At 67.4% G+C, this 115,343-nt stretch carries 68 protein-coding genes and 2 pseudogenes (2 of these 70 only partly in view); 20 read left to right on the top strand and 50 right to left on the bottom strand.

Annotated features, from left to right (window positions below; genetic code table 11):
• A protein-coding gene (gene sigJ / locus ACTWQN_RS03560) for an RNA polymerase sigma factor SigJ (RefSeq protein ID WP_443202014.1) crosses the window boundary here: on the top strand, positions 1-807 show its 3' portion. 123 nt of this gene lie to the left of the window's left edge; only the last 807 of its 930 coding nucleotides appear in the window; the start codon falls outside the window, past its left edge; it ends in the stop codon at positions 805-807.
• 41 nt (positions 808-848) lie between these two features.
• Here sigJ and ACTWQN_RS03565 read toward each other — a convergent pair whose 3' ends face one another.
• From ACTWQN_RS03565 to ACTWQN_RS03575, 3 genes are read right to left on the bottom strand one after another with little or no spacing between them, the layout of a single operon-like run.
• Complete coding sequence (locus tag ACTWQN_RS03565; RefSeq protein WP_443201849.1) at positions 849-2,222, bottom strand: nitrate/nitrite transporter; 1,374 nt, start codon at positions 2,220-2,222, stop codon at positions 849-851.
• A gap of 22 nt (positions 2,223-2,244) precedes the next feature.
• Complete coding sequence (locus tag ACTWQN_RS03570; RefSeq protein WP_443201850.1) at positions 2,245-3,684, bottom strand: FAD-dependent oxidoreductase; 1,440 nt, start codon at positions 3,682-3,684, stop codon at positions 2,245-2,247.
• Entirely contained in the window at positions 3,684-5,780 is a 2,097-nt protein-coding gene (locus ACTWQN_RS03575) for a molybdopterin oxidoreductase family protein (RefSeq protein ID WP_443201851.1), read from the bottom strand. Before ACTWQN_RS03575 ends, ACTWQN_RS03570 begins: the two co-directional genes overlap by 1 nt.
• A gap of 523 nt (positions 5,781-6,303) precedes the next feature.
• On the opposite strand from ACTWQN_RS03575, the gene ACTWQN_RS03580 reads away from it, so the two are divergent.
• Together ACTWQN_RS03580 and ACTWQN_RS03585 are read left to right on the top strand one after the other, a co-directional pair.
• Complete coding sequence (locus ACTWQN_RS03580; RefSeq protein WP_443201852.1) at positions 6,304-7,887, top strand: class I adenylate-forming enzyme family protein; 1,584 nt, start codon at positions 6,304-6,306, stop codon at positions 7,885-7,887.
• 186 nt (positions 7,888-8,073) lie between these two features.
• A complete protein-coding gene (locus ACTWQN_RS03585) occupies positions 8,074-13,578 on the top strand; it encodes an ATP-binding protein (RefSeq protein ID WP_443201853.1) in 5,505 nt (1,834 codons plus the stop codon).
• A 294-nt stretch (positions 13,579-13,872) separates the two neighbouring features.
• Here ACTWQN_RS03585 and ACTWQN_RS03590 read toward each other — a convergent pair whose 3' ends face one another.
• Positions 13,873-14,868 carry an AfsR/SARP family transcriptional regulator gene (locus ACTWQN_RS03590; RefSeq protein WP_443201854.1) on the bottom strand — a complete coding sequence of 332 codons (996 nt, stop codon included), beginning with the start codon at positions 14,866-14,868 and terminating at the stop codon, positions 13,873-13,875.
• 798 nt (positions 14,869-15,666) lie between these two features.
• Here ACTWQN_RS03590 and ACTWQN_RS03595 point away from each other — a divergent pair.
• Together ACTWQN_RS03595 and ACTWQN_RS03600 are read left to right on the top strand one after the other, a co-directional pair.
• Positions 15,667-16,017 (top strand): cupin domain-containing protein, encoded by a 351-nt coding sequence (locus tag ACTWQN_RS03595; RefSeq protein WP_443201855.1) that lies wholly within the window; start codon positions 15,667-15,669, stop codon positions 16,015-16,017.
• Between the two features lie 247 nt (positions 16,018-16,264).
• Positions 16,265-17,659: a class II 3-deoxy-7-phosphoheptulonate synthase gene (locus ACTWQN_RS03600; RefSeq protein WP_443202015.1), complete on the top strand. Its 1,395-nt coding sequence runs from the start codon at positions 16,265-16,267 to the stop codon at positions 17,657-17,659.
• Positions 17,660-17,671: 12 nt separating this feature from the next.
• On the opposite strand, the pseudogene ACTWQN_RS03605 reads toward ACTWQN_RS03600, so the two are convergent.
• A pseudogene (locus ACTWQN_RS03605) lies at positions 17,672-17,845 on the bottom strand (IS5/IS1182 family transposase); the annotation flags it as partial.
• Between the two features lie 578 nt (positions 17,846-18,423).
• On the opposite strand from ACTWQN_RS03605, the gene ACTWQN_RS03610 reads away from it, so the two are divergent.
• Positions 18,424-19,455, top strand: a complete 1,032-nt coding sequence (locus ACTWQN_RS03610; protein ID WP_443201856.1) for a ParB/RepB/Spo0J family partition protein — start codon at positions 18,424-18,426, stop codon at positions 19,453-19,455.
• Positions 19,456-19,534: 79 nt separating this feature from the next.
• Complete coding sequence (locus ACTWQN_RS03615; protein WP_443201857.1) at positions 19,535-20,698, top strand: DUF711 family protein; 1,164 nt, start codon at positions 19,535-19,537, stop codon at positions 20,696-20,698.
• Between the two features lie 33 nt (positions 20,699-20,731).
• Here ACTWQN_RS03615 and ACTWQN_RS03620 read toward each other — a convergent pair whose 3' ends face one another.
• The 15 genes from ACTWQN_RS03620 to ACTWQN_RS03690 all read right to left on the bottom strand — a co-directional run bounded on the left by ACTWQN_RS03620 (position 20,732) and on the right by ACTWQN_RS03690 (position 38,208).
• Complete coding sequence (locus ACTWQN_RS03620) at positions 20,732-22,324, bottom strand: tryptophan halogenase family protein (protein WP_443201858.1); 1,593 nt, start codon at positions 22,322-22,324, stop codon at positions 20,732-20,734.
• Positions 22,325-22,361: 37 nt separating this feature from the next.
• The gene (locus ACTWQN_RS03625) at positions 22,362-23,567 is read right to left on the bottom strand and encodes a cytochrome P450 (protein WP_443201859.1); all 1,206 of its coding nucleotides are present in this window, start codon (positions 23,565-23,567) and stop codon (positions 22,362-22,364) included.
• Positions 23,564-24,331, bottom strand: a complete 768-nt coding sequence (locus ACTWQN_RS03630) for a thioesterase II family protein (protein WP_443201860.1) — start codon at positions 24,329-24,331, stop codon at positions 23,564-23,566. The genes ACTWQN_RS03625 and ACTWQN_RS03630 overlap by 4 nt, the downstream gene beginning before the upstream one ends.
• Positions 24,331-26,052 carry a non-ribosomal peptide synthetase gene (locus ACTWQN_RS03635; RefSeq protein ID WP_443201861.1) on the bottom strand — a complete coding sequence of 574 codons (1,722 nt, stop codon included), beginning with the start codon at positions 26,050-26,052 and terminating at the stop codon, positions 24,331-24,333. Before ACTWQN_RS03635 ends, ACTWQN_RS03630 begins: the two co-directional genes overlap by 1 nt.
• 335 nt (positions 26,053-26,387) lie before the next feature.
• Positions 26,388-27,050, bottom strand: coding sequence for a TIGR03086 family metal-binding protein (locus tag ACTWQN_RS03640; protein WP_443201862.1), 663 nt, complete (start codon positions 27,048-27,050; stop codon positions 26,388-26,390).
• Entirely contained in the window at positions 27,016-28,800 is a 1,785-nt protein-coding gene (locus tag ACTWQN_RS03645) for a class I adenylate-forming enzyme family protein (RefSeq protein ID WP_443201863.1), read from the bottom strand. The genes ACTWQN_RS03640 and ACTWQN_RS03645 overlap by 35 nt, the downstream gene beginning before the upstream one ends.
• Before the next feature lie 47 nt (positions 28,801-28,847).
• Positions 28,848-29,621 (bottom strand): DUF3050 domain-containing protein, encoded by a 774-nt coding sequence (locus tag ACTWQN_RS03650; protein WP_443201864.1) that lies wholly within the window; start codon positions 29,619-29,621, stop codon positions 28,848-28,850.
• 246 nt (positions 29,622-29,867) lie between these two features.
• Complete coding sequence (locus ACTWQN_RS03655; RefSeq protein ID WP_443201865.1) at positions 29,868-31,538, bottom strand: NAD(P)/FAD-dependent oxidoreductase; 1,671 nt, start codon at positions 31,536-31,538, stop codon at positions 29,868-29,870.
• A gap of 87 nt (positions 31,539-31,625) precedes the next feature.
• Positions 31,626-32,222 carry a flavin reductase family protein gene (locus ACTWQN_RS03660; protein ID WP_443201866.1) on the bottom strand — a complete coding sequence of 199 codons (597 nt, stop codon included), beginning with the start codon at positions 32,220-32,222 and terminating at the stop codon, positions 31,626-31,628.
• Positions 32,223-32,810: 588 nt separating this feature from the next.
• Positions 32,811-33,959, bottom strand: coding sequence for an acyl-CoA dehydrogenase family protein (locus tag ACTWQN_RS03665; protein WP_443201867.1), 1,149 nt, complete (start codon positions 33,957-33,959; stop codon positions 32,811-32,813).
• A gap of 192 nt (positions 33,960-34,151) precedes the next feature.
• Positions 34,152-35,594 (bottom strand): cation:proton antiporter domain-containing protein, encoded by a 1,443-nt coding sequence (locus ACTWQN_RS03670; protein ID WP_443201868.1) that lies wholly within the window; start codon positions 35,592-35,594, stop codon positions 34,152-34,154.
• A gap of 393 nt (positions 35,595-35,987) precedes the next feature.
• Positions 35,988-36,410: a hypothetical protein gene (locus ACTWQN_RS03675; RefSeq protein WP_443201869.1), complete on the bottom strand. Its 423-nt coding sequence runs from the start codon at positions 36,408-36,410 to the stop codon at positions 35,988-35,990.
• A gap of 90 nt (positions 36,411-36,500) precedes the next feature.
• The gene (locus tag ACTWQN_RS03680; protein WP_443201870.1) at positions 36,501-36,932 is read right to left on the bottom strand and encodes a hypothetical protein; all 432 of its coding nucleotides are present in this window, start codon (positions 36,930-36,932) and stop codon (positions 36,501-36,503) included.
• 135 nt (positions 36,933-37,067) lie between these two features.
• On the bottom strand, positions 37,068-37,313 hold the full coding sequence (locus ACTWQN_RS03685) for a putative antibiotic biosynthesis monooxygenase (RefSeq protein WP_443201871.1): 246 nt from the start codon (positions 37,311-37,313) through the stop codon (positions 37,068-37,070).
• A gap of 40 nt (positions 37,314-37,353) precedes the next feature.
• On the bottom strand, positions 37,354-38,208 hold the full coding sequence (locus ACTWQN_RS03690) for an NmrA family NAD(P)-binding protein (protein WP_443201872.1): 855 nt from the start codon (positions 38,206-38,208) through the stop codon (positions 37,354-37,356).
• An 82-nt stretch (positions 38,209-38,290) separates the two neighbouring features.
• Between ACTWQN_RS03690 and ACTWQN_RS03695 the strand changes: the two genes are divergently transcribed.
• Positions 38,291-39,247, top strand: coding sequence for an AraC family transcriptional regulator (locus ACTWQN_RS03695; protein WP_443201873.1), 957 nt, complete (start codon positions 38,291-38,293; stop codon positions 39,245-39,247).
• On the opposite strand, the gene ACTWQN_RS03700 is transcribed toward ACTWQN_RS03695, so the two are convergent.
• Complete coding sequence (locus tag ACTWQN_RS03700) at positions 39,216-39,812, bottom strand: hypothetical protein (protein WP_443201874.1); 597 nt, start codon at positions 39,810-39,812, stop codon at positions 39,216-39,218. The two genes, ACTWQN_RS03695 and ACTWQN_RS03700, sit on opposite strands and share 32 nt — an antisense overlap.
• Positions 39,813-39,829: 17 nt before the next feature.
• Here ACTWQN_RS03700 and ACTWQN_RS03705 point away from each other — a divergent pair, with 17 nt between their 5' ends.
• From ACTWQN_RS03705 to ACTWQN_RS03725, 5 genes are all read left to right on the top strand, one after another.
• A complete protein-coding gene (locus tag ACTWQN_RS03705) occupies positions 39,830-40,285 on the top strand; it encodes a transposase (protein ID WP_443201875.1) in 456 nt (151 codons plus the stop codon).
• 151 nt (positions 40,286-40,436) lie between these two features.
• The gene (locus ACTWQN_RS03710; RefSeq protein ID WP_443201876.1) at positions 40,437-41,201 is read left to right on the top strand and encodes a response regulator transcription factor; all 765 of its coding nucleotides are present in this window, start codon (positions 40,437-40,439) and stop codon (positions 41,199-41,201) included.
• Positions 41,198-42,313: a sensor histidine kinase gene (locus ACTWQN_RS03715; protein WP_443201877.1), complete on the top strand. Its 1,116-nt coding sequence runs from the start codon at positions 41,198-41,200 to the stop codon at positions 42,311-42,313. Before ACTWQN_RS03710 ends, ACTWQN_RS03715 begins: the two co-directional genes overlap by 4 nt.
• Positions 42,314-42,464: 151 nt before the next feature.
• Positions 42,465-43,742: a PLL family lectin gene (locus ACTWQN_RS03720; protein WP_443201878.1), complete on the top strand. Its 1,278-nt coding sequence runs from the start codon at positions 42,465-42,467 to the stop codon at positions 43,740-43,742.
• Positions 43,697-43,873, top strand: a complete 177-nt coding sequence (locus tag ACTWQN_RS03725) for a mycothiol transferase (protein WP_443201879.1) — start codon at positions 43,697-43,699, stop codon at positions 43,871-43,873. Before ACTWQN_RS03720 ends, ACTWQN_RS03725 begins: the two co-directional genes overlap by 46 nt.
• Positions 43,874-43,895: 22 nt before the next feature.
• Here the strand turns inward: ACTWQN_RS03725 and ACTWQN_RS03730 are convergent, their stop codons facing one another.
• The 15 genes from ACTWQN_RS03730 to ACTWQN_RS03800 all read right to left on the bottom strand — a co-directional run bounded on the left by ACTWQN_RS03730 (position 43,896) and on the right by ACTWQN_RS03800 (position 92,172).
• Complete coding sequence (locus ACTWQN_RS03730) at positions 43,896-44,447, bottom strand: type VII secretion system-associated protein (RefSeq protein WP_443201880.1); 552 nt, start codon at positions 44,445-44,447, stop codon at positions 43,896-43,898.
• A gap of 15 nt (positions 44,448-44,462) precedes the next feature.
• The gene (locus ACTWQN_RS03735) at positions 44,463-45,752 is read right to left on the bottom strand and encodes a YrhB domain-containing protein (protein ID WP_443201881.1); all 1,290 of its coding nucleotides are present in this window, start codon (positions 45,750-45,752) and stop codon (positions 44,463-44,465) included.
• A gap of 11 nt (positions 45,753-45,763) precedes the next feature.
• Positions 45,764-46,342: a type VII secretion system-associated protein gene (locus ACTWQN_RS03740; RefSeq protein ID WP_443201882.1), complete on the bottom strand. Its 579-nt coding sequence runs from the start codon at positions 46,340-46,342 to the stop codon at positions 45,764-45,766.
• Entirely contained in the window at positions 46,339-73,512 is a 27,174-nt protein-coding gene (locus ACTWQN_RS03745) for a DnaJ domain-containing protein (RefSeq protein ID WP_443201883.1), read from the bottom strand. Before ACTWQN_RS03745 ends, ACTWQN_RS03740 begins: the two co-directional genes overlap by 4 nt.
• Positions 73,513-73,639: 127 nt before the next feature.
• Positions 73,640-74,188 carry a hypothetical protein gene (locus ACTWQN_RS03750; protein ID WP_443201884.1) on the bottom strand — a complete coding sequence of 183 codons (549 nt, stop codon included), beginning with the start codon at positions 74,186-74,188 and terminating at the stop codon, positions 73,640-73,642.
• Between the two features lie 20 nt (positions 74,189-74,208).
• Positions 74,209-74,622, bottom strand: a complete 414-nt coding sequence (locus tag ACTWQN_RS03755) for a YbaB/EbfC family nucleoid-associated protein (protein WP_443201885.1) — start codon at positions 74,620-74,622, stop codon at positions 74,209-74,211.
• 107 nt (positions 74,623-74,729) lie between these two features.
• Positions 74,730-78,029 carry a right-handed parallel beta-helix repeat-containing protein gene (locus ACTWQN_RS03760; RefSeq protein ID WP_443201886.1) on the bottom strand — a complete coding sequence of 1,100 codons (3,300 nt, stop codon included), beginning with the start codon at positions 78,027-78,029 and terminating at the stop codon, positions 74,730-74,732.
• A gap of 84 nt (positions 78,030-78,113) precedes the next feature.
• Positions 78,114-80,591, bottom strand: a complete 2,478-nt coding sequence (locus tag ACTWQN_RS03765; protein ID WP_443201887.1) for a hypothetical protein — start codon at positions 80,589-80,591, stop codon at positions 78,114-78,116.
• A 16-nt stretch (positions 80,592-80,607) separates the two neighbouring features.
• Positions 80,608-81,939, bottom strand: coding sequence for a type VII secretion protein EccB (gene eccB / locus ACTWQN_RS03770; RefSeq protein WP_443201888.1), 1,332 nt, complete (start codon positions 81,937-81,939; stop codon positions 80,608-80,610).
• Positions 81,940-81,948: 9 nt separating this feature from the next.
• Positions 81,949-83,340: a type VII secretion integral membrane protein EccD gene (gene eccD / locus ACTWQN_RS03775; RefSeq protein WP_443201889.1), complete on the bottom strand. Its 1,392-nt coding sequence runs from the start codon at positions 83,338-83,340 to the stop codon at positions 81,949-81,951.
• Positions 83,341-83,399: 59 nt separating this feature from the next.
• A complete protein-coding gene (eccCa, locus tag ACTWQN_RS03780; protein ID WP_443201890.1) occupies positions 83,400-87,389 on the bottom strand; it encodes a type VII secretion protein EccCa in 3,990 nt (1,329 codons plus the stop codon).
• Positions 87,390-87,420: 31 nt separating this feature from the next.
• A complete protein-coding gene (locus tag ACTWQN_RS03785; protein WP_443201891.1) occupies positions 87,421-90,360 on the bottom strand; it encodes a WXG100 family type VII secretion target in 2,940 nt (979 codons plus the stop codon).
• 207 nt (positions 90,361-90,567) lie between these two features.
• Positions 90,568-91,374 (bottom strand): hypothetical protein, encoded by an 807-nt coding sequence (locus ACTWQN_RS03790; RefSeq protein WP_443201892.1) that lies wholly within the window; start codon positions 91,372-91,374, stop codon positions 90,568-90,570.
• A gap of 140 nt (positions 91,375-91,514) precedes the next feature.
• The gene (locus ACTWQN_RS03795; RefSeq protein ID WP_443201893.1) at positions 91,515-91,814 is read right to left on the bottom strand and encodes a WXG100 family type VII secretion target; all 300 of its coding nucleotides are present in this window, start codon (positions 91,812-91,814) and stop codon (positions 91,515-91,517) included.
• A gap of 37 nt (positions 91,815-91,851) precedes the next feature.
• Positions 91,852-92,172, bottom strand: a complete 321-nt coding sequence (locus ACTWQN_RS03800) for a WXG100 family type VII secretion target (RefSeq protein ID WP_443201894.1) — start codon at positions 92,170-92,172, stop codon at positions 91,852-91,854.
• A gap of 244 nt (positions 92,173-92,416) precedes the next feature.
• Between ACTWQN_RS03800 and ACTWQN_RS03805 the strand changes: the two genes are divergently transcribed.
• Positions 92,417-92,824 carry a CAP domain-containing protein gene (locus ACTWQN_RS03805; protein WP_443201895.1) on the top strand — a complete coding sequence of 136 codons (408 nt, stop codon included), beginning with the start codon at positions 92,417-92,419 and terminating at the stop codon, positions 92,822-92,824.
• Positions 92,825-92,830: 6 nt separating this feature from the next.
• Here the strand turns inward: ACTWQN_RS03805 and ACTWQN_RS03810 are convergent, their stop codons facing one another.
• Together ACTWQN_RS03810 and ACTWQN_RS03815 are read right to left on the bottom strand one after the other, a co-directional pair.
• Positions 92,831-93,541: a winged helix-turn-helix domain-containing protein gene (locus ACTWQN_RS03810; protein ID WP_443201896.1), complete on the bottom strand. Its 711-nt coding sequence runs from the start codon at positions 93,539-93,541 to the stop codon at positions 92,831-92,833.
• A gap of 31 nt (positions 93,542-93,572) precedes the next feature.
• Complete coding sequence (locus tag ACTWQN_RS03815) at positions 93,573-94,952, bottom strand: helix-turn-helix transcriptional regulator (RefSeq protein ID WP_443201897.1); 1,380 nt, start codon at positions 94,950-94,952, stop codon at positions 93,573-93,575.
• A gap of 225 nt (positions 94,953-95,177) precedes the next feature.
• Between ACTWQN_RS03815 and ACTWQN_RS03820 the strand changes: the two genes are divergently transcribed.
• Positions 95,178-97,853: an AAA family ATPase gene (locus ACTWQN_RS03820; protein WP_443202016.1), complete on the top strand. Its 2,676-nt coding sequence runs from the start codon at positions 95,178-95,180 to the stop codon at positions 97,851-97,853.
• Here ACTWQN_RS03820 and ACTWQN_RS03825 read toward each other — a convergent pair.
• Positions 97,826-98,509: a helix-turn-helix transcriptional regulator gene (locus tag ACTWQN_RS03825; RefSeq protein WP_443201898.1), complete on the bottom strand. Its 684-nt coding sequence runs from the start codon at positions 98,507-98,509 to the stop codon at positions 97,826-97,828. The genes ACTWQN_RS03820 and ACTWQN_RS03825 overlap by 28 nt on opposite strands.
• Positions 98,510-99,086: 577 nt before the next feature.
• Here ACTWQN_RS03825 and ACTWQN_RS03830 point away from each other — a divergent pair.
• Together ACTWQN_RS03830 and ACTWQN_RS03835 are read left to right on the top strand one after the other, a co-directional pair.
• A complete protein-coding gene (locus ACTWQN_RS03830) occupies positions 99,087-99,455 on the top strand; it encodes a group II intron maturase-specific domain-containing protein (protein WP_443202017.1) in 369 nt (122 codons plus the stop codon).
• Positions 99,456-99,574: 119 nt separating this feature from the next.
• Positions 99,575-99,891: pseudogene (locus tag ACTWQN_RS03835) on the top strand (transposase family protein); the annotation flags it as partial.
• Between the two features lie 1,611 nt (positions 99,892-101,502).
• Here ACTWQN_RS03835 and ACTWQN_RS03840 read toward each other — a convergent pair.
• Positions 101,503-102,471 carry an Lrp/AsnC family transcriptional regulator gene (locus tag ACTWQN_RS03840; protein ID WP_443201899.1) on the bottom strand — a complete coding sequence of 323 codons (969 nt, stop codon included), beginning with the start codon at positions 102,469-102,471 and terminating at the stop codon, positions 101,503-101,505.
• A 50-nt stretch (positions 102,472-102,521) separates the two neighbouring features.
• Here ACTWQN_RS03840 and ACTWQN_RS03845 point away from each other — a divergent pair, with 50 nt between their 5' ends.
• Together ACTWQN_RS03845 and ACTWQN_RS03850 are read left to right on the top strand one after the other, a co-directional pair.
• Positions 102,522-104,048 (top strand): MFS transporter, encoded by a 1,527-nt coding sequence (locus ACTWQN_RS03845; protein WP_443201900.1) that lies wholly within the window; start codon positions 102,522-102,524, stop codon positions 104,046-104,048.
• Positions 104,049-104,316: 268 nt separating this feature from the next.
• On the top strand, positions 104,317-104,388 hold the full coding sequence (locus ACTWQN_RS03850; protein WP_443202018.1) for a DUF418 domain-containing protein: 72 nt from the start codon (positions 104,317-104,319) through the stop codon (positions 104,386-104,388).
• A gap of 46 nt (positions 104,389-104,434) precedes the next feature.
• Here the strand turns inward: ACTWQN_RS03850 and ACTWQN_RS03855 are convergent, their stop codons facing one another.
• The 9 genes from ACTWQN_RS03855 to ACTWQN_RS03895 all read right to left on the bottom strand — a co-directional run bounded on the left by ACTWQN_RS03855 (position 104,435) and on the right by ACTWQN_RS03895 (position 113,291).
• Positions 104,435-105,409, bottom strand: a complete 975-nt coding sequence (locus ACTWQN_RS03855) for a thiamine pyrophosphate-dependent dehydrogenase E1 component subunit alpha (protein ID WP_443201901.1) — start codon at positions 105,407-105,409, stop codon at positions 104,435-104,437.
• A 25-nt stretch (positions 105,410-105,434) separates the two neighbouring features.
• On the bottom strand, positions 105,435-106,208 hold the full coding sequence (locus tag ACTWQN_RS03860; RefSeq protein ID WP_443201902.1) for a 2-oxo acid dehydrogenase subunit E2: 774 nt from the start codon (positions 106,206-106,208) through the stop codon (positions 105,435-105,437).
• A 22-nt stretch (positions 106,209-106,230) separates the two neighbouring features.
• On the bottom strand, positions 106,231-106,587 hold the full coding sequence (locus tag ACTWQN_RS03865; protein ID WP_443201903.1) for a 2Fe-2S iron-sulfur cluster-binding protein: 357 nt from the start codon (positions 106,585-106,587) through the stop codon (positions 106,231-106,233).
• A gap of 34 nt (positions 106,588-106,621) precedes the next feature.
• Positions 106,622-108,043, bottom strand: a complete 1,422-nt coding sequence (locus tag ACTWQN_RS03870) for an aromatic ring-hydroxylating oxygenase subunit alpha (protein WP_443201904.1) — start codon at positions 108,041-108,043, stop codon at positions 106,622-106,624.
• Positions 108,044-108,085: 42 nt separating this feature from the next.
• Positions 108,086-109,087, bottom strand: a complete 1,002-nt coding sequence (locus tag ACTWQN_RS03875) for an alpha-ketoacid dehydrogenase subunit beta (RefSeq protein ID WP_443201905.1) — start codon at positions 109,085-109,087, stop codon at positions 108,086-108,088.
• 12 nt (positions 109,088-109,099) lie between these two features.
• Positions 109,100-109,330 (bottom strand): lipoyl domain-containing protein, encoded by a 231-nt coding sequence (locus ACTWQN_RS03880; protein ID WP_443201906.1) that lies wholly within the window; start codon positions 109,328-109,330, stop codon positions 109,100-109,102.
• Between the two features lie 579 nt (positions 109,331-109,909).
• Entirely contained in the window at positions 109,910-110,455 is a 546-nt protein-coding gene (locus ACTWQN_RS03885) for a carboxymuconolactone decarboxylase family protein (protein WP_443201907.1), read from the bottom strand.
• Between the two features lie 14 nt (positions 110,456-110,469).
• Positions 110,470-111,834: an MmgE/PrpD family protein gene (locus ACTWQN_RS03890; protein ID WP_443201908.1), complete on the bottom strand. Its 1,365-nt coding sequence runs from the start codon at positions 111,832-111,834 to the stop codon at positions 110,470-110,472.
• 26 nt (positions 111,835-111,860) lie between these two features.
• Positions 111,861-113,291: an aldehyde dehydrogenase family protein gene (locus tag ACTWQN_RS03895; RefSeq protein ID WP_443201909.1), complete on the bottom strand. Its 1,431-nt coding sequence runs from the start codon at positions 113,289-113,291 to the stop codon at positions 111,861-111,863.
• Between the two features lie 125 nt (positions 113,292-113,416).
• Between ACTWQN_RS03895 and ACTWQN_RS03900 the strand changes: the two genes are divergently transcribed.
• Positions 113,417-114,250 carry a helix-turn-helix transcriptional regulator gene (locus ACTWQN_RS03900; RefSeq protein ID WP_443202019.1) on the top strand — a complete coding sequence of 278 codons (834 nt, stop codon included), beginning with the start codon at positions 113,417-113,419 and terminating at the stop codon, positions 114,248-114,250.
• A 124-nt stretch (positions 114,251-114,374) separates the two neighbouring features.
• On the opposite strand, the gene ACTWQN_RS03905 is transcribed toward ACTWQN_RS03900, so the two are convergent.
• Positions 114,375-115,343 carry the 3' portion of an NAD(P)/FAD-dependent oxidoreductase gene (locus ACTWQN_RS03905; RefSeq protein WP_443201910.1) on the bottom strand. 258 nt of this gene lie beyond the right edge of the window, so the window shows 969 of its 1,227 coding nt (coding positions 259-1,227); its start codon lies off the right edge, out of view; its stop codon occupies positions 114,375-114,377.

Below are 115,343 nucleotides of genomic sequence, written 5' to 3' on the forward strand. Positions count from 1 at the left end.
GATGTCGTGCAGGAGACCTACGCCCGCTGGTACGCCCTGACCCCGCAGCAGCAGGACGCCATCGACTCCCCCGGCGGCTGGCTGACGACGGTCGCCAGCCGCATCTGCCTCGACCTGCTCGGTTCGGCCCGGGCCCGGCGGGAGAGGTACGTGGGTGAATGGATCCCGGAGCCGCTGCCCGACCGCACGGAGTGGATCAACGGGCGGTCGGGCGGCAACACCGTCGACCCGGCCGACCGGGTCACCCTCGACGAGTCGATCAACATGGCCTTCCTCGTCGTGCTCGAAGCGATGACCCCGGCCGAGCGCGTGGCGTTCATCCTGCACGATGTCTTTCGCTACTCCTTCGCCGACATCGCCGAGATCGTCGGCCGTACGCCAGCGGCATGTCGCCAGCTGGCCTCGTCGGCCCGCCGCCGCATTCGTGCGCCGCAGGTTCCCGCGACTCCGGCAGTCCAGCGCACCGACCTCGTCAGGGACTTCAAGCAGGCATGGGAGGCCAAGGACATCGACGCCCTCATCGGCCTCCTCGACCCGGACGTCACGACGATCGCGGACGGCGGCGGCCTCGCCAGCGCCGAGCTCCGCCCCGTCGAAGGCAGCGAGCAGGTCGCGCGCGCCTTCGTCGAAATCGCGGGCAGGACACCCGACCTGACGATCCTGGAGCGTACCGTCAACGGTCAGCCCGGTCTGGTGGTTCAGCAAGAGGGCGTCACCGTGACGGTGCTGGCGTTCGACGTGGCAGGCGACCGGATCAAGCACATCTGGGCAGTACGGAACCCGGAGAAGCTCCGGCCTTGGACATGAGCCGCCAACCCGCCGAACAGTGCCAGTCAAGTCCTGTGGGGTCACACGCCAGCGCGGACCAGCGTGAACTGCTCGGACGACCGGGCGAACTCGCCCCGCAGGTACACCGCCCAGGTAGTCACACCGCAGACCAGGTAGAACGCGAGGAAGGCGTAGCAGGCCACATCCCCGGAGCCGAAGCTCTGGAAGGAAGCGCGCAACGCCAGGTTTATGAACAACCCGCCGAGCGCGCCGACCGCACCGGCGACGCCGATCAGCGCACCGGTTAGCCGCCGTGCCTTCAGCACTTCCGGTTGTTCCGGCGCCCCTTCGGCGATGGCCAGCGCCGCCTTGGTGCGGAAGATCGCCGGGATCATCTTGTACGTGGAGCCGTTGCCGATCCCGGACAACACGAACAACACGACGAAACCGGCTGTGTACAGCGAAAGCGACTTCATGCTCGACGCGACGAGAGTCAGCCCGGTGCCAGCGGCCATCAGCAGGAAGGTGACCAGGGTGACCTTCGCCCCGCCGATCGTGTCGGCGAGCTTCCCGCCGAGCGGCCGGGACAGCGAACCGAGCAACGGCCCGAGGAAGGTCACCGCGGCGGCCTGCACCGGGGTGCGGTGGAACTGGTTCTGCAACACCAGGCCGAAGGCGAAGCTGTACCCGATGAACGAGCCGAACGTTCCGATGTAGAGGAACGACATCACCCATGCCTGCCGTTGCATGATCACCTCGCGCATCGCGCCGCGGTCGTTGCGCACGCTGGAGATGTTGTCCATGTACAGCACGGCGCCGAGGCAAGCCAGCACGATCAGCGGGATGTAGACCCACAGCACCAGCCGCGGGGCCGCCGCGCCCGCGATGCTCAGCATCAGCAACCCAACGAGCTGGATGACCGCGACGCCGAGGTTGCCGCCACCGGCATTGAGCCCAAGTGCCCAGCCCTTGCGGCGTTCCGGGTAGAAGGTGTTGATGTTGGTCATGGAGGACGCGAAATTCCCGCCCCCGACGCCGCCGACCGCGGCCACCAGCAAGAAAACCCAGAACGGGACGCCGGGCCGCATCACGATCGCGGCCAGGATGGTCGGCACCAGCAGCAGGCCAGCGCTGATGATCGTCCAGTTGCGGCCACCGAACCTCGCCACGGCCAGCGTGTAGGGCAGCCGGAGTATCGAACCGACCAGCGTCGGCGTGGATACCAGCAGGAACTTGTCCGCGGCCGAGAACTCGTAGGCCGGGCCCATGAACAGCACCAGGACCGACCACAGTGTCCATATCGAGAACCCGATGTGCTCGGCGAAGATCGAGAACACCAGGTTCCGGTTCGCGATCTTCTTCCCGGTGTTCTCCCAGAAATCTTCGTCCTCGGGTTCCCAGTGGTCAATCCATTTCTTCTTGCTCGACTCTTCGGTACTCGGGTTCGTGGCCATCTCGAATCCTCTCCGGGTGCTGTCACGCCGTGCTTGCGAGCCAGTCGGCGATCCCACGAACGGCGTCGGTACATCCGCCGCAGCCGGTGGTGGCTCTGGTCGCGGTGGCCAGTTCGGACACCGTCGTCGCGCCATCGCGGAACGCCTCGATCAGGCGTCCCTTGGTCACCGAGTTGCACTGGCAGACCTTGGCCGACGCGGGCTGCTCGGCTGGGCTGCTCGCGGCGCCGCTGGGCGTGGTCCTGCCGAGCAGCAGGCCGAGCCGGTCTTCGGGGACCGGGATCCCGCGGTCGTAGAGCTGGGTTATGGTCGCGGCGGCGTTCGGCCAGCCAAGCAGGATCGCCCCGGTGACGCGGTCGTCGCGGAGCACCAGCTTCGCGTAGCGCCCGCGCTTGGGGTCGCTGAGGCTGAGCACCTCGGCGGTGTCGTCGGTGACCTCGGTGAGCGCCTCGCCGAGGGATGCGAGGTCGATCTCCTTGGTCTTCAACCGGGTCAGCACCGGGGTGCCCCGGTACCGCGCCGCGGTCCTGGTCCCGGTCAGCAGATCGGCGAGGACGTCGGCTTGCTCCCATGCCGGCTGCACCAGGCCGGACACCGTGCCGGGGTGCTGCGCGCAGTCGCCGATGGCGTGCACCCGGCCGTCGCTGGTGCGCAGCGCGTCGTCCACGAGCACACCGCGGTCCACCGCGATCTCGGCCGCTGCGGCCAGGCCGGTCTGGGCCCGCACCCCGGCGGTGACGACCACGAGATCGGCGTCCACATGGCTGTCGTCGTCCAGCTTCAGCCCGTCGCCGGGCAGGTAGCGCACCGCGGTCGAACCGAGGCGGAACTCGACGCCCAGCTCGCCGAGCGCGCGGGCGAGCACCCGGCCGCCCTCGCGGTCGAGCTGGCGCTCCATCAGGTGCCCGACCTGGTGCACGACGGTGACCGAGTTGCCCCTGCGCGCGAGCCCGTGGGCCGCTTCGAGCCCGAGCAGCCCGCCCCCGATCACCGCTACCGGAGCGCCGATCCGGGCCATGCCGAGGATGCGCTCGCAGTCGTCCAGGCTGCGGAACGCCACCACACCGTCGGCGGGAAGCCCATCCTCGCCGAGCAGCCCTTCGATCGGCGGCAGGATCGGCTTGCTGCCGGTGGCCAGCACCAGCGAGTCGTAACCGACGGTCGAACCGTCCGCGAGCTTGACCCGGCGCGCCGCCCGGTCGATGCGCGTGGCGGCAACGCCGAGCCGCAAGGTGACGCCGTGCTCCCCGGCCCAGTCCGCGTCGTGCAGTCGGACTGCGTCCGGCCGCATGGTTCCGGCCAGCAGAGCGGAGAGCAGGACGCGGTTGTAGGCGTGGTGCGGCTCTTCTCCGATCACGGTGAGCGCGACCCGCGCACCGTCCGGGTCTCGGCGGCGGATCTCCTCCGCGAGCCGGGCACCCGCCATCCCGTACCCGAGCACCACCACATGCCGGGGGGTCATCACGCACCATCCACTATAGACAGTTTGACCGCGCAGACCTTGAACTCGGGCATCCCGCTGGTCGGGTCCAGTGCCGGGTTGGTGAGCAGGTTCGCCCGCTGCGCACCGGGAAAGTGGAACGGCAGGAAGACCAGATCGATCCCCATCGACGGCACGCACCGCACCCGCGCGATGGTCTCGCCGCGACGCGACGCGATCCGCGCCCAGTCGCCGTCGGCGAGCCCGGCGCGAGCCGCGGTGTCCGGGTGGACCTCCACGAATGCCTCCGGCACCGCCTCGGTCAGCTCATCCACCAGCCGGGTCTGCGCACCTGACTGGTAGTGCTGCAGCACGCGTCCGGTGGTTGCTTGCAAGGGAAACTCGGTATCCGGGGGCTCGGCGGGACCGGTGTACTCGACCGGCACGAACCGGGCTTTGCCGTCCGGGTGCGCGAACCGGTCGAGGAACATCCTCGGCGTGCCGGGATGGGTGGCCTCCGGCACCGGCCAGTAGAGCGCTTCACCGGCGCGCAGCCGGTCGTAGCTGATCCCCGAGTAGTCCGCGACGCCGCCCTTCGACGCGGCGCACAACTCCGCGAACACGGTCTCCGCGTCGGTCGGGAAGCGCTCCGCGGGCTGGCCGAGCCGGGTGGCCAGGCCAGCCAGCACATCGAGGTCGGTGCGCACGCCGGGCGGCGGGTCGAAGGCGCGCTTGCGCAGCAGGACCCGGCCTTCCAGGTTGGTCATCGTGCCGTCCTCTTCCGCCCACTGGGTCACCGGCAGCACCACGTCGGCGAGTGCCGAGGTCTCGGAGAGCACGAGATCCGCACACACCAGGAGCTCTACTGTGGACATCAGGTCCGCGATGCGCGCGGAGTGGGGCGCGGAGACCACCGGATTGCTGCCGAACACCAGGAGTGCGCGCGGCCCGTCCGCAGTGCCCAGCGCGTCCAGCAGTTCGTACGCGGACCGGCCGGGACCGGGAATCTCGGCGGGATCGACACCCCAGACCCGAGCCACGTGCTCGCGGGCGGCCGGGTCGTCGATCTTGCGGTAACCGGGTAGCTGGTCGGCTTTCTGGCCGTGCTCGCGGCCGCCCTGGCCGTTGCCCTGCCCGGTCAGGCAGCCGAACCCGGAGCCAGGCTTTCCGGGAAGTCCCAGCGCCAGCGCCAGGTTGATCCACGCGCTGACCGTATCCACGCCGGTGGCGTGCTGCTCTGCGCCGCGCGCGGTGAGAATGTAGGCGTTGCGGGCATTCGCCAGCTTCGCGGCCACCGTGCACTGGTCGGCGGCGGACACGCCGGTCACCCGCTCCGCTCGCTCCGGCCACCACCGGGACGCGATCCGCCACACCGCGGAGAATCCGCGCGTCCGCTCATCTATGTACGACTGATCGACACCGATCTCGGTGACCAGGGCGTGCAGGATTCCCAGTGCCAGCGCGAGATCCTTACCTGGGGACGGCGTGAGGTGCAGGTTGGCCCGCGCGGCGGTCGGGGTGCGTCGCGGATCGGCGACGATCAGGCCGCCAAGGCTCCTGGCCTGCTCAAGGTGTTTGACCAACGGCGGCATCGTCTCCGCGGGGTTCGCGCCGACCAGCAGCACGACGTCCGCGTCGGCGAGATCGGTGAGCGGGAACGGCAGCCCGCGGTCGAGGCCGAACGCCCGGTTCCCCGCCGCAGCGGCCGAGGACATGCAGAACCGACCGTTGTAGTCGACCTGCGACGTGCCGAGCGCGACCCGAGCGAACTTGCCCAGCAGGTAGGACTTCTCGTTGGTCAAGCCACCACCGCCGAACACCGCGGCGGCATCCTTGCCGTGCCTGGCCTGGATTTCGGTGAGCTTGCCCGCGATGAGGCCGAGCGCGGCGTCCCAGCTCGCCGGGCGCAGCTCGCCGTCAAGGCGGACCAGCGGCGTGGTCAGGCGGGCCGGCGAGGTGAGTAGCGAGCCCGCGGTCCAGCCCTTCTGGCACAGGCCACCCGCGTTGGTCGGGAACTGCCGCGGCGCGACCTCCGCCCCCGCTCCCCCGCCCGCGGTGACGCTCATGCCGCATTGCAGTGCGCAGTATGGACAGTGGGTGGCCACTGCCGTCCGTGGCTCTGGCTCGGTCAGCGTCACGAGCACCTCGCCGCCCCGGTATTCCGAATCAACCGAAGTGCCAACGGAAGCTGCGATTTACCCGCATGCGACCGCCGCACGAAATCCAACGTTTCATCCAACGTCACAACATATTCCGGCACACTCACCGACGGCCTGCACAACGTAGCCAAAACCAGCATCAACCCTCGTCAACCAAAAACCCACCCACAACCGCCACAACACAAACCCCTCGCACACACCCCACTCCGCCCCACTTGCCACCCACTTGGCGCCCACTTGGCACCCACCCCCACCAACAAACCACCAAGCCAACACCAACCCGCCCAACAGCCCCAACCAAGCCGACCAACCAACACTGGACACACACCAGCGGCAGAGGAACACCACCATGCCCGATCCGGATCGGCGTCGGAGCAACCGCTGCGCTGGTCGATTCTGAACCGGCAGAAATCACCTCGCCGCACCTTGCTCATGTCCTCGTGCGCCGCCGAGCCAGCGACCGCACAAATTCCGTCGAACAACGGAGAAGGAGCTTGTCTCGATGAAGGGCCTCGCGGTCAACAACTCGATGCGGAAGCGCGGTCTTTATCTCGGCGTCCTGCCGGAAACGGCCGCGGACAAGAACGGTTCGATGCCGCTCACTCTTGATCACGATCTGGACGCCCTCCCCCAGGCGGGACGGCGTCTGACGGTGGCCGAGCTCGCCGAGCACGTGGACGACCTGGCTGGCCGACTGTGGGCGGCTGGGGTTCGGCCCGGAGAACGCATCGCGATCCACAAAGTCGCCAACTTCGATGTGTGGGTGCTCGCTTCCGCGGCGGCGCGCGTCGGAGCAGTCCCCGTGATGCTGTCGCCCGCCTTGGATGCCGCGACCGTCGGTGCACTGCTTGGTCGGCTGGAGCAGCCGCACCTGCTAACTGACGTGCACAAGCTTGACGTGCTGGCCGACGTGCCGCTGGCAGACCTCACGAATCGGGTGATTATCGTTGCTGGGAGCAGGCCAGGTGCGGCATCGCTCACCGAGTTCGCCGGGTCTCCGCGGGTTCAACCGGTGCTCCAGGGATTGGACGAGCCCGCGATCATCACCCACACGTCCGGCACCACCGGGCTGCCCAAGCTCATCGTGCACACGCCGCGGACCCAGCGTGCCCGGCTGCGGCCACAATTGTTCCTCCTGTCCTTGATGAGGAAACGGGAGACCGTCGCGATCAGCATCCCCTTCGTGCATTCTCGCCTGTACGCGGCGATGGCTTTGTGCCTGTTGCAGGGAATGCCGGTTCTGCTCATGCGAGAGTCCGCTCCGGACAAGGTCGCCACGTTCTTCCTGAAGAACCGGCCAGGACTCATCGAGGTGCTTCCCAACTCGTTGATGGAATGGGAGGGGCTTACCGACGATCCGCGAAAGCCGTTCGCGTCAGTGAAGTACTTCAGCAGCACGTTCGACGCGATTCACCCGGGAACGATGAGTCGGCTGCTCAACTCCTCCGCGCGGCGCGCACCGCTGTTCTTCCAGATCTACGGGCAGAGCGAGGTCGGTCCGGCAGTCGGCCGACCTTACTTCCGCAAGACCGCCCACCGAACCGACGGGCGCTGCGTTGGTTTCGCACTGCCGGGCAGCGCGAGGGTTCGGGTGGTCAGCCGGGGCGGTAAGCGGCCGTCCAAGAAAAATCCGGGCTTCATCGAGGTCAAGTGGCCGGGCATCGCGAAAGCCTATTTCGGCGAGCAGGAGCGCTACGACGCCAACCTGAACGGCGGCTGGTGGCGCACCGGGGACGTCGGTTACTTCACCTGGCGTGGCTGCCTGCACATGCTCGACCGGGAGGTGGACGTCATCCCCGGAGTAACCAGCAGCCTTGAGATCGAGGATCTGGTGTTGGGCAGGCTGCGAGAGCTGAGCGAGCTCGTCGTGGTGTCGGGTCCGAATTCCGAGCCGATCCCGGTGATCTGCACCCACGAGGACAAACCGCTGGACCGAGACCGCTGGCGCGAGGCCGTCGCCGAGTTCCCCCACTTGGCCGCCCCGGTCCAGATCCCGTTTGCCGAGCTGCCTCGGACCGGCACGCTGAAGGTGCGGCGGACCGAGCTGTCTCGCAAGCTCGGCGAGAACATGACGGACCCGGCGTAAACCGCGGTCAGCTGAACACCAGGTTTGACGCAGCGCCGACATTCGACCGGCGCATCCAGCGTCCCCGTGAAACGCCGCCGGGGCAGCAACATCCCGACTGCTACCGCTCTCGAACGACTCAGGTATGGCGGCCATGGTGCCGCCATCGTCGTTCGTCCGTCGTCGACTTTGTGAGGCTCGATTCCGGTGTTTGGTCGTGTCGCGATCGTCAACCGGGGAGAGGCCGCGATGCGGCTGCTCCACGCTGTCGGTGAGCTCAACGCTGAGGGTGGCCCACGGATCGAAACGGTGGCTTTGCACACCGACGTGGATGCCACGGCCACATTCGTGCGGGAGGCAGATGTGGCCTACTGCCTCGGTCCCGCCTCGGCGCGGCCCTATCTTGATCTGGCCGTGTTAGAGCGGGCCTTGGTCGAGACCGGTGCCGATGCCGCGTGGGTTGGCTGGGGCTTCGTGGCCGAGGATCCGGCGTTCGCCGAGTTGTGCGCGAAGTTGGGTGTGCGGTTCATCGGGCCGGATGCTGAGGCGATGCGCAGGCTGGGCAACAAGATCGGGGCCAAGTTGCTCGCTGAGCAGGTCGGTGTGCCGGTCGCGCCGTGGAGTCGCGGCCCCGTGGCGGACCTCGATGCGGCGCGGCGGGCAGCCGAGCGGATTGGCTACCCGTTGATGCTCAAAGCGAGCGCGGGCGGGGGTGGTCGCGGCATCCGGGTTGTCACCGGTGCGGAGGAGCTCGCCGAGGCCCACGCGCGGACGGTCCCGGAGGCCGAACGCGCGTTTGGCAGCGGTGAGGTGTTTCTGGAGCGCTTGGTAACCGGTGCCCGACACGTGGAAGTGCAGGTGATCGCCGACGGACAGGGCGGGGCGTGGGCGCTGGGAGTGCGGGATTGCTCGGTGCAGCGGCGCAACCAGAAGATCATCGAGGAGTCGTGCTCGCCGGTGCTGTCGGCCGAGCAGGCCGCCGAGCTGAAGGCATCGGCGCAGCGGCTGGTAGTCGTCGTTGGCTACTGCGGCGCGGCGACGGTGGAGTTCCTCTACCAGCCCGAAGAGAAGATGTTCGCCTTTCTTGAGGTGAACACCCGGTTGCAGGTCGAGCATCCCGTCACCGAGGTCACGACCGGCATGGACCTGGTCAAGGCCCAGTTGCGGGTCGCTGCCGGTGGCAGGTTGCAGGGTGCGGAGCCCAGCGAGTTCGGCCATGCCATCGAGGCCCGGCTGAATGCGGAGGATCCGGACCGCGGCTTCGCGCCCGCGCCCGGACGGATCGCGCTGCTTGAGCTGCCCGCCGGTCCCGGCATTCGGGTAGACACCGGCGTCCGGGAGGGCGACAGCATCCCTGCGGATTTCGACTCGATGATCGCTAAGATCATCGCCTACGGCCGCGACCGTGGTGAGGCGTTGGCCCGGCTGCGCCACGCGATCCGCGAGACCACGGTGCTGATCGAGGGCGGAACCACCAACAAGAGCTTTTTGCTGGATCTGCTGGAGCAGCCGGAGGTGATCGCGGGCAGCGCCGACACCGGCTGGATCGATCGGGTTCGCGCCGACGGTCGCCTGGTCTCGCAGGCCCGCAGCGGTATCGCGCTGGCCGCCGCGGCCATTGAGGCGTACCAGGATGCGAGGCTGGTCGAGGTGCAGCGGCTGCTGTCCACCGCGCGCGGCGGGCGTCCGCAGGTGCAGCACGAAGTTGGCCGTCCCAGCAAACTCACGCTGCGCGGCGTGAGTTATCGGCTTGCCGTCGCCGAGACCGGTCCGGGCCGCTACCGCGTCGGGTTCGGCCTCGGCACCGGGGATGAGGTGGCCACCGTCGAGACGGTGCTGGAGCGCTTCTGCGCCCACACCGGGCAGATTCGGCTCAACGACCACCGTTTTCGGCTGGTGACCGGTATGCACGGCCCGATCCACCTGGTCGAGGTTGACGGCGTGACCCACCGGATCAGCCACGACGAGGGCGGGGTCGTGCGGGCGCCCTCCCCGGCATTGGTGGTGGCGACCCCGTTGGTGGTCGGGGACGAGATCGAGGCCGACGCCCCGGTGCTGGTGTTGGAAAGCATGAAGATGGAGACCGTCCTGCGGGCGCCGTGGCGGGCGCGGCTGACCGAGTCGCTGGTCTCGGTCGGCAGCCAGGTCGAGCCCGGCGCGCCGCTGCTGCGTTTGGAACCGCTGGGCGATGACGACGAAGGCGAAGAGTTCGCCGCTGCCGCGACGGCCGCCATCGAACTGGACCTGCCCGCCGAGGCCGATGGGCGTGGCGCGCAGCACCGCGCCGAGCGTGGCCTGGCGGAGCTGCGCGGCGCGCTGCTGGGCTTCGACGTCGACCCGCGCGACGACAGCCGCACGCTGGCCGACTACCGCACCGCGCGCGCTGAGCTGCCGCAGCGGCCGCTGGCGTCCGAGGTCGGGTTGCTGGAGGTTTTCGCCGATCTGTGCGAGCTCAGCCGCAACAAGCCGGAGGTTGCGGAGACCACGGCCGAAACGCGGGTGCACAGCCCGCGCGAGTACTTCCACGCCTACCTGCAGAGCCTCGATGTCGAGCGCGCCGGGTTGCCGGAGACGTTTCGGGGGCGCCTGGCCCGCGCGCTGAGCCACTACGGGGTCGAGGGGCTGGAGCGCACGCCCGCATTGGAGGAGGCGGTCTTCCGGATCTTTCTTGCCCAGCAGCGCGCCGGTTCTGACGTCACGGTGATCATCACCCTGTTGCGGCAGTGGCTGTCCGAGGCACCGCCGCGCGGTGGCTTGCGCCAGACCGTTGCCCGGGCGCTGGAGCATTTGATCCGCGCCACGCAGCTGCGTTTTCCGGTTGTTGGTGACCTCGCCCGAAGTCTGGTGTTCCGCTGGTTCACCCAGCCGTTGCTGCGCCGGGCCCGCGCCGAGGTCTACACCCGAGTGCGCGGCCACCTGCGCTACCTCGACCGCCATCCGGACGCGGCCGACCGCGGCGAGCGGATCGCCGACATGGTCGCCAGCCCCGAGCCGCTGGTGCGGCTGCTGGGCCAGCGCATCGACCGTCCCGGCGCCGACACGGGCCCGCTGCTCGAAGTCCTCAGCCGCCGCTACTACCGCGAGCACACGCTCTCCGGCGTGCGCTGCGCGTCCATCGGGCGCCGACCGGTGGTCACCGGAGCGTACGAGATCGACGGCCAGCCCCGGCGGCTGCTGGCAACCGTCGCCGACTTCGGTGATCTGTCCGCGGCGCTGGCGACGGTCGCGCGGATGGCTGCGGCGGAAGGGGACTCGACCGCGTTGGTCGCCGACATCTACGTCACCTGGGCCGACCAGCCCACCGACGCCGAGGAGATGGCCGCCGAGCTGGGTGCGGCACTGTCGGCCGCCGCGCTGCCCCGCGGGCTGCGCCGGGTCACCACGACGGTCGCCGGGCGCAGCGGCGCAGCTATGCACCACCACTTCACGTTCCGGCCGTCCTCGACCGGCCTGACCGAGGACCGGCTGATCCGCGGCCTGCACCCGCTGATCGCGCGGCGGCTGCAGCTGCAGCGGCTGCAGCGTTTCGAGCTCACCCGGCTGCCCTCCGCCGACGAGGACGTCTATCTGCTGCGGTGTGTCGCGCCGACAAACCCCTCCGACGAGCGGCTGGTCGCGATGGCGCAGGTACGCGACCTCACCCCGCTGCACGATGACGAGGGTCGCATCCTCGCGCTGCCCGCGGCCGAAGGCGCGCTCGACGCGTGCCTGGTCGCCATCCGCAACATGCAGGCGCAACGTTCGGCGACCAAGCGGCTGGACACCAACCGCATCGTCATCTACGTGTGGCCGCCCAGCGACCTCACACCCAAGGAGCTGCACGCCGTCGTCCAGCGGGTGGCGCCGACCACCGCTGGCGCCGGGGTCGAGGAGGTCCTGTTCCTCGGCCGCCAACGCGACCGGGACACCGGCGCGCTGGACCCGGTGGCCGTGCGGGCGTCCTACGACGCCGCAACCGGGGTCCGGCTGACCGTCACCGACCCGCCAACCGACCTGATCCACCCGCTGGACGACTACGGCCAGAAGGTGTTGCGGGCGCGACGCCGCGGCGCGGTTTACCCCTACGAGCTCACCGACGTCATCGCCGGTTCGGGCGGGGCGTTCACCGAGCACGACCTCGACGACGCGGGCGCGCTGGCACCGGTCGACCGGCCGAAGGGACTGAACAAGGTCGGCATCGTGGCCGGGGTCGCGACCACACCGACCCAGCGGTACCCGGAGGGCATGACCCGCGTGGTTCTGCTGGGCGACCCGACCAAGTCGCTCGGCGCACTGTCCGAACCGGAATGTGCCCGGATCATCGCGGCGCTGGACCTCGCGCAGCGGCTACGGGTGCCGGTGGAGTGGTACGCGCTGTCGGCGGGTGCCCGCATCGCGATGGACTCCGGCACCGAGAACATGGACTGGATCGCAGCCGCCCTGCGCCGCATCGTGCACTTCACCCAGGACGGCGGCGAAATCAACATCGTGGTGGCCGGAATCAACGTCGGCGCCCAGCCGTACTGGAACGCCGAGGCCACCATGCTCATGCACACCAAGGGAATCCTGGTGATGACGCCGGACTCGGCGATGGTGCTCACCGGCAAGCAGTCGCTGGACTTCTCCGGCGGCGTCTCCGCCGAGGACAACTTCGGCATCGGCGGCTACGACCGGGTGATGGGCCCGAACGGCCAAGCGCAGTACTGGGCGCCGAACCTGCAGGCCGCGCACGGCGTGCTGCTGTCGCATTACGACCACAGCTACGTTCTGCCCGGCGAGCACGCACCGCGCCAGGTCGGCACCACCGACCCCGTCGACCGGGATATCTCCGACTACCCGCACACCATCACCGGCAGCGAGTTCACCATCGTCGGACAAATCTTCTCCCGCGAGGCCAATCCAGACCGCAAGAAACCCTTCGACATCCGCACCGTGATGCGCGCACTGTCCGATCAGGACCACCCGGTTCTGGAACGCTGGGCCGGCATGGCCGAAGCGGACACCGCCGTGGTACAAGATGTGCACCTCGGCGGGCGGCCGGTGAGCCTGCTCGGCATCGAGTCGCGGTCGGTGCCACGGCGCGGGTTCCCGCCCACCGACGGCCCGGACACCTACACGGCGGGCACGCTGCACCCCCGCTCGTCGAAGAAAGTCGCCCGCGCCATCAACGCCGCCAGCGGCAACCGGCCGCTGGTCGTACTGGCGAACCTGTCCGGATTCGACGGCTCACCGGAATCGATGCGCAAGCTCCAGCTGGAATACGGCGCCGAGATCGGCCGAGCCGTCGTCAACTTCCGCGGACCCATCGTGTTCTGCGTCATCTCGCGCTACCACGGCGGCGCGTTCGTCGTGTTCTCCAAGGCGCTCAACCCGAACATGACCGTGCTCGCCATCGATGGCTCGTACGCCTCCGTGCTCGGCGGCGCGCCCGCCGCGGCGGTAGTTTTCGCCGCCGAGGTCAACGCGCGCACCGCCGCTGACCCCCGGGTGGAAAAACTGGAAACCCGCATAGCCTCCGCCGAACAGTCCGAGCGAGCCGACCTCACCTCCCAGCTGGCCGACGTGCGAGCATCGGTGCGCGCCGAGAAGCTGGGCGAGGTCGCCGCCGAGTTCGACAGCGTGCATTCCATCCAACGAGCCCAGCGAGTTGGTTCCGTCGATGCAATCATCCGACCGGAACAGCTGCGGCCCCAGATCATCGACACCATCGAGCGCGGTCTGGCCCGGGCATAGACGGGAATGACCCGCCACCCCTGCTACCCGCGCAGCCGCTGGTTCCCGGATGCGGCGCCAACCATCGGCGGCCCAGCCCTTCCAACCTCGGTTCGCGGGCGCAGGGGTGTGAACCCACCTATATCAGTTCGTATGCGGGCTTCCCACTGCGATCAGGTTATGCCGTCGCCGTAGCGCCGTTGCCCGGCTCGGCTCGGCTCGTAGCGATCGGTTCCGGCGGGCTGCGAAGTAGTGGAGCTGCCGAAGTTTCCGATGCGGCTCTGTTCCAGGTGCCGTATCGACGACTCGGCAAGATCACCGTCGCAGGGCGCCGCCGTCCTCAACCGGCTGGAGCCGCGGCGAAGTCATGCCGAACTGCGGTGCGGCCGTGGGTCTGTCAAGCATTGGCATGATCGGTGCGCCTGGGATCGGAAGCATGTCCAGAGCCGGATCCTGATTCAGGATCTTGCGCTCCAGGTACTGCAGCGCTGGCCTGGGGTCAATTCCCAACTCCTCTGCCAGCCTCATCTTGATGGTCCGCAACACCGCTAGTGCGTCGGCCTGTCGCCCGGCCCGGTACAATCCCAGGCTCAGCAGCTCCCAGCTGTATTCGCGCAGCGGATGGGCCTGCACGAATGCCTCCAATTCGGCCACCGCGACCTGATGGGCACGCATGGCCAGCAACGCCGCGCAGCGCCCCTCAACAACCGATAACCGCATCTCCTCCAGTCGCGCTACATCCGGCACCACACAGCTAGCATTGGCCATATCCGCATACGCTGGTCCCCGCCACAATGCCAATCCCGCCTCGAACTCGCGCAACGCCTGCCGCGGATCACCCCGATCCCACGCCTGCCACCCCGAAGTAGCGCGCTCGCCAAACTGATGGACATCGACGTCGACAACGCGGCTGTCCAGCAGATAACCCGAAGGGTGAGTGCGCAATACGGTCGGCGGTGTCCGCGGAGCCCGGTCCGGTTCCAACACGCGCCGTAATTTGGCCACAAGCGCCTGCAACGAGGTCATCGCCGACGGCGGCGGAGGTCCGGTCCACAACTCTTCCCGCATCACATCCACCGCCACCGGCTGACCCACCCGGCTCACCAACAACGCGAGCAACGCACGCTGCTTTGGCGCACCTAGATCTACCTGGCGACCAGCGACCACCGCCTCTAGTGGACCCAACGCCCGAAACTCCACCATGATCTGTGGATCTCCCCGGGGCTCTGCCGGTTGTACATCGGTCCGTCGGAGAGAGTTCGACGGTTTCCGAAGTGAGGTTGCACCGACTTCTGCGTTGTTTTTATTCATGGTGCTAGTCCTTCCGACTCGAACAGCAGGAAGATGTAGCGAACACGCGATACGATGCTAAAGACACGCGCCCACACCGAGGCGGCACGGCCGCTGCGAATCCCGAATTTGCGGTATAGTTAAACAGCACACAGCCGAGTCCCCGCCCGGTGCTGTCCTGGGAATGCCCGTTCCGGTGCCAGCGGGTTACAACGATGTCCCTGGCGTCACCGCCGACAGAGCAGCGGGCAGCACGACGATGTTGGTGAAAATGTGCCCGAGCAGGCACACTCGCGATGCAACATCGGCACGCCCTCTCCGGTGGACGGTGAATAAGCGATGAAGCTACGGTGGGCCAGCTCCAGTATCGCCTCGCATCGGATGCGGTCGCGCGCAAACATCTGCGATCCACGGGTTCGACAACGATCGCTCCCCCTCATTTGGCGAGGTCTTTGCGGCGTTGAGCGCGGGCATTCTGCACCTCCGATCATATGAGGCTGGCTAGGCTGTCGTCACTGACCCGGGTGATCTTAGCGTCGAATTAGCTCAATTAGTAACGCTGCATCCCCCAAAGTCTCTCCAGAGTTTTCCTCTCGTTTGTCGCACGGCTCCGGCACCAGGTCCGTGCGGACCTGCGCATCGAGCACGTGCTTCGCCGGGAGCCGATCGTGCGGATACCCGCCAGCGTCACCGCAGCCGCTGGCGAGCCGGATGCAGCGATAGCCTCCTCCCAGAGGTGGTCCGCCACGATGCCCTTCACCGCGGGACTCGTACTGTGCCGGAGCGCCTGATTTCGCTGTGCGGAGTAATGTTCCGGGCATGCCAGAGTTAATCAGTGCACCGACCCGAATCCCGGTACCCGGCGGCAAGGTGATCGACGAGTACGTGGGGCGAGTGAACAGCCGGACCGAGCCGGTGTCAGTGGCACATATGGTCGCGCCTGCTGGTTGGGACGAACCCGCGCAGACTCCGGAGTTCGACGAGTACACGGTCGTACTGCGTGGTCTGCTGCGGGTCGAGCACAGCGGCCAGGTGACGGAGGTGGCCGCCGGACAAGCCGTGATTGCCCGTGCCGGCGAGACGATCCGCTACACCGCACCCGATGGCGCCGAGTACATCGCGGTCTGCCTGCCAGCCTTCGACCCGGAGCTAGCGCACAGGGACGACTAAGCCTGTGCCGTGCCATTATCCAGGGCTGGCACGCTGACCTGCCGTTTTACCTCTCCCCAGACCGCACCACTGCATCTTGATTTGTGGCGGACACGCTGGCCTGACAGTTTCAGGTCGACTGGCATGTCCGAGGGGATCAGGCGCGCCTGCGTACGACAGTCGCCCGAGGAATGGCCGCCTGGAGAATTGGGGTGGACGCGCAATGAGCTTGTGGGATGATGACGCCGTGGCAGAGCGATACCCGCAAATGGCGGAGGAAATACTCGCTGAAATTGATGTGGCACTGGAACTGCCCGCAGCCCAACAACCCGAATGGCCCAACCCCTCGGTCGTAGCAGAAGTTCGCGAACTCCTCAAACAGGTTCCTCCAGTGACGGTCTCCGGAGAAGTCGAACAATTGCGCAAGAATCTCGCTTCCGTTGCCCATGGCGAAGCATTCCTGCTGCAGGGTGGCGACTGCGCGGAAACCTTCGCGGGTAACACCGAACCGCACATCCGCGCGAACCTTCGCACGCTCCTGCAAATGGCGTTGGTGCTCACCTACGGCGCCAGCATGCCCGTCGTCAAGGTCGGCCGGATCGCGGGCCAGTACGGCAAGCCCCGGTCGAGTCCGACGGACTCCTCGGGGCTGCCCTCCTACCGAGGCGACTTGATCAATGCCCAGGATGCCAACGCGGCGGCGCGCGTTCCGGACCCCCACCGACTGGTGCGGGCCTACGCCAACGCGAGCGCGACCATGAACCTGGTACGGGCGCTGACTCAGGCGGGCATGGCCGACCTGGCCGAAGCGCACGCCTGGAACCGGGAGTTCGTGCTGAACTCCCCCGCCGGCAAGCGGTACGAGTCGATGGCCACCGAGATCGACTTCGCGCTGCGGTTCATATCTGCGTGCGACGTGGATGACTATAGCCTGCACACCACCGAGCTCTACGCCAGCCACGAGGCCCTGGTGCTCGACTACGAGCGGGCAATGCTGCGATTTGGCCACAGCACCGGCAAACCCCTCGCCTACGACCTGTCCGGTCACTTCCTGTGGATCGGTGACCGCACCCGCCAACTCGACGGCGCGCACGTCGCGTTCGCCGAGCGGATCGCGAACCCGATCGGCGTGAAGATTGGCCCCACCACCACGCCCGACATAGCGGTGGAGTACGTCGAGCGGCTCGATGCCCGCAACGAGCCCGGGCGGCTGACGCTGATTTCGAGGATGGGCAACGACAAGGTGCGTGACCTGCTTCCGCCCATCGTGGAGCGGGTCGAGGCGTCGGGCCACAAGGTGGTCTGGCAGTGCGACCCCATGCACGGCAACACCGTCACGTCCAGCACGGGATACAAAACCCGCCACTTCGACCACATCCTCGACGAGGTGCTGGGGTTCTTCGAGGTCCACCAGGACCTTTCGACCTACCCAGGCGGGCTACACATCGAGCTCACCGGCGAGGACGTCACCGAATGCGTGGGCGGTGCCCAGGGCATCTCCGACACCGACCTCTGCGGACGCTACGACACCGCCATGGACCCGCGGCTGAACACCCAGCAGTCCCTGGAACTGGCCTTCTTCGTAGCCGAGATGCTGCGGGACAACCCGGTACTGCGAGCGCGTGACAGCCACCATCCGACCAGTGCAGGACGAAACCCCTGAGGAAGGAGGGTTGCGAAGCCATGCACGGAGTTCGCCGACGCCGCATGCCTTGTCCGCGTGGAGTTTCGCGGGCTTGAAGCGGCGTGGCCCTCGCTGGGACCGGATCGCGGGAATGGCTAACACCAACGGCTTGAGCGCGGCGCTGTCGTGGGTGTTCGCAGCGGAGATCCCGCACCACAGGTCAAGGACCAGTACCGCCGGCGGCAGGTGATCGGGATGGCGGCGCTATGGCCGGACCGTCGTCGAGAACAAGATCAGAAACAGAGATCCAACTGATTGATGCACCACCGATGGTTAATCACAGCAAGACAAACGGCGAGACACGGGCACACTCGTTCTAGTGGTTTTTTCAACAAGTAGTACCGCGGGTTTTTCCGCCGCACCCCGTCTGGCGCAATAGGTTCACCTGATGGGTAGATTGTCAGCGCCACTACTAGGGCTACACTCCTTTCAGAAAACGATATAAAAAGGACATAAGGGCGGCACCCAAAAAAGACGTCCAGCCACGCTTGTCAATGTCGATTCCGTTGTAGGCTTGGGCGCCGATTTCGACGCTTTCGTGGGCGTGACCGAAAGACGACCACCATGCGCACCCGAGCGGGCCCGTTGCTCCCTAGGTTATTTGGCCAGACCGCTCCCTATCCAGGAGGTGAATCCCAGTCGAAATGCTGCCGATGGCTGGGGGTGTTCCGGATCGCACCGCTGGGTCGATCCGCAGGTTGGCGCTAATCGACAATGCCATAAGCTATCTTGAGAGGACAAGGATGCCTGAAGGTTCCACGGCGACCCGCGAAGGTTCGCATGAGAAAAATTCCCCCGAGCCGACCGAATGGCAACTAATTCGGTTGGATGAACTGCCGACCGCCATTCTGTCGATAAAATCTTTGTTGATTGATGGTTCGCCACGGCGAGCCGGTGCGAATGATGAGCACATCAGGCTGCTCGCCGAGTCGGAAGAACGATTACCGCCCATTATCGTACACGGTCGATCCGGGCGGGTCATCGATGGAGTGCACAGGGTTCACGCCGCAACCCTACGTGGCGAAGACAAAATTGAAGCAAGGGTGTATGACGGGACGGATGGCGACGCTTTCCTGCTCGCAGTGCAGATGAACATAGCGCACGGATTGCCGCTGACCCGTGCTGATCGGACCACGGCAGCGGCCCAGATTATTCAGTTGCACCCGCAGTGGTCGAACCGGAGGATCGCCACCGTTACTGGTCTCTCCGCAGGGACGGTCGGTAAGCTGCGCTGGCGTTCAAATTCGCACGACGCCCAGTCGACCACGAGGGTGGGTAAGGATGGCCGAGCGCGGCCTGCCAGCAGCTCCGCGGTCAGACCGAAGGTCGCCAAGCTGCTGGCCGAGAAGCCCACCGCGTCGATCCGCGCCATTGCGAAGGAGGCCGGTGTGTCGCACTCCACCGTGCATGACGTGCGGCAGCGCATGCGTGCAGGCCAGGATCCAACATTGCAGCGGCAGGGAGCCCAAGAACCATCGGCCACACCCCGACCGCCGGAGATCTGCGCTCCGCTAGAAACGACCGAGAAGCCGGGCCCCACATGTGGTGGTGACCTTGCCGCCATCCTGGACAATCTGAAGGCAGACCCATCGCTGCGGTTCAAAAAGGCGGGTCGGTTTCTGCTCCGGTGGTTGGACCAGCACCGGGTAGAAGTGACGGCACCCAAAGAGATCGCCGAAATGGTGCCCGACCACTGCGCGGGCTTGGTGGCGAAACTGGCACGCGGGTACGCACGGGTGTGGAGCGAATTCGCAGCACAGCTCGAAGAACGCTGACTCCTCCGGTTTTCGCGATTGCCCGTTTAGTACTACTCACGTGCACCGATGCAGTCGGCGAGAAGGTTTGGGAGCGGCCATGGGTCGGCCAGTGATTCGGACTATCACATTGGGACTCGCGGGTCCCCACCCGCTATCCGGGCCTAGACTCGCGGACGCTGCCACCCGGCTGCGGGTGGTGGAGGCCGCCTACCGGCAAGCCGGCTACGAGGTGCAGACCGTCCGCATCACCACCCCTCCGGTGTTTGACGACTTCCCGGGCCAACCCGACGAGCTGATCTCCTACGCCCACCGCTTACAAGCTGACCTCGATCGCCTCGGCATCGACCACTTCTCGTTAGGGCCAGTGCGGGCAACACGGCGGGATATCCTGCTGGAGCAGATCGCGGTGATCGAAGACCTGATACCGGACCTCCCTGCGCTGAACTGCGCCGTCCAGATTGCCACGGCACAGCACGGCATCCTGGTCGATGCGGTGATGCCGACGGCCCGCACGATGCTCCGGATCGCGCGGCGGACCGAGGCAGGAATAGGCAACTTCCGGTTTGCGGCTCTTGCCTGCGTGCCGTCCGGCCACCCATTTTTTCCAGCCAGTTACCACCAGGGACCGGACGCACTCACAATCGGCCTGCAGGGAGCCGGAATCGTGACTGCTGCGCTCTCCCACAGCAATGGCCTCAACCCTGCGTCGATCACTGTGCGAGTGCGCGAAGCGATGATCACCGAAGCGACCCCAGTGGTGCGACTCGGCCAGCGACTGGCTGAGGAGTCCGGGCTGCGATTCGGTGGCATCGACCTCTCACCGGCACCGTCGGTCGACACCAGCATCGGTGCGGCCGTAGAACTCGGCCTCGTCGGCAGGTTCGGTGCTCCCGGCACGGTCGCGGTGGTTGGAGCGATCACCGAGGCCCTGCGCAGCACGAACCTGCCGACATGCGGCTACAACGGACTGATGTTACCGGTCATGGAGGACGCCGTACTGGCGCGTGAGTGGGCCGAGGGTCGCCTCAGGATGCACCAGTTGCTGGCCTACTCAACGGTCTGCGGAACCGGCTTGGACACCGTGCCGTTGCCGGGGAACACCCCCGTCAACGACATCTCCGGTCTGCTGCTGGACATGGCTACTCTCGCCATCCGGCTAGCCAAGCCGCTGTCCGCACGGCTCTTCCCGTTGCCCGGCAAGCAATCCGGTGACCACACCACATTCACTTCGCCGTACCTGATCAACCTGCGCCTGCCGTGACCTCGAAGAGACCGATTTTCGGGCCGGGTTCGGTTAATTCTTGTGGTGCAGCTGGCGCAGGAGGTCGTAGTTCGACGGCAAGTCCGCGACCAGCGTCTGCTGCTGGTGCTTCACCTTGGCGAACAGCAGGTCCGCGGCCTGGATGGACTCCGGTTTGTAAGTCAGCGCAGGCAGTGGCCGGTCGGGCAGCATCCCCATCCCGGTGAAAATGCAGTAATAGCTACCGTTGGTCCAGAAATTGTTGAACTCCGCCTCGAAGTTGCCGTAATAACCGCGCTCGTCGGTCAGCGGCGGGTTCACGGGCACACCCGCTTTGTACATGGCCACCTTCTGAAGGATTCCATCGGTCAGCGCCAGTTCCTTGTTGGCCCGCCAGAACGGCGTGTCGGTGCGCGGCGAGTAATAGAAGTGCGCCTGCAGGAAGTCGCGTGTCTCGTCGAAAGTGGTCTCTATCTGGTGGTTGAACCGGTCCACCAACACCGGGTCGAATCGGCGGTCCGGGAAGTGTTTAGCCAGCTGGTAGATGGCCGCGTAAATGAAGTAGATCCCGGTTGACTCCAGTGGTTCCAGGAAGCAGGAGGCCAGACCGATGCTCACGACATTGTTCACCCAGGCTCGGCGGTTACGACCGACCCGGAACCTGATCTGATTCAATGGCGTGGTTTCCGGGTCCAAGCCCCACAGTTTGCAGAAGTCCTCGGTGGCCTGGTCCTGGCTGGCGAATTTGCTGGAATACACGTAGCCGGATCCGAACCTGCCCAGCAGCGGGATGCGCCAGGTCCAGCCAGACGGCATCGCGATCGCCGAGGTGTAGGGTTCGACGCCGTTCGCCTCGTCGTCGTGCGGCACCGAGGCTGCTACTGCGCTGTCGCACAGCAGGTGGTCGTTCATATCGATAAAGGGTTCGCCGAGGGCTTTATTGATCAGCAGCCCTTGGAAGCCGGAGCAGTCGATGAACAGGTCGCCGTCGAGGATGCGCCCGCCCTCGGTGATCAGCGCCGTGACAAAGCCCCGATCGTCCTTCTGGACCTGCCGCAAGGTGTCCTGGACGTGCACGACACCCTGCTTTTCAACGGCGAAGCGGCGCAAGAAGTCGGCGACCAGCTGCGCGTCGAAGTGCCACGCGTAGTGGGTGGCCGGCTCGCCGTCCAACGAGCGCGGCGCCTTCTTCGCATCCATGATCGCTGGTTCCCGGAAGCAGGCGTAGTCAAAGGGTTCATCCGTATCGCCGCGCAGTCGCTTGTAGGACCAGTAGTGCGACAGCGGGATCTGCTCCTGCGAAGGCAGCAGCCCGAACGGGTGGTAGAAATGGTCCGGCTGGCCTTGCCATCTGCGGGCGGTGTGACTGCCCTCGCCCGGGGTGCGCCAGTTGATGAATTTGACCGCCGTCTTAAAGCTGGCATTGCACTCGCGCATCCACTCGTCCTCGGGGATGCCGAGGTAGTCAAACACGACCCGGTGCAGATTCGGCACCGTCGCCTCGCCGACACCTATCGTCGGTATGGTGGTTGCCTCCAACAGGGTGATCTCCACCGTGCGTTGCAGGGCCTTGCTGAGATACGCGGCAGTCATCCATCCCGCAGTGCCTCCGCCGAGAATCACGACCTTCTTGAGCCTGTGGTCCACTTGCTGTCTCCGATCTGCAGGCTGCCCAGGGCACTTTCTATTTCGGTACGAGTCGTACTGGTAATTTGCGAAGTCCCCACGTGAAGTTGGAGGCGTTGTACTGCGGTTCTCCGCACAGTTCGATCTTTTCGACCCGGTCGAGGAGAACACTGAGGAAAACGGTGAGCTCCAGTCGTGCCAGCCGGGCACCCAGGCACAGGTGGCGACCGGCGCCGAAAGTAATGTGGCGATTGGGCGAGCGATCCACCACGAACCTGTCGGCGTCGGTGAACACGGCCTCGTCCCGGTTGGCCGAGACGTTCCAGATGGTGATGCGGTCGCCGACTCCGAGCGGCTGGCCGCGGATGGTGGCCGGCCGGGTTACGGTACGCAGTGCGTGCACGCCCGGCACCGTCCACCGTAAGATCTCCTCGACGGCGTCCGGGATCGCGGCCGCGCCGCCGGTGCGTAGCGTCCGCCACTGGTCGGGATTTTCGGCCAACGCGAGCACGCCGCCGGCCGTCGAGTATCGGGTCGTCTCGTTGGCGCCGGCGAGCACGCCGTTGCAGTTGAAGACGATCTCCTCATCGGTGAGCAGCCGGTCCTGGTCGGGCACGTCGGTGGCCCGCCGATCGCGCGCTACCCGGCTGATGAAGTCCTCGCCGGAGCCGCCCCGGCGCTGCCGCAGCAGGTCGTCGAAGTAGAGGAAGATTTCGCAGTGAGCGCCGCTGCGGGTCTCCTCGTCCTCTCCCTCGAACGCGTTGGTGGTCGTCCTGCCGACCCAGGCCCAGTCCTCGCGGGGCAGGTCCATCACCGCACACACCACGTAGTTGGGGATCAGCTTGGCCACATCGAGGAAATCGATCTCGCCCGCCTCAACGGCGTCGGCCACCACCTCGCGCACCACGTCCCGCACCAGTCCTTCCAGCCGGGACATCTCGGTGGCACCGAAGGTTTTGGACAGCACTCGCTTGAGGTGGGTGTGGTCGGGTGGATCGGACACTATGAGCATTCGCTGTGACACCGCGGATACTGCGTCGTCATTGCTGCCGAGCCGCATGCCGAACCGGGAACTGAACGACTCGGCGTCGGCATAGACGGCGGTCACGTCGTCATAGCGGGTGACGACCCAGAAACCGGAACCCTCAGCGTCCGGATGCCAGTGCACCGGGTCATTGGCTCGCAACCAGGCCAGCACCCCCCAGAACTTGTTGCTGGAGAACAGTTCGGGGTCGGTGAGGTCCACGATCGGCGCTTCGATCACTGGGTGCTTCCCTTCGTGTCGATTGGCGACTGACAAGCCATCGAGCGCAGCAGTTCCAGCGCGGGACCAGGCGTCTCCAGACAGAAGTAGTGGCCACCGGGAAACAGCCGTTCCTGGAACTCACCGCCCGCATAGTCCCGCCAGCCGGCCACGTGCTCGTGCGAGACGGTGAGGTCATCCCGACCACCCCACGCCTCCAGCAGGCAGTCGACCACCGGCTGGTCAGGTTCGGCGAAGCTGAGCGACAACCGGGCGTCCTGCCGTAGGACTTCGAGCATCAACTCCCGGCTGTCCTCATCCATGTCCTCGGCGCTCAGCCCGCGGGCGTCAAGCAGGTTGGTCAGCTCGCCCTCATCGTCGGCCAGGCCGCGGCCCGCGCCGACCCACTCCCTGGGCGGCCTGCACGCCGCCACCACGAGGGCACGCGGCCAGGTTCTCCACTGCCGCCACAGCGATCTGGCGACCTCGTAGGCAAGCAGCCCGCCGAAACTGTGCCCGAAAAGGATGGTCGGGTGGTCGGTGGGGACTAGGCCGGTCAGCTCGGCCACCACCGCCCCGACTGCTTCCCCCATCGTGGACGGTTCTGGATCCGCCCATCGGGTTTCCCGGCCCGGCAGCTGAACCCCGACCACTGAGACGTCGTCGCCCAGCGCGGTTTGCCACGCTCCGAACTGCCTACATCCCGCGCCCGCTGGCGGCACGCATACCAGCAGTGGGTGCTTGTCGGGGCGTGGATGCCAGGGCACCAGCCAGGAGCCACCCATCACGAGTCTCCCAACTGGGCCAGCGCGAGCAGGTCCAACTCACGGGCCAAAGCGGCGACGGTCGGCTCGGCTAGTAGATGCTTCACCGACACTGGCAGTCCGGTGTGCCGGCGCAGGGCTCCGACCACACGTGCAGCCAGCAACGAGTGGCCGCCAAGCTCGAAGAAGTTCGCCTCGACGTCGTGGACGGGATGCGGCAGCAGGTTGCTCCAGACCTCGCAGACCTGATGCTCGCGTTCGGTGCCAGGGGCCCGTCCCGTGGTCACCACGCGGGAAGTCCGAGCCAGCTCTGCCCGGTCGATCTTGCCGGTAGGCAACGCCGGCAGCACGCTGACCACTTCCACCGCCGAAGGCACCATGAAGTCGGGCAACCGGGAGGCGCAATGTTCGCGGATCTGCTTCGTGCACTCGGCCTCATCCGTACCGGGCGCTGTGGTCACGGTCAGGCCCAGACTGTCCCCTGTGGACATCACGTACGCGGCGGCCGCCCGCACGACGTCGATGCCCAGGGCGGTCCTCTCAAGCTCGCCGACCTCGACCCGGAAGCCGCGCACCTTGACCTGCTCGTCGGCCCTGCCACGGAACTCCAGTTGCCCATCACGTCGTTCCCGGACCAGGTCACCGGTGCGGTACATGCGGGCGTCGCCGCCCAGGAACGGATCGGGCAGGAACCGCTGTTCGGTCAGACTGGGACGGTTGCGGTAGCCGCGCGCCACCGCGGGGCCACCAACGTACAGTTCACCCTCGGTGCCGCGGTCGACCGGCCAGCCGTTCTCGTCCAGCACATAGGTTAGGTAGCCGGGCAGCGCTCGGCCGATGGTCGCCGGGTCGTCGCCATGGCTGCTATCGGCCCAGGTGGCAGCGATCGTCGTCTCGGTGGGGCCGTACACGTTGAGCACGCGAGGGATGTGCGAGAGCCGGGTGAGCAGGCTCGGCGGGCAGGGCTCGCCGGCTACCACGACCACATCCGCGGCGGGGATCCGCTCCAGAGCCGACACCAGGGTCGGGGTGAGGCACACGGTCGTCGGTTCGTGCTCGGCGACGAGAGCAGACAGGTCGCCGGAGCCTGCTGCGGCCGCGAAGTCGATGACTGCCATGCCCTGTCCGTGCAGCAGGTACAGCAGTGTGCACCACAGCCAGCCGTCGAACGCGGGGGAGACCGCGTTGATGGCCATGCCGCCCGGCTTGAGTTCGAGGCTCGCGAGTGCGTCGAGGAAGATCCCGAGGTTGCGGTAAGTTACTTCCACACCCTTGGGCCAGCCCGTGGTGCCTGAGGTATAGACCATGTAGGCGCAGTCGTCCGGATTCGGCGTCACCGGGCCGGTCGGCCATGCACCAGTGACCTCTGAGCTGATCGTGCGGACCCGCCGCGGCGCCGCGCCTGCTGGGAGCTGATCGGCCAGCAGCAGCTGTGCGCCGGCGTCGCGCAGCATGAAGTTGATCCGGTCCACCGGATGCCGCTCGTCGACAAGCACTGCTGTGGCGCCGAGCGACCAGACGGCGAGCAGGGCGGGCAGCCCGAGCCGGGATCTGCCCAGGAACAGCCCGACGGAGGTCTGCGGACCAACCCCCTCAGCCGCTAACTTGCCGGTGAGCATCCGCGTCCGATCCTCCAGTTCAGCGAAACTGAGGACTCCGTCGAATGCGCAGACAGCAGTTCGCGCGCCACTGCGTTCTGCCCACTTCGACACCGCAGCGGCCAATCGGTCGGTTCCGGACACAGCCGAAGGATATTCCGCAAATTGCATCATTTGCTCTCCTTGCGCACGCGAGCGCCAGCGCACTGATAAGTTCGCACAACCGGAAGAAATCCCGCGAGCGGTCAATTAAATATACCGAAAATGCGAGTTAACACAAACCCGCCAGCATGATCCTGTCATCCGTTTCGGACGATCTGATTCAGTCGCGAACAAGGACACGTGGTTCGACGCAAGCGCCTTGACAACAATTGTTGGATACCCGACGGACGTTCACAAGAACCAGGGCGTGTCCAAGTGTGAAAATTCCGTGCTCGGTCAGCGGGAATCCAGCATTCGACGCGGACCGACCCGCCACCTCAGGTGACTGGGGTAGCCCAGAACGGGTTACGACCGACCAGACACAGCAGCCGATCGAAATCGCTGGCGTTGGAAACAGGCTCGACGACCGGGCCGAATGCTCCCCCGGGACCGCGGGCATCGTCGGGGATCCGGGACGCGATCCCGAGCGCGGCGCTGGACAGCTCAGCTGGCGGCTGGAACGGTACCCCGATGGACCTGGCCACATCCCAGCCGTGCACCAAGGAATCGGTGAAGTGGAAGCTGATCGCCACCAGCGCGGGTAGCGGTCCCGGCAGTTCTTCCAGCACCATCCGGCGGTCGGCGATGTCCTCGACCAGGTACGCCGCGACGGCCAAGTCAGCGGAGTCCCGGTAGATCGCCGCTGGATCGGCACCGAGCTCGCCGCCGTCCAACGGGCAGGCTGCGTCGGCCTCCTCGCCCCTGGCCGCGGCCGCGAATCGCTTATTCTGACTGATCATGTGGCGCAGCAGGTCGCCCACGGTCCATGCCGAGCACGGCGTCGGCAGGCCGAGTTGTTCTGGCCGGACGGCGGCAATCACCTCACTGGCCAGGGCCAGCGCCCGACGGTTCGACGGCCGCAAATCCATGCGCCGTCGAGTCCCCGCATCGTCAGGCCGCTTCAGATTACTCACCGACTTGGTTGTTGACGATGACTCCATCTCGCAGCAGGCGGGTGAGCTCGCGCCTGCGGACCTTCCGCGTCGCAGTGTAGGGCAGCTGCTCGTACCGGCACTGCACTACCGGAGCCATCGTCGGCAGGTCTCGGGTCGCCTGCTGCCAACGCTCCTCGCCCAATGGCTGTTCTCCCGTCGTCGCCACCACCGGAACCGGCTGGCCGTGGGCCCCGGCCACAATCACCACTTCGCGCAGTTCGTCCAGCCGGGACATGAGGAGGTCCTCGATCTCCAGGTTGCTTTTCATCGACTCGATCTGGTCGACCTCCCGGTCGCGCAGGTACAGCCGGCCCCATCGATCCAGGTAGCCCATATCGCCCATACGCCACCAGCCATCGTGCACTTCCCTGGCGTAGCGCTTCTCCTCGCCGAGGTAGGTCAGGATCTGGCTTGGGCCGCGCACCTCGATATGACCGGGTTGGCCGGCGCGCCGTCGGCGACCGTCGGGGCCGACAATGCGCATCGAGATGAAGCCGAACAGCGGGAAACCGACGCACTGGCCGATGGCGCTGGGGGCGCTGCGCCGCGTGTACCAGTAGCCTGATACCGGACCGATTTCCGACTGGCCGTAGAACCGGAAGAACAGTGGTCGGGACCGATTGGATGCATTCAGCATCCGGCTGATCGTCCTCGGGTGGATTGCGTCGAATGCTGCGTTGAAGAAGCGCACACTGGACAGTGGTGCGCCGGGCGCATCGGCCAGTACTTCCCAGTCGACGAAGGTGTTTGGGTGGGTCTCCAGGAATCCCGGCCGGGTCCGTACCAGCAGCGGGCCGATCTTCGCCGGGTCCGGGTCGACGGCCACCACCATTGAGTTTCCCCGACTGAAGAACATCTCCAGTGCCATGTAGAACCGGGCGTGCACCAGAGTCATGCTCAGTGCAGCCTTCTCCCGGCCGCGGATCGGCCAGGCAATGAGCTTCTGCGGGGCCTGCCGGTGCCAAAAACCCTCCGGGCAGTGCACGGCGAGCTTCGGTAGTCCGGTGGTGCCCGAGCTGTGCGTGATCACCATTGGGTCGTGCGGGCGCTGGCGCACCGGCTGACGCCGAGGTGCACCGGCGTGCGAGCTCAGCGAGACCGCGTCCGGGCGCGACGCTCCCGCGGACAGCAGGACCGCCCGAGTGATGTCGGCGACCGGCACCTCCCGCAGCTTGCCGTCCAGCGTGTCACCGTCCGTAATCAGCCAAGGCTGGCCGATCCGGTCCAGTAGCTTGGCGACCACGTCCCCATCCAGAGCCGGGGACAGCAAGGCGGGCACGGCACCGATCCGGGCAGCCGCGCAGGCCAGCAGCACGATGTCGAAGTTGTCGGTCTTGTAGATCGCCACCCGCTCGGACGGCCGAATCCCCGCCGCCCCTAGCCGCGCGGCCAGCTCGTCGACCAGCCCGGCCAGCTGCGTGACCGTGAAGTGCAGCCCGTCCTCGGCGAAGCACTGCAACGGACGGTCGAGCTCCACTTCGGTCCCGGGGTGCTTGCGCGCAGCGTCGCTGAAGATCTCGCCGAGCCAGAGACCTTTTCCGCTGAGAAGCCGCCGAAACGTGGAATGCCACAGCCCACCCAGCCGGATGAATCCGTCGTCGGCGCGGCCAGATCCGTTCTGCTTTAGGTTCATCGCATGTACTCCTCGAAGGCCACAGATATCGCGAAAGCCGCCGACATCGCCGTCGCAACGATCACGCAGATGGGGCCCCTCCCCCATCTCGGACGAAACGCGTTCGGCTCCGTCAAAGTTCATCTTGATGAGTTCGGTAGCTGATGCGCGCTCCTTGCGGTCGGTAGTACTCAGTGGACACTTGAGCCGTCGCTCGCCCGGAACTCGGCCAGCACGCCGTCCCACAGACCGATGCGGGCGCGGATCGCCTCGATGCTCACCCGCTCCGCCTCGGCTTCGCGGACCGGGTCGCCGTCGCACAGCGCCGCGAGCAGCCGCAACGCCAGCGGGCCGTGCTCGTCGTGGTCCAGCGCGATGTGACGGTCGAGGTAGTGCCGGAACACCGGGGCGTTCGCCAGCACATCTTCGACGTTGGCGCGCACCTCGGAGAACACGTCCGGCAGCAGGTTCTCCCGGCCGTGGCAGAACGACGAAGCTACCTCGTGGGGGGCGCCCTGCAACGCCACCTCCAGCGTGTGGCCGACGAACTTGCGCACGCCGTCCGGGATGCGCGGATCATCCAGCGCTGTCAACGGGTCGACCCCGCTGTCGAGCGCGGTGAGGAAGACATCGATCGGGCCGGTGTCGGCGCCGAGCTCGGCCATCGCGCGGAGGTACAGCTCGAAATGGCTGACGTAACCGCCATCGATGTCCTCGTCGGTCTCCTCAGCGAGGACGATCTCCATGATGAAACGGCCATGCTCGGCCTTGTTCCTCGGGCGCCACGGCAGGGTCACCGTGGTCACCTCGGTCTGCAGGCGCTTCAACAGCGTGAAGAAGTCCCACACGGCGAACACGTGGTGCTTCATGAAGATCCGCAGCTTGTCCTCGGTGTCGATCTGCGTGTAGAGCGGGTGGTCGATCAGCTCGGCTCGGATGGTGTCGAAATCGGTGACTGCGGTCATCTCTGTCCTTCTTCCCGAAATTGTCAGTCATGGCGGCATCGCTTTTCCCGCCAGTTCGTGCACTCAGCATCGACACCGGGACTGTTCACAGGGTTGGCGCGGTGGTCGCGACGGCGCCGAAGTTCAGATGGCGCTCAGTACCTGGATCCTGGTTCGCACTGTGGACAGTAGGCGCGGTCCACAGTGCGAACCAGCGTGACCACACCGTCTTCCGGTGCGGAGGATCGGTCATCATCTGCGCCGCAGCTAGTACAGCTTTTGTCCCTTGGCCCGAGCCTTGAGTGCCTCCTTGGCGTTGCCGATGATCAGTTCGCGCAGCTTGGGGTCACCTTCACGCATTGCCCAACGCACTGTCTTGATAAACCGCATTGGCGTGGGGTTGATGAAGCGCTGTCCCCGTTCAGCGAAACCGAAATGCTTGGGTATGAAGTCGGCCTCGCGCAGTTGGGTGTAGATGTTGTCGGCTGCCTGACTCGGGCTGAGCATGCCCTGCTCAACCGAGTCGCACTGGCTGACCATGGATCCGAAAAACTTCGCGAAACCATCATGGTCCGGCCAGTACAACCCCAGGTGCGGTGGTTCTTCCAAGGCCATGAAGTGTTCGTCGCGGCCGTCCTTGGTGAACCCGGTGATGGCCTTGGACAATCGATAGCTGCCGGCATTCGTACCACTCGCCCAGGCACGAAACACCGCGGTCCACAGGTCGTAGTCGCACCAGGAGATGAAGGCTGCGTTGACCAGCTCGTCGTTGTGGTCGAGTAGGCGCTGCTGCAACCGGTTGACGTACTCGAAGCGTTCGGCGGAGAAGTCGTCGTCCTTGACAGCGCGTATCAATCGCCAGGACAGGGAGTTCACCGCCTCTGCGGTGTTGGACAGACCGCGAGAGAACAGCGGGTCGATGAAGCCGGCCGCGTGCGCGAGCAGGCACCACCGGTCACCCACGGTTTTGCTTGACGAGTACTGCAGCCGAGGCGTCGAAACCCATTCTCGCGCCGGCTTGGCGCCGTCGTACTGTCGGGCGACATCCGGGAACCGTGCGGCGTGCCGGTAGAAATCCTCCTCGGGTGAGATGTCGGTAGGCTTGGGATACCGGCGCTCGTCGAGGGTCAAGCCCACGCTACACAGGGGGTTGCTCGACAATTTGTTGTTGTCGAAGGCAATGACCCAGAACCAGCCCCGTTCGAACATGTGGTGGACAGTGCCTTCATACCAGGGCACCGGCGGCTGGTGCTTGCGCGGGCGGTCGAGCACTTTGTCCGTTGGTGTGACGTCAAGCATGTGGTTCCACAGGGACCGGGAATGGTGCTTGAACCTGCAGGGGTCCTCCCGCAGCCCGAACTTCTCCGCTAGGGGGGAGCGGAAACCGCTGGCGTCCACCAGATAACGGGCGCGGAACTGCTCACCGTTGACCGTATCGATAGTCACGCCTGAGTCGTCGAATTCCACATCGGCCACTCGACAGTTCTGCCGCGCCGTGCAGCCATAGCGTATCGCAACGCGGAACAGGTAGGCGTCAGTGTCCTGCCGGTGTAGATGTGCGGCCTCGTGCAGCAGCCCGGGGGTGTTGAACTGGCTGACCTCTCGTGGGTCCTGCGGCTCGTTCTCGTGATGCAGCAGGAAGCCGAAGTGCTTCTTCACCCCGAAGGTGTTACCGATGGTGCGGCTCGTGTCGGTGAAGGTTGCCAACACTTTGATCTCTGGCACGTCATATCGATCAGCGAGGATCCGCAGGGTGAGCAGAGTGTAGGGAATGGTCGACTCACCGACGGCGAACCGGGGGTGCTGGCCGGCGTCGATAAGCAGTACCTTGACACCGTGACGGGCCAGGATGGCACCGAGCATCGACCCGCCGATACCAGTACCGAGAATCGCGACGTCGTAGGGTGTCTTGTTGTTACTGCGGCGTTGTGTGTTCACCGTTTCATTACTCCGTCCGCGATCGTGGTGCCCGGCCGAGAAGATGGACGCATTGACGTGTTGTTGGTATCAGGCACTGTTGGTTGGTCACCCCGTCCCCTTCGGAAGCGCTGCGTCCGGCCAATTGGAATAGCCACGATGCCAATACATGAGCGGACGACCGGCCAGTGGGGGCACGCCGCCTACGATCATGCCGACCAGGATGGCATGATCGCCGACCTGGAGGTCGGCCACGATGCGACATTCTGCGTGCACGAGTGCGTCGGTGGTCAGCAACGGTAGTTCGAGCACGGCGCTCGGTTCCCAGAAGACTCCGTCAAACTTGCTAGCGGAGCGGGAAGCGAACAATTGAGACACCCCGCTGCGATCCTCGCGTAGTACATTGACAACAAAGCCACGGCTACCGCGCAGCGCGCGCAGACTTTCGTTGAGCAAATTGACGCATACCAGTACCAGCGGTGGGTCCTGGGACAGACTGCAGACCGCGTTACAGGTCAGCCCACGCGGCTCGTTGTCCTCGTCAATCGCACTGACCACACAAACACCGGTCGGCAGGCTTCCCATAATCGCACGAAAGGTACCGCTGTCGACCGGTTGCATGTCGTTCCCCATCAAGGCGAGCGAGACAATGCTGGGCTGGACGGGGATAGCCGGGTGCGCTGACGGGTCGTCGAGCATTGACATGACCTCTCCTCTTCGGTACTAGGGGACGGCGATCGAAGAAGGCACCTGATATCAGTATTCAGCCACGCGTAGACCGTCGTAGGTGCTTCCCTATCTGTCCTTCATCGCTTCAGGTACCGGCGTATGGCTTGTGCAGCATCACAGTTCCCTATGGCACGCGAGCGCTGGCGACGCCAAACAACAGCTTCCGTACCGGCATACCATTTATGCTGATCGTGGCACCCGGATCGGCCCGAGAGTAGTCGGTAATGCGATCAACTCAGTACTCAACGAAAACCTAATTCCTGCTTTACATGTCGTCAAGCGTTGACTCGTCGTGACATCTCAGCTTCTTTCATGATCGGGCTGGCGGAAGGCTTCCGGCTCAGCAGTTCGCTAGCCTTACTCGACCCGCGCGGGGCTGTGCAGCGGCGGCGCTGAGCCGTCCTTGCCTACCTTGCGGGTGGTCGACTGGGCATTTTGCGCAGTCGACCACCCGACACCTCTTACCGACAGTCCTTGCTAAAGGGTCGGCGAAAGCGGCGGTCTGCTGGGTTAGATTACAGATCCCTCTCGGATTCTCCATGCTCAGACGTGAAGCGACGGACCCTAGCCGACTGGGGCCAACCCCAGAGCGACACGGCCGGTGAAGAGGTGCTGACGTTTCTCTTGAAGAGGGTGGTACTGGCTTCCGTGTACGTCGCGCAGCAGGCGCTCCAGTCCAACGCTGCGAAAGTAGGCGCCGCCACCTGCCACCTCAAGCGCCTTCTCCACAGTTTGGACGCAGGCATTGGCAGCGATTGTCTTGCGGACCATCACGGCGTCGGCAGTCGCGACGGTCGGTTCGAACGCGTAGTCGTTGCACAGGTCCACCAAGTTCTGCACCGCGAGCTGCGCCGTCACCAAGGTATTTTCCATCTCGCCAAGCAGGTACGGCAGGTTGGGGTCGAGACCTCTCTTGCTTTTTTTACGCGCGATGCCGAGCGCCATATTTGAGGCGGCTTCCGCGATACCGGCGTAAACCGACATGATCAGCGGCTGGGAGATTGCGGCGACGGTGGTGAAGAAGACGTGCCACTGGCCCTTTGGACGGCGCAGCCAGACGTCGCTCTCCGGCACGAAGACATTATCGAGCAAGATGTCGTTGGAGCCGGTAGCGCGCATCCCCATAGTTTGCCAGTTATTCAGTACGGTCATGCCTTCTGCGGCAATAGGTACTGGAAAGTGCAGCGCGGTCGGTCCATCCTCAGGATCCTCATACACCGCACTGGTGAGAAGCAGCGTGCCGGCGGGAGAGCCGCTGCCAAAGATTTTGCGCCCGGTGATGCGGTAGCCACCCTCCACTTCTTTGGCCGTGCCGGAGGAGTCGACCCAGTCTGAAGCCCCGGTGCCGACCAAGACGATCTCGTCTTGAGCGACACGTCGCAGCAACGGCTCCACCGGTTCTCCCTGACGCCAGCGCCACAGAGCCGTGCCGAGGAGGTGGGTGTGCATCGACAGCGCGAGCGCGGTAGAACCGCAGTGCCGGGCCAGCTCGCGCAGCATGGCACTCAGCTCCGGGTGTGAGGCACCGCCGCCACCCAACTCAGTCGGCACACCGGCGGAGAAGAAACGGTGTGCCTTCAGCTCGGCATAGTTCTCGGCAGCGAATGCGTCTCTCTGGTCATAGTCAACCGCGCGCGCCGCGAACGCTGGCCCGACTTCGCGTGCCAGGGCCACCCAGTCCGTGCGACGCGGCGCCGCCTGCGCTTCGTCCACAACGCGCGTTGATGAGCTCATAGCATCTCCAATCAGCATGGTTCTCCTTACGGCTCTCCCATTCCTCGCGGCTATACGTCGCAGCCGACACGTCGATGAAGAGCAGCACCGAGTTTGACGACCACACGGTCGCGACGTTGAAAAGATTGGCGTGGACAGTCCGAGCGCGCTGCGAACGACCCTCCGGGTCGGTCATCTGACCAGGCCGTCGAGCTCACGCACACTCGGCTCGTTCTGCGGGTCTTGGTTTGCCGGGCGCGGGGTGAACAGCTGCATCAACGGTCCGGTTGTTGCCGTGGTGATCAGTGCCACCAGGACGAGGACGGTAAACCCCAGAGTGTTGATGATCTGACTCTGTAGGCCGATCGTGGCCACGACGAGCTCGGTGACACCACGGCAGTTCATCAGGGTGCCGAGCCGCAACGCGTCACTCGACGGCATTCCCGCAAGCCGGGCGGCGCCAGCCGTGCCGGCGAACTTGGTGACGATGGCAACGAGCAGCACCACGCCGAACAGCAACCAGTGAGCCGGGGAGTCACCCAGTAGCCCGATGGACGTGCTCAGGCCTACTCCCGCGAAGAACAACGGCAGCAAGACGAGCACCGTGAATCCGTGCAACTGACGAATGATTTGCGTTACCACGGCAGATCTGCGGGGAACCGCGAGGCCGAAAAGGAAAGCCCCGATCACCGGGTGCAGGCCGATGAGGTGGGTGGCGGCGGCAAACGCGATCGCGCCGGACAGCAGCAGCGGAAGAAGAAGCTGGTCGGCGGCCGAGTACCGCGTCGTGTACCGCAACACCCAGGCCAGCGTCGGGCGGACGCAAAGCACGACAAAGGCCGTCAGCGAAGCGGCGAGGCCTACCGTGGTGATGATCTGTCCAGTGCCGCCGGTTCCGGTGGCGGCGAGAAGGACAGTCAACGCCAGCCATGCGATGCCGTCGCTAATGGCCGCGGAGGTCAGCGCGACCACACCCAACTCTTGGCCGTCCAACTTCAGGTCAACCAGGATCCTCGCTAGCACGGGAAGCGCCGTGATGGACACCGCTAGGCCGAAGAACAGCAGATAGGTCACCGAGTGCGGGACCGGCCCAGCCAGCACCGGCTGCGCCAGCACCGCAACGGCCACCCCACCGGCGAAGGGTAAACTGATGCCGCCGACGACGACGAATCCGACGGCCTTGCGGTGAATACGTGCATGGTGCACATGCAGCTCGCAGCCGAGCATGAACATGAAGGTCACCAGCCCGAGTTGAGCCGCCATCTCCAGTGCTGCCACCACTTCCGGAGGGAACATCCAGGCGCGGCCGCCGGGCCACAGCGCCCCGAACACCGACGGTCCCAGCACGATTCCCCCGAGAATTTCTCCGATCACGCCAGGCTGACCGAGCTTCCGCAGCAGTCCCCCCATGAGGTGGCAAAGTAGGACGATCAACGCCATCGCGATCAAGAACCGCGCGAGCGGGTCGATGTGGGCGACGTCCGCGACTACCCGCGGCAGAATGAGCCCCACCACGACCAGCCCGATCAGGAGCAGCGCTCCTCCAATTATTAGCAGAAGGCGCCGACCTCCACGATGGCCGCGGTAGCTGGTCGCGGCCTCATGCCCTGCCTGATCTTGCTCGTTCGCCAACACGCCGCTGAGCCCCCTCATTCTGGGCGAATGGAAATTTGACCTGTGTTGAATACGCGGAACCAGCAAAGGACTGGTATCCGTCTACTTACTCAGGCCCCTTGCCCACAGCTCCTGCAGCTCGAACTGGCCGAACTCGAATCCGCCGACGTACTGGCCGGCACCATGCTCATACCGTACTCGGGCAGCGCCTACTGGTCGATATCCGTGTCGACCAAGAATCCCAGCACGGTCCGCTTCCCCGTCGCGCACCCCCGCTGCGCATGAGCATTCCTCATGCGCTCGATCAACGAACAGGAAAAGAATACTCCGGCGGTTGCGCCCGAAGGCAGACACCAACCCGCGTTTGCCATGCCTCGCCCGATGGCGGGCCGGACTACTTCAGCACCCGGGCTACTACTTGACGCTCATCTTACCGATGTAGTCCGCGGCACCGTTCATTCCTTTCAAATTCCCGGTGGCCTGCAGGTAGCCGGACGCACCGGCCCATTTCCCGGTGCCACCGGTGATCTCGCAGAGGAAAACGAACTCCCCATCGCTTCCCGGAGCAGTGTTGAGCAGTGAATCCTCAAGGCAGGCCATGTCTCCGTGCTTGTCGTGAATGACGAAGTTTCCGTTGATCAACATCATGCCCGGCTGCGAAGTCTGCGTAATGCTGTTCCCGACGAACTCGGCCGATCCTTGGAGAGTTCCCTTGAAGGTGGCGACAAAGCATCTGCCAACCGGCGACGTGCACGCAGGCCCAGTGATGGTCTGACTCGTAATCGAACCGTGCGCCTGGACGGACTTGGGATCTTCCCCCGTCTGGTCGGCGACCACACCCACTCCCAGCACAACAGCAAGAACGGCTGTCAATGACACGTAGAGAATCGGACGTACCCGGTGAGAGCTCAATTTTGACATTACAGGTCACTCTCCCTGGTCCTGGCGTCGGTGATGCAGGGCACTCATGATTTGCCGGCTTGTGCGAGTAGGAACGTGACCAGCAAGTCCAGTTGATGCATCAATCAGTCGCAGTCGCAGTGCGCGGTCCGCCGTCTTATCCCTGTTCGCAGTCCGGAAGGGTGACGTTGTCCCCGGGACGCGCATCTCACCGACACGTGTCCACGCCCGGCCGTCGGCAATATCGTTGGCGATCCTGTTGTCGACGCGCACCTTATTGCCCATCGTCGTTCCCGCCATCGTTTCGCGCGATGTCGCCGTACCCGCTGTCGTTCGTCGCGGCATGACCATCGACCACACCAGGGTCTCGATCAAGGCCACCTCACCCAACCACAGTTGTCGCTCGCAATGCCCCCATTCGGCGACTCTGACTCCCTCGGTGACGCGATCGACGAGCACGACAAGCAATGTCGTCGGACCAGAGAAATACCTGGTCACGTGCTTGTATCGAGTATTGGCGCGGTACAGGGGATCGGCTCGTGGTACATCGCTGGTGCTACGGGCGGGCCGAGTAGCCCAGGAGAGCTCGGCATATCACGACTTTGCCGATGACCCGACTCGCGTCGCGCGCTTTAGCGCGTTCGTGACCCCGGGGATCAGTACGTAGACCATGGTGGGCACGAGTACGGCGGTCAGGATGAGCGTGCGCAGCGGCAGGGCGAGCCGCGACAAGCCGAAGTGCTCGAAGAGCCACAACGCGAGGGTCAGGGCCGGGTAGATCGACAGCCACATGGCGAGCATCTGAACCAGGCGATGCGGACCGCGGCCGCCGATGGTCATGTCGGGCCTGGTCGAGCTGTGCCCCGACTTCCCCAGCACGTCAGGCTCCGCCAGAGGACTCAGAATGGGCATCCCAGACTCCGGTTGCGGCGGTCTTCTGGACATACTCCGTGAAGTCGCGGGGCGGCCGGCCGAGAATGCGCTCGACGGTGTCGGTCGCGTTTTCCCTGCGGCCGTCGAAGACCTCGACCATTAGGCCGACCAGTTGCGTCGCGTACTCGACCGGCACACCTCGTCCGGTCAGCGACGAGACGAACTGCTCGGGCGTGACCGGCAGATAACGAACCTCCCTGCCGGTCACCCTCGCTATCTCGCCGACGGCATCGGCGAAGGTGAGCAGCCTTGGTCCGGTTACTTCGTAGATCCGGCCGGCATGGCCGTTCTCGGTCAGCGCCGCGAAGGCGACATCCGCGATGTCCTCCGCGTCGGTGAACGGCTCCACGACGTCGCCGACCGGAAGCGCGACCATACCGGCCCGGACCAGCTCTACGAGGAACGCCTCGCTGAAGTTCTGCGTGATGAACCCGGCCCGCACGATGGTCCACTCCGCGCCAGAGTCCTGCACTGCCTGTTCGCACCGCTCGGCCTCGGCAGAGCCGCGGTCAGCGAGCAGGACGAGGTGCCGGACGCCGCAGGCCACCGCGCGGTCTGCGAAGGAACCCACGATCCTAGCCGCGCCGGGGAACGCCGCATCAGGATAGAAGGCCACATAAGCTGCGTCGATGCCTCGCAGCGCGGGTTCCCACGTGGTGTCGTCCTGCCAATCGAAAGGCGGGTCAGCACGCCGTGAGCCAACCCGTACCGGCACGTCATGCGCTACGAGCCGGGACACGACCCGGCGTCCGGTCTTGCCTGTCCCCGCGAGGACCAACGTGGTGTGCGCGGTCGCTGTCATGATCCATAGTCCACCGGAATGCCGGGCTTCGGGCCATGGTCGAGGCTCGCAGTCCCATAATGGTGCGTCTTACACTGTGCCGATGGATCCTTTGTCGATCCTGCTCCACGGAGCCAGGGTCAGGGGCGGGTTCGTACTGCGGTCCATCCTCAACCCGCCGTGGTCGGTGCAGGTGCGGGACAAGGCGCCGCTCAACGTAGTAGCCATCCTGCGAGGGACGCCCTGGGTCGTACCCAGCACTGGCGATGCGGTGCGACTGGACGAAGGCGACATCGCGGTGATGCGTGGCCCGGACGAGTTCACCTTCGCCGATGACCCCCGCACGCCGATCCAGGTGGTCGTTCAGCCCGGCCCCCGGCGGACGACCGCAGCGGGCGCGGAACTGCCCGAAGTCGCGGACATGGGTGTGCGCACCTGGGTCAACGGCATGCGAACCTGCAACGACGGCGCGGACGACTCGTCGGTGCTGCTGATCGGCAAGTACCGGGGACCGGGCGAGACCGTCACGCGCCTGCTCAGCGCGTTGCCGCCGCTTCTGGTCATCCCCAGTGCCGCCCACGTCGAATCCGCGCTGGTGTCGCTACTCGCCGAGGAGACCGCACGGAACGAGCCGGGCCAAGATCTCGTGCTCGAACGACTTCTGGATCTCCTGCTGGTCGCCATCCTCCGCGAATGGTTCACCAGGCCCGATACCGATGCGCCGGCCTCGTACCGAGCCAACGGGGATCCCGTCGTCGGGCCCGTCCTGCGACTCATACACAGCGACCCGGGCCATCCCTGGACGGTGGCCGCGCTCGCCCGGCGGACCGGGGTGTCCCGAGCGACGTTGGCCCGCCGCTTCACCGACCGCGTCGGCATACCGCCAATGGCATACCTCACCGGGTGGCGAATCGACCTGGCCGCCGATCTCCTCATTGAGTCGGACGCCACGATTGACACCGTGGCCCGTCAGGTCGGTTATGGCAGCGCGTTCGCGCTCAGCGCCGCTTTCAAACGAGCCCGCGGGATCAGTCCACAACGCCACCGTAACCGGACATGACCGCCGGTCCTGGGACCGAAATCAAGATCATCGGCGTGGTGCGCCCGCGGAGACCCGGCTCTCGTGCGTAGGTGCCGAAACCCGCGTCGGACCCGGGCCGGGGTGAGCTTCTCGGGTTCGGCGGGTTTTCCCAGGGACGCCGCAGATCCGAGGCCAAGCCTCGGGCGAGGCGGAGTTGGGTGTAGGCGGCCAAGATCAGCCAGCCCCATCGGTCGGCAGCTTCGGGTGTGCGCAGTTTCGGGCGGGTCCAGCCCAGGGTCTGTTTGAACAAGCGGAAGGTGTGCTCGATGTCGAACCGGCGCAGGAACGCCTGCCAGAGCAGGTCGACCATGGCCGGGTCGAGGTCGATGCGGGAATGCCAGAGCCACACCGGTTTCGGGGTTGCTCCGAAGGGCAACCGGTGCATCTCCAGGCGGATCACCGTGCCCTCCAGGATGGGCAGGTTTCCGAGGCGAGTGGCCCAGGCGGTGCGGTGGGTCAGGCGGGGATGCAGCCGGTCCCAGGCCCGCGCCTGGGGTGTCCGTAGCGGGTGGTGTCGGTGCCGGTGGTGTGGTCCCGGGGGCATGCCAGCTGTTCTCCTCGGTGCACTGCTCGTACGCCACCACAAGTGGACACGCGCTGATAGGCGCCCGGATTTACCTGCCTCACGAGCAGATCACCGATGCTGACCGCCGGGCCGCGCTCGGCATCCCGGACACCGTGGAGTTCCGCACCAAACCCCAACTAGCACAAGACATTCTCGCCGAGGCAATCACCGATGACACGGTACCGCCATGGGCGACAGGCGACGAGGTCTACGGCCGTTCGCCCCAACTGCGAACTTTCTTACAAGACAACGGGATCGGGTATGTCATGCGCGTCGGGTGCGCCTTCACCACCGAGATAGCACCCCACCAGCGGATACACGCTGAGGCCGCCGTGACAACCCACTTGACCCAAGAACAACACCGGGAAAGGATCAAACCGGATGCGACCACAACTACCCCACAAACGAAACCAGCCGTCGGGACGACAGGATTTGAACGAGCTAATCGATAGTTTGCCCTGGCGTCACCAACAAATTCGAGCCCGTGAATAGCATCACAAGTCGGTAACGGTCGGGCCTGTGATCGACTTCGTCATGGGTTCCGGGCGGTTCGGAGTGCGAACGTGGGGCCGGACGGCTGGCAGCGAGAAACAGGGTCGGGACATGACGGATCGCGCAGGATACGACCGCGCTGGAGACGATCGGGCAGGCCCCCGGGGGCCGCGCATTCTGGTCGTGGAGGACGATCCGACGGTCGCCCAGGTGATCACCGGCTACCTGCACCGGGCGAACTACATCGCCGTGGTGGCGTCCGACGGCATGATCGGGCTGGAACTGGCGCGCCAGATGACGCCGGATCTCGTGGTACTCGACGTGATGCTGCCCGGACTTGACGGCATCCAGTTCTGCCGGGAACTGCGGACGCGGAGCCAGATCCCGGTGATCATGCTGACGTCGCTGGGCGCCGAGGAGGATCGGTTGCGCGGCCTGGAGGTGGGCGCGGACGACTACCTGACCAAGCCGTTCAGTCCGCGCGAGCTGGTGCTGCGGGTCCAGTCGGTGCTTCGCCGAACCATGGCGCTGCCGCCCGCGCGGTCGGGTGGTCTGCTGCGTGCCGGTGATCTTGTGGTGGACCAGAGCGCGCGGGTGGTCACCAAGGCCGGGCGGGTGCTGACGATGACGAACAAGGAGTTCGAACTTCTGGTGTACCTGCTGAACAATCCAAGCCGGGTGTTCAGCCGCGACGAGCTGATGCGCAAGGTGTGGCTGCACGACTTCGGCGACGCGTCCACCATCACCGTCCATGTTCGCCGGTTGCGGGAGAAGATCGAGGACGACCCGTCGCGGCCCACGGCCCTGGTGACCGTCTGGGGCGTGGGCTACCGGTTCGACCCACCCGGGCATGCGAACCCGGGCGGATCCCGATGAGCCCATCCGTGATCGGGCTGATCGCGGTGTGCGAGTCGGTGGGCGTCGGACTCATCGGCGCGGTCGTACTGCGTCAGCTTCGCCGTTATCCCACGGGGGTCTCGCTCGTCGCGGTCATCGTGATCACCGTGTGCGCGATGAACACGAGCGCGGTCACGACGGCGTTCGTGACGCGGTCGGCCCAACTGCCGGTCGCCGTGGACCTGGCGGTCAACTGGGTGGCCGGCGTCGTGTCCCTCGGCGTCGGCCTGCTGCTCGGGCGATCCGTGATGACGGGCGGTCGGCGGCTGGCCGACGCCACGCGGTTTCTCGGGGCGGAGCAACGGTTTCGGCTTCCCGACGATCCGCCGACCGGTGAACTCGCCGAGCTGGCACGCGAATTGCGCATCACCAGCGACAAACTCGCCGAATCCCGCAGACGTGAGCAGGCCGCCGAGGCGTCCCGGCGCAGGACGATCGCGTGGATCTCGCACGACCTGCGTAGTCCACTGGCCCGACTGCGAGCGCTCACGGAGTCCATTGAGGACGGTGTGGTGGACGATCTGCCGTACTACTGCCGGAAGATCCGCACCGACGCCGACCGGCTGACCGAGATGGTGGACGACCTGTTCGAGCTTTCCCGGATCCAGGCGGGAACCTTGCGGCTCACCCCGCGCGAGGTCGCGCTCAACGACCTCGTCAGCGACGAGGTGGCCGGGCTCGACACGCTCGCCGGAAGCCACGGTGTTCGGTTGCGTGCCAACAGGGTGGAGCCGGTCACCGTCCGCGTGGACGACCGGGTGATGTCCCGGGTCTTCAACAACCTGCTGGGAAACGCGATCCAGTACAGCCCGGCCAACACCACGGTGTCGGTCGACGTCCGGGCGGCGGACGGCTGGGCGATGGTGTCGGTCTCCGACGAATGCGGCGGAATTCCACCGGAAGACCTGGGTTCGGTGTTCGACATGGGCTGGCGGGGCGACGCACGCCGGAGTCCGGGCGCCGAACGGGGCGGTGGCCTCGGACTGGCCATCGTGCAGGGAATCGTCCAGGCGCACCTGGGAAAGGTGTCGGTGCGCAACGTCGCGGGCGGCTGCTGCTTCGAAGTCCGGCTTCCCCTTGCCGCCATGTGAACCACAGGTTTCCGACCGGGTGAGTTCCGTCCCGATCTTGTGGCGGATAGCATCCTGACCCACATCGCGAACATGACGTGGGAGGTCTCGGGTGCCACCGTCCTCAATACCCGATCCGCAAGGCCACTCCTCCAACGAATACGGCCGGGCGATGAACCAGCCTGGCGTGTCGTTCGGGCAGCCCACGGCCTGGGACGGACAGACGATGCCCATCCCCAAAATCCGCGAACGCCGCAATGACCAGAAGGTGCTGATACTGGCCGTCATCGGCGGACTGGTGCTGATCACGGCCCCGCTGGTGGTGTTCAGCCAGATAATCCCGCTGACCCAGTCCGCGGGCACAACCAGCCCGGCGCCCGCTCCCAACAAACAGGTGGCGGTACCGCGGCCCACGCAGTCGGCGCGGCCGGCTTCGCAGGCGCCGCCTCCGGTGGAGTCGCAGGTACCGGTCGCCGAGACGGCGGTGGTGCTACCGCTGCCCGCGGGACCGGCGAGCCTGGACCGGACCGGGCGGCTGATGATCCTGGCGCGGAGCCTGGACAACACGATCATGCGGAACTACCAGACCAAGCCCGCAGCGGGTCCGCCGAGCGGGTGGGGTCCCCTCGGCGGAAGCGCCGCGGGCGCGCCGATCGTCGCCGTCGACGGACGGGGCAGCATGGCGGCGTTCATGATCGGCACGGATGGCGCGGTATGGGTGAACCCGGAGACCGCGCCGACCGCCAGTAACGTGTCGCAGACCTGGCACAGCCTGGGCGGCAACCGCCTCGTGGGCATGCCCGCCGCCGCCCAGGACGTCCAGGGCAGGTTCGTCCTGGTCGCCAGGGACGCCGACGGCGCGTTGTGGTGCAACTACCAGAACCGGGCAGGCGAGGCCACCTGGAACGGCTGGCAGGCCCTGCCGGGCAACACCAGCGCCGATCCGGCGATCTACCGGGACTCCCTGGGCAGGCTGAGGATTTTCGCGCTGGGACCCGACGGGCTGATCCAGACGCACACCCAGACACAACCCGCCACGAACAACTGGGGCAGCGGCCAGATCCCGGGCGGGACCATGACCCAGCGACCGTCGGTGGCCATGGACGGACAGGGCAGGCTGCACGTCTTCTCGCTGGGACCGGACGGTTCGCTGCAGGAGAACGTCGAAAACGGCCCCGACGCGTGGCGTGGCTGGCAGAACCTGGGCGGCCAGTTGGTGGGCAAGCCCATCGCCGTCGCCGACGCCAACAACCGGCTCGCGGTCTTCGCACTGAGCCCGACCGGATCGGTGATGCAGACCTACCAGACCGGCCCAGGCAACACCAGGTGGTACGACTTCGCCGGAGCCGACGGGAATCTCGGCGGGAGGCATGGCGCGCGGAGGTGGACTTCGCCTAGCGGTTCGTGGCCGAGGCGCCCAGCCTCGACATCACCGGCGATGATCCGTTGAATCAGCACGGCAGCGGTGGAGGGCCGATGTCGCTGCGCGAGGTGCTGGTCGGAGTGATCGAGGAGTACGCCCGCCATATGGGTCACGTCGACCTGTTGCGCGAGCGGGTCGACGGCCGCACAGGCCAGTAACCCACCCACCCGAAAAAGGTCGTCAGCCAGAGCGATCCTCGCCGCCCTCCCCCACCGACCGCCTGATCGCGCTCGCCAGGATCCGCATCGACGCGGGCCCACCCGGGTTGAGCAGGACGTCGATGCCTTCGTCGGGCAGGACATCGGCGAGTTCGTCCACTGTGACGTCCCACCAGTCCCGCGCGTTCACCCTGGCACGACGGGCCGGTGAGGTGGTCACGAGCAGCGACAGCACGTCGTCCGGGGCCGGGGCGACGACCGGCACATCGCGTTCGTCCAGGGCGACTCCGAGGATCACCTCGGGCAGCTTCGACAGCACTTCGTCGCCGTCGGCCTCACCGCGGGCGAGGAGTTGCAGTGCCGCGTCGACCGGGTCGGTGGGCAGGTCCGGCAGCGAGGGTTGGTAATCCGGATTCGGCATGAACAGGCTGGTTTTCCCGTCCTCGGCGACGAACCAGCCACCCACCACCGCCTCGATCGGTGGCCGGTCGTCCTCGTCCGCGGGCTGCCATGCCGGGTCGACCATGAACATCCAGTTGTCCGTCGGATCGGGCCGTTCCGGCTCGTCGTTCATGACACCCTCCCTGGTTCACCGAAAACGGAACACGTGCAGTCCGAGGAGATCGTCCTCGAACGCGGGCCAGCCGCCGGCGGCCATCGAATCGACGAACCGTACGCCGTCGGAGCCATGGGTCGCGACCAGCAGGTTGCCCACGGTCTCGCGCCCTCGGCCGTCCCGGCGGCGGACCCACACCAGGACCTTCGTGTCGATGGGGAAAGTCGCGATCTCCCGCAACGCGCCGCCCCAGTGCGAGTGTGCGCTCTCGCTGACGATCGGCCCGAGTTCGCGCGTCGTCGGCTCGAACCAGTCCGCGGACGCGGCGGCCGGCGGCTCCGGAAGTCCGTCCACACGCTCGTCCCAGTCATGCAGCCAGGTCCACGGATCGTCGTTGGGCAGCCCGAACGGCACCTCCCCCGCCGCCTTGGGAACCACCAGCGCGGCGTCCAGCATCTGGTCGCGCCAGTCGCCGGTGACCTGAAAACGCTTGGTGGTGCAGGCGAAAAGCCAGCCACGCTCGATCTCGTCGTCCGCGTCCGGCTGCACCAGCGTCGCCTTGCCCTGATAGGTCCAGTCGAGCCAGCCGCTCGCCTTGTGGATCGCGGACGCCAGGTCCGGCGCGGCGATCTCCCAGGGCGGCGTGACGCTTTCCGCGTCTTCCCGGCGAGCACGGTGGAAACGCGCGAGCGTGAGCTGGCCGATCTCCTGGTCGTCCAGCCGGGCCAGCGAACCACGCTGCCCGTCGAGGACAACGACGTTGTCGTCGTGATAGAGCGCGTAGAGCAGATGACCGGTGACCTCGGCGCCGTTGAGCTGCCGTCGCAGCCAGACCACGCCCCGCGTTCCCGGACCGCCTTCCAGGATCGCCCCGCTCAGGTCGTCCCACGTCGAGCAGGTGGCCACCTCGGCGCCAGGGAAGCGACCGGCGAGCAACCGGTCCCACCAGCCCGGCGCCTCGTCCAGCGGATGCCACGGCAACGCCGAGGCCGGGTACTGATCCACCGCCGCGTCCGTCGCGACCACGCAGCCACGTGCGTTGACCCGCCAGCGCCATGGCTGCGCACCGGGGTTTTCCGGCCCGGTGGCGTTGAATTCCTCATCCAGCGGATCCGAGTTGGCCACCGGGAACGGTTCTCCGCCATCCCTGGGCACCGCGATGGTGGCGGCAAGCAGGGGCTCGGTGGAGCCGCCCGCGTAGTCGCAGCCGAACAGCAGCGTCCGCTCGCCCTCGACCAATGGCTCCTTGCCGGCGAGGGTGACCAGTCCGCCATAGGTGCGGTCCACCCAGTCCCCCGCCCGGCGGCCGGGTTTGTCGTTCATCGTCACCTCGATCAGTCACCGGAACCTTCGGACTCCGCCGCGGCCAGCGCGTCTCGCACCGTGTCGCGCTGGAGGTGCATCGACACCGGAGCCCCCGGATTCACCATTAGGTCCACGCCTTCCGGCAGCGCGTCCGCGAGCTCCCAGATGAGCACGTCCTGCCAGCCCGGTACCTCGACGTGCTCGCGGTGCACCGGAGCGGTGGTCACCAGTACTGCCTCGACGTCGTCCGGCAGGGATGCCACCAATGCTTGCCCTTCGTCGTCGAGCGCCACGCCGAGGAGGACGCCTCGCAGATTGCGCAGCACCGTTTCGGTATCGGGCGGGTCCTCCATGACCGCCACCCGCATCGCCGCGTCCGCCGGGTCGGTCGGTGACGCCGGATCCGGCGGCCGGTAGTCGGGATTGCCCTGGAACGGCCCGGTCACGCCGTCGGCCGAGACGATCCACATGCCCACCACCAGCTCCAGCGGCGGCCGGTCGTCCTCGTTCTCCGGCCGCCACGACGGATCGGGCAGAAACAGCCACTCGTCCTTCGGCCGCGGTTGTTCGGTCTCCTCTGCCGTGGCGTTCTCGGCGGAATCGGTCACTGTGCACCTCGGGCTTCTTCGTTGCGGATCCGCTCGATTTCGGCGGGGGTGTACCGGGTTTCATGGCGGACTACCCTGCCGCCGCCCGGGTAGTAACTGACCCAGCCACGATTGCGGGCAACCGAGATCTCGGCCGGTGCCGAGTCGGACGGAAAGTCGGTGATGACCTCGCCGCGCCCGGCGTGGAAGGCGGCGTCGTCACCGTCGCCGCGTGCGGCGCCGACGAACAGATCGACAGCCTCGTCCTTGCCCATATAACAACTGACGAACGTGACGTCGGAACCCGGATTCTCCGCGCGCAGACGCCGATACTCGGGGAGCGCGCGGAGAGTTCTTTGGAATTCGTTACCACGGACATGGGCCTCGACGACGCGGCCCTCGCGCATGAGTCCGACAACGAACCCGCTTCCTCTTTGGCCGTGCGCGGCGACCCAGACAGTGTCGTTCCACGGCGCCCGGACGCGGTGGCCGGGACGGCCCCGGGGATTGGCCGGAGGGTACGACTCCTCGGGAAGCGTGCGCGTGACGAAGTCCATCCGCGCAAAGGTGGGAGTCCATTCGACCAGGGCATTCTCCCTATCCTGGGCGTCCAGGTCGAGGCCACGGGGTTGGCGGTCCCGGTTGAACGCCAGCTCACGGAAAACCTCGTGCGGGTAGAACGTGATGGGCCGGTTACGCCTGTCGAATCCGATGTGCGGTAGCGGCGCCGGAGTCGGATTCGGGCGAGGAATACCCGGGGTGACGGCCTGCCCGGACCCGCCGAGAGTGAGAGCGCCGAAAGCGCCACCGATCGCGGTGTCGACCTCGTCCGAACCGTCCACGGGCGCGGAGTAAGAACGCGATCGTCGATCCGCCCTGCCCTCCTCCCGGCGGATCTGCTCGATTTCACGGTCGGTGTACTGGGTTTCCCGACGGACGACCGTGCCGACATCGGGGTAGTCGCTGACCCAGCCGCGGTTGTGGGCGACGTAGATTTCGGCCGGCGGCGAACCGTCGTGAATCTCATAACTAACCACGTCTCGTCCGGCGTGGAAGACGGCATTGTCGCCGTCGACGCGTGCCTCGTCGACGAACAGATCGAAGGCATCGTCCGCGCCCACATGACAACTGATGAAGGTGACGTCGGAACTCGGATTCTCCGCGCGCAAACGTTGATACTCGGGGAATTCACGGATGGTTCGTTGGTACTCGTCACCCCGGAGGAAGGCGATGACGGGACGGCCCCGGCGCATGACCTCGACCATGAACCTGCGATTTCCGACGCCGTGCGCCTGAAGCCAGACAGGGTTGTTCCACGGCGCCCGAACGAAGTGGCCGGGGCGGTGGCGAAGGTCATCCGGAGGGACTTTCTCCTCGGGAAGCGTGCGCGCGACGTAGTCCATACGCGAGAAACTGCGGATCCATGCCCTCAGTGGCCCAACGGCCTCAACCGTCATGTTGAGGGCGCGGGGTTCGCCATGTCGATTGGTGATGAGCCAGCGGGGCACCTCATAGGAGTAGAAGCTGATGGGCCGGCCCTGGGTGTCGAATCCGGAGTGGCGAGCCGCCGGCGTCGTCGGGTTCGGGCGGGGAATGCCGGGCGCGGTGCGGGCTCGCCCGGACGGACCGAGATCGAGACCATCGAGGTCGTCCCTGATCTGGTCCTCCGTCGTGCGCTGAGCCGCTTCCGGCCGGGTCGTTTGCGACCGGAAGTCGTCCACCCGCCGAGCATCCGAACGGTGGGGGCGGCGCTCGCGTTCATCGAGCGACCTGGGAATGGCGGGATCCGCGGTCATGTCGTAGGAACGCAGTGATCCCGGGCGCTCGTCACGGCGTGGGGCATTCGACCTGTTAGCCCGCTGTCCGCCCCTGCCTTCGGCCCGGCGGATCCGCTCGATTTCACGCTCGCTGTACTGGGTTTCCCGACGGACGATCTTGCTACCGTCCGGGTAGTAGCTGACCCAGCCGCCGTTGTAGGCGACGACGATCTCGGCCGGTGGCAAGCGGACATCTCCAGTGCCGAAGGCGACCGGCTCGCGTCCGGCGTGGAAGACGGCCGGATCTCCATCGGCATGCGACGCGCCGACGAAGAGGTCGAAGGCGTCGCCCGCGCCCGCGTAACAACTGATCAGGGTGACGTCGGAACCCGGGTTCTCCGCGCGCAAACGTTGATACTCGGGGAATTCACTGATCGTCCGCTGGTATTCGTTACCTGGCAGGTATGCCTTGACGGGGCGGCCCTGGCGCATGATTTCGACGACGAACCGGCGGCTGCCTTCGACGCCGTGCGCCACAAGCCAGACAGTGTTGTTCCACGGTGCCCGGACATACTGGCCGGGGCGCCCGGGGCCGTCGTCCGGAGCGTGTCGCTCCTCGGGGAGCGTGCGCGGGACGAAGTCCAGGCGCGAGAAGCTAAGGATCCACTCGTTCAGATGCGCAAGGAGGTCAACCGACATGTTCAGAGCTCGGGGCTCGCGGTCCTTGTTGAACACGAGCCAGCGGGGAACCTCGTGCGAATAGAAAGTAATGGGCCGGTTGTTCACGTCGAACCCGAAGTGACGGGCCGGTGGCGTGGACGGATTCGGCCGGGGGATGCGCGGGGTGGTACCGGATCGCTCGGACCGGCCGAGATCGAGATCGCTCAGCTCATCGCTGATCTCGTCCTCCACCGCGGGCCGAGCCGCCTCCGGCCGGAGGTCGTCCACCCGCGGAACGGTCGAGTGGTAAGGCGTGCGCTCCCGTTCACGTAGCGGACCGGTGCTGGAGTCAGGCGTGACCGGTGTCGGCCCGGAGCTTGGCGGCCGGAGATCATCCACCCGCCGAACAGTCGAGCTGTAGGGCGTGCGCTCTCGTTCACCAAGAGGCTTGGGGACAGCGGGATCCGCAGGCATGGCGGAGGAACGCAAAGACCCCCGGTCCGGACGTGTGCCGGCGCCTTGCGAACGATCCGATCCCCCACGCTGCTCCGGCCGCAGCGGAGCGTTCGGACGCCGGGGTCCCTGTCGGCTGGGCTCGCCGTGTGGCGGATTCCCCGAAGTGGCCTCGTCGTAGGCGGGTGGCAGCCCGCGCGGTACCGGGTTCTGCCCGGTGTAAGCGGGCGGCGGCTCCCCTGGCACCGCGTCCGGCCCACCGGACGTGGACCCATCCTCGTACGCCGGGAGCGTGCCAAGGCGGTCGAGACCCTGGGCGCGGATCTGGCCGATTTCAGCCGGGCTGTATCGGGTGTGCTCGCGGATGACGTCGCGGCCGTCGGGGTAATGGGTGATCCAGCCCCCGTTATCGCTCACGACGACCGTGGAGTGGTCGCCGTACCCGCTGTCCGGGGTGAGGATTGAGGGCTGGCCGAGTCCGGAGTGGAAGGTGGCGGGGTCGCCGTTGGCGCGTGCCGCGGTGGCAAAGCGGCTGGAGACGCTTCCCGCCGTGGTGCCACCGGTGATGAGGGCAATGTGGGGATCCGGGTTGTAGGCACGGAGGAGCCGGTATTCGGGGAATTCGGAAAGGAGCCGGTAGAAGGTGTCGGCGGAGATGTGGACGGGAACGAGCCCGCCATCGACCGTGACTCCGATCGTGAATTCACTCACATGGATGGAGTCGACGACGAGCCATACGGGGTCGTTGTCCCAGGGGGCCTGGACGGAACCGTCAGGACGGTCCCCATGGAGAGTGGGATGGGCCACCACCTCTTCGGGAAGTGTGCGCATGACCTGGTTCATCCGGACGAACCCCTCAGCCCAGTCGCGCACCGCGCTCTGGTGTTGGGGCGTGGGCATGAAATTGAGCACGGTCACCTGGCCGTTCGCATTGGGCACGGCCTCGCGAACGACGTCGTCGGCACGGAAAACGACGCGCCCGCCGTCGTTGTCGCGTCCGGCGAACCTTGTCCGTGCGGCGGCCGGGGTGGGGTGCGCTCGTTCGATAGCGCGGATCTGGTCGATTTCGTCGGGCAGGTATTGGGTGTCACTGTGGACGAAGCTCTGGCCGCGGACGAAGCTCTGTTCGCCGGGGTGGTGGCTGACCCAGCCGGCGTTGTTGCTGACGCCGATCACGGGGAGGCCCTCGACTCGGCCATACGTGTACCGGCCGAGCGGCGCGAAAAAGACGGCGCGGTCGCCGTTCTGGTGTGCCGAGTCGGCGAAACGGCCGGATCCTTCGGCTCCCGGCACGCCGTGGTGGACGAGGACGACGTCGGAATCCCGGTTGTAGGCACGGAGGAGCCGGTATTCGGGAAAATCGCTGACGGTTCTTTGGAGTTCGTCACCCGTGACGTACACCGTGACCGGCTGGCCGTGACGCGTGACCTCCACGCGGAACAGGTCGGCGGCCGAGTTGACCATGAGCCAGACGGGGATGCCGGTACCCCAGGGTCCCGCGGTGAAGCCGCCGCGGCGGTACCGCCCGGCAGTCTCCGGCGGGAAGTCCTCTCCGGGGAGGGTGCGCACGACGTGGTTCACGTACCCGAACTCGCCGATCCAGTCACGCAGGTTGCTCCGCGCGTTGGGTTCGGACATGAGGTTGAGGGCGGCGGCGCCCACCGCGTCGGGCAGAACCTCGCGGAAGACGTCGCGGGAGTGGAAGCCGACGGACCGGCCCTGGCCGTCGAATCCGTAGTGGCGGGTGGATGGTGTGGCCGGGTCGCGGTGGGTTCGCGCCGTGCTCGTGGCGTCGGGTCGCGCCGTGCCCGTGGCGGTGATCGTGCCGGTGACCGTGGCGAGCGTTTCGCCGATGGCACGGCCGTTCATGGTGCCGCGCAGGATCGCGTCACGGATCTCGTACCGGCCGTGGAGAGTCTGGACGCCGCCCTCGAAGGGGGTGACCTCGCCGTCGATGAAGCCGGTGAAGTCGCCGAGGACGGTGCCGTCGATATCGCCGTCGACGACGCCCACGAACGGATCAGTGAAGGTCCGATCGCGGACGGTCTCGGCGCCGCCCTGGTTCGACGCGCGGTCGGTGTGGGACCCCAAGGGGCGGCGCGGAACGTTCGGACGCCGACCGGCCGCCGAGTCGTCCGGCCGCGAACCGGTGTCCGGGTGCCCGCTGCTCGCACCGGGGCTGTCGGTGTAGGTGACCGTGGGGATGTCGTCGCCGATGGAGGCACCCATCAGGTCGAGATACCGGGAACGCAACCCTACCTGCGGCAGACCGTTCGGGGCTTGCTCGTAGAAGTCGCCCATCAGCGAGCCCGGAATGCCGAGCTGCGCCTCGGATTCGGCACCGTGGCCGTGCTCGTCGGGCAGGCCGAACCGATGGCCGAGCTCGTGCGCGGCCTCCTCGGGCGTCAGATCCGCGGGCCAGGTCTCGTCATTGGCCCGGACCCCGGGTCGCGTGACCTGGACCGACAGGTGCGGCCCCGCTCCAGGCCCCACCCGCTCCAACCGGACGAACAACCGGTCGCCGTCCGGGCCGGTGCGGAACTTGTGCTGTGGCGCGTTGAAATACCGGTGCACACCTTCCTGCGAGGCCGCCCACACGTCCGTGACCTGCTGGTCACTGACACCCTGATCCGGCGTGAGCGACACCCGAACGGTCAACTCGGTCACGTGGTCGCCCCCATACGACATCCGCCGGACGTCGTATGCGGACTCGATGACCGTGTCGTTGCTCTCGTCGTGCCGGTTGCGGAACAACTCCCGCACCGCCTCGGCACGATTGACACCAGGCTTGTGCAACGAAGCCAGATGCGGGAAATGCACACCCGCCCTGCGGGTGCGGGGCACCGGATCGACGGAAGCCCGAAACTCCTCCCATCGATCCGGTGACACCGGGAACGGAACCCGCCCGGCACGAGCCTCACTCCGGGAAGCCTTCCGCTCGGAACCCTCGGGACGGCTCGGCGCGGACGGACGTTTCGGCGAGGTCGTCTCGTCGCGCACGCGCTCCGGGTCACCGTCCGGGGTGTGAACCTGGACATACGATTCCCAGATCGCCTCCGGCGAGGCGAACATGGCGGCCAGTCCGGCGAACCGCTCCCGATACCCCGGCGAATACTCGAAATGCCTCCCGTCCGGTGTCCGGGCCAGTTCCCGGGTGTTACGGAAGATGAAGTAGTCGTCGAAAGTCGACAGACCCTGGCGCGCCGCCCTCCCGCCTCGTTCCCAGTAACTGCTGCTCTTGGTGTAGGAGGAGAAGTCCGCCTGGTAATACTGATGGAATTCACCGAACAATCGCCCAATATCACGGGCGGCTTCGGCCGGGAGTTCCACGATGAAGCCGCCGGGCTCGGTCAGTTCTCCTCGGCCGGTCAGCCGCAGCGCCAACCCGGCGATGAACTTGAACGCGTCGTCCGCGGTGTGCCTGCCCTGCAGGTAGAACCCGAAGGGGTCCGAGTCGATGAGCGCGACGGCGGCGGCCAGATCGTGACCGGCGAAAATCCCCCCGTACCGTTTGACCATGTCCACCCCCAGCTCATGCTCGGGCTCCGTATCGTGCCGCGACTCGGCGGACTCCACCGTGCGGTTGATGTGGCGCACCTCGTCGTGGTAGTCGGTGACCGCGTCTTTGCCCCGGCTGTCGAAATCAGCGAAATCATCGCGATACTGCTGGAACCGGCCGATGTTCTGTCGCTTCGCGTTGTCCTTCTCGATGTCGTGGAACAGGATCGCCTTGACCATCGCGTCGACGGAAACCAGCCGGTCCGCGGCCGGCTCGCGGCGTGCCAGCGTCAGGTATTGGCCCAGCACCATCTGCGCGTGCTCGTAGTAGGTGTACCGCTCGTTCCAGACGGTGATCTCGTCGTACTTGTGCGACAGCTCGGGAAACTCCTGAACCAGATAGTCGATGATCTCCCGCGGCGACGCCTGCTCATCACGCCACAACTCGGTGATCCGCGCGCCTACCCGCCGCTGGTGGGCCTCGCGCACCGGTCGTTGTTCCCGCAGCGCGGCGAAGTCGTTGTCCGCGCCTCTGGCGGTGATGTTCAGATCGTTGAGCATTCTCCCGTAATCCTCGGCGACCACCTCGACGATCGCCGCCTGCTCGGCCCATGGCCGCACCGTGTGCTCCATGAACTCGTCCAGCTCGCAAGGTTCGTCCGGCGGGTGATCGTTGCATCGCACCAGCCAGTCGCCCTCGCCCAGGTGCTGTCCGATGAACGCCACCAACCGTCTCTGACGCTTGTCGATAGGGACGTACGGGTCGCCGTCCATCAGCGCCACCGCGGAGTTGTCCTCCGCGAGCGCCAACTGCCGCCAAGTCGCGTAGTGCTGCCGTAGACCCCGCGCGACTCGGCGCGCCCGCCATGAGGCACCGCGGTCGAGCTCGTCCATCGTGGGCCACGGCTGCCATTCCGGCGCCAGTTCGCGGGCGCCGACGCGGGGGACTCCGAGCCGGTCCCGCAGGCTGTCCACGTGCGCGACCGTGCCCGACCACTCGCCGCGCAACAGCTCCGCCCGGCCGAGGCCCGAGGTATAGGTCACCAACGATCCCGGTACCGCCGACTCGGCCAGCCTGCTGGCCAGGGGCCGTGGAACCGTGAACAGATTCGGCCCCAGTTTCGGCCAGACGTTGGCGACCCGGTCCGCCGCCTGATTCGGAAAGGCCTCGGGCGCCGCCGCGCCGCGGCTCAACTCGCGCACCGCGTCCAACGGCACGAGGTATGACCTGATCACCGGTGGAACCGACGACCGCCACGGCTGCGACGACGCCAACGCCTTCTCCGCGGCCGACAGCACCTGCACCGCCGACAACGGACGACCGGCGAACACCGACAGCGGGCGCCCCAAATGCGAGGTCAGGATCATGATCTTCCCGGTGCGCGGATTCTGCTGCACGTCACCGACGTGCGCGGCGATCGGCAGGCCCGTCTGGAGATCGAGCTGCGGGATCTGTGCCTTGGACACCACCGTGTAGAGCCGCACATGCGGTGCGTCGTTGATCAGTTCAACCTCGAACTCACCACGGTGCACCACCGGGGGAGGCAGTGCCTGCTGCGGTGCGCCTTCGGTTAGGAAATCGGGGCGGTTCGGTCCCGGATACGAGACCTGGCGCAACCCCACCGCCAGCTCCTGCGGATGCCCGGTATCCCGCACGGCCGGCGCGACCACGCTTTGCGGCGGAGTCGCCGGGTGCGGGCTGTAGTGCGGATTCTGGCGGAATTCGACCACCTTGCCATCGCGCACCACCTCGTAGCCGCGAACGAACTCCCGGCGGATACCTCCGGGGAACACCACCTCCTGCTGGAAAGGCATCGCCCACCGGCCCAACGTCGCCACCAGGTCGATCCCACCCGGTGCGTCGATCACAAACCGATTCCCGGAATGTTTCCAGCTGGATGCCATCCCCTTGTTCCTGGTCGTGGAGACGAGCCCGGTCTTCCCCAAAGTGTCCTGGTAATGCACCAGATCCCGGGGCACGTCGGTATTCCATGGCGGGAACCCCTCCTCGAAGACGACATCGTGATCCCGTTCGTCCGCCCGATACAGAACCGCACGATCGGTACGCCACAGCACGCCTTCCGACCTGACCGACAGTGAGAACAGTCTCAGGTCGTCGAGGTCGTCGACCTCCACCAACGCCGCCGCCAACGCATCCGCCGGACGAACCGCCGACACCTGGCGCCCCGGACGCTCCCACGCCGCGAAACCGAGACTGAAATTGCCATCCAGCCGGTCTCTTCCCAGGTCCGGAAGATATCGAAGGGCGCTCATCTCCCGGTTCGAACGGAGCAGCTCGAACTCTCGGCGATAACGCTTCACGAAATCCTGCATGCGCTCGATCCGGAAGACCAGCGACTCGAACTCGTCGGCGGGAACCCTGTTGTACATGCGCGCGCGAGCCTGGAAAGCGGCCACGTCGGTCGCGAGCCGTCGGAGATGCCGCTGCAGAAGCATGGACGCTCTCCGTGTCGCGGAGGCATCGCCCACATCACCAAGCGTGTCACCGAGCATGTCGGTGAGGAACTCTGGCAGCCGCGAGATCTCGCGGAGCGCGTCCCCCAACCGCGCCGTGTCGTCCAGCGTGTAGGGCTGCTCGGTCGGCAATTCGATTCTCAGGCGCCGAGACCGGGGCCTGTCCAGCTTTCCAGTCAGCCTGAGCCGGTACTCGGCCCGCAGAAGCATGATCGGACGCCCAGACCGGGGCCCGTCCAGCTTTCCAGTCAGCCCGAGCCAGTACTCGGCCCGCAGAATCATGATCCGATCGTGCAGCCGATCACGCAGTTGGGCGGCGCGTAGGAAACCGGGCGAGATGGGTGATATCCGTTCCAGGCGGTTGACGAGAGATTCCCCCCGCTGGATCCAGTCCAGCCACGCCTGCGGGTCGCCCGGCCGGTCCCGGCCATCGACGCCACGCCAGATAATCGACGACGCGTCGGGAGAACGCGCACCGACATACGCCTCGACCTCGTCGAAGTCCACATCCTCTTCGCTCCCATTCCCTTGCGGCTGGGGCGTGAACTGTCCCGCGGGGTGCACCGTCGGCTGCTCACCGGCGGCGATGCCGCTGTTCTCCGGGTGCGCAGATGCGAGCTCGCCGGAGATGATCCGGCCGACCTGCGACAGATGCCGGGACCGCACCTGCGGCGGCACCGTCAGGTCGTGGTGGCCGATACCCGCCATCACGCTGGTTCCGACGGCATCGATCCGCTGGACGCCGCCCTCCCACCGCGCCATGTGTTCGGCGATCGGCTTCTTTCGCGCTCTGATGGCTTCGGCCAGTTCCGCCGGGAGGTTCTCCGAGCGGAGGTACTCGTCGCGCAGCCCGAAATGGTGCAGCAGTTCGTGCAGGTACACCAGCGGCGACCTACCGGTCGCCCACTCCTCGTGATGCGACCTGAATCCGCGCTCGTTGTTGATCCGCACGCGGCGATGCGGATCGCCCGAATCCCGGCCACCGCGCTCGACTCGCACCAGGAACTGATCACCGGCCAGTTCCCCGTCCGGGAACAGCAGACCCTGGCTGTTGACGCCGAGATTCGCCCCGTACACCAGGGAACGCCACACCTCGTCGATCTCGTCCGGTGTGGTGCTCCCGGACGTCCCGAGATCGAACCGTACCGTGCCCTCCACGACGTTCCGTCCGCCGACCTGGAACCGCCGCCCGTCGAAATGAGCCCGCGGACCCTGTCCCGAGAAGGGATCCCTGATCTCGGTATCGACGGTGAACACGGGCGCCGCGTCGCGCGCCGCGTCGTATTCCCGGACATCGAACCCGGCGCTGCTCGCCGGATGCCCGTCCCACAGCCGTGGATCGGGGTCGATCGGGACATTCGCCTCGATCCTCGCGCTGATCCCGTCCAGTTCCCGCGGGCCGACCACCCCGTTCGTTTCCCGGCCGGGCTCCTTCGCGGGCGCCCCAAGGTGCCGCAGGACGGTCTCCAGATAGTCGTCGCCCGAGCCGTTGACGGACCACTGCCCGGTGGACAGCTCACCGCCGGAATCGTCCACGATCTCCATGTTCACGTGCGCCGATCCGGCCGGCCGGTCGTCCCGCTCGATGTCCAACAGGAATCCGGCGCCGACGAAATCCCCGTCCGGGAACACCTGGTTCGCCGCGTTGACCCGTTGTTCGATCGAGTTCCGCAGCCGCCGGTGAACCTCGTCAAGCTGTTCCTCGGTCACGCCTCGGCCGGCGCCCAGCCGCAGCCGCAGTGTCGCGCCCAGGAACTTCCGCTCACCCACCGCGAATCGGCGCACGTCGAACAACGACGTCCGTCCGTCTGCCGAGATGACGTGCGGCGGTGCCTCTTGCCAAGCGCGGTCCGCCCGCCGCACATCATCGGCAGGCACCGCCCAGTTCATCGGCGGGATCGCATTACCGGTTCCGGTGACGTGCGGCCGATCCGGTCGGGAATGCGCGGGCAGATCCCTGATCCGGTCCCCGCGGCTTTCCCGCTGTGCCGGTAATTCGGCACGGTCCGGGTGGTCCTGCTCCGGATCGCCGTCCCGGCTCTGGTCCTGTGCAGACCCGCCCGGCTCCGGGGCGCTCAGTCCGAGGTCCGCCAGCCCTTGCCGGTCGACCTCCAGCGTGATCGGTTCGTCCCGGCCGGTGCGGATCAGCCGGTTCCATTCGGCCGGCACGTTCTTGCCCCGGTAGGTCGGCCTGACGTGCCAGCGCGGAATCGCCGAGACCAGGTACATCGGCGACTCGGCACCACCGCCGGAATCCGACCGCTTCGTCGACACGGCGTGCTCGCGCTCTGTGCCGTGGTTGTCCGCCACGGTGTTGATGTCACCGATCTGCTGAAAGGGCCGGTAGTTCGCGTCGTCGACGTTCCCCTCGCGGAAGTCCAGGGTGAGCCAGGGACCTACGTTGACATCCCGCTGGAACGTCAGCTTCGAGGTGTCCTTGCCGGTCCGGTCCCCGCCGAGCGAGCCGTCGATCACCCGGATCAGCTTGCGGTGCGTCAGATCCACGGTGATCAGCGCCGAGGCGAGTTGGTCACCGATCAGCGTGACGACATAGCCGTTCGCCGCCAGTGCCGTCCGCAGCTCGGTCCGCAACTTGCCGAGGCTCGTGGCCGTGAGCAGTTGGTACGCGGCCTGCGGATGCAGTCCGGGACGCGGGGGGCTCATCTGGGCGTCGCCCAGGATGAGCCCCTTCAAGGCCGCGTGGAGTCTCGGCGCCGCGAACGGGCGAACGTGGACGATCGCGTTGCTTGAGAATCCGGGCGGCAGGCCCCGTTCGGCCCGCCAGATCCGCAGCGAGAAGCGTTGTTCGGCAAGCGGACCGGGCACCGAGCCGTCGAGCGGAAGCGTCTCCTCGACGGGAACCGTGGACCGGGCGGCCTCGGCCAAGGTGAACTCGTCGGGATGCCACGGGTCTCCGAACGACCGGGGCTTCAACGCGGAAGCCCAGTCCGGAAGAAGCCTGCGGTAGGTTCCCGGCCGCGCGTACGGATAGACGTCGAGCTCGATGGCCATGTCGTGCACGAACTGGTGACTTGTCTGCTCGGTGGACGCGGTCACGCCAGCCGTTTGCTCCCGCGAGTGTTCCGGTCCGGTCATCCTGTCGTACATGATCGCCGCCCCAGGGGCGATCAGGGACGCCGGTCCACCGGTTTGTGCCGGGTAACCCGCGCTGCCGGGGGCGAACAACGCGAAGATGTTGCGCTGGTCGTACTCGCCCTCCCGGTGGGTGGTCTCGTGCCCCGCCGATCGTCGCTCGTTGATCGTGTTGTGGTACTTGCCGTCGCCCAGCCGACCTCGCACCACCACCAGTTGCTCGACCTTGCCGAACGCGGTCTCACCCGACACGAACAGCGGCCATCCGCCGTTGATGACCTCCTCCACCACCGCGTCGGCTTCCGGTGAGCCGAGCACCGGCCCGGCCTCGTTGCGCACCAGCCGCTCGTTGATCAGGTCGAACCTGCGCACGCCCGTACGCTTGGCAAGCACCGCCGACTCGCGCAGCGCCTGGCTCACGTTGTCGACCAGTTGCTCCGGCGTGGTTTGCCGCCCGTTTTCCCGGGACCACTGGGCCAGTTTTTCCGCGATCTTCTCGGTGAGTTCGGTACCCGCGCCGGGGTGGTGCAGGCCGACGTGTCCGCTGCCGCGTCCGACGTTGTCCGGTGGTCGCACGGCCGGGGGCGAAGGCCGCGATTCCGGCTGTTGCCGGTCGGTCGGCTGAGGGTCGGGTTGCTCGGACGACTCGGCTTCGGCCGCAGGCTCCGGGTCGGCAGACTCCGGCTGGGCCTCGGACTCGGCTTCGCGCTGGGCGTTCGGCTCGGATTCGGAACGAACTTCGGGCTCCGGCTGTACCTCCTGGTCCGATCCGGCGACGGCCACCGGCTCGCGAACCTCGGACTCGGCCTCGGCGTCCTGCTGGGTCGGAGTCGGCGCCTCATCCTGCTCAGCGGGAGGGTGGGCCGCGCGATACCGGTTCTCGTCGACCGGCGTCAGCTTCGCGATGTCCCGTTCGGTCAGCTCGCCGACCTGGTGGATCTCGCTGGCCGGAACCCACACCCGCACGCCGCGCGGTACCCGCGCCGACTTGGTCGCGCCCGTGGAGCTGCCGCGGCGGACAAGTTGGAAGGCGTCCTGCCAGAGCCGCCCGACGGACGTCCGCAAGGTGTGCGACGCGTCGTACTGGACCAGGTAGCCACGTTCGACATGACTGGCCTCGCCGCCGGTCTTGGCCTCCTCGGTGCTGTCGGTGCCCTTGTGGTGCATGTACTTCAGCTCACCGCCGAAGACCGCGCCCCCGGTGAACCACTGTTTCACCGGGATGAACAGGACGAGTCCCCCCTTGAGCCGCCACCCCCTGGAGCGCTGGGCGCCGACGCTCCGCTTGGTCTCCAGCTCGGTCTTCTTGGCGAACCGGTGGTCGTCGTCGCGCCGGACGATCGTCGGATTGCCCAGGCGGGTCCGCAGATCGGCGTGGCCGAACAGTTCCCGGGTGCCGACGAGTCCGCCATGGTTGTGGGTCTTCAACCGCACCGTGTCCTGATGGAGCGTGGTCAGGTCGAAGTTGGCCATCCTCGCGTCCGGGCTCGCGAAGTTCTCCAGCCCGCCCAAAGCGGCGTTACGCTCGTTCAGCCGGTCCGGGCCGGGCCGCAGCAGGTGGCCGCGCTGTTCGTCGAACTCCGCGGGTCTGCGCCCTATCAACGGCTTTTTCAGCCACTCCTGCCAGCGTTGCGCCGGGGTGGTGCCGAGCATGGCCGCCGCGGTTCGCAACAGCTTCGGCGCCATTTTTTGCGAATCCAGCTCGGACCTCGCGGTCAGATATCCCTCGCGGCTCGGCGCCGTCGCCTCGCCGTCCCGCCACTCGATGACGTCCGCTGGACTGATTTGGGTTTCTGGGCTGGTCTCGGTTTCTGGGCCGGTCTCGGTTTCTGGGCCGTCGAGCGCGACTCCGGGGGATTCCGGCACCGCGACATCGACATCGCCGGTGAGCCCGGACGCACCCACGAGTCGACCCGGGTCCGACCAGGTGCCCCCGATGCGGACGGTGAAGTCGGTCGGATAGCCGTAATGCCGCACCTTCCCGTTGTTGCCGAAGGACTGCTCGTGGCCGACTTTCCGCGCGAACTTTCCGCTGTCGGATTTACCTTTCTCGCGGGTCAGCCCCCTGGCCGAGGGCCAGAGGATGTCCGCATAGCCCGTTCCGCCGATCCCCACGGAGTCGGACTTGTTCTTGGTGATCCCGGTGACGTTCTCGTGGCCGGCACCGAGCTTGCCGCCGATCGTGTCCCCCGCGTCACCATTCACGACCTCGGCCCGCGACGTGCTCATCGAGCCTTCGAAGAACACGTCCGGAGCCTTTTTGTACAGCGCGCTCAACGGGAATCTGGCGCCGCCGCCACGGGCGATCTCCCTGGCGTGGTCCTGGACGAAAGCCCGGGCCCACTGCGCCACGCGAGGCACGTCGCGGAGCGGAACTTTGCCCTGTACCGCCAGCTCGTGCAGGGCTGGGCCGACAAGCATGTCGACGGTCTCGTCCGGGAGCCGGTAGACGGCGTCGATCCGGTCCAACGCCTGATGACGCTCGTCGGCGTCGGCACGCCGGCTCCGGCTTCCCGCCCCGCTCTGGGGGACGGTGGTCGACCACCCGTGTCTGGCGGCATTGTCCGGATTCAGCCACAGGGTCGTCGTGCCGTTGACCCGGGCGGCCGGCCTTGGGCCGTCCGCGCGGTTTCGCGCCGGTTCCGCGGGCTGTTCCTGGTCATCCTGAGCGGTGTCACCGTCGGCCGGGGGATCGATGACCTTTCCGCTCTGCGGGTCGACTCCGACCAGGAAGGTCAGGTGCACGCGATGCTTGTCGAGGGGTCCGTCGTACCTCTCCACCGACTCGCGCTCGTAGCTTTTCGCCGTCGCGCTGTCGTTTTTCGTCGACAGCACCCACTCGCCCATCGGTCCGACGGCGAAACCGGTCAGCCCGCTGATGTCACCACCGCCGATGAAGACCCCGCCGCCGCGCCTACGGGTGACCGACCGATCGGAGGTCGTCCCGCCGCTTGTCCCGCGGGTGTGCTCCACGGTCCCGTCGACGGCCGGGAGGGGTTGCCGCCGGACCGCCCCGGCGACGGCGAGCGAGACCTCCACCGGGGACCGTGTTCCCTCGAAGGCGAAGGACTCGCTGAGCTTCCGCCCGCCCAGCAGTGGTTTCGCCTGATAACCCAAGGACTTCAGCCACCCGAGGAGCCGCCTGGCCTCGGGGTCGTGCACGGCGAACTCGCCGCCCAGTTCCCGCTCCACCGCACGGTAGATGGCGCCGATTCCGGTGAACCTGGCGTGCTCGATCGCGTCCGGATGCCCCAGCCTCGTCAGGCCACCCGACCCGGCGGGGTCGGGCCGCGGCCACTTCAACCGCAGGTCGATGGACTCTTCGCGGTCCGACGTCGCGGAGCGGTGGCGCAACAGGCTGCCCACCGAGCGCACGGTGATCCGGTAGGTATTCCGGTGGCCGACGCTGGTGGTCGGCTCGTCTCGCTCGGTGACCTTGGTCGAACCGGTGTACTCGGTGGTCGAGCTCAGGCCGGAACCGTGCGGATTGGCGAATCCGGAGACTCGTCCCGTCAGGATGACGAACGGCGTCGGGACCCGGAAGGACCACGACTCGGTGACCACCTTCGCCCGCTGACTCGACACCGCACGCACCACCGAGGTCCGGCTCTGGGTGTTCTCCGTATCGGCCTTGACGGCGCGCGGGGCGTCCGGATCGGACAGGTCGATCACTTCGAGGATCACCTGTGGGCCGTTCCGGCCGGTGTCCGCGCCGAGGTCCACGATGTGCAGTCCCTCAAGTGCGAGGTGCCAGTGCTCGGTCAGGTTCTCGTCCGAGAACGCGGTGTCGACCATTCTGTTCAGCACGTCGTCATCGGACGAGGTACCAGCGGCCAACTCCTTGATGGTCGCCCGGATCCGCGCGCCGTCGATTCTCCCTTCCACCGTGGGCTGAACGTTTCGGGCACGTCGGACCAGTCCGCCATCGGAACGCGTAGGCGGAGCGGGCGCGTCACGGCCGGCACTGCCGGACGAGCCGCCTGTCTGGGCCGGTGTCTCGGCAGGGGCACCGTCCCGACCATCCCGATATCGGCCCCAGTCCCGGGAATCGGCGGCGGTATCCCGCCCGGACCGACCCTGCTCCTGCCGCTGGATTCGCCTCACTTCGTCCGACGAATACCGGGTGTCCGGCCGATCCACGGCTTCGATGTCGTCGCGGCCATGCCCTCTCCGATAGGTGCCATAACCGGCGTTGTTCGAGACACCGATCAGATCGGGTTCGCCCCGGCCTGTGGCCTGGGAATCGCCGAGCACGACTTCGTCGTTCGCGAAATGAGCCACATTCGGGTGATAGCGGCGTGGCAGGCCGCGCATGAAGTCGAGAGGGAACGAGCTGGCGCCCACATGACACGCCAGCGAGGCGAAAGAGCCGTCAAGATTGGTCGCATAGACGCGCCGGAAGATGTCCGAATGGTGCACGATCTCCGCGAACGCCCCTCCGTCCACGACGATATGGGTATCCGCTGCGAGCGTGCTTCCGTCCCGGAGCACGGTACCGGCCGGAAGACTGAGCCCCGCGGTTCCCTCTTGGTAGCCGAAGTAGTCCAGGACTGTCGGACCCCACCCTCCGTTGCGGTAGTCCTTCGCCCACGGGGTGCTCACCCGGGCGCCACGGCGATCCATTCGCTGCGCGTCGTCCAGCTCCTCACCGGGCATCGTCCGCAACATGCGGGTGAGTGGTCCGGCTTTCGTATAGCGCTCGGTCAGGGCGTAGGCCCTATCTTTCATGATGAAGGACACACCGATTTCGATGTGCTCTCCGTTGCGACCTCGGACATGTCCATGCACGGGTCGTTGGAACACGTCCTGCGGCCTGAACCAGATCCGCTCGTCGGTGTCCTCGTCGACAGCGCTCACCCACGCCACGTCGCCGCCGCGCGGCGGCCTGAAATCACCCGGCCGCGGTCTGTCACCAGGAATCGGCCCACCACCAGGAATAGGCCCGGTGCCGTATTCGTACCCGGTATCCGGGTAACTGGGCCGCCTCGGTGGTGGATCGGTCCTCGGGGGCGGGGCCGTGGAATGTCGTGACGGCCGGCGCCAGGTATCCGGGCTGGGCGAGCGACGTTCGTACCGTCCGGTGTCCCGGCGCGGCCTGGTGTGGCGGTGGGACCCGGCTTGGCTCCTCGACTCCTCAAAGCGAAGTTCGTTGTCGTACCTCCGGCGCGCCGCTGGGTCGGACAGCACCTGGTTCGCCTCGTTGATCGCCGTGAACCTCTGAGCGGCCGCGGCATTGCCGGGGTTCTTGTCCGGGTGGAACTTCAGCGCGAGCTTGCGGTACTGCTTCTTGATTTCCTCCTCAGTGGCGCCTTCCCCGATCTCCAGCGCGCCGTAGTGGCCCCTGCCCACGGCGGCAGGCGGCGGATTCGTCGGCTGCGCACCGCCCTGTTCCGCGCGTGGCGGAACCTCGGTGCGTTCCTGGTCGCGCCGCGGTCGGTCGCCGGGACGCTCGCGCCGCGGCGTACCGCCCTGCTCCCTACGAGGCTCGGCCTCCGGCCGCCGACGGGGCGGAACCCCGGTTCCCGGACCGGTCTCGCCACGGCGCCAAGCGTCGTACCGGTCACGTCGGTCCCGATCGGAAAGCACCTCAAAGGCGTGCTCGATCGCCTCATACCGCCCTGCGGCCAGCACGTCACCCGGGTTCCGGTCCGGGTGGTTGGCCAAAGAATGGCGCTGGTAGGCACGCGTGATCTCGTCCACCATTGCGTCCGGGGATACACCCAGCACCCCATAGAGGTCCGCGCCGGCGGGCCGCTCGCGCGGGGGCGGCTCGGTGTCCGGCTGCGGACGCGGGGGCGGGCCGGGCGTCGGCCGCGTCTCCTGCGACCGGAGCGCTTCCTGTTCCGCGTCCGTGTACCTGGTATGGCCCCAGCGACGTTCGGTCACGATCGTCTCGGTCGTCGTGGTCGTCCTTTCGACGAAGCCGACGCGGACCGTTTTCCGCACGGTCCGCTGTTCCGGGGAATAGGTGAACCAGCCGGCATTGTCATCGGCGCCGATGTACCCATCCGGCGCCAACCCGATCGCGCCGTCGGTCGTATGCGCATCAATCGGGTATCCGCGTTTCGCCAGCGCCAGCGCCAGCTTCTGGGCGCCCGTGCCGCGCGCCGCATTCCCCGGCAAGACGAGCAGCGATTTGTCCCGGCTGGTCGAATACCACTGTCTGAAGTCTTCCGAATTGACAAGCGTGGCGGCGACGGCGGGCGGATCGGCCCAGACTTCGACGATCCGGCCGTCGGTTCTGACAGGCAAGGCGAACGTGGTGTCGTCGGACCGGATGGCCAGGAAATCGGAGGTCGGCCACGGCGAGTGCGTCACGCTGCCCGGACGCGTCGATATCTTCCGTACCGCTTCCCACACCGTCTCGCCGGTCCGGGTCCGCACCACGGAGCGGTTCCGGTCGGTGCTTCCGGCCCATTCGGCGATCGAGCGTTCGAGGTCCGAGTCGGTCAGGAAGCCGAATCCGGTAGCGTCGTTGCGACCGTTGCTGATCAGGAGCGTACGCGAGACGTCCTTGGTCCGGAACCGGACGCGATTGCCGTCATTGTCGCGGCCCTCGAACCAGGGTTGATCACCTGACTGGCCCGACGACTGGCGAGAACTACGCTGCATCCCGCCCATCCCGGACGGCTGTCCGGGCACGCCCTTCCCGGCCGTCCCGACCGGCGAGTACACCGGCGTGAGAACACGGTCCGACGGCGCCGGGCCGAACCAGACCTCCAGCGGATTCGTGTTCAGCCTCGGGAAAGACCACTCGGAGCCGTCGAAGTAGACAACCTGGTCGCCCCGCTTGTGCACGGTGAAGAAGTGACCTGTGCCGCCCCCCTGGTCCGCGTACCCCAGACCGTGCGCCCCGGAATCCTGCCCCCGCATGTATTCGGTCACGTCGTCATAACCGCGTGGCTGCTTGCCGAGATCGATGCCCGCCGCCTCCGCGACCTGATCCCGATGCACCATCCCGCTCGGCCCCGCCTGGAACTCCCCGGCCTCGGCCCGTTTCGGGAAGGAATCCGCGTTCAGGGTCTGGATCGCCGCCGGGCCGCAGTTGGTCCGATAACCGCGATCACCCCGGACGTCGCTGTCGTGATTGTCCTTGTTCACCGACCGGAAATGCGAGAAGTTGTCCCGCAGAAACGCCTCGCCCGCCGCCGGATCGTCGGCGAAGGTCTCAGCCGAGATCACGTTCGGCGTCGTCCGGCCGGACGAGCCCGGCGCGTCGGTCGACGCCGCGCCACCGAAACCAGAAGGACGATGACGGAAACGGCGGTCATCGTCCAGCCGCAGACCTCCGAACTGTGCTTCCAGATCAGGTCTGCCCTCGGCCTGCGGCAGCTGGTACCAGCTTTCCGGCAGGGCGAGATTTTCGAACTGCACGGACTGCTGCAATGTCCGCCCGCGCAGGTGCGAAGCGATCTGGTCCAGGTTCCCCGCGTCGTAGGTCAGCACGTAGGGGTCGTCCGGCTGGTCGCTGGCGGTCATCCGTACCCGCACCGAATCGGTGCCGTCCACCAGATCACGTCGAACGGTGACGGTCATGTTCCGCCGAGAACCCGGTCTGGTGACGACGAATTCCCGTCCCGAGCCGGTCCGGGTGACACGCTCGGCCACCCGCGCGTCGCCCAGGAGGTCCGGGTAGGCACGACGCAACGAGTCCTGGCGGAAGAAAGCGGAGAGCTGCCGGAAGGCATCGGCGACGCTCAGGTCCGTGCCGGTGTCCCGGATGAGCTCGTCGGCCCGCTGCGAGCCCAGTTCGTGGGCGTCGACGGAGATGATGGTGAAGCCATCCTCCGTGCGGCGCCCCGTCTCGGTCAGGCGGCTGGGCGCCAGGATCACTTCGGACTGGCCGCCGTTGACTTCCCTGGCGTTACCCGGCCGGCCTCGCTCCGCCGGCGGATAGGCCAGCGCCATGGTGCGGTGACCGGGTGGAACGGTGATCTCGAAAATGGCGTAGTTTCGCCCGCCACCCTGGTTCGATGTCCAGTCCAGGACAAAATCCAGGTCGTGCGAGGTCGATGACGGCAACCGTTCGAGAAATTCCCCGGCTTCCCGGGAATCCGGGCTCATCTGCACCGCCCGATACAACGTCACGGGACCGTGCCGGGCCTCGCGAGAAAGCAGCCGCGAGGAATGATCATAGAAATCCCGCACGTTCGCGCGCAGATTGTCGAGTCGCGCATCGCGGGCGGTGACACGCCCGCCGTCGCCGCGATAGCCGGTGAAGAGCCCGACCCGGACATCGCTCATGAACTCGCTCAGCGCAGGATTGCTGGCCGCCACGGTGAGATGGGAATGCGCCAGCCGGTAGCCGGCCACCGACCGGGGTGACACCGGGCCGAGTTCCGGCCGAGGCGGCGCCATGCGGGGCTCCGGCCGAGAGGGTGCCATACGAGGCTCCGGCCGAGGGTCCGGCCGAGGGCGTGTGGCGGAGGGCTGGTGGGATCTTCCGTCGCGCAGCAGGGCATGCTCGCGGATCAGGCCGTCGACCAGTGCGGCCCTGGTGTTCTTCGCCAGCGGGAGGAACAGGTTGTGCCATTTCGAAGGGTGCTTATCGCGCAGCACGGCCAATACGCGCCGGTCCTCCGCCGGCAGGCTTTGTATCAACTCCGGAGTGATCTCGCGCTTCGCCGCCGACGGCACCGCCCGCGGGTCCGCCGAGATCCCGGTGAAGGTCATCGTGGCCAGGTTCTTGGCCACCCGCGGTTCCAGCTCCGGGTGACTGTCCCTGATGTAGCGCGCGACCATACCGGTCCACACGCGTTGGTTCGCGTGGCTGTGTTTCAGGCCCGTCAGGCCGTCGGTGGCCAGATCCTTCGCGATGCGCCGGCCATCGGTGCTGATCGCCAGCCTGGAATCGAAGGCGGTCATATTCTTGAGATCGCGCCGGCCACCCGCCGAACCCCGCCATAACCCGCTGCGGTTGTCCAGCACCGAGTTGTAGAGACTCTTCCCCCCGCTGAATGCCGTACCGAAGGTGATACCGGATTCCAGGCTGTTGCCGTCGAGCCGCAGGAAGGTGTTCGGTTCCGGGAAGTAGACACTGCCCGGATCCACATTCGCCATCGCCTGACGGACACCCAGATCCAGCCGGGCGGCGCCCGCGTCGAGCTCGCCGTCCGGCGGCAGCCGGTAGCCACCAGTGACCAGTTCGGGCCGGTCCCTGCTCGGCGACCAGTCACCGAACGCGTCGAACACCCCGCCACGACCAGTGTCGAAGGACCGCACATCAGCGTCACCGACGTGCAGATAGACGTCGCCGTCGCGGGAACCGGTCGCCCGGACATCACCGGCCAACTGCCTGGTCAACGGATGCCGGACCAGTACCTCACGGATCAGACCGTAGGGAACCGTCCGCTCGCCGGCCCGCGCCCTGCCCTTGTCCACCAGATAGTGCGCCCAGGTGAAACCGACCACCGCCACCGGGAAGTCGCCGGAAAGCGCCCACCGCTGCCGGAAATCGGCGATGGCCCGGGTCACGTCCGCTTCAGAACCCTCGTAAGCGTTGACCCCGATCACCAGCCCGAACCGGCCACGCCGCGAGTCGGCGCCCGCGAAGGCGTCCCGGTACTGACTGGCCAGGTCGTACAACGACACATCCGGCGTCGCCGGAACCGTGGCCACGAACCCCACATCCGGCGTACCGGGGGACCGCCGCGAGCTGACCGGCGGCCCCACCAGTACCGGCTCACCGACGGGAGTGATCCGGCGATCCCGCAGGCCCTGCTGGAAACGCTCCGAACCACCGGAAACGATCGGCTCGGTGGTGGACGACCGCTCCTGACGGCCACCACGGGCATGGCGGTCTTCGGGGCGCAACGGCAGCCGTCGGCCGGGGCCTTCCCGGGACGCGCCCTGCGACGCTGGGCTCGGTTGGCCGATCGTGTCCGTGCGGATCTCGAACCACGGGTTCTGCACCCCCGCCGCCCGGGCGCGGGGAAAGCTCTCGCGGACGATGTCATCGAGATTTCCCTGTGCCTGCGCGGGATCCTGTGTCTCCAGCGGCACGAAGTGAGTCTTGCCGTCCACCACGGGCCGGCGGTCAGGCTCGGCGGGCCGGGCGTCCGGTGACCGAGCCCCGGAGACCTGCTGGGGCGCCCCCAGGTACGCCGATTCTCGCGCCAGGCCGTCGATGAGCGCATCGCGGGTGTTCAGCGCGAGGTCGTACAGCCGGTCCGCCACTTTCGGCGGTGTCGTCCTGTTGAAGTCCCGCAGCACTGTTCTGTCGCGACTGGACAGCTCGCTGGCGATGTCGCCGAGGTCCAGCTTGACCGGAGGCCTGCCGTCCACGGTGGGGATGTCGTGGAAGGCGATGCCCGCCAGGGATTTGGCCGTGTTCGGCGGCACATCGGGGTGGAGTGTCGCGATGTAGTGCTCGACCTGGTCGGACCAGCCTTTTCTGGACGCGTGGCTCTGTGTGAGGTCCAGCAACCGCTCCGGCCGCAGGCCGTCGCCGTCCCCGAGTTTCGCGGCAAGGCGCCCGCCGTCGGTGGTGACCGCCAGGTCGGCGTCGAAGCGGACCATCCGGTCCGGGCTGGAGTCACCGGTGTATCCCCACAGGTTCCGGCGCTGGGCCAGTACCGAGTCGATCAGGCCCCGGCCTTCCCGCATCCCGTAAGCGAAGCCGCGTCCGTCCGGATTCCTGGCGCCGAAGGTGATGCCACTTTCCAGGCGTCCGCCGAGGTCCGGGGAGATCCGTACGAACGTGTTCGGCTCGGGGAAGTAGACGCTGCGCGGGTCGACGGCGGACATGGCCCGGCGGACGTCGAGGTCCAGCCTGGCCGCCGCGGTGGCGAGCCTTCCGTCCGTCTCGGCGAGACGGTAGCCGCCGCTGATCGCCTCGGGCGGGAATTCGGCCTTGGCGTACCTGTCGCCGACCACCTCGAACAGCGGTCCCTCGTCGGTTACCAACGATCGCACGTCCGCGTCGCCGGTGTGAAGGTAGACCTCGCTGTTCGGCGCCGACTGGCGGATCTGCCGCGCGAGCGTCTCCGTGTCGGGATGGCGTACGACGGTTTCCCGGATCGCACCCCAGGGGATGTCCTTCGCGTCGGCGATCTCGCCCCTGATGGCCGGGTTGTCCCAGGTGAATCCGTTGATCGCGACCGGGAAGGTGCCCACTCGCGCCCACTCCCGCCGGGAGTTCTCGACCGCCCGGCGCACGGCGGCCTCGTCGCCCCGGGTGTTGACCCCGATCGACAGCGCGAAGCGTCCGCGCCTCGACACGGGATCGCGGAAGCCTCGCTCGTAGCTCTGGGCCAGCCTGACGAGGTCCACATCCGGGGTGGCCATGACGGTGGCCACGAAGCCCGGTCCACGGTTGCCGAGGTCGCGGGAACCCAGGGCGGGGCCGACGATCCCGCCGCCGGCGACGGGCCGGATCGAGTACTGCCGGAGAGCCTGCTGGAAGTCTTTGCCACCGCTGTCGATCCACGGCGCGACCTGGCCAGGACCACTGCCCGGCCGCCGGTCGCCGAGCACGAGGTTGTTACGGCGACGTGGGGCGCTTGGGCGTTGGCCGTCCGTGGAGTGGTCCGGCGGTGCGGCGACGTTCTGCTGATCGCCGTTCGCGACGGGATTGTCGGTGTAGGTGAACGTGGGAATGTCGTCGCCGATGGCGGCGCCCAGCACGTCGAGGTGATGGTCGCGGAGTCCGGCCTGGGTTTGCCCCTCGGGCGCGTCGGCGTAGAAGTCGCCCATGAGCGAGCCCTCGATGTCGAGCTGGACTTCCGGGCCGTGGCCCGCGTTGTGCTCGTCGGGCAGCCCCATTCGGTGCCCGATCTCGTGCGCGGCTTCCGTGGGCCTGATGTCCGAACGCCACTCGATGTCGTTGCTCTGGACCGGGTCGTCGGTGACCGTGACCGGCAGGTCCGGCTGTTCGTCGGGACCGACGCGCTCCAGCCGGACGAACAACCGGTCACCGGCGGGGCCGGTGCGGAAGGTGTGGCGAGGCTGGTTGAAGTGCCCGTCGACACCTTCCCGCGCGGCCGACCAGACGTCGTCGAGCTGCTGCCGGGTGATGCCGTTGCCCGGTGTCAGCGAGATCCGGATCGTCAGCTCGGTGACGTTGTCGGTGCCGTTCTCGGTGACGTGGGAGATCCGCCGGACGCCGTACCGGGACTGGATGACCGGGACCTCGCGGTTGCCGCGTTCGTTGTTGAGGAGCTCACGTATCGCGTCGGCGCGGTTGACATCGGTCCGGCGCAACGGGGCGAGCCCCGGAAAGTGGTTGCCCGCGTCGCGGCCCCGGTTGACGGGCCGGACAGACCCGCGGAACGCCTCCCACCGCTCCGGTGCGATCGGGAAGGGAACCTGCGAGGGGGCCGTGTCGGACTGCCCGAACGAGTCGCTGTCCTCGGGGCGAAGCGGCGCGGACGGACGTTGGGTGTCTTCGTAAGCGGGCGGCTGCTGGCTTTCATCGGTTGGCGGCCGCTCCTCATAGGGCGGGAGTTCTTCGTCGGGCGTGCCGAGTTGAGTGGGGTCGGCATCGCTGCGCCGCAAGGTGGGCACCGGCCGGTTGCCGGTCCGCCGGGGATGCGGGGGAGGAATGTCGGCATAGTCCTGGGCACCACGGGATTCCTCCGGCCGGTCGGAGGAATCCCGATCGTCGGGGCGCAGCGGCGCGGACGGACGAATCGGCACGACCGGAGGTTGCTGAGGAAGATCCGCGTAGGCAGGCAGCCCGTCGTGCTTTACATAGGCGGGCAGGCCGTCCTCTTGGGACGGGTCGGTCAGCGCGTCTATGGCCCGCTCGGTCGCTTTGTCCAGGTGGGCGGACTGTTCACCCGGCACCTGGACCGAGGGGAGCGGCTGCTTGGTCTCCGTGCCGACGGGCGCCGCGCGCTCCGTCGATACAGGCGGAAGGGCCGTGTCCGACTTCGGCCGAACGCCTTGCGCGGGTGCGGTGGTTTCGGGTTTGGAAACGTCCCCCTGGGGAGCGGGTGTGTTGGATGACGGCGCCGGGCTGGACGGAACCGCCGAGTTCGGAACGACCTGTGTGCTGCCGAACCGTCCCGTCGACGACGCTGTCTCGTCCGGCGAAGTGTCGGTGGACCGATCCGACTCCCGTGTCCGACCGGACTCCTGCTGGGTTGGATCCTGCTGGGTCGGATCCTGGCGTCCGAGATCCGACTGCGTCGGGTCCTGCTGGACCGCGTCGGGCCGATCGGGCTGCTGCGCGGGAGTCTGCTGCTCGGAGACCGCCTGATTGGGGATCTGCTGGCTCGAAGTCTGCTGGACCGAGGTCTGCTCTGCGGACACCTGCGGACCGGAGTCCTGCTGGACCGGGAACTGCGAAGTCGGTGTTGTTTGGGTAGGACCCTGTTGAGCAGGAGTCTGCTGGCCGGGGACCTGCGGGGGCGGCGTCTGCTGCGCCGGAAGCTGCTGCGGGGACTGTTGGGCACTGTCCTGGCGTCCCGTGTCCTGCTGCGCGGCGTCGGCGGGAGGCTGCGACGTGTCGAAGCCCGGCAGGCCCTGGTTCCCGCCGATGCCTTCGAGACCCGGCTGCTGTCCGCCGGTTTCGGGTGAACGCCCGGGGTTGGTGGACGGCGGCTGATCCACCGGGGCGGAGTCCGAACCCAAAGTCGGCGGGGTGATTCCTTGGGCGGGCGGCTGTGTTCCCGTCGCGGGTGGGACGAATCCGTTCTGCCCGGACTGCTGACCATCCACGGGCGATGGCGGGTATGCCACTTCGACGGGCGGCTGATCAACTGCGGGCGGCGCGGTCCCGCTCTGCTGGGGCGGCTGGCCGGGAACAGGAGACGGGGCGTTTCCGCTCGACGCGAATCCCCCTTGGGCGGGCGGCTGAGTTCCCGTCGGAGGCGGCGCGAATCCCCCTTGGGTGGGTGGCTGGGTAACCACGGGCGGCGGGACGAATCCACTTTGGACAGATGAAGAAGGCCCCGGAGAACCCGGCGGAACCGGCGAAGCGCCGCTCGTACCGTCCTGTACCGGATCGGGAACGACGTCCTGTTGCGTCCCGGTCGGCGTCTGATCGGCTGACCGACCGCCGCCAGGGTCCACATTGGACGGAGTGGTTCCCGGCGCCACACCACCGGGTCCGACCACTCCCGGCGGCGGGGTGGTGGGCGGCTGGGAGCCGGAGGGCTGCGGACTGGGCGAGAGCCCACCTTCCGACCCGCCTTCCGACCCCGGCACACCGCCGGGCGACGGTGTTTCCTCGCCGGGCACCGAACCACTTCCGACTGTGTCGGGAACGTCCTCGCCGCCCGGAACTTCGGTGCCCGGCGGTGGTGTCTCCGACCCGGACCGGCCGCCGACGTCGGGCACCTCCTCCGAACTGGGCAGTCCCTCGCCCTGCGGGATGTCGGGAGTCGAACTCGACCCGCCCGAACCGCCGGACTGCTCGGACTGCATCTCGGCTTTCTTCTCTACCGCCCAGTTGTGCGCCCCCTGCCCGATCGAACCCATCAGCAGGCCGGACATGTACGTCCCGAACAGGTCGAAGTTGCCGCCCAGAATGCCCGCGATCGCCCCCTCGACCGGCAACTCCGACAGGACGTCGACGTGCCCCGCGCCGACCGGCGTACGGATCATGTCCTTGGTGATGGGATTCTGCTTCGCCAGCGCGCGGATGCCGGCACCGTTGAGCCCGGCGCCCAGGCCCGCCAGGAACGAGATGTAGAGCGTCTGCGGGTCGAGTCCACCCTCGCGATTGCCGTTCATGTTCGTGATGACCTGCGGTACACCGGATTCGACGACTTCCTGGCCGCCCTCCTGGACTCCGTCGACCGCCGCCCGCATCCATCCGTTGATGGACTTCGCCTGCTGCTTGCCCAATTTGATGATCTCCCGGACCGCGTTGCGTCCGGCGGTGATGTACGACGGCAGCAGCGCCGGACCCCACGGCGTAAGCATGACGGCATAGATCTGCGCCGCGAAGAACGCGAGCGTCACCAGGATCTCGTACTCGGTCTCCTCCCCGTTCAGCCCGAACATGCGCGACGAATACGCCATGTCCCGAGCCATCGCCGCCTTTTGCGGGACGTCCCGGGTCAGCCCGTCGGTGTGTTCGGCGAAGGCGGTCGCGGTCTGCCCCCGGATGTTCTGCAGCACTCCGGCGGACAGCGAGTCCACCCCTTCCACGGACCGCTCCAGGGCGGTCGCGCGGTCGTCCAGCTCGTTCGCCAGGGCGTACAGGTCGTTCGAGATGACCTGCGGGGGCCTGATCCCGGTCAGGGCGTACATCGAATAGTAGATAGGGCCCCAGAAACCGTCATTGGGAATCTGGATCTCGCCCATCACTCACCACCATTCGATCGAACCGGGGAACGATCCGCCGGACTGTGCCCGGAGTCCGGCGGCTAGCGACAGAAACCGGTCATCACCGGCGACTTCGATACGGAGCCGATCAGGCGGCCTGCTCCGGTCACCGGTCCGGCTCCACCGGAGGCGTCACACCACTACCAGGTCCCACCTCCGGCTCCACCGAAGGCGTCACACCACCACCGGGTTGGAGCGCCGGTGGGGGGTCGAACGGAACGCGGTCAGCCGCCCCGTCGGGCCACCCCGGCCGGTTCCACTCCCGAGTCGTGCTGGCCGCCTCGAACCCACCAACAGCAGGCCCAGTGGTGTCACCCGGTGGCTGCGCGGCGGTCTCGGTACCGTTCCGGAACTGGTGCGACAGTTCCTCGGCGTCCTCGTTGGCCTGCCCGTATGCCTTGCCGTTCTGGTGCACGCCGTCGCCGACGTATCCCACCTGGTGGCCCAGCAGGCGTACCCCGTCGGTGAAGTTCTCGTGGCCCTGGTAGAAGTTCCGCTGAAACTCCAGGCCCTCCTCGTCATCGCCGAAGCTGTCGGCATACCGGCTGGGGATGTCGGCGACGTCCTGCCGCAGGATTTCCAGCCGCTTCTCCGCCTCCGAATAACCCCCGCCACTCTGTGCCAGGCGTTCGGGGTCCACCCAGAACCTATTCATGACCCTCGTTCCTCCGGTCCTCAGATCCGACGGTTCATCCGCTCACGGATCAGGGGCGGCAGGCTGGCCTCCGACGGGGCGAGTTCCCCCGCGGTGAGAGCGCCGGTCAGCATGCTCTTCGCGTCCATTCCGGGAGGCAGCATCGGCGCCATGATCTCCGCGGTCTGCTCGGTGACCTTGTCCCGCGCCTCGGCGATCGTGCGCGTCACCAGGTCCGCCAGCTCGTTCGGCGGCAACCGACGGTAGGCGCTGGTGAGGAATTTCAGCTCGGTGATCACGCCCTGGGCGGCGACCGTCACCGACACCTCCCGCTTCGGGGACACCGCGGTCGCCGAGAGCGCGGTCAGCCGTCGCCGCATCTCGTTGATGCCTTCCAGTTGCCGTTCGTACTCCTCGCGCAGCATCTCCACGCCGCGCCGATCCACTTCGGACACCACGACCTCCTGAACACGACTCGTCTTCAATCAACAGCACGACGGCCCCGCGTCTGGACGACGAAGGGCCGATCGGAGTCCTCCGGGCAACGGGTCTGCCCGGAGGTTCACCCCACCGAGGCCAGCCCGCGGAGCGTGGACTCGGTCCGCTGCCCCGGCCCGACCAGATCGGCGAGCGTGAGCGTCCGGGAGGCGGCGGTCCTGGCGAGGTGACGGGACAACCGGTGGACGCCGTACACGGTCCGCTCGCCGGATTCCTCGATGTACGCACGCATCGCCGCGCTCACCTCGTCCGGGACCTCGTGACCGCGCTGACGCAGGTGCCGGACGGCGATCGCGGCGAGGTCGGCGGTCGAGTAGGGGCCGATTTCCCATTGCAGGCCAAAACATTCCCGCAACTGCGGCGCTCGCGCGAACAGCGCGTCCACGCTCTCGCGGGCACCGGTCAGCACCACCACGGGATCGGCCGCGTACTCACGCAACCCGACCAACAGCGCTTCGGCCTGTTCTGGCTGAACCTCGCCGTCCACGTCCGCGTCCACCAGGAGGACACCGCCCCGCGCGTCCTGGAATGCCCTGCGCACCAGGCTTTCCGCCTGCCCCGGCCACTCCGGGAACAGTTCCGCGGTCAGCGACGCGCCGACCATCTGGCCGACGTCGACCACTCTGAGCTCGGACAGCCCCTGCGTGTAGAGCCGGGCGATCTCCCAGCGCCCGCTGCCCTGCGGCCCGGCCAGCACCACATTGCCGTGCGGCCCCAGCGCCCTGCGGTGATTCTTCCGCTCGCACAACGAGAACAGCGTCTCGCCGACCGAGTGGCGCACGCTGTCCACGCCGATCAGCTCGGACATCCGTTGCCAGGCCCGGGTGGCGCGCACCGCCGAGCGCGGATCGTGGGCGGCGTCCGGCGCGGTGGTCGATTCCGCGGGCAACTGTTCCAGGAGCGCCATCTCCGGGGCGAGGTCCGCCGCGGTCAGCCGGCTCAGCTCGGAGTCCTTCGCCGGTGGCGACAGCGCGAGCCGCGACGCCTGGTTGTTGATCATCTCCTCGAACAGCTTGCGGGCGACCCGGCCGTTGCCGAACGTCTCCCCCTTCGGCACCCGGGTGAAGTAGGCGGTCAGCTCGTCCACCGCGTCGTCGGTGAGCTCGTAGTAGTGCTTGCGGCACAGGTTGCTCGTGATGGTGACCAGTTCCTCGACGCTGTAGTTGGGGAACTCGATGGTCCGGGTGAACCGGGAGGCTAGACCGGGGTTGGATTCGAGGAACTTGCCCATCAGCTCGGAGTAGCCCGCGACGATGACGACCAGTTCGTCGCGGTGGTCCTCCATCATCTTCATCAGCGCGTCGACGGCCTCCTGACCGAAGTCCGGGCCGACGCCACCGGTGTTCGCGGTCAGCGTGTACGCCTCGTCGATGAACAGCACGCCGCCGAGGGCCTTGGTCACCAGCTCGGTGGTCTTGATGGCGGTGGAGCCGATGTACTGGCCGACCAGGTCCGCCCGCGCCGCCTCGATCATGTGGCCCTTGGACAGGATGCCGAGCTCGCCGAGCACCGCGCCGTACAGCCGTGCCACGGTCGTCTTGCCGGTGCCGGGCGGGCCGGCGAACACCAGGTGCCGGCTCATCGGCGGCATCGGCAGGCCCATCTCCTGACGGACCTGGGACATCCGGATCAAGTTGATCAGGCCGCGGACCTCGTGCTTGACGCCCTGCAGGCCGATGAGCGAGTCGAGTTCGGCCAGCGGCCCGTCGAGCAGGGTCCCGCCCGCCTCGCGCAGCGTGGTGTCGCCGGGCTCGGCGACCTCGGCCTCGGGCTGCGCGACGTCGTCCCGCCGCGCGGGGCTCGCGCCGTCGGTCACCAGGTTCTCCACCGTGACCTGGTGACTGTCCTCGCGCTGCCAGACCGGGACGCCGCCGCTGTTCTTGACGACGCATTGGCTCAGCCGCACCACTTCAACGGTCTCCAGATGCGCGCCGTTGCCGGTGCTGTCCAGCACTTCGCATTCGGTCAGCTCGGCGCGTGCACCGTCGGCGACATGGACGCCGTGCCGGCCCGACCCGCGCACCCGGCAGCGGGTGGCCGTGACCGAGCCGCCGCGGGCGACCCGGATGCCGTCCGAGACCACGTCGACGATCTCGCTGTCCCTGATCGAGACCTCGCCCGGCCCGGTGTCCAGACCGCCGCCGCGTAGCAACGCCGAAGTCAGCGCCACCGGCCCGGAGCCGGTCAGCACCAGGGCGGCCTCGGCGCCCGTGGTGATCCTCGCGTCGGTGAAGGTGACCCGTGCGGACTCGGAGACTTCCACCGCGGCGTCGGTGCTTGTCTCGATCGAGACGTCGTCGAACGTGACCTTGCCGCCGCCGGTGACGACCAGACCGGAACCCGAACTCGCGGCGACCCGGAAACCCGAGAAGAACGCGGTCGAGCCGGTGGACACGCGCGCGATCGCCTCGGTCGACCCGCGCACCGAGGTGTTCTCGATCCGTGGCGACGCCTCGCCGTCCACGACGAATCCCACCGGCGAGTCCTCGATGACGCACTCGATCAGCCGGGGCGACGCCTGCCCGGTCACCTGCACCGCGCAGCGACCGGCGGAGGAGAACGTGCAGCCGCGCAGTTCCGGCCGCGCCGCACCGGAAATGTGCGCGGCCTGCGCGGCGGCGCCGGCGAACGTGGCGTCCGTGATGACGATCGAGTCGCCGCCGGTCAGGTAGAGATCGACGTTCGCGCTGTCGCTGACACCGAGTTCGCGGACCCTGAGCTGGCCCTGCTGTTCCACCACGACCGCGGGCTTGGCGGCCTCGCTGATCGTGCCGTACTCGACCACGCAGCGACCGCGGCCGTTGACGCAGACGCCGTTGCCGCCGGTGCGCCGCACGGCGAACCGGCGCAACATCAGCGAACCGTTCTCGCCGACCACCGCCGCGGACGAGGCCACGTCGCTCACCACGGTGTCCTCCACCGTGCTCGCGGCCGACGAGGTGATCACGATCCCGGCGCCGCCGGCGTTGCTCACCTCGCAATCGCGGGTGGCCAGCGAGCCCGTTCCCCGGGCCAGCAGCGCCGCCCACGACGAGCCGCCGACCCGGCAGCCGTCGAGCGCGACCTCGCCGCGGCGCACGTCCACCGCCGGGACCTGGCCGTCGTCGCAGGTGATCGTCAGGTCGCGGAGCTGGACGCCCTCGGTGTCGACCACCAGCGCGCTGCCCTTGGCGGCGTGTATCTCGACCGTCCCGGGGCCGTCCTCGGCGGCGATGCTGACCACCCGGTCGACGACGAGGTTCTCCTCGTACCTGCCCGGCCGCACGCCGATCGTCGCGCCGTTGTGGGCCGCCGCGAGCGCGGCGCCGATCGAGGGGAACGCGCCCGGCCGATCTCCCCCCACCACCAGCAGTTCCCGGTTCATCGCCCGTCCCCTCTCTCCCGTCCGCCCATCCACCGCACCGCCCGCCCGAGGTGACCGGCCCCCGTCATGTGGCCGCCACCGCCGCTACACCAGCCCCGGCAGGGCACCGAACCTGCGCCGGGCCGACTCCCCGACCGCGCCGCGCGGCTCGGCGCCCGACCAGCGCTCGACGCACCGCCGCAGCGAGTTGATGGCCAGTTCGTCCAGCGCGACCCGCGCGTTGACCCGGCCCGTCTCGTCCACTTCGGACTCGGCCAGTTCGCGCAGCATGATCCCGCCCCGGACGCCGCCGGGCTGCGGCTCGGCGAGTTCGAGGATCTTGAAGCTGGTACCGGGCGAGAACACCACGCGGTTCTCCGCCCGGTCGGCGCCGTCGGGTTCCAGCAGTCGGGTGCGGCGGCCGGTCATGGACCACACCAGCACGTCGACCTCGCCCCGCTGGTCCGGGCTGGGTTCGGTCAGCGCGTTGGTGAATCCCCATTCGGTCACCAGGCGGCGCTGCCGGTAGAGCTGCCATTCGCGTGCCGTCGGCGTGGCCTGGAACGCGGTCGCGCCGCGATGCGACGGCAGCCTGTTCAGCCCGGCGACGACGCACCGGGCGAAGGGCACGTGCGGTCCGTTCTCCGCGGTGCGCAGGGCCTGGTCGATCGCCTCGCCCTGGCCCAGCAGGTAGAGCCGGACGGCGACGGTGTCGGTGAGCACGTCGGTGGACGACCGCGAATCCGCGCCCTGGAAGCCCGGATGTTCCGAAAGGATCCGGGAAATCGAGTGCGACAGGGTGTCGAACTCCCGGCTCAGCGTCCGGCGCAGCCAGGCGCGTTCCTCGGTCAGGCCCTGGCCCGACACCAGCGCGGATGCCTCCGGTTTCGGCGTGGGCTGCATGCGCGTCGCCGATTTCGGCTTCACGACGGGGGTTTCGGCGGTCGTCGCCGTCGGGGCGGGTTCGGGTTCGGCGTTCAGGACGGGCTCGGGCGGTACGAGGTCCGAAGGCACGGCGCCGCCGGTGATCGTCGGCGCGGCGGCTTCCTGGCGGTGTGCCGACGGTTCGAAGGCGGTCGACACCGACGAGCTCTCCAGCCGGAGCGGCATCGCCGCGCCCTGGCGGGATGCGGGTCGTGACGACACAGTGCCTGCCGACATGATGCCGGCGGACACCGGGATCGGAACGGCGACATCGACGGAAGTCTCGTTGGCCGGGATCATGAAGTCGGCGGGCGCGTCCGGCAGTCCAGGCTCCTCCGCGATCCGCGGGTTCGCCTGCTCGGGATCGATCTCCACTTCGCCGCGCGCGGCGCCGACGACGCGCGGCGCCTCGCGTCCCGCCTCCGAGGCCGGCAGGAGCCGGCACCGGACCCGCGTGGCGGGATCCAGCCGGGCCAGCAGATCCTCGGAGAGCAGGCGCATCCGCGCCGCCCGCTTCTCGTCGGTGGAGTCGAAAACCAGCACGTTGCGGTCGGGGTTCCACTGCCTGGTACGCACCGCCGCCGCGTTCTCGGGGTCCTGCGGCGGCCGCATCCACAGCCCCGACTGCACGACCTCGACGACCGCGTCCGGGGTGTACCAGTAGACGGCCGGCGAGATCTGCTCCAGCCCGTCGACCGGGATGCGGTGGCTCAGCTGCGTGGGCATCTCCTGGAACGACGGGTGCGTCTTGGGCAGATACGCGACCTCCCGGACGAAGCTCTTCCAGCCGAGTTCGCCGTCCGCGCACATCGTGTAGATGTCCGGCGCCGAGGGCGACCCCACCGGCATGCCGGTGTAGCAGGAGACCCGCACGTCGAGCAGGTCCGCGAGCGCCTGGCCGAGCGAGTCGTCCTCGGGCAGGCGCACCGGGCCGTACTGGACGAAGCGCACCTTCTCCCGGACCTGGTCGCTGAGCCGCCGCCAGAACCGGGTCACGTCGTCGAGTGACAGCGGGGGCGTTCCGGGGCAGCCGAGCACGACGCTGAGCACGTCCGGCTGGCACGGCATGCCGCGGGCCAGCCGCGACCAGTGCCCGCTGGACCGGATGTCGTTGTTGACGGAGTGGATCCACACCCCGCCGGGAATCGGCTCGGCCATGCCCACGGCGCTGGTGGGCATCGGGTCGACCACGCCGGAATCCCAACTGGGGCGCGGAAAACGCTTCGCCTCCCATTCCGGGGTGCGGCCGGGCCGGAACCGGACCCAGCCGCTGCCCTTGCCGGCGTCGACGAACAGCGTCCCGCCGGCGCCCCGGAAGATCACGCCGTCCGGGGCCACCACCGTGCGCCCGAGGCGTTCCGACAGCCACTGGCCGGCCAGCGCGGTGGTCTCCCTGGACCGCCCGCCGAGCACCAGCCGGACACCGCGGCGGCGCCGGGGCAGCAGGTCGGCCACGGTGTCCCACGTCGAGATCGGCAGTCCGGCCGGCAGGTCGACGACCACCATCTCGTTCTCGGTGTCGGGGGCGACCGCCAGGGCCAGCGACCGCGCCTCCTCGGTCATCTTCTGCTCCGGACAGACCACCAGCGCGTTGCCGATGGTGTGCTTGGACAGCAGGACCGTCGGGTCGGCACGACGGCGCCTGATCAGTTGGGGCATCAGCGGTTTTCCCTTCTCACTCGACGCCCATCGCGGCCCGGCTGAGCTCGGGGCCGGGCGGCAGGGCGGAGAGCAGTTCGTTCGCGATCGGGTAGACCGGCGCACCACTGAATCCCAGTGCCCGGATCGAGTCGTCGTCCGGCATCAGGTACCTGATGCCCTGGTCGGTGATGAGGTACCGGTCCGGCACGCGCTGCCGGGGCGGAGCAGGCATCGACGCGACCACCACGCCGTGGCCGAGCGGCACCCGGACGCTCGGACTCGTCGCCTCCCACCGCGCGGCGAAGGCGACCTGGCTGGTCACCTGCGCGCCGACGGGCACCTGCCGCAGGCAGATCGCCCTGGCGCCCGGGTCCTCCCAACGCGCGCCGCTGAGGTCGGGAATCCGCTGGGTGAGCGAGCGGTCGGGCGAGCGCGGCGTCGAGACGACGGCGGCGGCGTCGATCGGCACCGGGTCGGGCGAGCCCGGGCGAGCGTCGAGCAACTGGAACTCGGTCCGGCTCAGCGGCGCCAATCCGTCCGCGCGGAGCACGAACAGCTCGACGGCGCCGTTGGCGGCGTGGTGCTCGAACAACTGCCCCACCGGATGCGGCCTGCCGCCGACCGCCGGTCCGGCCTTCCCCGCGTCCTCGATCTCGGCCACCGAGAGAACCTGGCCTTCCGGCAGCGCGTTCAGCCACGGTTGCGGAGCGGGGACGGGCCGCACGGCCGCCATGCCCAGCGCGGCCGTGACCGTCGGATCGGCCACCCGGTGCTTCATGCCGTTCGACAGCAGGTACTGCACTCCGCCGACGGCCTCCACAAGGGCGTAGCGGTCCGGCGGAAGCAGGTCGGCGGGCGTGGCCGGGTCGAAGTCGAGGTTGACGCCCTGCGCCGTGGGACCTGCGTCCGGCAGACAGGCCAGCCAGTGCGAGCCGACCAGGTTGTCCACCGTCGGCAGTGCCTGCGGCGCGTCCGGAATGCCGATCGGCACACCGCGCGGCGCATCCACCAGGGATGCCCGGGAGATCAGCTGGACCTTGGCGTTCGCGCCCTGCAGCAACATCGCGGAGGCGTAGTTCACGGTCGGATGCAGTAAGCCGTCCACGTTGACGTACCGCGTGCCGGTCTCCCGCTCGACCACGATGGCGCCACTCTGCCGCCAGGACGTGTTGCCGCCGGGGCGGATCAGCCCGTAGACGCCGAAGCCGATGGCGATCAGCAGCGCCAGCACGATCCCGATGATCAGCCCGGTCAACGCCCGGCGGGACGGCACCTCGGCGCTCGCCGGGTCGTTGACCACGAGCGCGGAGCTCATCCGGCCCATCAGGAACTGGTAGGCGTGCACATGGTCACGCTGGGTTTGCATGACCCGTCCTCACCCCGCCAGTCCGCGCGCCCAGGCGTATAGCCCGAGCAGGTGCAGCAGCAGCGGCACCACCGCGAGCGCCGTGCAGACATCGAAGATGTTGGCCAGATGGCCCCAGATCGGCAGCATGCGCCGGTTGGCGGGTCGCAGCGCGGCCTTCACCAGGGCGAAGAGCACCACGAGCAGGCCCAGCAGCAGGACGATCCGCCACGCCGGCGAAAAGACCTGGGCGTAGAACAGCGTCAACAGGGACAGTCCGGCGGTTCCCGCCACCGCCAGCGACACTCGCTGCCAGGCACCCAGGAAACCGCGTGATCGCAATAGCACCGCGCACGAGAACAGGGTCACCATCGTCCACCCGATCCAGCCCGGCTCGGCGAGGATGAACGGGAAAGCCCCCACGAAGACCGAGGAGGCGCAGACCATCGCGACGCTCAGATACCGGTCCGCGAAGGCGGTTCTGGAGGTCACCTCGCCGGCCGGCGCCGGGTCGATGTCCTGCTGGAGGTCGTCGGCGTTGCGCGGCAACTGCGGCCCGCGCAGGTAGGCGCCGCGGATGGCCAGCTTGGGCGCGAAGACCACCACGCCCAACAGCACGGTGGCCAGCACGCCCGCGACCTGCCCCGGCCGCAGGTCGAAACCGTCGCCCATCCAGATGGCGCAGATCGCCGTCACCGCCACCAGCAGGACCGTGTAGAACGGGGCGTACGGAATCTCCTCGGCCGCGAACCGCCACAGCACGAGCACGATGGCCGCCGCAACCGCCGCGCCGGCCCCGGCGATGAGGATTCCCTGGGGTGTCACCGCTGTCGCGTCCCGGACGCCGTCGAACGTGATCAACCCGGCCAGCGCGGCGAAGGCGCAGCCGGCCAGCCCGGACAACCTGGTCAGCGCGCCGTCCTGGATCTTCCGGGCGATCGGCACGGTGGCGGCCACGAACACCACGGCGAGCCCGAGGGCGAAGCCGGCGTGCAGCGCGGTCGGCCCGTTGCCCACCAGGACCAGTCCGATCACGCCCACCACTGCGGCCGACAACGTGCGGAACAGGGCGCCGCTGAACTCCGGCCGCCAGCGGTCGTTGTGCTGCGCAACGGCGGTCGCGATGCCGTCGGCGAGGTCGTCGAAGTCCAGGTCCGGCAACGGGAAGTCGGCTGGCCGCAGGTGCAGTTGCTCACCCTCCAGCCAGTCCAGCGTCTCCGGGGTGCCGTCCGGGTCCAGCGGCGGCTCGCCGAGCCGTTGCAGCACCCAGGAACCGGGCTCGTCGGCCTGCGGCTGCCGCCGGGTGTGACTCAGCAGCACCGGGAGCAGGTCGGCCACGGTCGTGGAGACCGGGACCGCGAGATCGGCCTTGCCGTCCGGCCCGAACACCGTGATCCGGCACAGCTCCGCGGCTCTGGTCATGAGCTCTTTCTCCTAGCTACGTTCGTCAACGGACTGCCGTTTTCTCGAATGGCCGCGCTTCAACGGCCGGACTGGGTGGTGAGGGTGGAGTCGACGGTCACCAGACCGGTCTGCATCAGCCGGACCCCGCGGCGGGTGACGAGCTGGGCGCGGCCGGGCGGCAGCTTGCGCGGCGCCGCCTCCCCGAGGAACTTGCCTTCCTCCTTGGGATACGACAGCAACACCGCGGGCGTGCCGAGCTCCCACAGCCTGCGCAGCACCGGGTCCATCATCGCCCGCATGGCGCCCGAGGTGCTCCGGGCGATCACCAGGTGGAGTCCGATGTGGACACCCTGCGGGATCATCGGCAGCAGCGGCTCCAGCGCGGAGCTGACACCGCCGCGGCCGAGCAGTTCGTAGTCGTCCACGACCAGGAACAGCTCCGGGCCCTCCCACCAGTCACGCCGGCGCAGCCGCTCGGAGGAGATGTCCTGGCCCGGCACCCGCTTGGTCATCGACGCCACGGACTGCCCGGCGAGTTCGTGCAGCGACTCGGCGGTGAACCCGTAGCCTACGCCGTACTCCGGGGGCACCTCCCGGTCGAGGTCGCGGCGCGCGTCCCCGAGCACGATCTTGGCTTCGTGCGGCTGATAACGCCGCCGGATCGCGCGCAACACCAGCCGCAGCAGGTTGGTCTTGCCAGTCGCGCTGTCGCCGAGCACCAGCAGGTGCGGGGTGGCGAAGAAGTCGTGCCACACCGGTTCCAGCCGCTGCTCGTCGTGGCCGAGGCACACCCGGAACTCCCGCTCCGGCGCCGGCAGGTTCTGCACCGGTAGCTGCGTCGGCAGCATGCGCACCGGCGGCGCCCCGCGACCCGGCCAGAACGCGCGGATCTCCCCGGCGACCGTCCTGGTCGCGTCGGCAAGATCCTCCACAGTGGACGATCCATCCAGCCGGGGCAGCGCGGAGAGGAAGTGGAATCCCTTCGGCGTCAGCCCGCGGCCGGGCTGGGTGGGCACGGTCGCCGCCTTGCGCGATCCGAACTCGGACTCCATCGAGTCGCCGAGGCGCAGCTCGAACTTGGTGCCCAGCAGGTCACGCAGCCAAGGCCGGATCTCCGACCAGCGGGTGCCGGTCAGCACCACGTGGATGCCGAACGACAGGCCGCGGGAGGCGAGTTCGCCGAACTTCGACTCCAGGTCGGAGAAGTCCTGTTTGACCGTGAACCAGCCGTCCACCACCAGGAAGACGTGGCCGTGCGGATCGTCGATCTCGCCGCGCGCACGGGCGCGCAGGTAGGCCGAGATCGACTCGAACCCGCGCTCGGCGAACAGCGCCTCCCGGCGTTCCATGAGCTGCACCAGTTCGGCGAGCGTCCGCACCACGCGGTCCCGTTCCAGCCGGGTCGCCACCGATCCCACGTGCGGCAGGCTGGACACCGACGTGATGCCGCCGCCACCGAAGTCCAGGCAGTAGAACTGGACCTCCTCCGGCGTGTTGGTCAGCGCGAGCGCCAGCACCAGCGTCCGCACCAGCGTCGACTTCCCGCTCTGTGGCGCACCGACGATGCCGACGTGCCCGTCGGCGCCGGTCAGGTCTGCGACCATCAGGTCCCGGAGCTGCTCGTAGGGCAGGTCCACGACGCCGACCGGAACGCGCAGCGCGCCCCGGCCGCCGGGCTCGTCGACGGTCATGCCGCGGACCGGGTCGGGCACCACGCTCGGCAGCAGCGTGTCCAGGCTCGGCGCCTCGGACAGCGGCGGCAGCCAGATCTGCCGGGCGGGCGGGCCGGAGCCCCTCAACCGTCCGATGAGGACCTCCGCGAGGGACGGCGCGTCCTCGCCGGTGTCCTTGTCCGACTGCTGTTGCGGCTGCGCCGAGGAGTCCGGCTCGTCGACGGGCCGGATCTGGTGCAGGCTCGGGTACGGCTGCGTGTGGAAGGAGACGACCTCGGAGAACGCCCGGTTCTCCGGCACGGCCGCGGCACCGGCGCTGGGCGCGCACGGCCCGGAAACGTAGGCGGCCTTGAATCGCACCAGGGTGGCGGTGTCGATCTTCAGGTAGCCGTTACCCGGCTCCGACGGCAGCTCGTACGCCTTCGCGGCGCCGATGACGGCCCGGGACTCCATCGACGAGAACGTGCGCAGCGCGATCCGGTACGACAAGTGGCCCTCGACGCGGTGAATCCGGCCCTCCTCCAACCGTTGCGACGCGAGCAGCAGGTGCACGCCGAGGCTGCGGCCGAGCCGCCCGATGGACACGAAGAGGTCCATGAACTCGGACTTGCTGGCCAGCAGCTCGCTGAACTCGTCGACCACGATCAGCAGGTCCGGGAACGGCACGAGCTGCGCACCGCCCGCGCGGGCCTTCTCGTAGTCGAACGACGACGAGAAGCCGCTGGCGCGCAACAGTTCCTGGCGCCGCACCAGCTCTCCGTTGAGCGCGTCCTGCATCCGGTCTACCAGCGGCAACTCGTCGGCCAGGTTGGTGATCATGGCTGAGGTGTGCGGGAGCTCGTCCATGCCGACGAATGTCGCGCCGCCCTTGAAGTCGACCAGCACCAGGTTGAGGATCTCCGAGGAATGCGTCGCGGCCAGCCCGCACACCAGGGTGCGCAGCAGTTCGCTCTTGCCGGAACCGGTGGCGCCGATCAGGATGCCGTGCGGCCCCATGCCGCCCTGGGCGGACTCCTTCAGGTCGAGCTCGACCACCTCACCGTCCTCGGTGACCCCGATGGGCACCTGCAGCCGCGCCCGCTGCGCCGTGCGGGGCCGCCACAGCGCCAGCACGTCGAAGGTGCGCGGGTCGCGGATGCCGAGCAGGCTGGTCAACTCGAAGTCGTTCTCCAGCGGCTGGTCGACGACGTCCACCGAACCACTCGTCCGCTTCGGCGCGAGCAGCCTGGCCAGCGACTCCATCTGCACCAGGCTGAGCTCGTCGCGCCGCGCGTACCCGGTGGCCTCGCCGACCGGATACTCCACCGTGTCGCCTTCGGTGGTCAGCCGGAGCACCTTCGGACCGCCCGGCATCTTTCCGGTGAGGTCCAGCAGCACGACGTTGCGCAGACCGGTGTCCAGCAGCCGCGACGACGCGGGGACCTCGGCCAGATGCGCGACCACCACGATGAACGGTTCGACGACTCCCGGCCGGCTGCCCGGATCGTGATCCGGCCGGTCGGTGACCTCCTGGCCGAGCACGTCCAGCAGTTCGTCGTGGTCACAGGCGAACAGCCGCAGCGGTCCCGCCGTGTCGTGCGCGGCCAGATGGGCGTTGTGCGGCAGCCACTTGACCCAGTCCCATTCCGGCTGGCCGGTCTCGGTGGTCAGCACCGCGATCCGCAACTCGTCCGGCGAGTGGAACGTGACGAGCTGGGCGAGGATGGCGCGGGCCAGCCCCACCGCGGCCTCCTGCTCGCCGGCGAACTCGACGCTGGTGAAGCTGCGCAGCCCCACCGACATCGGAATGCCGGACACCGTCCGGTACGTCTCCCGGAAACGGCGCAGCGAGACCGTGGCGAGCGGTTCGAGGTCCTCGATCGGCTTGGTCGACGGCGCCGCGTAGTCCACCGCCGCCGACTGCGTGCCCAGGCCGATCCGGGCGCGGGCGAAGTCCTCGTGGTTCGCCCGGCGCTCCCACAACCGCGATCCGGAGGCCACCGACCACAGCCAGGACGGCGGCGGGTTGTTCCACATGACCGCGCGACGCTGCTGGTCCGCCGTGTCCCTGGCCTTCGTGCGCAACTGCGCGATGTAGCGCAGAAAATCGCGGCGCTCGGAGGCCATCTTGCGCTTGCGTTCCGCGCCGGCGCGGCCGATCTGGCTCAGGCCCATGGACATCATCGCCGCGCCCATGACCCCGCCGGTCATGTACATCATCGGCGACCCGTTGGACGACGCGAACATCATGATCATCGCCGCCGAGCCGATGCCCATCGGCAGGAACATCGCCGCCGAGCGGAAGTCCAGCGCGGCCGGTTCGTCCATCACCGGCGGTTCCTGGAGTTCGACCTCGCCCTCGGGCATCTCCGGCCCGGCCGCCCGCGGCGGCCGCTTCACGGTCACGGTGCTCATGAATTCCCCTTGCGTGCGTTGGGAGACTGCCTCATCCGAGCCCTCCGGACGGCGGCGTGGGCCAGTCGCCCCAGGCAGAGGTGTCCTTGGCCAACAGGTCCGCGCTGGTGCGTTCCCGCTCCTCTTCCTCCTCGGCGGCCTCCGCCTCCGCCTGTGCCCGTTCCTCGGCGGCCATCGCGGCGAGCTGCGACGGAGTCAGCACCGGGCCACCGCACATGAGAAGCGGCTCGTCGACCGACGTGCGCTCGCCCTCGCCGAGCTTCGCGCGGCGCCAGACGGCGTACCCGGCGTCGGGTTCCGAGCCCTGCCACGGATCGCTGTTCCGGAGCGTGTAGTCCGGAGCCGGCCGATCACGCCCCCACTCCGGATCACCATCCCGCACCGGGAACGGAACCAGCCACGGCAGGCCCGTACTCGGCACGTTCCACGCGCTGGTGTCCTGATCGCCCTCGTCCCGCCGGACGACCGGGATGTGGTCTTCCGGTGGTTGCGGTACTTCCCCGGGCTCCTCGTAGCGGGCGCGAGGTTCCGGCGGCGGAGGGAACGCACCGGGAACGAACTGGACGCCCTGCGGCGATTCGGCGGGCTGACCGCCGGACGGCGACCACTCGGCAGGACCGGCGGCGACGGTGCCCTCGGGCGCCCGCGGATCACCGGCAACCTGGTCAGGACCTGTGCTCTCCCACGGTTTCTCGCCGGCGTCGAGCAGACCCGAGGAATCCGAACGCGCACCGTTCGAACCCGTGCCACCGGAGCCCGCGCCGGGCGGCACCATGGGGGGAACCATCGGCATCCCACCGGGAACCTGCTGACCGGTATCCGCCTCCGGAGCCCACTCGGGCGGGCCGACGGCGGCGATCGCGCCCTCGGGCGCCGCCGGATCACCGATGGCCTCGTCCGGGACCGCGGTCTCCCACGGCCTGCCACCGGCGTCGAGCAGACCCGACGAATCCGAACGCTCACCCGAACCGGGAGAGCCTCCACCACCCGCACCGGGCGGCATCATCGGCGGCACCATCGGCATGCCACCGGGACTCTGCTGGCCGGTTCCCGTTCCGGGAGACCACTCGGGCGGGAGATCCGACGCCCCGGGCGGAACCTGGCCCTCCGGAACCTCACCAGCACCGGGCGGAACGGTCTCGGGCGCAGCGTCCAGTCCGCCACCACCGGGAACAGCGCCGCTGGGAGACTGCGGCTCGCCCACATCAGGGCCACCGCCGGTGTTCTTCCAAGGACGCTCACCGCCGTCGAGCAGGCCCGAGGAATCCGAGAGCCCACCCGAACCGGGAGAGCCTCCACCACCCGCACCGGGCGGCATCATCGGCGGGACCATGGGCGGCACTCCGCCACGATCCTGGTCACCGCCCGGTTGACCGGTTCCCGTTCCAGGAGACCACTCGGACGGATCCGACACCTCGGGCGGAACCTGACCCGGCGGAACCTCACCAGCACCGGGCGGGGTGCCCGTACCGGGTGGCACGCCGGTTCCCGGCGGTTCGCCCACGCCGGGCGGAGCACCCGTCTCGGGCGGAGCACCGATTCCGGGGGGAGCCTCCGCCTCCGGAGGCGCACCCACCCCGGGCGGTTCGCCCACCCCGGGCGGCGCACCGACCTCGGGCGGAGCCTCGCTGCCGGGCGGGGCACCGACTTCCGGGGGAGCGCCGATGCCGGGAGGAGCCGACTCGTCCGAATCCTCCGGAGGGGGAACCTCGCCCTGACCGGAACCGGGCGGAGCGGTACCCGAACCACCGCCGGGCGGACCATTGACATTCGCCCGCCGGGTCGGGTCCTGGTTCCCGGCGCCGGTGCCGCCGGGAACCGGCGGGATGCCGACCGGTGTCACCGGGCCTCCGGAGGGGGTCTCGCCCTGCGACTGGCCTTCGGGTGTTCCACCACCGCCGGGCGGCATCTCGCCACCCGACGGTGTTCCGTTCGCCGATGGCGGCGGCTCCACACCGGGTGGGCCGCCCACGCCCGGCGGCGAATCCGCACCCGACGGCGCCTCGGCGCCGGGCGGCGCGTCGGTCGCGGGCGGCCCCCCGACGCCGGGCGAACCCTGGCCTTCCGCTCCGGGCGGCGGTTCGGTTCCCGGCGGTGGCTCGGCTCCTGGCGGCGGTTCGTTTCCGGGTGGCTGCTCGGCTCCCGGCGGGGGCTCGTTTCCGGGCGGCGGCCCGTCTCCCGGCGGGGGCTCCTTTCCGGGCGGCGGCCCCTCTCCACCCGGAGGCGGAGGCGCGCCGCGGCCTTCGGGTGGCGGGGGCGCACCGCCGCCCCCGGGGCCGCTGCCGGGGGTCAGGTGGGTCACGCTGTTGAACGTTTCCGCGTAGTTCTGTGCGACCTGGCGGATGACGTTGCGCATCTGCTCGGTCATGGCCTTCACGACTTCCGGGTCCTTGCTGACCATGACCAGGCCGTTGTCCATCACCGGGGCTACCCCGCGCTGGAGCGCGATATTGGCGTAGTGCGAGTCGATGGTGTTGACGGCGTTCTGCGCCCAGGCAAGGACGTTGCCGTTGTGATGAAGCCCCTGCGGGACCGGGTTGAGGCCCGCGTCACCGCCAGCGATCCGTTCCGCGTTGGCTTCGATGTCCTCGGCGAACTCCGTCATCTTCGCCATGAACGCGTCCGCGGCCGTGCCCTGCCACGGGCCGTCCGGGCCGGCCAGGGCGGTCGCCTGGTCACGGACGCTCTTCGCCACCACGGTCAGGGCTTCCCTGGCGTGCTCGAAATTGTCCCCGGCGATCCGCAGGGTCTGCGGATCGACGTATCCGCGAGCCGTTTCCCGCATCTCATCGCTCGACAGGGCGGACCCGCCGGTCAGGGCGGCCTTGATCTGTTTCCAGTCCCAGCTCTCGTAGTCGTTGCCCTGCGAACTGGCCCCTTCGGGATTGCCGTAAACGGCGTGCGGATCGAGGTCGTCCTGCATGAACGCGTCTTTGTCGTACTTCGCGTCCGGGTCCTCGGGGGTGGTCATCGCAGTTCGCTCCCTCTAGGAACTGACATCATCGCCTTGCCCAGAAACAGTGCCGCCAAAACAGTGCACCCGGATTATTTCGACCGAATATTTCCGGGCAGAATATTCGGGCAAAATATTTCCGGGCCAAAAAACCAGTGTGGCCCGGAAATCTCGCCTCGGCCCGCGAAATCGGGCCGGGCCGTTCCCGCCGCCGGGTCGGCCGCCCTACTGTTCGCCGCCCGCGTTCGGCGAATTGTCGATGGTGGTGAACGATTCCGCCATCATCTCCTCCAGTTTCGTTCCCTCCAGGCCGTTCAGATCCTCGGTGGTCGTGTACTGGCGCGCGATCTCCTGGATGTCGGTATCGATGTCCGTCAGGGCCTCGGTCGTGTTGGTCATGAAATCGAGCACCGAGGCTTTCAGCCCGCCGCCATCCTCCGCGCCCATGACCTTGCCCCGCAGCTCGTAGGCGTTGTGGAACGCTCCCGGCTTGACGTCGATGCCCTCGACAACGCCCCGCGCGCCGCTGATGATGTCCCGCAATGTCGAGACGTTCGTCCCGAAGGTCTTGAGCGCCTCGGTGTTGACCTCGACCTTGCCCTCACCCCCGCCGCCCTCGCCTTTGGCGCCGGGCACATTCGGGGCCGTCGGCTTCGCGGGCTTCTGCTCGTCGGACAGCTCCGTGTGGGGCAACCGCGGGTAATAGTCCTTGTTCTCGTCGAATCCGCCGCCGTAATTCGGCGCCGGGATCTGGTCGGCCGGAAGATCCTCGTTGAATTCGGGGTCGTCGCTGTGCTGCTCGTCCACCTGGAGGTACTTCTCCCAGGCCGCGTCGACCTCCGGGAACCCACCGGCGCCGCCGCCCGGGTTCAGCGCGGCCATGCTGGCCTGGGCCTGAATGAGATCCCGCTCGTGGGGCGCCATGTACCCGTTGTCGACGTATCCGTCGAGTTTGGGCCAGTCGGCGAACTGGGTGTCCTGCCACGCGTCGCTTTCCAGCCAGTAGTCGAGACCTTGCGGGTCGTCGGCCATGAGAACCTCCATGGATCAGGGTTTTTGCCCACTCGGGGTTTGTCACGTCAGGGTGTTGCGCCGCGGACCTCGCCCGCGGTCCGGCCGCCGGGACCGCTCTCCCGGCGGCCGGATCGCACATCCGAGGAGGGGCCGGTCGGTCAGCCCCGGCCGGTGTCCCAGTTCTGCCGGGCGCGCTGCTCGGTCGTGCCGTAGTTGTCGGAGATGGACATCAGGGTCTGCCGGCCGGCATCCAGGTGAACCGGCATCTGGTTGGCCGCCGCGTTCCATTCCGCTTTGTGGATCCAGTAAGCATTCTGAGCGTCACCGGTCCATTCGGAGAGGGTGGCCTCGACCTGTCTCTCCATTTCGGTCAGCGCGGTACGCACCCGGCCGTTGACGGCGTTCATCTCCTCGAAGGCCACGTTCGCCTGATTGAAGTCGAACCTGTAGTCGGACAATCTTCACTCCTTTTCGGGTCTCACCATGCCGAGTGCGTCAGACGCCCGGCAGCGCGGTGGCGAAGGACTGGGCGGCGGTCGAGGAGTCGTCCTCGGCGGCCACGTAGTCCTTGGCGTTGATGCCCATCAATTCCCTCATGTTGTTCAGCTTCTCGATGATGACCTGGAAGGATGCCGACCAGGCGTCCATCGCCTGGTTGAAATTGTTGGACGCGTTTCCGGTCCACGTGGACCGCAAGCTCGCCATCATGTCGTTGATACGCTGCGATTCCGTGGTGAAGTCGGCCGCCCGATCACTGAAGATCTGGCCGGCCTGCTGCATTCCCGGCTGCGATGTCTGGACTACGGGTTGCGCCATTCGCCAAACTCCTTCGATTTCGCTGAACCCGCGACCGCGAATGATTCACGGGCGCGCGTGTACACCAGTCTTGCGGCCGGTCCGCCAGCAAAACAGAGTCGCCGCCGGACCCCTGCCCGAAGGTCCGCCATGGTTACCCATTCGGGCGCGATGCGTCCGGAAAACGGGTTTTCCCGCGGGGATCGCGCTAAACGGGAGTGGTTGTTTTCCACCGGCACGCGGACTGGAGGAGGTGTTTCGGTCGATGGCTCTCGGCGCCAGTCGGGACGTGGTGCGAATGCGGACCGAGGACAAGGTCGTGGTGCTCGTCAACGCCGAACGGGCGAAACGGGGACTGTGCCGCCTGCGCATCGACGAACGGCTGCGGCGCGCAGCCCGGAGACACAGCGCCGACATGGCGCAACGCGGATTCTTCGCGCATCAGGGCCCGCGGAGCATGTCGCCGTTCGACCGGATGCTGGCCGAGGGATTCGAGGATCCCGGCGGGGAGAACATCGCCAGCGGCCAGGAGACCCCGGCCAGCGTGGTGCGCGCCTGGATGCAGAGCATTCCGCACCGCGCGAACATTCTGAACGGGGATTTCCGGACCATCGGCGTGGGCGTGCACTTCGGCGACGGAGGCCCCTGGTGGACGCAGAACTTCGGTTACTGACCGGGTTTATTCCGGCGGGTCGAAGCGATATCCGACGCCCCACACCGTGATCAGCATCTTCGGCCGGGACGGGTCGTCCTCGATCTTCTCCCGCAGCAGGCGCACGTGAACGGCGATGGTGGCGGCACCGAAGCCGTACGCCGCCACGCCGCGGATCAGCTCGTCCCGCCGGAACACCCGGCCGGGATTGTGCAGCATGAACATCAGCAGTTCGAACTCGCGGTTGGTCAGCGCGAGATCCCGTCCGCCCTTGCTCACCACGCGGGACGCCTGGTTCACCACAAGGTCGCCCACGACGAGTTCCGTGGCGGCCGGCGCGATGAGGTGGCCGCGCCGGATGACCGCCTGGATCCGCAGTACCAGCTCACGCGGGCTGAACGGCTTGACCAGTTGGTCGTCCGCGTCAACGGCCGGCTCGGTCAGACCGTCCTCCTCGACCGTGGGCGAGGTCAGCATGATCAGCGGGACGCTGGAGTCCTCCGGCATTTCCCACCGGAACCGGGATCCGTCGAATCCGGACAGCGCCATGTCGAGGACGACCAGGTCGGGCCCCCATTGGCGGACCAGTTCCAGGCCGGTCGCGCCGTCCGTGGCGACGACCGCGGTCAGTCCCGCGCGGTGCAGATAACTGGTCACCATCTCGACAACGGAGGAATCGTCGACCACCACGAGAATCCGTGGCCGTTCGTGGTCTGGAGTGCCGTCCGGCTGGGTCATGTCGCGTACCCGTCAGCGGCCTCGGGCGGGATCACGCCGCGGGCCCGTAGGCCGGGGAGAGGCCGCCCCACAATCGCCCCTCCATGCTCGCCGCGACCAGTTCGACGCGGGAGCGGCAGCCGGTCTTGGCGAACAGCCGGGTCAGGTATCGCTCCACGGTCTTCTCACTGACCCCGATCTCCGAGGCGATCCTCCGGTTGGTGAATCCCAGGCTGATCAGGTCGACGAGGCGGGTCTCGGCCGTGGACCAGACCTGACTCACGGCCGTCCGCGCGCTTTCTGCGACCGCGCGTTTTCTGGGCAGGTTCGCCGGGATTTCCGGTTCGGTCCGAACTTCGCTCACCGATGCCGTCATCGCGGCGCGCAGCCGCCGCACCGTGTCGCGCTCCGTGATCGCGATGGAGGCGGCCAGCGCCGGGCACAGGCAACCCAGCCTGCCCTGCGCGTCGGTCGCGAGCGCTCCGCATTCGACCAGCCGGTCCACGGTCCGGCCGCACTCGGTGAGGTCCTCCCCCAGGGAATCCGCGATGCGGGGCAGGTCATCGACGTCGAGCGTGCCGAACGTGGCCGCCGCCGCGAGCATTCGCGGGGCGAGGTCGCCGATCTGACGCGCCCGGCGAAGCAGATCGTGTCCGTCCGGCAATGCAATAGGCGAGGCCGGGTCGTTCAGGTGGAGCCGGTCGCCCACCTCGACAAGTTGGCGCCGCAGTGCTTCCAGCGTCGCCACCACGGTGCCGGGGTTTCCGTACAGGGGGCCGAGCGCGGTGCGCAAAGCCTGATGGAGGTCGTCATCCGCTTCGCCCGCCACCGTCACGATCTGATCGTCGGTCAGCGGACCCAGATCGATGACCTCGTCGGCCAGGTTGACCAGTTCGGTGGCCGCCCGGCTCGGCACGGTGTCGTGCCGCAGCGACGCGACGACCAGGCAGCCCGGGCGGCGGGCCGCGATCAGCAGCAGGGCGGGATCGGCGACCCCCAGCACGTCGTCGAAGAACACCGCCGCCGGACCGGGACAGCCGATCCGGCCGAACACTCTGCTCAGCTCGATCGCCATGGCAGGAAGCCAGCCGCGCGGATCCGTCGCCTCGCGTGCGCGCAACCGGGCCAGCAGGCTGACGCCGTCGATCAGTCCCGCGTCGCCGAGCCGATCGAAGTCATCGCGAAGCGCGTCGATGGTCGCGCCGACGCCGTAGTGGTCGCTCCCGGCCCGGCCGCCGACCCGCACCTGGGCCACTCGCACCCCTTCGGACCGCCAGCGCCGGGCCGCGGCCTCCATCAGCCGCGTCTTGCCGATTCCGGCGGGTCCGCGGACGATCACCAGCCGACCGCGCCGCACACAGCCGCGCAGCGCGGAGCGCAGTGCCGCCAGCGCACGTTCCCTGCCTTCGATGGACACCTGTTCCCGAGCCATGTCCGTCCTTTTCCACGACACCATGCGGTTTCCCCGAGCCTTCGACGCGGTTTCCGCACGTTAGCGCGGGAAGACCTAATTCAGCGGCCCCGCAAGAATCGCGGACGAGTCATTTAAGGACCGCGTAACAAGTCAGGAACGGTCAACGCCCAGCTAAGAAACGTGTAATGATTTCCTCATTGTTTGCCTACACCCTCGGCCGGGGGCGATGGCGATACTGAGCCCGTGTTCACTTCTCGATCCGCACTCCGCGGGCGCGACGAGGTCGTCACCCGAATCCTCGGGGTCTGCACGTCCCGCGCGGCCCGCCCGCTTGTCCTGGTCACCGGACCGCCCGGAATCGGACGCAGTTCCGTCCTGGCACGGGTGCGCGCGCTGCTGATCGAGCGGCGCGTGTCCACGGTGGATGTCCCGGTGGTCGGCGAGGTCCAGGACGTGGCCCATCTCGTTGCCCGGCTCGCCGACGAACTCGGCGTGGAGCCGGTTCGTGACGGATCCAGCGGCGCGCTGAGACGTCTGCTCGCCATGCTGGCCGAGCGCCGTGGCCGCCTGGTGGTTTTTCTGGACGACGCCGATCGGATCGATCCCCGATCGCTCGCCACGCTGGCGTCCCTGATCGGCACGCTGGCCGGTACCGAGGTCACGTTCGTCTGCGCGTTTCGCACGCCGTCGGCCGGGACCGAGTTCGACACCTTGCGTACTGCCGGACTGGTGCACGAGGAGCGCCTTCGCCCGCTCAGCATGTCCACGGTGAAGCAGTTTTTGGTTGATCTCCTGAACGCCCAGCCCACTCCGGAACTGGTTGCCGAGCTGCGGAAAACGAGCCGAGGGATACCCGCGGTGGTGCGCGCCGCTGTGGAGGGCTACCGGAAATCCGGCTGCCTGCGGATCGTCGACCGGCATGCCTACCTTGTCGGAGACCCCATTCCGCGATTGCCGGCCGATCACCCGCTTTTCGCGGACCTGGTCGATCCCGGCTCGCCGGTTTGGCCGGTGATCAAGGCACTGGCAGTGCTGCATCCGCTGCGCGGAGCCGTTCCCGCGCTCATCGCGGAAGTCGTTGGTATCAGCGAGAAACAGGTCGTCGGCGCGCTTGGCACACTGCAGGCGGCGGGCGTCGTGCTTTCCGGAAAACGACCGGGAAGTTGGCGGTTCCGGGTGCCCATGCTCGCCACCTTGCTGATGTCCTGTCTCGGGCCTTACGAGCGACGCAGGATCGCTGCGCTCGCCGTCATCGCGATCTGGAATGGCGCCGCATCCTGCCCGGACGACAACTATCTGCCGGAACGGCTGGTGGACGCGGGCAAGTTGGTGGATCCGGAACCCGCCGCGACCGAGTTGCTCGCTCGCAGCGCCTCGGTCCTGCCGGATGGCGGCGATCTCGCCGACCGGTGGCAGCGTGCGGCCGGCCGGCTGATCGCGGATCCCGCTCGGCATGCCACAGCGCTGCATCGTCACGCCGTGATGTGCACGCTGCACCAGGAGTTCAGGTCCGCCGGCGATGCCGCCGACGTCGTGCTGCGCACCTACCCGGATCGGCTTCCGGCCGATTCCCTGCAGGAGTTGGAGATCGTCTACGTCGTCGGGCTGGCCGGGAAGGTGGCCGAGCTGCGGGACATTGTCGCGGATGACTGGCGATCGATGCCCGGCGAGCAAGCGAACCGGATCGTCACCCGGTCTGCGGCGCTCTGCATGCTCAACCGGTGGAAGGACGCGCACGATCAGCTTGCCAGCGGTCGGGATCTGTGGAGCCAGGCCAACGCCGCGTCGGCCACGTTCGGGCATGTCCTGAGTCAGGCGGCGGGTGTGATGCTGGGGAGTGCGTCCGGCTTGGATATGCCCGTTGAAGGACTTGATGCGGCGGATTCCACTGTGGACTTGGCGCGGATGTTGTTGCGGTCGTTCACGTTGTGCTGCCTGGACTCGACCGAGCCTTCCCCGCGCCCTCGGAGTCGACCCGAGTTGGCGATCCAGGCGAGTTTTTCCGGGCAGTGGGATCGCGCTCTGGATCTCGCCGGGTCCGCCATCGCCACCGCGTCCGTTCGCGGTGGCGGTCATGAGCAGACCGCGATGCTCCGTGAAATGGCGACGATTCTCATTGCGCGCGGCCAACTGAACCGAGCTCGCAACGTGATCCAGCAGGCCAGATCGCAGCATCTTCTGCTGCCGCACCTGGTGACCGTCGCGGAAGCGGAGTGGGAGGACACGATCGGCGCGCACCATCGGTCGCGAGCGCTGGTCGAGCAGCGTCTGTCCGTGGCGGCTGAGACCGGAGTCATCGTGGGCACCGACGAGTTGTGGCTGCGGTTGGCCGAATGGGAGTCGCGTCACGGAAACCCTGCTGCCGCAGGACGATGTGCGGCACGGGTCGCGCGGATCGCCGAGCGGCTGGGCACCGCGAGTGCCCGACGCAACTGTCTGCTTGCCAGGGTGCTTGTCCAGCACGATCTGGACGCCGCAGATGAGGTCGTCCGGCTCACGAGAGAACGAGAGCGTCCCTTCGAACTTGCCGGCACGCTCGCCACCGTCGCCGAAAGCGGACTCGGCGAGGAGAACCTTCTCAGCGAGGCGTACGGGTTGTTCGGTGAACTCGGCGCCTTGATACCGCGAGCGCGGCTGCGGCTGGTGATGCGCAGACGCAACATCACCGTCCCTGGGCGCGCCGCGACCGTTGCCGAGAACGAGCGGCTGCTGGCCACCCTCGTCGCGGAAGGGTTGACCAACCAGCAGCTCGCCACCGTCCTGGGCACCAGCGAGAAGAGCGTGGAGGGCAGGCTGACCAGGTTCTTCCAACGGACCGGATACCGCTCGCGGGCCGAACTCGCGACGGCGACACTGAGCGGCGAATTTCCCGCCATACCGACGCAACGCACTCAGATGGCCCCGGCCCGCATCGCGTAGGCGACCAACTGCGGACGATTCCGGAGCTGCAGACGATTCGTCATGGTGTAGATGATGTTCTTCACGGTGCGTTCCGAATAGCAGAGCCGGTTTCCGATCTCCTCGGTGTCCCAGCCGTCGGCGATCAGCCGCACCACGTCGATCTCGCGCGGCGTGAGACCGGCCGAATTCAGCCCACGCGGCGCGAGAACTTCCTTTTGAAGAGCCTGCACCTGCCGCAGCAGTTCCCCAAGCAAATTCGGCGGCAGCGCCCCGCCGCCCGCAGCCGCGGCCCGGATCGTGCTCACCAGCCGCTCCTCGGTCGCCAGGCCGCGGTGCAGCACCGCGACCACGCGGCACTCGACCGCAGGGAGCAGGTGCGACCGGTCCAGTTCGCTGGTCACCAGAACCACCGGGGCGGCGGACTCCGCGGCCACCCTTCGCAGACTAGCCACCGCTTCCGAGGTCACGCGGTCGGCCGCGAACACCAGCACGTCCACCTCCGCCGCCTGGTCGGTCGGCGTCACGAACACCTTAAGCCTGCCCATCAGCGTCTCGGTCAGGCCGATCAGCGTGATCGGGTCCGAAGCCCACACCGACACGCGCAGCCGCTTTTCCGATTCCTCCGCGTCCTGCCGGACGATCGAGTTCGCTCCCGCCTCAGTCTTGGTAGTCATCCGCGCTCATCCTCCGAACATGCGCCACCAGCGGTTGGCCGACGAATCCGCGAATCCGCCATCGATCCACGGCCCAACGTGCGCCCAGCACAAATTCTCCGGTGTTGGCGGGAGAATTCCCGTCGCCCCAGCCGGCGCCTCGGGATTCCCCTCACTTGGAATCCGAGAATGCGTGCCCGATCACTATGGCGCGACGAAATGGATTGGCATTGCGGGGAACGAAGAAAGGCAGACAGAAACCCGATACTGTAGTCAGCGGACACCGACCTTCAAGGACCGACTCCACCACCGTCGGGAAATCCTTCGGGAACTCGGCGGTAGACGAGACCCGGCGAGATCGCTGTTGACCTTGTCGGCCGGGGCCGGACTTGATCACTACCAGGCTCGGAGCCGACGGGCTTGGTATGCCCACATCACCATGTCCATGCTCGCCCTAGCGTGGCTGCCAGTAACCAAAGCTCTTGCGATAAAAAGGGGAATCAGCAACAACGACGAAGACACGATCATCCACACCTCACCCGAAACCCGGCGCCTACTGATCAAACTGGCCCTGCTACCCCTACCGATCAAGGACAAGGTGAAGACGAAGATGTACAGGTCAACCCGTGATCAGGAACTGGACGAGGTGATCATTAGTCTCAACCGGATGCTGGCGGGGTGGGCGAACTATTTCCGATACGGGATGTCCAAAGCGGTGTTCCACTCGATCGACCAACACGCATGGGGTCGGTTGATGCGATGGACACGTAACAAGTATGCGGGCAAGAACCGTGTCGGGCTCAAAGAACTCCGCCGTCGCTCCTGCGACACCGGGTGGAGGTTCGCTCACAATGGAGTCGTCTTCACCGGCGCATCCAATGTCACGGTGACCCGCTACCGCTACCGCTACCGCGGCAGCAAAATCCCGCCCCCCTGGACTCCGAAACCGGCAGCCACAAACGGCTGACCAACGGTCAAGACACGTGGAGAGCCCGTTGCGGAGTAATTCGCACGGCGGGTTCGGCGGGCGGGTCGGGGAAACGGACTGGTCGAAAGGCCAGCACAGCGCCCCGACCCGACCCAGCGCACCGCCATCACGGTGGGAAGATCCAGGTCGTCTCCGCCCCGGACGGGTGGCCACTGTGGACCTCCGACGTGCGACCCGGCCGCGAACACGACACCAGCGCCGCCCGCGCCGACCCCGACCTGCTCGCGCGGATCACCAACCAGCAGACCTACAACGCCATCCACGGCGCCCTGCGCTGCCTCAGCGAACGCGCCAACTCGCTACTCAAGACCACCTACGAGGCCCTGCGCCGCTACCGCGGCTGCCCTGGCGCCTCGGCTGCATCGTCGCGGCAACCCTGGTCCTGCTCCACCACGAACACGGCCGAACCACGTGATCAACAAATTTGATCACGCAACACGCCACGAGAGATTACGCGGAAACCCTCAGGGGTAGGATGCGTTCCCGGGATGCAATGATCCCAAGAACGCATCCTACCGCTGGAAAAGGATTCAGTACGTAGGCTGCACCCACAGCAACGCCTGGCCCTGGTCGAGCCTCTCGCACCAGTAACCAACCCAACGATCCTGGGACAAGCCAGCATTTCCAGCATCCGCGCACGCTTGAATTGACGGATAAACCCCGGCGGGTACATCCTGCACGGCGGCGGCGCTACCTGCGGTGGCCAGGCTCGCAGCCGCGATGCCTGCGCTGATAGCGAACGCGGCCACACTCTTACGAATCATGTAGATCGCTCCTCGTTTCAAATACTGTCAATTACCTCCAAGAGTCTCGCAGTGGCGAGGCGAATGCGTTGGATCTCATGGCGACAATTGCCCGAAATATCGGCACAACTGCCCCGACCGCCAACCTGATGAGATCGTCCAGGAACCAGCGCAGCACCAGAACAGCCTGTTTGTAGGTTCCCAGCGCACGCCGCCCCTTGCGCGGGTACCTCGCCGCCGACGCTCGGCGTGCAGCAGACCTGCAGGAACAGGACGCTGTCCGCGGATGCCTCCAGGACAGCCGTGTATACGACACTCATCCACGGCAGAACTCTATGAAGTCGATCTGTGGGTAGGACCACCTTCATGCCGGGGTTCTGCGGTTTTCTCTTGCATGGCAACGGATCCAGCGTGTCAACCAACCGGCACCAACGACCACCACATTCAGCGCGGCACCGCCCTCCGGTGCGGTGCCGCACGATCACCGCTGACATGAAAGGGGTTGGTAACTGTTTGTGGTTCTACCACAATGCGCACCGGCCCCATCAGGCCATGAACCAGACCGATCACCGACTCCAAGCGGCTAACCGGCCTCAACATGCGCCGACACGATCGCCTGGGAGGAGTCATCCACGAGTATCAACATGCTGCTTGACCTGCACGGATGAGATTTTCGGCAGGCGCAGCCCTTCGGGACGAGCAGCCAAGATCCACAACAGTATGCAAAAAAGCCCGCTGACCTGCACTTACGTGCTGGCCAACGGGCTCTTCCGACCGTCGGGACGACAGGATTTGAACCTGCGACCCCTTGACCCCCAGTCAAGTCCTAAAAGGATTTACACCTGCGAAAACCGAGAAACCGCAGTACAAAACGCTTCCGTTCACAGCGGTTCCATGCAGTTCCACGGTATTACGGTACCCCGTGATCATCCAGCCGACCATTCCCGACTCGGAGCGAGCTGCGTGATTACCACGGCGTCTTGAACTTTGCCCTCGCCTTGAAGTCCACGTCCCAGTTGGAGCCTGTTGGTGAACGGTCTGCGGCGGGGCATGAGCGTGTCGTGAGGGCATAAGGCGGGGTGGCTACGCCAGCGAATTCCGACGTCGTTCATCGGTGAACTCAGGCATCGGGCGACCGGGTCCGAGTGTTGTCGTATCGATGGAGAGTGATGTCGCGGACTCGGCGTGTCCGGTGATTGGGTGTGTCCGACAAACGCACGCTCATGCCGATGTGTGGATCAGGCAACGATTGGTATCGGAGTGCCGAGCGATTGTCTCCTGGGTCAGCCCAGAAGGCGGCTCAGGCGTTTGAATGTCCGCAGAACGGGCGTCGTTTCCAGGTGGGTGATGGCTGGCAGGGCGGCGACCTCGCTGGTGAGGTAGCGGTAGATCTCGTGGGTGTCCTTGCAGACAAGGGTCGCTGTCAGGTTGGTGGGGCCGGAGGTGGCGGCGACGAAGCAGATGCCGGGATAGGACGCCAGTGCCGTGCCTGTTGCTTCCAGGTGGGCAGGCGAGACGGAGGCCCACAGCCGTGTTTCGGCCGTGTACCCGAGGTAGGAGAGGTCGAACTCGGTGTAGAAGTGCAGGGCACCGGTGGCGCGCAGAAGATCGATCCGGCGGCGGACGGTGGATACCGACCATCCGGTGGCGGTGGCTAGGTCGGCGAGGCCGATGCGGCCGTCTGCGGCTAGTACGTCGAGCAGACGCAGGTCGTCGGGGGCGCAGTGCGGGAGGCCGGTGCCGGTGATGTCCGGCTCGGGACCGAGCAGTTGCGCGTTGTCCGGGGGGAGCGCGTCGAGCAGCCGGATCCGTCCGGGCGAGCCGTAGAAGGTGTGCAGCAGGGAGTAGGCGGCGACGTCGAGCACCCGGCCGGTGCGTGGTAGGTGGTCCAGGAGGAGTTCGGTGGTTTCGTCCGGGACTCGGGCGCGGGTGATGCACTGCACTTCGGTGCCGTTGGAGACGATCTGCACCCAGGCGGTGTCCGGGCGGCGCGCTAGTGCGGTGGCGACGGTAGGTGCGGCGCCGGGGGCGCATCGCAGCCGCAGCATCCAACGTCCGTGTCCGTAGTGGTTGGCGGGCGGCGCGGCGACGACCCTTACCCGATCGGCTGAGCGGAGTCTCCGGTATCGACGCGCCACGGTCTGGTCCGAGACGCCGAGCGCCTCGGCGAGGCGGCTGAACGGGGCGCGGCCGTCGAGCTGGAGCGCATGGATCAGCTGACGGTCGAGCTCGTCCGCGATGTCGGTTTCCACTCAGGGAAACTTAGTCCATGTCGATTCGGCGTCAGAGATCGCTTGCTGACATGCCTGTCGGCCTCGTTTGTATGGAAGGTCGTCGAGAACCAGTCACTTCAGAAGGGATCTCGATGATGGGACGGTGGCGGCCGCTCACGGCGGTGTGCCTGGGCACCTTCATGCTGCTCATTGACGTGAACATCGTGACGGTCGCGCTGCCGGATATGGCGCGGGATCTCGGCACGTCGTTCGGCGGGCTGCAATGGGTGTTGGACGTCTACGCACTGGCACTGGCGTCGTTGCTGGTAGGTGCCGGCGCGATCGCCGATCGCATCGGTCGGCGGCGGCTCTACCTCACCGGGACGGTGGTGTTCGCCCTGGCGTCGCTGGCCTGCGCGCTTGCCGGGAATACGGCGCTGCTCATCACCGCACGCGCCGTGCAGGGTTGTGGCGCGGCGGCGATGTTCGCCACGACGGTGGCTTTGGTCAACGCCTCCTACCAAGGCCGGGATCGGAGCCTGGCGTTGGGCGTGTGGGTCGCCGTCAGCGGTGCCGCGTCCGGAATCGGGCCGATCTTGGGCGGATTGCTCACCGAGCTTGCCGGATGGCGGTGGATTTTCCTTGTGAACCTTCCGGTCAGTGCGGTCGCGATAGTGATGACACTGCGCTCGGTGCACGAGTCTCGCGACCCGTCCGCGCGTCCGGTAGATCTGCCGGGAGTGGCGCTGTTCGCTATCGCGGCAGCGGCGCTGACCTATGGCCTGACCCGGGGCGCCGAGGACGGCTGGGCAGACGCGGTGACCGTGGGGGCCTTCGCCGTAACTGTTGCAGCACTGGCCGCGTTCGCGGTTGTTCAGCTCCGCAGTGCCCACCCGCTGCTTGATATCGATCTGCTCCGGCAGCGAGCGTTTGTCGGTGTGCTGATCGCGTCACTGACGATGTCGGGGGCTGCGTTCGCTTCCCTTTTGTTCACATCGCTGTGGTTGCAGACGGTTCTCGGCCTGACCGCGATGGCGGCCGGGTTGGTGATGCTGCCACTACCGGCGGCGGCGTTCATCACGTCGCTGCTGGGCGGACGCCTGCTGCACCGGGTACCCGCGCGGTGGACCGCCGGAATCGGCCTCGCGCTGATCGGTGCCGGCGGGCTGGCACAAACGGCCCTTGACGCCGACTCGAACTGGCCCGTGCTGCTACCGGGTTTGGTGATCATCGGGATCGGCGCCGGGCTGGCCCTGCCCGCCGTGACCGGCGCCGCGCTGGCGGCGGTACCCGCCGAACGCGGCGGAATGGCCTCGGGCGCGGTCAACGCGCTACGCCAACTCGGCTACGCCCTCGCAGTGGCAGGTCTCGGCGCCGCTTTTCACTCCGGCGCCGCGGACACCTCCACGCGGTCGGGGTTCGCCACCGGGTTGGACGCCGCATACACCACTGCCGGAGTCATCGCCTTGGCCGGCGCCGTCGTTGTTGTTCTGTCCCGTCCCCGGCACGCACTTGTAGCCCAGACCGCAGGCGATCGGGCATACCCGAAGCAATCCTCGAAACCAACTGGTACACACGCGCCGACAGCAGTAGACGTGACGCCACGTCGCCCGTGACAACGTCGCGGGGCTTCTAATGATCTTTCGGCAATAGGGCGAGTTGTTGTGGGTGGTTCGTGTTGCGCGGTGGGATGATCTTGGTGTGCCGAAGTCTTCACACGTACTTGCTGCGATAGGCGTCGTCGATCACGGCCTGGGTGTCGTCGTCGGGGTGGTCGATGGCCACGTCGCGTTCGAGCCCTGCCGCCTTGATCCGAGCGCGGGCCTGCTGGGTTGCGGCCGGTACCAGGCACCGTCGGTGCCGCGGTAGGAGCGCACGTACAGCTTGTGGAGCCGGTGGTGGCTGGCCCGCTTCCGGTACGGACCCCTGGAATGGGCCTGGCGCTGCGTCACCTGATGGCGCCGCGTCGACCAGGTGAAGGCGGTGAGCGGCAGCGTCGTGGTCAGACACCAGGCGCTGGCGCGAAAACGTCGGCGTGGAGCACCTCGACATCGGGGTAGGCGCTGTTGTCGGCGAACTGCCAGGCTTCTTCGACATCCTCGACCGCCTGCGCTTCGATCGCCTTGAGCTGCTCTTCGGTCGCATTCCCGTTCGCGACCAGCGACTCGCGGAACCGCACAACCGGGTCGCGCCGCACCCTCTCGTCGACCTCACCCGTGGCGATGTAGGCCATGGGGTCGTAGCGCGTGTGCCCGCGGAAGCGGTAGGTCATCGCTTCGATCAACGTCGGTCCCCCGCCCGCACGGGCGCGATCGATCGCCGTCGTCATGACCTCCCACAACTTGGGGACGTCGTCTCCGTCGACGACCGTGGACGGCACGTTGTACGCCATGGCCCGATCAGCCACGTGGTCCACAGGCGAGGTCTTGCCGAATGCGGTGTGCTCGGCGTAAAGGTTGTTGTGGCAGACGTACACCACGGGCAGCTGCCAGAGGGACGCCAGGGTCAGGCCCTCGTGGAAGGCGCCCTCGTTCGCCGCGCCGTCACCGAAGTTGCAAACGGTGACCTTGTCGTCGCCGCGCAGCACAGAGGACAGCGCCCATCCGGCCGCGATCGGCACCTGCCCGCCGACCACACCGGAATTCATCACCACTCCCGATTCGAGATCGACCGAGTGGACCCAGCCCGACTTTCCCTGCTGGCTCCCGGTGACCTTGCCGAGTGCCTCGGCGAACAGCTTCTTCGCCGGAAAGCCCTTCGCCATCTGGGACATCCCGTCCCGGTAGTAGGCGACCAGGTAATCGTCGGCCCGCATCGACTTGCCCACCACAGCGCCGAGCAGCTCCGATCCCCGCCACGAAAACCAGGTCGTGTTGATGGTTCCCGCCATCAACAGCTGCTGCACCTTCTCATCGAGCTCCTTCGCGAAGAAGGAGATCTGGTATATCTCCCGGAGCTTGTCGTCGGTGATGTTCATGGAAACTCCAATCGGGGCAACGTGTTCAGGCGGAGGCCACCGCGTGCTCGGACGGCGGCACGGCATTCCAGGACTTGACCTCGCTGGCCCAGTCGTGCGTCTGGAGTGCGGCGCGGATCGCGGTCAAGGCACTCGTCGCATACGCGCCGTCGAAGGCACGGTGGTCCCAGGCTAGGGTCAGATTGCCGATCGGACGGATCGCCAGAGCGTGCGTGTCCTCGCCATCGGGAACCACGGCAGGCCGGGCGGCGATCGCATCCACGGTCAGGATCGCCACCTGATGCGGGTTGATGATCGGCAGTGTGGTCCGCGCGCCGAACGGACCCGGGTTCGAGACGGTGAAGGTGCCGCCTGTGACGTCCTGCCCCGTTAGCCCGCCGGTGCGCGCCCGCCGCGCGAGGTCGTCGATCGCCCTCGCGATGGCGGGCACATCCAGCTGATGTGCCCGCGGGATCACCGGAACGACCAGCCCCTCGAAGTCGAGGTCGACGGCGATGCCGAGACCGATCTCGTGCCGGAGCTCCAGCCCCTCCTTCCTGAACCGGGCGTTGAGCTGAGGGAACCGCTCGACCGCGAGCGCGACGGCACGAGCGACGAAGGGAAGAAAACTCAGGCTGTAGCCATGTTCCTCCCGCCAGCGCGGTCCGACGCTTCGCCGGACCTCGTCCACCGCGGTGTAGTCCACGTCGATCATCGCGTACGCGTGGGCTGCTTCGGCGCGCGAGGCGACCATGTGCCGGGCGATTTGCTTGCGAATGGTCGTATGCGGCACCAATGTCACGTCGCCAGGACTGTCCATAGTGTCTTTCCTCCTCTTGCTGTCAGCTCCAGATCCCGGTCGGGCGCGGCGGGGGTTCGGCGATCTTCATTCCGCGCTTGAACACGGTTCCCGGAGCGCGGGGGCGCGCCTGACAGCCCAGCCGCAGTCGGCGCCCCCGCTTCTCCTGGAACTCGCGCAGGGATTCAAGCGCCTCCTGTTCCAGCGATTCGGCGGGGTCGAAGTCCTCGCTGTCCGACATCACCTCGAACAGGCAGGCCGTGCAGAGCGCCTGCCCCCGACAGCGGGTCGGCCAGAAGTAGCCCTGCCGCTGCGCGGCCGCCATCACGGACTCTCCGGCCCGGACAGTCAACTCGACGTCCAGCGGTAGGACCCGGACCCGGATTTCAGACGAATCCACCGCCAGCGAGGACATCGGTGGTCCCGATGCCCGATCAGGCGGCTGGATCGCCATCGGCCAGCACGTAGCGGTCGATGAACTTCTCGAAGTTGCGCACGCCCGCCTCCTGCCGGTTCAGGCGCAGACCGGTGAACGAGCTCTGGTGCAGGCCCGCCTGCACGTGCCCCATGTTCCACAGGTCCTGCCCGATAGTCGGTCCCCACTCGTCGTGGTCCTGCCAACGCGAATAGAACTCGTGCTTGACGGTGGGAACTTCCTCGTTCTCCCCGAAGCGATGCATGAACATCACGTCGTAGAGGCAGGTGTCGGGGTCATCGCCGTTGGGCCGGAACCGGAAGAGGATCCAGTTCCCCGCACTGACCGGCCCGACGAGGTTCGGGTAGATGCAGTAGTCGATCGCGGAGACCATGTCCTCGTCGGGAATGTGCGAGTAGTCGACACCCCGGGCCGCGCCGACCGCGCGCCGCACGTCGGCGAAGAACTTGACCGACGGCACATCTCCCGGCACCTCGGACAGGGCTTCCACGTAGTCGACGTCGTCCTGGTGCGCCTGCGAGATCATCTGCTGGAGCCTGAGCATTTCGAGGGCGGCCTTCTTGGGATCGCCCATGTCGCCCAGGCGGGCGCTGTCGGTCAGCAGTTCCGGCACGTTGCGCATCTTGTTGTGGGTCGGGAAAGTCTCGTACAGGAACTGGTACGAACCGGGCGTCCGGCCCTGCGGGTCACGGGCGTTGATCCGGTTGTCGGTGTCCAGCCTGTCCGTGGCGGCAGCACTCATCCGCGCTGGCCGCCGCACGCCGTTCATCCGGCTTGCCGCGTAGCCGCTGAGGTCCCAGATGTGGGTGGCCTCGACGTGGTATGCCTCGTTGAACGCGGCGAGGCCGACCTTCCAGTTGCAGTCCATCACGGTCGTCCGGTAGCGGATGAGACGCATCTTGTCGACTTCGAACGGGGCAAGTCCTTCGACGACCGGGCCCAGGAAGTCCAGCAGCGGTTCCGGGGTCTCGGACAGGTTGACGAACACGAAACCGCCCCACTGTCCGATGTGTACTTCGGAAAGCTGGAGATCCTTGCGGCGGAGGCATTCCGGCGCGAAGTCGTCCGCGTCCGGGATCTCCAGGACCGATCCGTCGAGATGCCACGCCCAACCGTGGAAGGGGCAACGCAGCTCGCCTTCGGTGTTGCCGGTGCCGGAACAGATGCGCGTCGCCCGGTGTGGGCAGGCGTTGCGGAACGCCTTGACCGTGTCCTCGTTCTCCCGGACGATGAGCACCGATTGGGTACCGATCTGGTATTCGTAGTAGTCCCCGGGGTTCGGGATCTCCTCAAGTCGGCACGCCATCTGCCAGACTTTCGGCCACAGCCGCTCGTACTCGCTCGCGAGCCATTCGCGCGAAATGTAGCGTTCCTTCGAGATCAACGCGGATTCGGCGTACCGCTGGTGCATCGCTGTCATCGTCGTTCACCCTCCTGACGACACTGTCGAGCGTGGTGGTGGTCAACGCAGGGTCTGGCGGATCGCGGCCGCTATCCGCGGCGGCCCGACCATGAACTCCGCCTCAAGCGGCCGACTGGCCGGAACCGGTGTGAACGGCGCGCCCACTCGCTGAACGGGGGCGGCCAGCTCGCCGAAGAGCTCGTGGTGGATCTGCGCCGCGATCTCGGCGGACGGGCCAAAGGTCGTGCGCGCCTCGTGCACGATCACCGCCCGCTTGGTCTTGGCCACCGAGTTCAGCACCGCCGGGGCGTCGAACGGCGCGATGGTGCGCAGGTCGACCACCTCGACCGAGATACCTTCCCCGGCCAGCTTTTCCGCGACGTCAAGCGCGTCCGCGATCTGGGCTCCGTAGCCGATCACCGACACGTCGTCGCCCGCACGGCTGACATTGGCCTTGCCGAGCGGAATGCGCGTGCCCGGCACCGGGGCGGGCACGCGAACCGATCGGCCGGTTAGGGACGACTGCTCGATGAACACGACAGGATCGTCATCGAAGATCGACGCCGTCAGCAGCCCGTACGCGTCGACCGGGTTGGACGGCTGAACCACCTTCAACCCGGGGCTCGCCGCGAACCAGCCCTCCAACTGGTCGCAGTGCTGGGCACCCACACCACTGCCCGCGCCGCCCAGGGTCCTGATGGTGATCGGCACCGAACTCTTCCCGGCGGTCATGTATCGCCACTTCGCAGCCGTGTTGTGAATCGGGTCCATCGCCATCGTGATGAAACCCATCAGCATGACCTCGACGACGGGCCGCAAGCCCGCCTGCGCCGCACCGATCCCGGCCGCGACGAACCCCTCCTCGGCGATCGGGGTCGACCGCACCCGCTCGGTCCCGAACTTCGTCGACAGGCCCGCGGTCGCCTTCCACACCCCGCCGTCTTCCGGATCCGCGATGTCCTCGCCCATCAGGAAGACGGACGGATCCGCCGCCAGCGCGTCGTGCATGGCCAGATTGATGGCCTTCACGAAATTGATGTTCTTACCTGCCGTGTGACCCATCCAGGCCTCCTCCTACTTGATCGTCCCGATCTCCGTGCCAACCGGATAGGTCTCGCCCGCGGTCGCGGCTTGACGCAGGACACCACTGGCAGGAGCGGCGATCTCGTTCTCGACCTTGTCGCTTTCCAGCAGGTAGAGGGGTTCACCCGCCGTGACTGCGGCACCGTCGTCGACGAGCCACCCCGTCAACGTGCCCTCCTCCATGGTCCATCCCAGCTTGGGAATATTGATCGGCGAACCCACCCGTCACGCTCCCGCCAGCTCTGCTTCCCGCAGGAAACAATTCGACATCCATCTCTTCGGAATCGGATGAAATGCGCACAGGGCCCCGCTGGCCACCTTGACCAGATTATTCGGTCACAATGTGGCCGAATGATGTCGATATGGCGCCGAAGCCGAACCGCAGGACGTCCGAATATCTTCGCACTTTAGCCGCGATTTGCCGAATGTCAAACGCGGAACCACCGAATCACATTGTGACAGAACAGGATTCCGCGAATCACGATATGACCGAATGCCTGCACCGCCTTGTCTCCGACGTCCCGTCAGGTTATCTTTTCGACAAAGGACTTCGTCGCAAAGATAGTTTTGCGAGATGCGTTCAGCGCGAGGTGGACGGAGCGTAGTGACCCCATCCTTGTCTCGTTTCGAACCGGCGTGCTCATAGCGCCCCTGCGCCTCACCGGCACGGTCGTGGCGTGGGGCGCGGTGGCCGCCTGTCTCGTCGCCGCAGCCGTCGTCACGTCGGTTCTGGTGAGTGCACGACGGGCGGCACTGGATGAGCAGCCTGGCGAGGTGGGCCGTTGACGTTGCCGGGGCCGGTCAGTCCCAGGAGGATCCGTATTCGCTGGCGTAGACGTGGGTGAGCTCCGCGTCGAGCACGGTGGACATCCGGCTGAACGTCCAGTAGTAGCCGATCACGTGCAACAGCTCGACGATCTCCCGCTCGGAGAGGTGTGCACGGGCTTCCGCGAAGAGATCGTCCGGGACGCGCGGCCGGGTGACGACCGCTGCGGAGAACCGGATGACAACACTATCCACATCGGACAATGCCGAGTTCCGGTAGTCCCGGTCGCGGATGAGCCGCCGCACGTCATCTCCGATCCCGGCATCGCCCGAGATCGGCACGTGCTGGTTCCAGACGAAGTCGGACGAGACGAGGTCAGCGAGGGCGAGGATGGCGAGCTCCCTCGCGCGGACAGGCAGTTCGAGGGTGGTGTAGAGCGCCCGTGCCAGCCCGAGAAGCGGCTGAATGGTCGTGTTCGAGTGGCTGAGCATCGTGAACATCTGATCCGGCGGGAAGTTTGCCAGGAACTGACGCACGTCCTCAGGGATGGCCTTCGGGTCCGGCACGTTCAATCGTGGCATGGTTGCTCCTCACATCAATCGGGCTGGAAGGTGAGGCCGAGGAGCTGGCCCGCGTCCTCGACCCGGTCGAATATGTCTACTGTGGACACTATCGCCTCGGTGGCATCGGCCGACAGGATGTTTTCGACGTTGTCACGGAACTTCGCCTCGACAGCTTCCGCACGCCCCGGATTGCCGGGGTGACCCCGGAAGCCGCGCTGCAGGCGCGAAATCGCCCGACCGTCCCTGAACGTGATGTCGATCTGCGCGGTGAGCGACGGCAGGTCGGCGCCGAACTCGGCCCCGTAAGACTTCACACTGTCGACGACCTGCCAGATGTCGGGGTCAACCAACAGCTCGGAGTTCATGTAATCCTGCGGCCGGGTCGAACCGTGGACCAGCATCAACCCGATACCGAACGCGGTGCTGAACTGAGCCGACACCGCGTCGGCCGGATGCGTCACAGTCGCCCCGTGCCCGATCGCGATGGACGGAAGGCCGATCCGGATTTCGGTGATTTCCCGCCAGTTGAGATCGTTACCGTCCTTGAGGTACCGGATTCCGTCCAGCACGGTCGCCGCGGAGCCGATTGTGGGGTACGTCCGGAACGCGGTGTCGACGACGTGGAAGTGGTCCCAGAACACCTCGACGCGGGCCGGGTCCGCCCCCTCGGCGAAGAGGTGGAAAAAACCCCGCGTCCCTTCCACGATGGTGAGCGGACCGGTGAGGCCCCGTTTCGCCAGCAGCGCGGCCTGTGCGCCGAGACGGGCGGCAGAACCCGAGTGCATGCGCTTCACTTCGCCGCCGCTGAACTCGTACTCCATGCCACCGCCAGCATCGCTGGCCGCGATCGCCAGGGCGTGGGCGAGCTCGTCCGGCGTGAGGCCGAGCAGCTTTCCCGCCGTGGCGGCCGCGCCGAGGGTGCCGAGAATCTTGGAGCCGTGCCAGCCACGGCGCACCATCCGTTCGACCGACGCACCGCCCAGGACGGACATCACCTGCGCGCCCGCGACGACGGCCGTGATCACCTCACGGCCGTTCGCCCCCGTGGTTTCCGCGAAAGCCAGCGCCGGAGGGACCACATGAGAACCGATGTGTGCCGCGTACATGTGCACGTCGTCGAACTCGCTGCTTCCGGCGAGGGTGCCGTTCACGAATGCCGCGTACGGCGCGGCAGTGCGCATCCCGGACAGCGCGACGGTGCTCTCCGGGATGGCCTTCATCTCCTCGACGAGCTGGATCTCGGGCCGCACGTTGGGCAACGTGGCCCCGTTCACCTGCAGGCCCAACTGGTCGAGCACGAGCAGCTTCGTGACGTCCACGGCGGCCTGCGGGATGTCCTCGTAACCGAGGCCGACCACCCAGTCCGCCAGCTTCGTCGCGATGGTGTTCCCGGTCATGACTCCCCCTCTGCCGCCCACATGTGTTATCGCTGGATGGACTTGACCTCGGTGAACTCCTCGACCCCGAGGCGACCGAACTCACGGCCGTTGCCGGATTGCTTGTAGCCGCCGAAGGGAGCGAGAACGTTGAACTGCGCTCCGTTGACGTCGACCTGACCGGTCTGCATCCGCTTCGCGATCCGCAAGGCATGTTCCGGCTCGCCGAACACGGCGCCCGCGAGTCCGTAAATGCTGTTGTTGGCGATGCTGACGGCCTCCTCCTCGTTCTCGTAGGTGAGCACGGACAGGACAGGGCCGAAGATCTCTTCCTGGGCGATCACCGAGTCGGGGTCGACGTCGGCGAAGACGGTCGGCCGGATGTAGGCGCCGTGCTCAAGCCCGGGAATCCGGCCAGGGCCCCCGACCACCACGGTGGCGCCGTCGGCCACGCCACGCTCGATGTAGCCGTTCACCCGATTCCACTGAGCCTCGGAAGCGACTGGGCCGATCCGGGTGGTCTCGTCGGCCGGGTCCCCCACGGTGTACTGCTCGGCGGCCTTCCCGAGCAGGTCGACGACCTCGTCGCGGCGGTCGGCAGGCACGATCATGCGCGTCCAGGCGCCGCAGACCTGCCCGCTGTTCGTCCACGCGCTGGCCAGGGTGCGTTCGACCGCAAGCCCGAGGTCCGCGCCGTCGAGTACGACACTCGCCGACTTGCCGCCGAGCTCCAGGCCGACGCGCTTGACGGTTTCCGAGGCCAGCACGGAGATCCGCTTGCCCACCGCGGTCGAACCGGTGAAGCTGACCATGTCGACACCAGGATGGCCGACGATGGCTTCGCCGACGACGGACCCGCGCCCGTACACGACGTTGAACACGCCAGCTGGAATGCCCGCGTCACGAGCGGCCTCGGCCAGGATTCGCGCGGTCAGCGGAGCCAGTTCAGCGGGCTTCCACACCATCGTGTTGCCAGCCAGCAAAGCGGGCGCCATCTTGGTCATGATCTGCTGGAGCGGGAAGTTCCACGGCGTGATCGCACCGACGACGCCGACCGGCTCCCGGACCACGAGCGAGTTCGCGATCTCCTCGGACCACGGGAACTCGGCGGCGAGCCCGGCCACTGACGCCGCGACGGCCGGCGGCAAAGCGGCGTGGCCGAAGCGCGCCAGCGTGATCGGTGCACCGATCTCCGCGGAGACGGCGATCGCGACTTCCTCGGAACGCTCGGTGAGGCGGTCGGCAAGATTCTGCATCGCGCGCGCCCGGTCGGCAGGGGAGGTCGAGGCCCAGCCGGGGAGGGCCGCGCGCGCGGCGTCGACCGCGCGGTCGACGTCTTGTGCGGTGCCGTCGGGCACGCTTGCGACCGTGGTACCGGTGGCGGGGTTCACGATGTCGGTGACCGAATTACCGGTCCGGGCTTCCCGCCCGTCGATCCAGTGGCCGGTGACGCTGAGGTTGAGTTTCGTCTCTGTCATGCATTCCACGGTGCCCGGGTGCGCCGACGGCAACCATGTCAAGAGTGTCCGTGGATAACGGTGACCAGCGAACGAATACTGGGCCGGAGGGTCATCGCGCAGTCCGGAAAGAACGGAGGATACCGATGGATCGCACAGAGCTGGCCAACTTCCTTCGTGCGCGGCGCGAAGCACTCCAGCCGGAGGACGCGGGCCTGCGCCGGGGGCCACGCCGACGCACCCGTGGGCTGCGTCGGGAGGAGGTCGCCGCGCTCAGCGGCGTCTCCAGCGACTACTACAGCCGCATCGAGCAGCAGCGCGGACCGGTCCCGTCCGAACAGATCCTGGCCGCGATCGCCCACGGGATGCACCTCACCCTCGAAGAACGAGATCACCTCTTCCGTCTGGCAGGGCACGAAACACCGCAACGCACTGTCCGTGGTGACCACATCAACGCTGGCTTGATGCGCATTCTCGACCGGCTGGAGGACACCCCGGCCCAGGTCGAGAACATCCTCGGCGAAACGCTCAAGCAGACCTGGCTCGCCGTCGCGCTGCTCGGCGACGAAACGGCGTACACCGGGCTCGAACGCAGCCGGGTGTTCCGCTGGTTCACCGATCCGGCGGCCCGCGAACTCTTTCCCGAGGAAGACCACGAGCATCACAGCAGGACGCTCACCGCCCATCTGGCCGCCGTCCATGCGAAGACCGGCAAGAACTCGCCCGCCGGCACGCTCGTCGAGACGCTGCGCAAGCGCAGCCGGGAATTCGCCGACCTCTGGGACGAACATCCGATCGTCGGTCCCTACTGCGAGCCCAAGCGCATCCAGCACCCACGGCTAGGCCTGATCGAGGTCTACGGGCAGATACTGCTGGACCCCGACCAGTTCCAGACGCTGGTGATCTTCACAACCGTTCCCGGCACGGAAAGTCACGAGAAGCTCCAGCTTCTCTCGACGATCGGAAACCAGCAGCTGTAGCGCGACAGCTCACCAGTTGTCGCGCAGGGCCCGGCGCATGGTCGCCTCCGGGCTGGAAACACCGACGACCTGACGAACATGCCGCAGCTGGGTGAGTTCGGCGAGCATGCTCACGGCACCCACTCTACTTGACGCTCGTCAAGTCCCCGGCCACGGCAGCACGCCACGCTTGACGACCGGCGATCGCCGTCCGCCACTGCCGTAACGGCTTCGGTGGCATGTTCACGGCCACGACGCCGACCACGCGGTCGCCTTTCCGGTACGCGGCGAGGAAGCGGCGAGTACCGGGATCGCCATCGACGATGGCGACCTCCTCGGCCCCGCGAAGATGGCCGTACGCCTGGATCTTCAGGTCGTACTGATCGGACCAGAAGTAGGGCACCGGCGCGAACGGGCGACGGCCCTGATCGAGCAGGTTGCGGGCGACGGCCAACCCTTGCTCCGCCGCGTTCGTCCGGTGCTCGATCCGCATGCTCACGCCGAACAGCGGGTTGTGCCAGCGAGCGACGTCGCCTACCCCGTAGACGCCCGGCGCCGCCATGCTGAACTCGTCACAGAGCAGACCGTCGTCCACGCGTAGCCCACTGCCCGCCAGCCACTCGGTATTTGGGCGGACCCCGATACCGACGACAACATCCTGCCCGGCCACCTCGGTCCCGTCGACCAGACGGACGCCGGTGACTTCGCCGCCGCCGCTGCCCACCTCAGCGACGGCGACGCCGGTACGCAGATCGACGCCATGGTCAAGGTGCGCCCTGGCCAGCACCTGGCCCACCTGCGCACCGACGGCGTGCGCCAGCGGTATCGGCGCCGGTTCGAGCACCGTCACGTCCATCCCGGCGCTCCGCGCGGAAGCGGCAGCTTCGGCACCGATGAACCCGGCGCCGACGACGATCAGTTTCCGACCGGGCCGGAGTCGTTCCTTGAGCGTGAGTGCGTCTTCGAGCGTGCGCAGGAAATGCACACCGCGAATCCCGTCCGTGCCGGGGAGACGACGAGGCCATACGCCGGTGGCGACCACCAGGGCGTCATATCCGAGCACCGTCCCACCGGCCAGGGTCACCGTCCGACGGGAAAGATCCACGCCAGTCGC

It is taken from the genome of Saccharopolyspora antiqui, assembly GCF_052246905.1.
Classification (GTDB): domain Bacteria; phylum Actinomycetota; class Actinomycetes; order Mycobacteriales; family Pseudonocardiaceae; genus Saccharopolyspora.

Excerpts from the sequence above, each read along its gene's own strand:
- ACTWQN_RS03700 (WP_443201874.1), bottom strand. The coding sequence starts at position 39,812 with ATGCCCCCGGGACCACACCACCGGCACCGACACCACCCGCTACGGACA.
- ACTWQN_RS03730 (WP_443201880.1), bottom strand. The coding sequence starts at position 44,447 with ATGAACGACGAGCCGGAACGGCCCGATCCGACGGACAACTGGATGTTC.
- ACTWQN_RS03885 (WP_443201907.1), bottom strand. The coding sequence starts at position 110,455 with ATGCCACGATTGAACGTGCCGGACCCGAAGGCCATCCCTGAGGACGTG.
- eccB (WP_443201888.1), bottom strand. The coding sequence starts at position 81,939 with ATGCAAACCCAGCGTGACCATGTGCACGCCTACCAGTTCCTGATGGGC.
- ACTWQN_RS03860 (WP_443201902.1), bottom strand. The coding sequence starts at position 106,208 with ATGGACAGTCCTGGCGACGTGACATTGGTGCCGCATACGACCATTCGC.
- eccD (WP_443201889.1), bottom strand. The coding sequence starts at position 83,340 with ATGACCAGAGCCGCGGAGCTGTGCCGGATCACGGTGTTCGGGCCGGAC.
- ACTWQN_RS03900 (WP_443202019.1), top strand. The coding sequence starts at position 113,417 with ATGGATCGCACAGAGCTGGCCAACTTCCTTCGTGCGCGGCGCGAAGCA.
- eccCa (WP_443201890.1), bottom strand. The coding sequence starts at position 87,389 with ATGAGCACCGTGACCGTGAAGCGGCCGCCGCGGGCGGCCGGGCCGGAG.
- ACTWQN_RS03875 (WP_443201905.1), bottom strand. The coding sequence starts at position 109,087 with ATGGGTCACACGGCAGGTAAGAACATCAATTTCGTGAAGGCCATCAAT.
- ACTWQN_RS03895 (WP_443201909.1), bottom strand. The coding sequence starts at position 113,291 with ATGACAGAGACGAAACTCAACCTCAGCGTCACCGGCCACTGGATCGAC.
- ACTWQN_RS03735 (WP_443201881.1), bottom strand. The coding sequence starts at position 45,752 with ATGAACGACAAACCCGGCCGCCGGGCGGGGGACTGGGTGGACCGCACC.
- ACTWQN_RS03595 (WP_443201855.1), top strand. The coding sequence starts at position 15,667 with ATGCCAGAGTTAATCAGTGCACCGACCCGAATCCCGGTACCCGGCGGC.
- ACTWQN_RS03720 (WP_443201878.1), top strand. The coding sequence starts at position 42,465 with ATGAACCAGCCTGGCGTGTCGTTCGGGCAGCCCACGGCCTGGGACGGA.
- ACTWQN_RS03785 (WP_443201891.1), bottom strand. The coding sequence starts at position 90,360 with ATGACCACCCCCGAGGACCCGGACGCGAAGTACGACAAAGACGCGTTC.
- ACTWQN_RS03615 (WP_443201857.1), top strand. The coding sequence starts at position 19,535 with ATGGGTCGGCCAGTGATTCGGACTATCACATTGGGACTCGCGGGTCCC.
- ACTWQN_RS03630 (WP_443201860.1), bottom strand. The coding sequence starts at position 24,331 with ATGGGTGGCTCCTGGCTGGTGCCCTGGCATCCACGCCCCGACAAGCAC.
- ACTWQN_RS03750 (WP_443201884.1), bottom strand. The coding sequence starts at position 74,188 with ATGAATAGGTTCTGGGTGGACCCCGAACGCCTGGCACAGAGTGGCGGG.
- ACTWQN_RS03710 (WP_443201876.1), top strand. The coding sequence starts at position 40,437 with ATGACGGATCGCGCAGGATACGACCGCGCTGGAGACGATCGGGCAGGC.
- ACTWQN_RS03845 (WP_443201900.1), top strand. The coding sequence starts at position 102,522 with ATGCCTGTCGGCCTCGTTTGTATGGAAGGTCGTCGAGAACCAGTCACT.
- ACTWQN_RS03695 (WP_443201873.1), top strand. The coding sequence starts at position 38,291 with ATGGATCCTTTGTCGATCCTGCTCCACGGAGCCAGGGTCAGGGGCGGG.
- ACTWQN_RS03660 (WP_443201866.1), bottom strand. The coding sequence starts at position 32,222 with ATGTCAATGCTCGACGACCCGTCAGCGCACCCGGCTATCCCCGTCCAG.
- ACTWQN_RS03760 (WP_443201886.1), bottom strand. The coding sequence starts at position 78,029 with ATGAACCGGGAACTGCTGGTGGTGGGGGGAGATCGGCCGGGCGCGTTC.
- ACTWQN_RS03610 (WP_443201856.1), top strand. The coding sequence starts at position 18,424 with ATGCCTGAAGGTTCCACGGCGACCCGCGAAGGTTCGCATGAGAAAAAT.
- ACTWQN_RS03650 (WP_443201864.1), bottom strand. The coding sequence starts at position 29,621 with ATGACCGCAGTCACCGATTTCGACACCATCCGAGCCGAGCTGATCGAC.
- ACTWQN_RS03805 (WP_443201895.1), top strand. The coding sequence starts at position 92,417 with ATGGCTCTCGGCGCCAGTCGGGACGTGGTGCGAATGCGGACCGAGGAC.
- ACTWQN_RS03855 (WP_443201901.1), bottom strand. The coding sequence starts at position 105,409 with ATGAACATCACCGACGACAAGCTCCGGGAGATATACCAGATCTCCTTC.
- ACTWQN_RS03800 (WP_443201894.1), bottom strand. The coding sequence starts at position 92,172 with ATGGCGCAACCCGTAGTCCAGACATCGCAGCCGGGAATGCAGCAGGCC.
- ACTWQN_RS03715 (WP_443201877.1), top strand. The coding sequence starts at position 41,198 with ATGAGCCCATCCGTGATCGGGCTGATCGCGGTGTGCGAGTCGGTGGGC.
- ACTWQN_RS03890 (WP_443201908.1), bottom strand. The coding sequence starts at position 111,834 with ATGACCGGGAACACCATCGCGACGAAGCTGGCGGACTGGGTGGTCGGC.
- ACTWQN_RS03745 (WP_443201883.1), bottom strand. The coding sequence starts at position 73,512 with ATGGGCGAGATCCAGATTCCCAATGACGGTTTCTGGGGCCCTATCTAC.
- ACTWQN_RS03565 (WP_443201849.1), bottom strand. The coding sequence starts at position 2,222 with ATGGCCACGAACCCGAGTACCGAAGAGTCGAGCAAGAAGAAATGGATT.
- ACTWQN_RS03640 (WP_443201862.1), bottom strand. The coding sequence starts at position 27,050 with ATGGAGTCATCGTCAACAACCAAGTCGGTGAGTAATCTGAAGCGGCCT.
- ACTWQN_RS03765 (WP_443201887.1), bottom strand. The coding sequence starts at position 80,591 with ATGCCCCAACTGATCAGGCGCCGTCGTGCCGACCCGACGGTCCTGCTG.
- ACTWQN_RS03600 (WP_443202015.1), top strand. The coding sequence starts at position 16,265 with ATGGCGGAGGAAATACTCGCTGAAATTGATGTGGCACTGGAACTGCCC.
- ACTWQN_RS03790 (WP_443201892.1), bottom strand. The coding sequence starts at position 91,374 with ATGGCCGACGACCCGCAAGGTCTCGACTACTGGCTGGAAAGCGACGCG.
- ACTWQN_RS03685 (WP_443201871.1), bottom strand. The coding sequence starts at position 37,313 with ATGACCATCGGCGGCCGCGGTCCGCATCGCCTGGTTCAGATGCTCGCC.
- ACTWQN_RS03815 (WP_443201897.1), bottom strand. The coding sequence starts at position 94,952 with ATGGCTCGGGAACAGGTGTCCATCGAAGGCAGGGAACGTGCGCTGGCG.
- ACTWQN_RS03570 (WP_443201850.1), bottom strand. The coding sequence starts at position 3,684 with ATGACCCCCCGGCATGTGGTGGTGCTCGGGTACGGGATGGCGGGTGCC.
- ACTWQN_RS03580 (WP_443201852.1), top strand. The coding sequence starts at position 6,304 with ATGAAGGGCCTCGCGGTCAACAACTCGATGCGGAAGCGCGGTCTTTAT.
- ACTWQN_RS03590 (WP_443201854.1), bottom strand. The coding sequence starts at position 14,868 with ATGAATAAAAACAACGCAGAAGTCGGTGCAACCTCACTTCGGAAACCG.
- ACTWQN_RS03825 (WP_443201898.1), bottom strand. The coding sequence starts at position 98,509 with ATGACTACCAAGACTGAGGCGGGAGCGAACTCGATCGTCCGGCAGGAC.
- ACTWQN_RS03690 (WP_443201872.1), bottom strand. The coding sequence starts at position 38,208 with ATGACAGCGACCGCGCACACCACGTTGGTCCTCGCGGGGACAGGCAAG.
- ACTWQN_RS03645 (WP_443201863.1), bottom strand. The coding sequence starts at position 28,800 with ATGAACTTTGACGGAGCCGAACGCGTTTCGTCCGAGATGGGGGAGGGG.
- ACTWQN_RS03810 (WP_443201896.1), bottom strand. The coding sequence starts at position 93,541 with ATGACCCAGCCGGACGGCACTCCAGACCACGAACGGCCACGGATTCTC.
- ACTWQN_RS03870 (WP_443201904.1), bottom strand. The coding sequence starts at position 108,043 with ATGACAGCGATGCACCAGCGGTACGCCGAATCCGCGTTGATCTCGAAG.